Here is a 115,343-nt window from a genome sequence, read left to right on the forward strand (position 1 = left end):
TAATCAGGTTTTGACGGAAGCTCCTGGTTCCAGCGCGGCCCAGGCGGCGCGTCGCCGATTGAGCCATGAGGCTGAATCGGTTGAAACACCGACGAGTGACGCCCAGCCGGCGCCGTAACCACCCGCGATTTTTCAATAAATGGGAGAGCGGGACGGTTGAAGCTGGCCATTTGACCGATGCGTCTCAGGGGCGCTGATCGAGATAATGGCACCATGGGAATGGAACAGGACTCGCGGCCGCGGGGGGCGGCTGGCCGGCAATCCGGGCAGGCCATGGTCGAAGCGGCGATGATCATGCCGCTCGCTGTGTTCATGACGCTGGGAATCATCCAGCTCACGTTGATTCAGCACGCCAAGCTGATGACCGAGTACGCCGCGTATCAAGCGGCGCGTGCCGGCATCGTGTGGAACGGCAACAACGAGCGCATGCATGACGCGGCCATCGTCGCGTTGCTGCCCACGTTGGGCCGGACCGATGACATCGGCAACCTGGCGAAGACCTTCGCCATCCATCAGATCTACGACTCCGCGATGCGCACGCTGAACTTCGGCGGCGGCGTGGTGCCTCGGACGGTGAACGGCTCGAACCTGTTCGGCCTCATCCGGGTGGACACCATCAACCCGGCGTACTTCACGCCCATCAACACCATCTGGAAGCTGCGCACCGGCTTCAACTGGCAGGAGCTCGACTTCGACGGCTCGGACAGCTTCCCAGAGGTGCCGTCGCTGGAGAACAACATCCGCAAGTTCTTCAACCTGCCGGAGCCGGATGACTCCGAGCTCGTGTACCGCAAGGCGACGCGGCTCACCATCCGCCTGCGCTACTTCTACGAGATGAAGGTCCCGTTCGCGAACTGGATCATCTTCACCGCATGGTACGCGTCCAACGCGCAGGTGGCGCTGCGAGGAGCCATTGACCGGGCCACCCTCGTTCCCAAGTCCAACATGATGTCGGATGGCGGCAACCTCACGCCGCTGGCCGCGATGGCCAAGGGGATTGACCATGAGCAGGGCTACAACTCCCTGTACCCCGCCGAGATGTGGGTGCTCTGGGGGCTGGCCACCGGCAGCATCCCGCTCGTCTCCAGCCTCGTGGGCAAGCGCTACTTCATGCCCCTGTCGGCGACGTACACCATGCGCATGCAGTCCAACTTCCACCGCAAGTGGATCATGCACCTCAACCCCGACTGGGGCATGTAAGAGGACTCACGCACCATGTTCACTCGAATCCTCCGAAAGAGCTTCCAGCGCCAGGAGGGCCAGGCCCTCGTCCTGGCCGCATTGATGGTGTTGGTGATGTCCATCGCGGTGCTGACCACCGTGAACATCGGCCACACCGTGCATGAGCGCGTGCGCCTGCAGAACACCGCCGACGCCGCCGCCTACTCCATGGCCGCCATGGAGGCGCGCGCGTTCAACTTCTACGCGTACGCCAACCGCACGCAGGTCTCACAATACGTGTCGGCGATGATGTGGCACTCGCTCATCTCGCTCATCTACTCGGCCGAGGCGTTCTTCACGGACCTCTTCGGGTTCATGAAGACGCTCAACCCATGTGCCGGCAAGCGGAAGAAACTTTGGATCGTCCTCTGTCCCATCCTCGAGGTGGTCCCGTACGTGGGGCAGGTCATCAAGGCGATCAACAAGATCATCACGGCGTACAAGAACATCTTCCTCAAGCCGTTCCAGCAAGTCCTGAAGGCGGCCAACCCCGATAGATGGTTGGGGAAGTACATGATTCCGGCGCATCGGGTGCTCAACGGGGCCATGTATTTCATGTCCCAGGCGGTGATGATGTCCGCCTCCACGCACGTGGTGCAGACCGCGCAGGGCGTGCTGGACTCGAACGACAAGAACCTCAACTCGATGGCCAGCCAACTGGCGACGGGCTTCTACAGTGAGTGCCTCTTCAGTCAGGCGCACAACGAGCACTCCGGCGGCAAGCCGCTGAACCCGGGCACGTGGAAGAACCCCTTCGGCGCGCTGGACGTGACGAAGTACGCGCGCAATGACGAAATCGCCCGCGCCAAGCGGTCCATGGGCGGCATCACCAACGCGACCCGTTACTCGTGTGACCGCGAGGGCGGCTCCTGCCCCGAGCGCTTCATCACTTCGCGCCGGATCGGCGACGTCCTGCCGCTGCCGAATGCGCTCGGTTTCCTGCGCGACATGTTGAACAACGGTGTGAATGCTCCGGGCATCATGGAGTTCCAGAAGATGGGGCAGACGCGCATGTTGTCCGCGACGTTCCCCACCGCGCGGAACACCATCAACTCGCGCAACTACATCCGGGATTGGAACGACAACCTGAACCCCTGGGGCATGACGGCGCAGGGCGACAACATGGGCGCCGACGACCTGTACTGGCTGAAGCTGGGGCCCGCGGAGGTCGACGTGGGCGTGGGCAAGGCGGACAACCCCCTGTCGTGCAACAACTCGGACCCGTATACGCGCTGCTTTGGCGACAACCGGAAGGGGAAGGGCGACAACTCGCGCACCAAGCTCCCCTACAAGGAGATGACGAAGCCCAGTGTCTGGGCGCTGAACGACAAGGACACCGGCAGCGTCAAGGGCGGCGTCCACTGGCGAGTGCACTACCCGCGGAACACCGAGCAGTGGCGCAACCACTCGGCACCCAGAGGCGTCGAGCGGGAGGTGGGCATCCACACCGAGAAGGTCTGCGTGCTCAAACTGGTGGTCTGCTGGTTCGAGGTGGACGTCTACACCGCGAACGTGCGTCCGGCCCAGGACGGCAACCACCCCTGGGGTGGCGTCACGCCGTTCATGCACTTCGAGCCCGGTCAGTATGCTGGAAACACCTGCAACCCGACTGCGAACGCAAACAAGGGTGAGCTGGCCAAGCGCACGATGGACTTCAACCAGCCCTCCGCGTGGGTGGCGCTGAACAAGTCGCCGGAAGACGTCGTGAACAAGGCCAACACGGATGGCACGGGTACGAACGCTCCCGCGCTGTTGAACGACGAGGGCAAGGTGAAGTTCACCTTCACGCCAGACTCAGAGGGCCTGGAGATGCTGAACAACCGCAAGAAGTTCCTCAGCCTCACCGAGGGCCTCAACGTCATCTCCCGTGGCCAGAGCTACTACCACCGGCCGGGCAACTGGACCGAGCAGCCCAACTTCTTCAACCCGTACTGGCGCCCGCGCCTGGCGTCCGTGTACCAGGGCCGCAATCAGCTCCCGGTGGTCGGGTCCATGCTGGACGCGCTGCCTGGCGCGCTCCAGGGCTTTGCCCCGAAGGTCATGACGCACTGAGGACCGCGATGAAAACTCTCATGTCTCGAAAGAGTTTCCGACGCGGAGCCGCCACGGTGGAGTTCGCTCTCTCCGTGCCGCTCCTCGTCATGATCCTGATGTTCAGCATGTACCTGACGGAGTTGGTCCGGGCGAAGCTGAAGCTCCAGGAGATGGCCCACTACGCCGTCTGGGAGATGACCAGCTACACGCTCTCCGACTTCGCCAAGGCCGACCACGATGCCGCATTCGAGGATGCGCGGCAGGAGGCGCACAAGGAGCTCATCGAGCGCTTCAAGGACATGGACTCGGTGGAGCCCAACGGGCCCGCGGGATCGTTCATCGCGCGCTACAGCTCGGTGCAGGGAACCATCACCAACAAGGAGATTCCCTTCCTCGAGTCCGGGATGCTGGGCAATCCCGGCAGCACGGGCGAGGGCGGCAGCCTGGGCAGCGGAGTCATCAGCATGCTCAACCGCGGCGCTGGCGCGGTGCTGAACGGCTGGGGCTTCAACAACAAGGGGTGGGTGGAGTCCGAAGTCACGATGAACTTCGACAACGTCATCATCCCCCGCAGCTACCTCGACGAGAACTCCGGTCCTGGAGGCTTCTTCAAGTCGGACACCACCGGGGGCCATGACCTGTCGAGCCTCCCCATGCGCTCGAAGTTTTCGATGTACGCCAACGGCTGGCACATGCCGGACGGCGGCGACGCCATCGTCCGGGACCGGCGGGCAGGCAACCACCGCGGGGGAAGCGACCCTCACGGCATGCATGCCCAGGTGGAGCGGATGGTGTTCCTCGGCCTGACGAAGGCCCTGGATGGAGCCGTCGGCGGCGTGCTCGACTTCCTGGGGAGCATCCTGCCGAACTTCTTCGGCACCTATGTCGTCGCGCGAAACTACGGTATCGATCCCCAGCAGAAGGGGGACTGCAACGGTCTGACAGGCTATGACGGCCCGGCCAGCAGCGGCCTGCATGCGATGCGGGGCCTGCTCGACCACGACCGCCCGGACTGTTTCGACACGGCTCCGTTCCGTGACGAGATGACCTACGGCGACAGCAACTACATCAAGCTGTTCCTGGCGCGTGGCCCGCACTTCATGGGGTGCAAGAAGGCCATGGCCGACGACCCGTCGGATCCGGACGCCACCCAAGAGGCGACGAACAAGGATGAGCAGGACAACAAGATTCGCTGTGAGCAATAAGGTGGCCCGCCGGCTCCTGCTCGGTTTCGCGCTCCTGGCCGTGTGGCCCGCGCTCGCCGAGCAGGAGGTGCCCGTGTATCCGGGCACCATCCACACGCGCATCGGCAACGACCTCATCATCGGAGGCGAGTACTACCGGCTCGCCTACTTCACGACGACCGACCCCATGAAGAAGGTGGTCGCGTACTTCGCGCAGAAGTGGCGCGACGAGGGCTACCCCACCGTGGTGGAGGGAGACCTGGAGGAAGAGGCCGTGGTCTCCGCCCTCTTCACTCGCGAGGGCCTGCAGCGAGGCGTGGTGTTGCGCACGCACCTGGGCAAGACGGTGGGCTTCACGGCGCTGAGGGACATGTGGACCCGTCCGCCGAAGTCTCCTCCGTCCGGCCTGCTGAAGTTGGAGGGCACGCTCTACAGCCAGGACCTGGCGACGCGGGACGACCCGGGTGGTTCGCAGAACCGCACTTCATTGGTTGCGGGGGACTTGTCGGACGTGCAGCAGCGGGTGGGCACGGAGCTGACGCGCCAGGGCTTCGAGCCGGTGCGCAGCACGGTGACGAAGCTGGGGGGCGGCACGCAACTGACGATGGAGCACGCGCGCAAGGGCGAGCAGGTGATGACGACCATCTCCCAGGTGGACGAGGGCATGTCGTCCGTCATGCAGACGTGGGTGGGCACGGACCGTCCGGACGGGGTGCCCAACGACGAGGCGGTGCGCAAGAGCCGCGAAGCGTGGGAGCGGGAGCAGAAGGCGAAGCCGGCGAAGGGAGCGGGGAAATGAGGGCGTCGTGGGCGGTCATCGCGGTGATGCTCATGGCCGCGCCCGCGCGCGCGGAGGAGAACCCCGCGGCGCGTGAGGTCATGTCCCATATGGCCCGGGGCGCTCGCAGCGCGCGCGTGGGCGACTGGGTGACGTACCGTTTCGACGGTGGCGCGGGCGGGATGCGCATCTACTACTGGCGCATGGCGGTGGTGGGGGAAGAGAAGGACAAGGAGGGCCGGGACGCGGTGTGGGTGGAGATGGAGGCGGGCATGCATCCGTCCATGAAGTCCCCGCTCATGCAGATGCGCATGCTGGTTGCTCGCGAGGGCGAGCAGATTCGCTATGACGCCATCTCCCGGCTCTTCGTCGGTGGGCCCACGGACCGTCCCCAGGAGTACTCGCAAGAGGCGCTGGACCACGTCCTGAAGACGATGGACCAGGAGGAGAAGGACAACAAGGTGCCAGACCCCGAGGACGCAAAGGTCGTCCTGCCGGCAGGGGTCAAGCCCGTGTTGCGCACCGGCAAGGAGACGCGGGTGATGACGCTCGCGGGGACCGTGACAGTCGTTCCGGTGGAGCTGGTGATGAAGAAGACCGTCGTCAAGCGGATGTGGATCAGCCGCGAGATTCCGTTGATGCAGTTGGCGAAGATGGAGATTCCGGGCATCGCCCATTCGATGGAGGTGGCGGAGTACGGTATCGACGCCAAGCCACGTATGGTGCTACCGCCCCCCTCCGCGCCCAAGGTCCGCCTGGAGTACGCTGACCGCATCTTCCCGGACCTGCCAGGGATGGACGCCCCCAAGGAACCCGCCGATTCGGAGAACGCCCCATGAGCTTCCCCAAGACGCAGCGCCTGCGCGCCTCCCGACGTGGGCAGGCGATGGTCGAATACTCCATCCTGAACTGGGTGCTGGTCGTCGCGCTCGTCATCGGCGCGTCGGTCAAGGTCCGCTGGACGGATGACGTCCAGTCGAACGTCATCGACCTGTTCATGCGCTCGTACCAGATCTACTACGACTCCTTTTATTTCGTCCTGAACCTGCCGTTCCCGTGACGACCCGGAGCGAAGTGGGGGCGCCGTCGCCCCTGGGGTTGCGGCTGCTGCATGCGGCCGTGTTCCTCGCCATGGCGGCGGGCGTCGTGTACGTCGCGGTCCCCGAGTGGCGGCACCTCGCCCAGGTACTTGGCCAGTCGTTCCATTCGGGCCCGCTGCCGCGCTGGACGCTGCTCGCGGGTTCCGTGTTGGCGGTGGTGAGCGGACTGCGCCTCGTCTGGGGACTGGTGCGGGGTACGTCCGCGCCGCTCTGGGCCTCGGCCGTCGCGTTGCTGTCCGTGGTCGGCGCGGTCGGGGCGGGGGATGGACGCTCGCTCAGGGAGACGCGCTCGGAAGAGGCGACGAACCTGTCCCTCCTGCGGGTGGCTCGGCGGGTCCATCTGTCGATGGTGCAGGAACTCCAGGCCCACGGCGAGACGCCCACCGATGAGGAATCCTGGCGCAAGGCGCTCGTGGTGGCCGGTCCCAACAACGAGCAACTGCGCACGCGCGAGTTCCGCGCCGTGCCCGTCCAGATTGTGTGGCTTGAGTCGGAGGAGTCGCGTCCCTCGCCACTCATTCCCAACACGCTGTGGGTGCACGTGACGCCGGACGGAATCGGCTTCAGCATCCGCCCGGTGGGGCTCCGAGCGGGTGAGCCCGCGCTGCTTCAAGACGACCGCGCGCGGGAATTGGTGCTGCGCGGCCTCTACAACCCGGACCTGCCTCCGATGCGGGAGCCCGCCGCGTCGCCCATCGAGCAGCTGTCTCCTTCGCCAACTCCCTGACACGTCGGGTGCACGCCGGTGTTGCCGACGACCCGGGACTCAGCCAGTCTCGGTCCACCTCATGACGCGGTGGCCCAGGGCCGGAGGGGTCGCTTTCGCATCAACGACGAGGACAAGGAGCGCGCAATGGCGCATGCGGCCTGGAAGTGGGTGGTCGTCGCGGCGGCGGTAGGGGCAGGGGTGCTGGCTTGCAGTGACGACGATGACGGCGGCGGAGGCGGGACGGACGGCGGCCCCATCACCTTCGATGCGGGGGTGAACAAGCAGCGGCCCGGCTTCGGTGAGGACCCGGGGTCTCCCGTGGGCACCACCTTCGCATTCCCTCCGGGCGTGGAGATCGCCGGAGAGCTGTACGGCGCGAATGACTCCACCAAGGACTGTGGCAACGGCGTGGCGCCGGTGGGCACGGGCCCAGCGGTGCTGGTCTGCGTGCCGCTGCGAAACAACACCGGCGCCCCGGTGCTGATGACCTTCGAGCCGGGCCTCGTCATGATGAACACGGCGCCCAGCCGAATCCAGAACGGCATGTTGATGGACCGCGTGCTCATCAACCTCCCTCCCACGGGCATCGGGCCAGGCGGCATCGACGCGGGCACGGACGGTGGCACCGAGGAAGAGGTCTACGTGGTGCCCTTCCACCTCTACTGCCTCAACCAGGAGCGGGCCCCCTCCGAGCAGGATGGCACCTTCGCGTTCGGCCCCGTCTCCACGGACCCGGACATCCAGGAGCTGCTGCGGCTGCTGAGAGGGAAGACCATCGACAACGAGGACGAAGCCAACGTCGTCCAGGACGCCATTTACAGCATCACCGAATACAACGGGTTGACCGACGACGACCGCAAGGCGCTCGCGGGCCTCTGACGCAACCGCTGAATTCGACAGGGATGGCGCGGGATTCGGTGCTGTCGCGGGAGGTGGTTTTGACACCTGCTGTATCGCACGGCTAACATCCCGCGCCATCGGCGCCAAGGTGCGCCTTTCTAGATTTCTACACCCTCGAACGCCTTCGCCGCCGAACGGCGCCCCCCCGTTTTGGAGGTTCCTGAACCATGCTGAAGGGCAAGACCCCGCTCGTCGTCGCGCTCGTACTCGGCCTTCTGGCCGGCGTCATCGCGTATTCCGCCATCAAGAAGAAGGAAGCGGACGTGCGCCGCGGCTGGAACCTGGTACCCGTGGTGGTTGCGGCCCAGGACGTCCCCGAAGGCACCGTCATCTCCTTCGAGATGATCTCTCAACGTTCGGTGCCGGAGCAGTTCGTCACCTCGTCGGTGGTTCGTCCGGACTCGGCCTCCTACGTCGTGAACCAGAAGGTCCTCGTGGCACTGCAGGCGGGTGACCCGCTGCTGTGGAGCCAGTTCGAGACGACCAAGGCCGCCGAGCGCCTGTCCTCGAAGGTGCAGAAGAAGATGCGCGCGATGACCATCGAGGCGAAGAACACCACCGCCGTCGGCGGCTGGATTCGCCCGAACGACCACGTGGACATCATCGGCACGTTCCGCGACCCGCAGACCGACGAGAACGTCGGCGTGACGCTGCTGCAGAACATCATCGTGGTGGCGACCGGAAAGATCACCGGTACCACCAACGTCAACCTCATCCCGGAAGGCCAGCGCGACTACAACAACGTGTCGCTGATGGTGCTGCCGGAAGAGGCGGAAATCCTCGTGCTGGCCGCGGAGCTCGGCGCGCTGACGCTCAGCTTGCGCAACGAGGACGACGTGGACCTCATCGAGGAGCGCGGCCGCGCCACCATCAGCACCCTGCTGTCCGGTGAGCGTACCCGCGTGCTGGAAGCCAAGCGCCGGGAGATCATCCAGATCATCAAGGGCGGCAGCGAGAAGGCCGCCGCCGCTGGCGCCCAGTAGTCGGCGCCACGCCGCCCTCACCCCCAGGGAAGCGCGCCCATGCTTGCCGGAATCGTCCTCCTCCTCGTCACAGGCTCTGTCTTCTTCTTCAGCCTGGTGATCTTCAGCGTCCTCTCGAAGGCGTACGAGCAGTACCAGGAGCGCTATGTCGCCAAGTCGATGAACGACTTGAGCGACATGTTCCTCTTCATCGATGCGCGCCAGATGTTGGTGCTCAACATCGCGTGCATGTGCTTGCTGGGCATCCTGACCTACATCATCTTCAACCCCATCCTGGCCGTCGTGGCCACGGTGTTCGGCTTCTTCCTGCCGATGCTGATGGTCAAGCACTACCGCAAGCGGCGCATCAAGAAGTTCAACGTCCAGTTGGTGGACGCGCTGCAGGCGATGGCCAACGCGTTCAAGGCCGGTCTCACCTTCCCGCAGGCCATCGAGCATGTGGCGCGCGAGGCGATGGCGCCGCTGTCGCAGGAGTTCGGCCTGTTCGTGAAGGAAGTGAAGCTGGGTGTGCCGTTGGAGGAGGCGCTCATCAACATGGGCCGCCGCGTGGGCAGCGACGACCTGGAGCTGGTCGTGGTGTCCACCAACATCGCGCGTCAGCTGGGCGGCAACATGGCGGAGATGTTCGAGACCATCTCCACCGTGATTCGCGAGCGCTTCCGCCTGGAAGGCAAGATCGACGCCCTCACCTCGCAGGGCAAGCTGCAGGGGTGGATCGTGGCGGCCATGCCCGGCGTGCTGGGCATGGTGCTCAACTACATGCGGCCGGACTTGATGGAGCCCATGATGAACCACTTCTTCGGGTGGATCCTCGTGGTGATCATCGCGATCATGGAAGTGCTCGGCATCCTCATCATCCGCCGCATCGTCAACATCGATATCTGAGGGGTGCTCCGTGGACATCCTGACGCAAGTGTTGGTCGGCAGCTCCGCGCTGCTCTTCGCGGGGGCCATCGGCTTCCTCGGAATCGGCCTGTACCAGGTGCTCTTCGAGCGCTTCCTGTCGGAAGTGCGCGACGAGTCCCAGGGCGGCATGAAGGGCTTCGGCTCGGTGGCCATCCGCCGCCTGGGCGCCATGAACCGCCGCTTCATCTGGCCGAGCTACGAGGCGAAGTCGCGCCGCAACCTCATCAAGGCCGGTGAGCCCCAGGGCTACAAGCCCGAGGACATGATGGCGCTGCAGGAAGTGAGCGCCGTGGTGGGCCTGCTGATGGGCCTGTTCATCCTGAACGGCACCGGACAGAACCTGGTCTGGTCCCTCCTGTTCCTGCTCTTCGGGATGTACTACCCGATGCTCTGGCTGAACGACCAGGTGAAGAAGCGCCACCTGCTCATCAGCCGCGCGCTGCCGTACAACCTGGACCTCCTGACGCTGTCGGTGGAGGCGGGTCTGGACTTCACCGCCGCGCTGGCCAAGGTGGTGGAGAAGGGCAAGGCGGGTCCGCTTCGCGAGGAGCTGCAGCTGGTGCTCAAGCAGCTCAAGATGGGCAAGACGCGCGAAGAAGGCCTCAAGAGCATGATTGTGCGCGTGGACCTGCCGTCGCTGACGACGTTCGTCACGGCGCTCATCCAGGCGGACAAGATGGGAACGAGCCTGGGCAAGGTGCTGCGCATCCAGTCCACGCAGATGCGCATCGACCGCACGCAGCGCGCGGAGAAGCTGGCTGGCGAGGCCCCGGTGAAGATGCTCTTCCCGCTCATCGCCTGCATCTTCCCGACGGTGTTCATGGTGCTCTTCGGGCCCATCGTGTTCCAGTTCTTCTTCGGTGAGCTCGCGGGGGGATAGTCCTCTGCCGATTCTCCTCTCCATCACCAAGGGGCTCCAGCAGGGAAGGGAGCTCGTCTTCGAGCAGGCCGAGGTGAACATCGGTCGCACGCCGGAGAACGACCTGGTGCTGCACGACCATGGCGTCTCCCGGCTGCACGCCCGCATCGTCATGCGCGGCGGGCAGTACTTCACGCAGGACATGGGCAGCTCCAATGGCACGGCGCTCAACGGCAGCCGGCTGCTGGGCGAGCAGCTCCTGCGTGACGGAGACCGCATCGGCGTGGGCCCGGTGGAGTTCACCTTCCTCTGGGTGCCTCCGGACGGGGACGAGGACGCCACGCGTCCCATCCGCCGCAACGCGCCAGTGCCACCGCCTCCCGGTGGCCTGGATCAGCAGTACCTCCCCACCGGCGAGGTTCCCCTCATCGCGCCCGTCGCCCCGCGCCAGGCCCCGGTGCTGGTCGAGGACGCGCCAGCGGTGTCTCCGCCCAGCGGCAAGCGGCCCCTCGTCGCGCCCGTGGCGCCACGCCCGCCGCCACCGGTGCTGGCGGATGAGTTCCCAGCGCTGCCACCGCCCAGCGGCAAGCGCCCCCTCGTCGCACCCGTGGCGCCTCCCAGCCTTCCGTTCATGGAGGTCCTGGCGGAGGAGCGCACCGAGGTGGCCTTCACCGGCGAGCGGCCCGTGGTGGTTCCGACCCTCCTCCCGCTCATGGACTCGCAGCCGGAGGAGCGCACCGAGGTGGCCCTGCCCCTCCGGGTGCCACCCATCGCCACCGCCATGCCTCCGGGGCTCATCGAGCTTCCGACCGAGGAGCGAGAAGAGCGCACGGAGCTGGCGCTACCCACGCTCCCCGACCTGGGCCTCCTGGACGAGCCGACCCTGGATGATGCCACCCGGCCGATTCGGACCCGCGCTCCAGGAGCCCCGGCCTTCGCCCTCTCGGCCCTGGCCGTCGCGCCAGCCCCCGGGACGTCGCCGCTCGCCGCGGAGTCCACGACGAAGGTCTCGCCCGCACCCGCTCCCACGGGGCCGAGCGCCGCGGACCGGGCCCGTCAGCGGCGGGAACTCGCGAGCTCTCGCGGCGGACGGCTCCTGCTCTGGTGGCGAGGGCTGCCGCTGGCCCGCAAGCTCCTGACGAGCACGGTGACGCTCTTCGTGCTGGGGCTGGCGGGCAGTGCGCTGGCCTTCGTCTTCCTGCCGGGCGGCCTGGCGGCGGGTGGACCCGGTTCGGAGCCCCTGAGCCTGGGCGTCGAGAACGTCCCCGACTCGTTCGGCCTGGGCGAGGGCGTGCGCTGGGAGCGCACAGACCAGAAGTCCTTCGACTTCCAGTTCGTCGCGCCCACCCGCGCCGTGGCCCTGCTGCACTACCAGGCCAGCGGAATCTCCAAGGAGGAGGTGTCCCTGGCGCTCAACGGGGTGAACCTCGGCTGGGTCCCTCCGGATACCACCACCACCGCCGAGCGCGAGCTGGAGCACATCCTCCCCGCCAATACGCTCAAGCGCGGGGCGCTCAACAGCTTCGTCTTCGACAACGTTCGCAACCCTCCCGGAAATGAGACGTGGCGGGTCTGGAACCTGCGGCTGGAGGTCATCCCCGTGCCGGAGCTTCCCCCCGAGCAGCTGCTCTCACAGGCGCGGGAGTATGCCTCCACGGGCCGGCGGTTCTTCGACACCAAGGGCGTGGGCGCGGAGAACCTCTTCCGGGCCTGGCAGCAGTTCCGCTTCGCCTGGCTCACCCTGGAGGCCCTGGACACCAAGCCGGACCTCTACCAGGACGTCCGCTACCAGCTGTCCCAGGTCTCCGCCGAGCTGGACCACCAATGCGCTCAGCTCATGCTGGAATTCCAACGGAGTGTGCAGTTCCGGAGCGCGAGGAAGGCCCGGGCGGCGCTGCAAGAAGTGAGCAGACGCTTCCCTACCACCGAGCATCGCTGCCACAATCTTGCCCAGGAAAAGGCGTTCGAGCACGAGCTCTGAGCTGGTGCTCTTTTTTCAGGAAGTCGGTGATTCGCCATGTCGAACGGTTCCCCTCCTGCTCGTCGCAGGCCTCCTTCCGGGACGCCCTCGGGCGGGACAGGAGCTCGCCCCGCTGCTCGCAGGACGTCTCCTGTTTCCGCTGCCCGCGCCCCCGGGGCGGCCACCCCTCGACTCATCTGCGTCGCGGGGCCCAAGTCAGGTGAGGAGTTCTCGCTGGAGGATGGCGAGTACGTCATCGGTCGCGCCGCGGACAACCCCATCTGCATCCCCGACACCTCCGTGTCGCGCAAGCACGTCATGGTGCGCAAGGCGGGTGCGGGCTGGATGGTGAGCGACCTGGGCTCCGGCAACGGGACGCTCGTCAATGGCGAGGCCATTGGCGAGGAGACGCCCCTGGCCAACGGCGATGTCATCACCCTGGGCGACACGGAGCTGCGCTTCGAGGACGTGGTCAACTCCACGATGATGGTCGCAACCCCGTCGCGGGGGCGGACGTCGAGTGCCTCCTCCGCCGCTTCCGGGAGCCGGGGCTCATCGCCGGCCCGGCCGCCTCCGCGCGTGGAGGGCGGCCGCGTGCGCAGCGCGCGCTCTTCGGCGATGGCGCCGCCCGACCCCGAGGTCCAGCGCAAGAAGATGCGCCTGAAGCTGCTCGCTGGCGGCGTGGTGGTGGTGCTCTTCGCCGGCCTGGGCATCGCGCGCATGCGCGTGGTGAAGGAGCAGGAGGCGATTCTCGTCCGCAAGGGCGAGCAGGACGCCGTCCGCAAGGAGCTGAGCACCATCTTCCAGGACGCGAAGAACCTGGTGCGCGAAGGCAAGTGGGTGGAGGCCAAGGCGAAGCTGGAGGAGCTGGCCGCCTCCGCTCCCGACTACCCTGGCGTGAAGGACTATCTCCAGCACGCCGAGCGCGAGATTCCCGTCCAGGAGCGCCTCACGGAGGCGCGCACCGCGCTCGCCAGGAACGAGCTGGGCAAGGCCTCCGCGGCGCTGGGCAAGGCCGGTGAGAGCCAGTTCCTCTACGAGCAGGTCAGCGCGGCGAAGCGGGAGCTGTCGGAGTTGGCCGACAAGCGCACGCGCGAGGCGAGGGCCGCGCTGGATGGCAACCAGTTGGACTCCTCCAAGGCCATCACCGACGACGTCCTCAAGGCCTTCCCGGAGCACCGCGACGCCAAGATCATCAACGAGCAGGCGGCGCAGGCCATCACCGTTCGCGACACGCCCCGGGTGATTCCCACCGGCCCCGCCCCCAAGCCCTGGGAGCCCGCCGTCGAGCGCTTCCGCGACGGCGATATGTCCGGCGCCGTGGCCATCCTCAACGCGTGCATGTCGAAGAACCCGCAGTGCAAGAAGCTGCTCGCGCAGATGTCGGAGTTCAGCACGCTCTACAAGCGCCTGGAGGACCTGGAGGCGAAGGGGCTGCAGAAGCTGCTGTCGCTCGACAAGGACATCACCGATGGGCGCACCAGCAAGATGGCGCGCAACGCGGGCACTCGCGCGGCGACCATCTTCTACAAGAGCGCCAGCTCCGCGAAGGCCTCCGGTCAGTGGGCCCGCGCCATGGAGTTCGCGCGGCGCACGCTCCAGGCCGACCCGGGCCACGCGGGCGCGGCGAACATCATCAGCGAGCTGAAGACGAAGGGGCGGGAACTCTACCTCCTGGCCTACTCCCTGAAGGACGGCAGCCCCGAGGACGCGCTGCCCAAGTTCAAGGACGTGGTGGCCATGACGCCTCCGGATGACGAGTACCACGACAAGGCGAAGTCCTGGGTCGAGAAGCTCTCGCGATGAAGAAGCGCAAGGGCGCGGGCGGCGAGTCACCGCCACCCGTCACGTCGGGTTCTCAGTGGGACTTGTTCGGAGCCACTCCCGCGCCCTCCACCGCCGCGCCGCCGTCGGCGCCGCGCGTGGTGGCCCTGCCGAGGAAGGCGCCTCCACCGCCTCCTCCGGTGGACGCGGACGGCACGGGGCTCTTGGGGCCGTTGGAGGGTGTGCCCGCCGCGCCGCCCAAGCCCGAGCGCTCGGTGCTTTCGGTGGCCGAGCTCACGCGTCAGCTCAAACAGACGTTGGAGTCCCGCTTCGCGCGTGTGCTGGTTCGCGGTGAGGTGACGGGCTTTCGCGGCGCCAACGCGCGAGGGCATTGGTACTTCTCGCTGAAGGACTCCGTCGCCTCCATCGACGCCAAGGTGTGGGCCTCGATGGCGGGGCGGATGCGCTTCGCGCTGCGCGACGGCATGGAGGTGCTGGCCGAGGGCAGCGTCGACCTGTACGAGCCGCAGGGACGCTACAGCCTCATCGTCTCGCGGCTGGAGCCGGTGGGGGAGGGCGCGCTGGCGCTCGCCTTCGAACAGCTCAAGGCGCGACTGGCGGCCGAGGGGCTCATTGGCGACCGCCGCGTGAGGGCCCCACGTCCGCTGCCGTTCCTGCCCCAGCGCATCGGCGTGGTGACGAGCCGCACGGGCGCGGCGCTCCAGGACTTCTTGCGCGTGCTGCACTCGCGCAACCCCCGGCTGAGCGTGCTGCTGGCGGACGCGCGCGTGCAGGGCGAGGGCTCCGCGCCGGAGGTGGCCCGGGCGATTGCCCGACTGGCTCGCACCGACGTGGACGTCATCGTGGTGACGCGCGGCGGTGGCTCGGTGGAGGACCTCTGGACCTTCAACGAGGAGGAGGTGGCGCGCGCCATCTTCGCCTCGCCGGTACCGGTGGTGTCGGCCATCGGCCACGAGATTGACTTCACCATCTCCGACTTCGTGGCGGACTGGCGGGCGGCGACCCCCAGCGCGGCGGCGGAGCGACTGGCGCCGGTGCTCGCGGACCTGGAGCTGTCGCTGGCCACCCAGGCGGGGCGGCTGCGCCGGGCCATGGAACGCCGGGTGCTGGAGCTGCGCGAGCGACAGGGTCAGCTCGCCTCCCGGCTGGATGATCCGCGGCGGGCGCTCAACCACCAGCGGCTGCACCTGTCCGAACAGGTGGAAGCGATGATGCGCGTGCTGCGGCCCGCCGTGCGCGAGCGCCGTGAGTCGCTGCGCGCGCTGACGGAGCGCCTGCAGCGCTCGCGGCCCCAGGCCCGGCTGAGCGAGCAGCGGGCGCATCTGCTGAAGCTGGCCATGCGACTGTCGGAGGCGGCGCGCGCGGGCGTGGCGACGCGGCAGGCGACGCTGGCGACGGCGCGACTCGGGTTGGAGCGGGCCTCGCCGACGGCGCTCATCTCGCGAGAGCATGCCCGGCTGGCGGCGCACCAGGCACGCCTGCGGGCGCTTCAGCAGGGGACGCTGGCGGAAGCGCAGAGGCGTTTCCAGCGTCTGGAAGGGCGACTGGACGCGATGAGCCCGCTGAAGGTGATGTCGCGTGGCTACTCGGTGGTGTTCCGTCAGCGAGACGGCGGGGTGGTGCGCTCCGCCGCGGATGTCGAGGTGGGAGAGCGCCTGGGCATCAAACTCGCGGCGAATGGGGCGAAGACGCTGGGCGGATGTGAAGAAGTCGAAGCCACTGTCACGTCGGTAAAAGGGCCGGTGGACTGCTAACGGGCCACCCTCTAGAGTCCCGCGCCCCGAACGGGGAGGTGGAAGGCTGTGGCGAAGGCGGACAAGGCGTCCAAGGCGGACAAGGCGGCGGAGGGCGAGGTTCCCGGGCAGTACGGGGACGTCGTGTCCCGACTCGAGGAGACGGTGGGCCGGCTGGAGAGCGGCAATCTGTCGTTGGAGGACTCTCTCAAGGCGTTCGAGGAAGGCATCCGGCTGGTACGCCGGGGTGAGAAGCTGCTGACCGAGGCGGAGCAGCGCATCGAACAGTTGCTCCAGGATGAGGACGGCAACGACGTGGTGGCGCCGCTGTCCGTGGCTGCCCGTCCCGCCGCCCAGGCGGCCCCCCGGGCGCCTGCCCCCCGACCTCCCCCCGAGGATGACGTCCCGTTCTAGTTCGTGCGGGACGCGCACACCGGCATGTCGAAGCCGAAGATCACCATCGTCGACGATGACCGCGACACGCGGGAATTGCTCGCGGCGGCCCTCGAGGACGAGGGCTTCGAGGTCACACTCGCGGCCAACGGCCTGCGGCTCATCGCCTCGCTGCAGCTCCACCGCCCGCAAGCCATCCTCCTGGACGTGAACATGTCCTGGATTGACGGCTTCGAGCTGTGCAAGGCGGTGAAGAAGAACGAGCACTTCCGGGACATCCCCATCATCTTCATCAGCGGGCGGGGAGACTCCGACGACAAGCGGCGAGGTCGCGAGGTCGGCGCCGCGGACTACTTCGTCAAGCCCCTGGATACGGAGAAGCTCGTCCGGCGCATTCGGGAGCTGGTGACTCCACCGGCTCCCTAGTATTCCAGCAGCGCAAGGAGCACCGACGCTTGGCCCACTTCGACCTGGACACCTTCCTGCGCACCCAGCAGGCGCGGGTGGAATCGCTGTTGCTCGAGCGCGCGGACCGGCTCGCGCCCTCTGGTGCGCCTCCCCGGCTGGTGGAGGCCATGCGCTACTCTCTGCTCGCGGGCGGCAAGCGGCTGCGGCCCGTGCTGTGCCTCACCTTCGCGGACACGGTGGCGCGCGCTTCCCTGGTGTCTCCCGTGTCCGGTGACGCGGCCTGCGCGCTGGAGTTCGTCCACACGTACTCGCTGGTGCATGACGACCTGCCGGCGATGGATGACGACGACTTTCGCCGCGGCCGGCCCACCAACCACAAGGTTTACGGCGAGGCGATGGCCATCCTCGCGGGCGACGCGCTCTTGACGGAGGCCTTCGTGTTGCTCGGCGACGGGCCGGAGCCCGTGCGGGGCGCGCTGTGCCGGGAGCTGGCGGTGGCCTCGGGCGCTTCGGGCATGGTGGGTGGACAGGTGCTGGACACCGCGGAGGACCGTCCCGCCGTCCTGGACTACCTGGTGCGGATGCACCGGCTGAAGACGGGGGCCCTCATCCGCGCGGCGTGTCGCATGGGCGCGCTGGCGGGCGGTGGAGACGCGGAGTCGCTGGTCCGCGCGCAGCTCTACGGTGACGCGGTGGGCCTGGCCTTCCAGATCGCCGACGACGTGCTGGACGTGACGGCCACGCGCGAGCAACTCGGCAAGCCGGCGGGCGCCGACGCGGAGGCGGGGCGCCACACGTTCCCCGCCGTGGTGGGGCTGGACGCCTCGCGGCGGATGGCCGAGGAGCAGGTGGCCCTGGCGGTGGAAGCGGTGCGTCCGCTCGAAGGCGAGGATGGACCGCTGGCGGCGCTCGCGCGCTACGTGGTGGAGCGGAAGTCCTGATGGCGCAGCAGTTGCTGGCACGCATCGCCTCTCCGACGGATGTGCGGGCGCTTCCCGAAGCGGACCTGCCCCAGCTGTGCGAGGAGCTCCGGGAAGACATCATCTCCATCTGCGGGAAGGTGGGCGGCCACCTGGGCGCCTCCCTGGGCGCCGTGGAGCTCATCGTCGCGCTCCATCGCGTCTTTCACTCGCCCACCGACGCGATTCTCTTCGACGTGGGTCACCAGACGTACGCGCACAAGCTGCTCACCGGGCGGCGCGAGCGCATGCACACGCTGCGGCAGGCCGGTGGCGTGGCGCCCTTCCTGGACCCTCGCGAGAGTCCGCATGACGCGCTGCTGGCGGGCCACTCCTGCACGGCGGTGTCGGCGGCGCTGGGGCTGCTGGAGGGCCGCAGGATGCTGGGCCACCGGGGCCACGTGGTGGCGGTGCTCGGGGATGGGGGCCTGACCGGAGGGCTGACTTTCGAGGGCCTCAACAACGCGGGAGGCAGTCACCTGCCGCTCGTCGTCGTGCTCAACGACAACCAGATGTCCATCAGCGCCAACGTGGGCGCGATTCCCTCGCTGCTGCGCACCCGGGGCGCGCGCGACTTCTTCCAGGGGCTGGGCTTCACGTACCTGGGGCCCGTGGATGGCCATGACCTGGGCGCGCTGGTGCACGCGCTGCGCGAGGCCCGTGCTTCGTCCCGGCCCGTGGTCGTGCATGCGCTGACGCTCAAGGGCAAGGGGTTCCCTCCCGCGGAGGCGGACGCGCAGACGCGGGGCCACGCCATGGGCCCGTACGAGTGGCGCGACGGCAAGCTGGTGCGCTCGCGCGGAGGCCACCGCACGTACAGCGAGGCGCTCGCGTGGGCACTGGAAGAGGCGATGGCGCGCGACTCGAGCGTCGTGGCGGTGACGCCCGCGATGTTGGAGGGCTCCGCGCTCAATGCCCTCAAGGCGCGCTTCCCGGACCGCGTACACGACGTGGGCATCGCCGAGCAGCACGCCGTCACCTTCTGCGCGGGACTCGCCGCCGCGGGGGCTCGCCCCGTGTGCTGCATCTACTCCACGTTCCTGCAGCGCGCGTATGACCAGATCATCCACGACGTGTGCCTGCCGGGCCTGCCCGTCGTCTTCGCGGTGGACCGCGCGGGACTGGTGGGCGCGGACGGCGCCACGCACCAGGGCACCTACGACGTGGCCTCGCTCCGTCCGCTCCCGGGCCTCGCGTTGTGGGCGCCCGTGGTGGGCGAGGACTTCGCGCCCATGCTCGCCACCGCGCTCCAATCGTCGCGGCCCTCCGTCCTCCGCTTTCCTCGGGGCACACTGCCCGCGCTGCCTCCCGAAGTGCGGGTGGAAGAAGCGCCCGTGCGGGGAGCGCGCTGGCTCGTTCGCGCCGAGCGCCCGGAGCTGACGCTGGTGACCCTGGGCCCGCTGGGCCTGGCGGCGCTGGAAGCCGCTCGGAATGAGCCTGGGTGGAGCGTGCTCGACGCTCGGGCCCTGTCGCCGCTGGACGAGGCCGCGCTGCTGGAAGCCGCCTCCCACGGACCTGTCGTCGTGGCGGAGGAGGGGACGGTGCGCGGGGGCCTGGGGAGCGCCGTGCTGGAGCTCTACGCGGAGCGCGGTGTCCACGCGCGGGTGCGGGTGCTGGGCATGCCAGACACCTTCATGCCCCACGGGGACGCGCGGGTGCAGCGCGCGGAGCTCGGGCTGGACGCGGCGGGACTTCGGCGGGCAGGCCTGTCGCTGCTGGAGAGGAGCGAACCGTGAAGCCTCGCAAGGAGCGGGTGGACGTGCTGGTGGTGGAGCGCGGCCTGGCCGAGTCGCGCACCAAGGCCCAGGCGCTCATCCTCGCCGGGCTGGTGGTGGTGGATGACCAGCGCGTGGACAAGCCCGGTTCCCTCATCCCCGTGGAGGCCGAGCTGCGCCTCAAGGGCGAGGTGCTTCCCTATGTCTCTCGCGGAGGGTTGAAGCTGAAGGGGGCCATCGACCGCTTCGGGCTCGACGTGCGCGGGAAGGTGGCTGCGGACATCGGCGCGAGCACGGGAGGCTTCACCGACTGCCTGCTCCAGCACGGCGCGGTGCGGGTCCACGCCATCGACGTGGGCTACGGGCAGCTCCACGAGAAGCTCCGGAAGGATGACCGGGTGCGCTCGCGTGAGCGCGTCAACGCGCGCTACCTGACGGACGAGGACCTGCCGGAGAAGGTGGGCGTCATCGTCATCGACGTCAGCTTCATCTCGCTCACCCAGGTGTTGCCCTCGGTGCTGCGCTTCCTGGAGCCAGGCGGCCTGCTGGCCGCGCTGGTGAAGCCCCAGTTCGAGGTGGGGCCGGACCGGGTGGGCAAGGGCGGCGTGGTGAGAGACGCCGCCGCGCGCCAGGATGCCATCGACACCGTGACGGCCTTCGTGCGCGAGCAGGGCCTCACCGTGCGGGGACTGATGGACTCCCCCGTGCCGGGGCCCGCCGGCAACGTCGAAGCCCTCCTGGTCGCCGAGCGGCCCTAACGTCCGTCCGTGCTCGGATGGGAAGGGCGGAGCGTGTGCGCCGCGCCCTTCCCGAAGGTCCTTACGGCCGGGCGCTGCGGTACTGCGAAGAGGGCTGGAGCTGGAGCAGCTTGAGTCCGGTGCGCATCCAGAGCCGGCCCGTGTCGTCGAAGGCGGCGCCCATGGAGACGGGCACCTGGTAGCGGAAGAGCTCGCGACCTTCGGCCACGCTGCCCGAAGATTGATCCACGCCCACCAGCTCCACCGGCAACGTCACCGTCTGCCCCTGCGCGGCCGGCCCGTTGAGGAAGAACAGGTCCGAAGAGGGGTTCGCCGGGAGCAGGAACTTCACGTGGAGCGCGCCGTTGGCGTCCACCGAGCGGCTCTCCCGGTTGCGGATGACGCCCGTGGTCGCATCCAGCAGCCACACGCGCTGCGTCGTCGCGGCGGCCACGCGGTTGCCGTTGGCGTATGTGGCGATCTGCTTCACCTGACCGGTGAGCACGCCCGTGGCCCACTTCGACGCGGCGCCCTCGCAGCCATCCAGGGTCGCGACGCACGCGAGGACCTGCGACTTGTCCTCGGGCAGGGCGAAGCCCAGGTACAGGATGCTGCCATCCGGGCTGAACGAGCCCACCGGAAGCGGCGTGGAGGTGTTGGACGTGAAGAGCTGACGGATGATGCGCGTGGCCTGCAGCGTTCCGCCCGCGGAGTCCGTGCCGCCGTCCAGCTCCTCGACGATGACGTCCGAGCGGTTCTCGCTGTAGGCGATGTGGCTGGCGGCGAGCACCCGGCCGTCGCTGCGCACCACGAGGTCACCAATGGGGTCGCCGACCGAAATCTCCCGCGTGTACTTCCACCGCGTGACGCCGATGCCTAGGCCGTCCGTGGTGTCGTGGGTGATGCGGTAGATGGGCCCAGGCTCGGAGCGGATGACGGCGTCGCCGTTGGGCATGACGGTCAAATCCTCGACCTTGAGGTCGATGGGCGTGCGCGACGAAATCTTGAAGTCGTCGCCGACGGCGAAGGCGCCGTAGCCCGGCGTCCAGACCCAGCGCTTGCGCGTGACGGCGTGGCGCGGGGTGATGACCGTGGACGCGTTGCAGAGGGTTGGGACCTGGAGGATGGAGGCGCCGCTGCCCGCGGAGTTGTGGCGGTACATCGTCTCCAGGCCGCCCGTGGTCGTCTTGGCGCAGCTCAGGAAGGTCATCCCGGCGCCCGTGCCGTCGATGGCGAGCGGGGTGGAGTAGACCTGGGCGCCCTGGGGATCCTCCACCACCCGCGCCACCGGGAAGAACGTGGCGGGCTGGGGAAGGGACGTGTTCTTCCGCCCGTCGTCGCACACCACCTCCGCGGTGAGCGACAGGCTGGCGGCGATGCCGACCAGCGGGTTGGCGTAGGGAATGTCCGACGCCAGCAGCTCCACGGGGGTGGCGCCGCTCCCATAGGGGAACGCCTTGAGGAAGGTGGTGCGGTCGTACATGTTCAGCGTGGCGACCTTCTCGCAGCCGGACACGGTGACGCTGAGCTTGAGGGACGTCCCCGCGGAGTTCCCTTCGAGGACCGTCAAGGCGACCTGGGGGGGATCCGGCGTGGGCGGCGGCGGATCATCGCCGCAAGCGGTGGCCAGGCTGGAGAGGAGAACGAGGGCGGTGCGCCATGCACGCCGAGTCACGGGAGGGTGGAGCATGGCACCGCACTCTACCTCGCTCGCACCATTCCCGGCATCATCCCCCCTCCCGAAACGCTTCCGCAGGCCGGGGCAGGCGTCGATTGCGGCCCTTGACAGGCCCGTGACGTGATAGCCGCCGATACTCCGTACGTGGAGGCCGGTAAATCCGCGAAGCCAGGGTGATACGGAAACGGGTGGGAGCAAGCGATGAGGGCCGGATGGATGCTTGAATGGACGGCGCCCGACCGGGCGACCGGCGCTGGCGCGTCAAGGACCTGGGAAGGTTCTTCGCCCGGCGCTGTTCCGCGCGCCCATTCCACTCGGAGCACCCGGTGGGCGCGGCGCGGGAGCCCGCGAGGAGCACCTTCGACGTTCGTGCGGGAAAGCCACGATGGGCGTGGCGCCTCCGCGTCTCCACTCACAGTTACCGCCGTCTCCGGATGTGCGCCGCTCTGGCCCACGGACGTGATCAGCGGCATGATCGGGATCCGAACCATGAACCCTTACGCACTCAACGGGTTTTTGCAGCCTCCCCATCGAGTCCTGGTCCGGGCCCGGTTGGCGAGAGGTTCACTGTGAGAGTCGAGATGCAGGCGGATCAGCGGGGACGCGTGCTGGTGGTGGCCGGGAAGGAGTCCGGCGACGCCTTGATGGAGCGGCTGACCGCGAGCGGCTACCACTGCGCGTCGGCCGAACGGGAGAGCGGGCTCGCGGAGGTGGCGGATTCGCTGCAGCCGGAGGTCGTCCTGCTGTCGGTGACGGCGAAGCGCGCGGCGGAGCTGCTGGAGTCCCTGCGTCGGGTGGAGCGCCTTCAGCGGTTGCCGGTGCTGGTGGACCTGGGGCGCAGCCGGTCCGCGGAGGCCTTCAAGCGCCTGGCCGTGGACGACTGGATTCGCGGCGCCGACGAGGTGGTGCCCCGCCTGGAGGCCGCGCTGCGGGCCGGCCGGTTGAGGGACCGCGAGGAGCGCGTCCGCCTGCGCATGGGGATGCTGCTGGAAATCACCCAGGCGGCCACCAGCTCGCTGGAGCTGGAGGAGATCCTCCGCATCGCGGTGGACAAGGTGGGGCGTGTCACCGGGACGGACCGGTGCTCGGTGGTGCTGGTGGAGGGCAGCCATGCCCGCACGGGCCGGGTGGTGGCCACGCAGGAGGACCCGAGCCTCGTGCAACTGGATATCGAAGTGGCGCGCTATCCGGAGCTGCGCCGCGCGCTGGAGACGCGAGAGCCGGTGCTCATCGAGGAGGCGCAGCGAGATCCGCTCATGGCGGAGGTGCGCACGTCCCTCGTCCCGCTGGGCGTGAAGTCCATCCTCGTGCAGCCGCTCATCTGTCAGGACGACCTGCTGGGCGCGCTGTTCCTGCGCGTCTCGCGCATGGACGCGTCCTTCGGTCGCGACGAGCAGGAGTTCACCCAGGCCGTGGCCGGTGTGCTGGCCAACTCCATCCGCAACGCCAGGCTGCACACCGCGGTGAAGAAGAAGCGCGAAGACCTGGAGATGGCCTACGTGGAGCGCTACCACGAGCTGCTCGAGGCCAACCGCCGGCTCAAGGAACTCAACCGCCTCAAGGATGAGATCATCGCGGTGGTGAGCCATGACCTGCGCGCCCCGCTCCAGGTGCTGCTGGGGCACGGCCGGCTGTTGCTGGAAGGTCCGCTGGAGTCCCAGCAGAAGCAGTCCGCCGAGGCGATGATTCGCCAGGGCAAGAAGATCCTCGGCCTCGTCGAATCGCTGCTGGAGAAGGGCAAGGGCGAGGCGGCGCGGCTGTCCATCGAGCCTCGCGTGCTGGACGTGGCGCAGCTGTGCCGCGACGCCGTCAACGAGCTGGAGATTCTCGCCGCCGAGCGCGGCGTGTCGCTGCGGGCGGACTGCCCCGACAGCCTGATGCTCATCGGCGACGAGGTGAAGCTGCACGAGGTGCTGCAGAACCTCATCACCAACGCCATCCACCATGCGCGGGACGCGGGCGAAGTCGTCGTGTCCACCCGGCGCCTGGGACGTCCCGACGGTGACGCGGCGAAGGTGTGCGTGCAGGACGACGGCGTCGGCATTCCGCAGGACGAGCTGCACCTGGTGTTCGACCGCTACCGCCACGGTGGCAAGGGCACCGGGCTGGGGCTCGCCATCTGCAAGGAGTTCGTGGAGCTGCACGGCGGGGAAATCTGGGCGGAGAGCCCGCCGGAGCATGGCTGTCTGTTCGTCTTCACCCTGCCGCTCGCGCAGGAGGCGCCGCGCAATCCGCGTCCGCCCGTCGCGGCGACCAGCGTGCACGAGCAGCCGCGCGTCCTCGTGGTGGAGGACGAGCCGGAGATCGCCGCCGTGTTGTCGGAGGTGCTGCGCTCGAAGTACCGCGTGGAGGTGGCGAGAGATGGAGCGGAGGGACTGGCCCGGGCGCGCGCGCAGCGGCCGGACCTGGTGGTGATGGACGTCTTCCTGCCCAAGCTGGACGGGCTGGATGCGGCCATGGCGCTGAAGTCGTCGTCCGACACGGCGCACATCCCCGTCATCCTGCTGTCCGCGCACCAGGGGGTCGCGGAGAAGGTCCGCGCGCTCAACCTGGGCGCGGTGGACTACATGAGCAAGCCGTTCAACGCGGTGGAGTTGCTCAACCGCACGGACCGCGCGCTCAAGCTACGGCAGGGCGAGCGCGAGCAGCAGGAGCGCTCGGGGTCGCCGCTGCAGCGTCGCACCGGGAGCGACCCGACGACGGGGCTGCATGACCGGCGAGGCCTGCTGCTGCGACTGGAGCAGGAGCTGGCGCGCAGCCGTCGCTACCACCGGGCCCTGAGCCTGGCGGTGCTGCGGCCGGAACGTCCGGTGGAGCCCGTTCCCGGCAACATCGCGGACGTCATGCGCAAGCGGGTGCGTCACCCGGATGCCATCTCCCACCTGGGCGGGGGCGTCTTCGTCGTCGTCCTGCCCGAGTGCAACGCGGAGGCCGCTCGCACCGTCATCGGCCGGCTGATGCCGGATGTGGAGAAGGCGACGGACACCGAGTACCGCTCGGCGGTGGCGGACGTGAGCCAGGACAGCGACCCGGTGGAGAAGCTGCTGGAGAAGCTGGGGGCCCCACCTCCCGCGGAGGGCTGAGGCACCTGCACGGCGCTCGGGGCCGCGCTAGACTTCGTCTTGCGTGAGCCCCTCTCGCCTCCTCGCCGTCGTCCTGCTCGCCGCCCTGTGGGGGCCTGGTGCCCTCGCGGCGGCGCCCCCGTCCCGCCGCCCGCGCGTGGACCGGGAGGCGATGAAAGAGGCCATGGATGCGGCGGCCACGGACGAAGGGGCCTTCTCCTCGTCGGCCAGCTACTCCCACTACCTGCGCTCGCGGCTGTTGCACCATGCGGGGGACCACCGCGGCTCGGTGGACGCGCTGCGCCTGGCCCTGGCCACGGATGACGGACACCCGCTGCTGCTCACCCGCCTGGCGGAGGAGTACGCCCGGCTTGGAGACCTGGACAAGGCGGAGAGGGAGCTGCGCCGCGCCGTGGAGCGTGCTCCCGCGTACTACCCGGCCCACGTCCTGCTCGGGCGCGTGCTGCTGGAGTCGGGCCGCTTCACCCGCGCCCGCCTGCACCTGCGCCGGGCCATGTCGCTCAAGCCTCGCGAGCCCGAGGCCTACCTCGTCCTCGCGCAGCTCTACCTGGAGTCGGGCTCCCCCGCCGAGGCGGTGAAGGTGGTGGAGTCCCTCGCGCGAGCATTGCCGGGCGAGGCCTCTGGATACCGGCGCCTGGGGCTGGCCCTGGCCGAGCGCGGAGACACCCACCGGGCCGAGCGGCTGCTGACGGAGGCCGCCTCCAGGGACCCCGGTGACGTGGAGGTGCTGGGCACGCTGGCGAAGCTGTACGAGGAGACGGGGCGGCCCGCGCGCTCCGAGGAGACGCTGGCCCGGGCCCTGGAGCACGAGCCGGACAGCCAGGAAGTGCTGCTGGCCGCGGGCCGCTCGGCGCTGAAGGCGGGCTCCGTGGTGCGGGCCCGGGCGTACTTCGACCGGCTCCTGTCCCTCTCCGGAGAGCCGGAGACCGCGGTGCGGGTGGCCTTCAGCTACCTGGCCGAGCGTGAGCACACCGCCGCCGTGGAGGTGCTGGAGTCTGCTCGCGCGGCCAGCGGCGATGAGCCCCGGCTCGCCTATTACGCGGGGCTGGTGCACGAGCGGATGCGGCGCTTCGCCGACGCCGCGGAGGCCTTCGCGGGAGTGCCCGAGAGCGCGGACGTCTTCGCGGATGCCCGCGTGCGCCGTGCCCGGTGCCTGTCGCTCGCGGGGCAGCATCCCCGGGCCCTCGCGCTGCTGCGCGCCGCGCTTCAGCAAGCCCCGTCGGACCTGGAGATTCGCGCGCAGTACGCCCGCGCGCTGGAGCGGGGAGGGGCGCCCGCGCGAGCCGAGTCCGTGCTGAAGGAAGGGCTGGCACAGGGGCCTTCCGCCTCGCTCTACGACGCGCTCGCCGGAACGCTGCAGCGCCAGAACCGGGGCGCGGAGGCCCTGTCCCTTTTGCGCGAGGCCGTGGCGCGCGCACCGAAGGACCAGGCCCTGCTGTACGTGCAGGGCGCCGCCTTCGAACGCCAGGGGGACGTGGCAGGCGCGCAGGCGCGCATGCGGGCCGTGCTGGAGGTGGAGCCGGACCATGCCGCGGCCCTCAACTTCCTGGGCTACCTGCTGGCGCAGACGGGCCGGGACCTGGACGAGGCGGAGCGGCTGGTGCTCCGCGCGCTGGAGCTGCGCCCAGACACCGGCGCCTTCCTGGATTCCCTGGGCTGGGTGTACTTCCGGCGGGGGGACTACCCGCGCGCCGTGGAGGCGCTGGAGCGCGCGTCGTCGCTGTCGCCCGACGAGCCGGTCATCCTCGAGCACCTGGGGGATGCCTACCAGCGCGCGGCTCGGAGCGCGGATGCGGCGGGTGCGTGGCGCCGGGCGCTGGAGGTGCTGTCGTTGGACCCCGAGTCCGCCGAGCCCCCGGGGCAGCGGGAGGTGCTGGAGCGCAAGCTCAAGGCGCTATCCATGGGTGCGGCGGGCCGCTAAGTTGCTGGGCCTATGGCTCGCCACGACGAGGGCTATTTCACTGGCCGGGATGGGACGCGGCTCTTCTGGAAGACGCATCTTCCCGACGCCGAACCGCGAGCGCATGTCGCGGTGGTGCACGGCTATGGCGACCACTTCGGCCGCTATCAGTACGTGACGGACGCGCTGCTGGCGGACGGCTTCGCGGTGCACGGCTTCGACTACCGGGGCCATGGCCGCGCGGAGGGCCGCCGCGCCTACAGCGAGAAGTGGCAGTACTTCGTGGACGACCTGGAGGTCTTCTGGGAGCGGGTGCGCGGCGCGGCCGGTGGCAAGAAGACGTTCGCGCTCGGCCACAGCCATGGCGGGCTGATGGCGGCGCACTGGGCCGGTGGCCGCAAGGTGGAGGGCCTGTCCGGGCTGGTCATGTCGGGCCCGTACTTCAAGCTGGCGTTGACCCCGCCCGCCGTGAAGGTGATGGCGGCGCGCGCGGTGGGCTCGCTGGTGCCGTGGCTGGGCCTGGCCTCCGGACTGAAGATCGAAGCCCTCACCAAGGACCCGGAGGTGCAGCGCGCCACCCGGGAGGACCCGCTCTACCTGTCCATCGCCACGCCTCGCTGGTTCATCGAGTCCACGAAGGCCCAGGCGGAGGCGATGCTGTTGGCGCCGAAGATTCAAGTCCCGCTGTTCGTGCTCTGCGGAGCCGAGGACGGGGTGGCGGCGCCGGCGGCGGCGCGGGTGTTCTTCGAGACGGCGGGCTCGGCGGACAAGAAGTTCAAGGAGTACCCCGGCATGAGGCACGAGCCGCTCAACGAGGTGGGGCGCGCCGAGGTGTTCCGGGATATCTCCGGCTGGATCTCCGCGCATCTCTGACATAATCAAAGCGCTCGGCTCCTCGGAAGGAGCGGGCTCTGGGTGAGGTCACCGCATGGCAACGGGTGAAACGGGCATCATCGGTAAGGGCATCGTCATCAAGGGGAACCTCACGGGCGGTGGGGACCTTGTCATCGAGGGACGGGTGGAGGGGCAGATTGCCCTGAAGAACCACCTCACCATCGAGAGCACCGGCAAGGTGCAGGCGGACATCCGCGCCGAGGAGTTGACCATCAACGGCGAGGCGAGCGGCAACATCGACGCCTCGACTCGCGTGGCCATCAACGCTTCGGCCAAGGTGGCCGGCGACATCAAGGCGCCTCGCATCGTCATCGAGGATGGCGCCGTGTTCAACGGCTCCATCGAGATGGACGTCCGGCTGCCAGACGACATCTGAAGCTCACGCCGCGGCGCTGACGGCGCGGCACACACCTTTCTAGAGGGCGGACAACACTCATGGCGAATACGGTCATTGGTTCGAGCATCGTCATCGACGGAGAGATTTCCGGAGACGAGGACCTGGTCATCCAGGGCACCGTGAAGGGGAAAATCTCCCTCAAGGAGAGCCTCTACGTCGAGGGCAGTGGCGTCGTCGAGGCGGACATCGAAACGCAGAACGTGGAGATCGCCGGCCGGGTGACGGGCAACATCGTCGCCAGCGACAAGGTCGAGCTGAAGACGGACTGCCGTGTCGTGGGCGACATCAAGGCGCCCCGCATCCTCATCGCCGATGGTGCCTCCTTCAAGGGCAACGTCGACATGGACATGAAGGAGCGCTGATTCGTGGCCACCCCGAAGGAGTTGAGCGGTAACAACGACGTCAACAACACCGTGGTGGGGCCTTCCATCCTCATCAGCGGTCGGTTGACGGGCGATGAGGACCTCACCGTCCGGGGCCGCGTCGAGGGCGAGCTGACGCTCAGCCGAACCCTCATCGTGGAGCCGTCGGGCGTGGTGAAGGCCAACGTGGCGGTGCGCAACGCCATCGTCAGCGGCGTGGTGGTGGGCAACATCAACGCCACCGAGAGCGTGGAGCTGACCCGCGAAGGACGCATGGTGGGTGACATCCACGCACCGCGCGTCATCATCGTGGACGGCGCCAGCTTCCGCGGCCGCGTGGACATGGGTGACGTGGAGCCCGGCCGTCTGCCGTCGGAGCGCCCCGTGGTGGCGCGTCCCGCCGCTCCGGTGACGCGGCCCACCGCGACGCCTGCCCGCCCGAGCGCCCCTCCCGCGCGTCCGAGCGCGCCTCCCGCGCGCCCCATGCCTCCCGCGGCGACCGCGCGCCCCGCGCCGGCGCCCACCGCGCCCGCCCGTCCCGCGAGCAAGCCGCTGCCGCCGCCTCCGCCCCCCCGGGCCGAGACGCGTCCGGTAGCCCCGCCCGTGGAGCAGCCTGCTTCTGCCGAGCCGCCAACGCCCTTCGCGTTGGGTGCTGGCGCCAAGAAGAAGGTCGTGGTGAAGAAGAAGACCCGCTAGAGCTCGCTTCCCGCGCCGCCGGAGTCGGTGGCGCGGGAGTGGGTAGACCAGGGGTGCCACCATGGACGCCGAGCACAGGGTTGACGGAGAGGATGGGATGCCGGGTTCTCCGGAAGGTGGCTCGACGTCCACGCCCGAGGCTGTTTCGGCGCGGAGCGACGGTGGGTCCCAGGACTCCGCGCCGGGCGAGCCCGCGCCGCGGGAGCTGACGCGCGTCGAAGGTGGGGAAGGGGAGTCCGCCCCCGTCACCGCGACGGATGCGGGGGCTGTGTCCCCGGAAGGAGGCTCGGTGGAGTCTCAGGGTGTCGCCGCGGAAGGAGCACCCGTCTCGGGTGAACCGGAGCGGGCCATGGAGTCGTCGGTGGGTGTGTTGGAAGAGTCGCAGGTGAAGTCCACATCGGAGTCGGGAGTGTCCGAAGGGGAGCGTCCGCCGGAGTCGCGGCTCGATGACGCGCCCGGGCAGGAGCCATCCGCCCCCGAGGGGACTGCCTCCCCCGAGGCTCGGTCCGGGACGGAAGCTTCCGCCGGGGTGGAGTCCGGTGTCTCCGAGACAGCGGCTTCCGAGGGGCAGGAGTCGGGTGCCGCCGACGAGGAAGAGTCGGGACCCGAACTGCTGGCCGCGCCGGAGGAGCGTCTCGCCGGCCGGGTGGTGACGGTGCTGATGCCACTGGAGCGGCTCGAGGACGAGTCGGCGTACCGGCTGCGTCCGGAGGGTGACGTGTCCGGGCTGGCCACGGACATCGCCCGGCTGGGGCAGTTGTTCCCGGTGGACGTGCGTCCCCGGGGCGGAGAGAGCTACCAGCTGGTGTGCGGTTTCCGGCGCGTGGCCGCGCTGCGTTTCCTCAAGCGGGACGCGGTGCAGGCGCGCGTGCACACGGACCTGTCGGATGAGGACGCGCTCCTCATGTCGCTGGCGGAGGCCATCCACGCCACGCCGGTGGGCCCCGAGGTGTTGGAGGCCAAGCGCGACCAGTTGGAAGCCCAGGGCCGGCTGAGCGCCGCCGTGGCCGACATGCTCGCCAAGGCGCTTGCCACCGATGATGAGCTGGCACCCGAGGGCGTGGAAGAAGAGGTCGACGCCGACGAGCTGGCGGCGGACGTGTCGCAGCGGTTGGGGACCATCAACCAGGAACTCTCGCTGCTGGCGGACGTGTTCACCTCGCTGGATGAGTCGCGCCGAGCGGAGCTGCTGATGCAACTGCGGTACTCCTCCGAGCTGGTGGCGTACCTGGAGGGGTTGAAGTGATGTCCGACTTGTTCGCCCGTGACAGGGCCCGGCTGCTGGAGCTGCTCACCGAGCGTTCCTTCGAGCGCCGTCGCGTGGTGCTCTCCTCTGGCAAGGAGTCGGACTTCTACATCGACTGCAAGCGCACCGCGCTCCTGGCCGAAGGACACTTCCTCATCGGCCGGCTCTTCCTGGAGGCCATCCGCCGCGAGGCGCCCGAGGCGGTGGGCGCGGGCGGACTGACGCTGGGCGCGGATCCGCTCGCGTCCGCGGTGAGCCTCACCGGCTACCTGTCTGGCTATCCGCTGGCCGCGTTCATCGTCCGCAAGGAGCCCAAGGGCCACGGCACCGGCCAGTGGATTGAAGGCCTGAGCGGGCTGGGCGCGGGCGCGAAGGTGGCCATCGTCGAGGACGTGGTGACGACGGGTGGCTCCACGCTCAAGGCGATTGAGCGGGCCAAATCCGAGGGACTGACGGTGCTGGGGGCGTTCGCCCTGGTGGACCGACTGGAGGGGGGACGCGAAGCGGTGGAGGCCGCGGGCCACCGGCTCACCACGCTGTTCACCCGCAAGGACTTCATTCCGTGAAGAAGCTTCTCGCGACGGGAGCGCTGCTGGGCCTGTTGTCCGGCTGCTCCACCACGCCTCCCACCATCGGCGAGCAGGCCCCCACGCTGCACGACGAGAACGCGGAAGCGGCCTACCGGGCCCTGCTCGACAAGTACTCGGGCCAGCAGCAAATCTACGACGGCTTCGACACCCGCCTCTTCGCCGGGGTGACGCTCCAGTCGATGGCGTTCCGCGAGGCGCGGGTGAAGCGGCAGGCGGCCTTCCAGGTGCTGCCGCCTCCCAAGGTGGAGCAACTGCTCTCCGAGGAGCGCACCGAGGCCGGGCAGGTGCACGAGTTCTTCCTGGGCGTGCACGTCAACGACTACCGGTACCTCGACTTCGACTTCAAGAAGACCATCTGGCGCATGGCGCTGGTGACGCCCGCGGGCGAGGTGACGCCGGTGCGCATCCGCCGGCTGGGCCGCGCGGACCTGGAGATGCGCGCCTACTACCCGTACACCAGCGTCTTCTGGGTCGGCTACGAGGTGCAGTTCCCCACGGTGATGTCCACCGGGCAGCTCGTCATTCCCCCTGGTACGGAGCAGGTGATGTTCCGCCTCGCCTCGTCGCTGGGGCAGGCGGAGATGAAGGTGGCCGCGCAGTAGCACGCGGCCCCGTGTCGCTTAAGTCTGCTCGGGGCGCTTCAGCCACTTCTCCGTCACCGTGAGCGTGGGCCCGTCGAGCATCCGGTCCACCAGTTCCTGGGGTGACGCGCTCACCGCGAAGGGCAGGGCCTGCTCCGGCGGCGCGAAGCCCTCGTTGGCCAGGTGTCGTGCGAGCGTCACCAGGGGCTGGAAGAAGCCGAGCGTGTCGAGCAGGCCCATGGGCTTCTGGTGCAGGCCCAGCTGTGCCCAGGTGATGATTTCGAAGAGCTCGTCGAGCGTGCCGAAGCCGCCGGGCAGCGCGAGGAACGCGTCCGAGCGTGAGGCCATCAGCGCCTTGCGCTCGTGCATGGAGTCCACGCGGATGAGCTCCGTGAGGCCCAGGTGGGCAATCTCCCGCGCGCCCATGAAGTGCGGCAGCACGCCCACCACCTTGCCTCCCGCGGCCAGGGTGGAGGCGGCCACGGTGCCCATGAGGCCCACGCTCGCCCCGCCGTAGACGAGCGTCATGCCGCGCCGTCCCAGCTCGGTGCCCAGGGCCGTCGCCGCCTCGGCGTACTCGGGCCGTGCGCCCGGCCGCGAGCCGCAGAAGACGCAGATGCTGCGCACGTCCATGTCAGAACGCTCCGTGCCGCTCGGGGTGGGCCGCGTAGAGGGCCACCAGCGCCGTGAGGAACAGGATGATGGGCAGCGCGAGCGCGTACACCTGCCGGCCCTGCCGCAGGGCCACGCCACAGGGCAGGCCGAAGAGGAACCCTCCCAGGTGCCCGGACCAGCTCACGAAGGGCAGCAGGCTGAGCACCGCCACCTGCACCAGCCAGATGCCCAGCTCCCGGCGTCCCTGTCGCGTGGCGATGGGCAGCATGGCGCCCGCCCACCCCAGAATCATCCCCGACGCACCCACCATGGGTGTGTCGAAGTTGAAGAGCAGCGAGAAGGTGGACGCACCCAGCGCGGTGACGAGGGACAGCCCGAGGAAGCGCAGGCTGCCGATGCCGCGCTCCAGCGTGAAGCCCAGCGTCACCACCACGGACATGTTGAACACGAGGTGGAGGATGCCGCCGTGCTCGAGTGCCGCTCCGAGCAGTCGCCAGTACTGCCCGGCCTGCACCGCGGGGCCATACAGGGCGCCCAGCGGAAGCTCCCGCGAGTTGAACGACGGGAGCTGACCGGCCTCCTCCAGGCCGAACACCACGACGCAGATGCCGATGATGGCGTAGCAGACCCACGGCTTGGGCTGAGGCGCCTGGGGCGGCGGCGGGGTGCCGAACGGATGGCCTCCTCCCCGCTGCTCAGGGCCGGAGCCCGGTGCGTCGAGGATGTGTCGCGGTCCGGAGGACATGTCGCTCACAGCTCCCGGGAAAGGGTGGTGTCACGCAGCCAGTGGTGGTCGTCGGGGTGCGGGTAGTCGAGCGTGAAGTGCAGGCCGCGGCTCTCCTTGCGGCGGCTGGCGCAGTCGACGATGAGCAGCGCCACGTCGGCGATGTTGCGCAGCTCGATGACGTCGCGAGTCACCTTGAAGCGCCAGTAGTAGTCGCGAATCTCCTCGCGCAGCAGCTCCAGCCGGCGCCGCGCGCGCATCAGCCGCTTGTCCGTGCGGACGATGCCCACGTAGTTCCACATGAGCCGGCGAATCTCGTCCCAGTTGTGGCTGACGACGACGCTCTCGTCGGACTCCACCGCGCTGCCCGCGTCCCACGCTGGTGGGTCCTCGCCCGGCGTGGACAGGGAGGCCAGCTCCTCCTGGGCGACCTTGACGGCGCGCTGGCCGAACACCAGGCCCTCCAGCAGTGAGTTGGAGGCGAGCCGGTTGGCGCCGTGCAGGCCCGTGCAGGACACCTCGCCGATGGCGTACAGGCCGGGCACCGAGGTGCGCCCGTGCAGGTCCGTCACCACGCCGCCGCACTGGTAGTGGGCCGCGGGGACGACGGGGATGGGCTGCACCGCCATGTCGATGTTGAACGCCTTGCAGGTGGCGTAGATGTTGGGGAAGCGTTCGGTGAGGAAGGCCCGGCCCATGTGCGTCATGTCCAGGTACACGCACTCGTCGCCGGTGCGCTTCATCTCCGCGTCGATGGCGCGCGCCACCACGTCGCGCGGGGCGAGCGCGCCCAGCGGGTGATAGCGCTCCATGAAGGTCTGCCCGCCCTTGAGCTTGAGCTTGCCGCCCTCGCCGCGCAGCGCCTCGCTGATGAGGAAGCTCTTGGCCTCCGGGTGATAGAGGCAGGTGGGGTGGAACTGGTAGAACTCCATGTTCGCCACCTGCGCGCCCGCCCGGTACGCCATGGCCACGCCGTCACCCGTCGCCACATCCGGGTTGGACGTGTACAGGTACACCTTGCCCGCGCCGCCCGTCGCCAGCACCGTCACCTTCGCGAGGAAGCGCTCGATGCTTCCGTTCTCCTGAAGCGCATACGCCCCCACGCACCGGCTTGTCCCCGGCCTGGGCTGACGCCGGTCCAGGATGAGGTCGATGGCGGCGGTGTTGGCGAAGAAGGTGATGTTGGGGGTCGCGTCACACTCGGCCAGCAGGGCGCGCTGCACCTCGCGACCGGTGATGTCGCCCGAGTGGATGATGCGGCGCGCGGAGTGGCCTCCCTCGCGCGTCAGGTCGAACTCGCCGGAGGTCTGCCGGTTGAACTCCGCGCCGAGCGTCACCAGCCCCTGTACGCGCTCGGGCCCCTCGCGCACCGTCACCTCCACCGCGTCCCGGTGGCACAGGCCCGCGCCGGCCACGAGCGTGTCCTCGATGTGGGCGTCGAAGCTGTCAGTGGGGGCGAGCACACTGGCGATGCCCCCCTGGGCATAAGCGGTGTTGCTCTCCGTTCGCTCGCGCTTGGTCAGCACGGCCACCGTGCCGTGCCTGGCCGCCTGGAGGGCGAATGAGAGGCCCGCAACGCCGCCTCCCAGGACGAGGAAATCGAACCGATGGGGCATGGCGGACAGCCTTAACGACTGTAAGTGCCGGAAACAAGGCGTTTTCTTGAGGACTTTCCTGCGTGTGTCTAAGGTTCGGGGGCCGATATGCGTGCCATTCCCGCGCTCAGCCTCTTCGCCGTGCTGGCCTTCCCGCCGTGGGCGGGGGCGTCCGAGTCCATCTACCGTTACGTGGAGAAGGACGGGACCATCGTCTACACGAACGTCCCGCCCTCCGGCTCCAAGGCGGCGAAGAAGATGAAGGGCTCGTTTGCCCAGGCGCCCGCGAAGAACTCGCCGGCGGTGGGGCGCAAGAACACGCCGCCGGACCTGGACCCGCACATCGCCGCGGCGGCGCTGCGCTACCGCATCCCCACCGCGCTCGTTCGCGCCATCATGCACGCGGAGAGCAACTTCAATAAGAATGCCCTCAGCCACAAGGGTGCCAGCGGACTGATGCAGCTGATGCCGGCGACGGCGTCGGACATGTACGTGAAGGACATCTTCGACGAGCGCGACAACATCGAGGGCGGCGTGCGCTACCTTCGCGTGCTCGCCAACATGTTCGACGGCGACATGGTGAAGATGATTGCCGCCTACAACGCGGGGCCAGACGCGGTGAAGCGCTACGGCGGCAAGGTGCCCCCCTACGAGGAGACGCAGGGGTACGTCCGCAAGGTGCTCCAGCTCTACTACCACTACAAGGAGCGCGAGCGGCCCGCCGAGAGCGGTCCCCGCGAGCCCACATCCCAGAATGACGACGCGCGTGAAGGGGCGGGCGGAGACGAGCCCCGCTGACGACGAGTTCCTCCAGCAGCTCCAGCGCGGTGGCGAGCTGCTGGCCGCCAACAAGGTCATCGAGGCGAAGGAGTTCCTGGAGCGAGCCCACCAGCTCCAACCCCGCAACGAGAAGGCGCAGAACCTCCTGGGGCTCTGCTACTTCAAGCTCGGCCTGTTCGACAGGGCGGCCGAGCTCTACGAGATGCTGGTGCGCGACAACCCGGTGGACCCGACGCTGCGGGTCAACCTGGGCCTGGTGTATCTCAAGACGAACGCGCTCCAGCGCGCCGTGCGTGAGTTCGAGACGGCCACGGACCTGTCGCCCGAGCACCAGAAGGCCCAGAACTACCTGGGCCTCGCCCTGGCGCAGATGGGCGAGTACGGCCGCGCGCGTGAGCACTTCCTGCTCGCGGGCAGCGACCAGATGGCGGACAAGATGTCGCGCGCCATCGCCGGGGAGAACTACTCCCGGCCCACGCCCGCGCCCGTGTCGCCCCCCGCGCGTCCGGAGATGCCTCCGCCGGTCCCCGTGCCTCCACCCGCTCGCGAGGTGGCTCCGCCGCCTCCCGCGGTGGGCGCCGCGCCGAGGGATGAGGAGATCCGCTTCGCGGAGGACGAGGGCCCCAGCGCGCTGAGCGACAGTGACGGCGAGGGCGGCCCGGTGCTCACGGCCGCGCCCGAGGAGACGGTGGACCTGGAGGAGGAGACTCCCGCCGCCACCGCTCCGACTTCAAGCACTGACGAGGCGCCCCGGGATGCGGCCACCGTGCCGACGCCGGTGCCGCTCACGAAGCTGCAGCTCACCAAGGTCGCCGCGCGTGGCGCGGATGCCGCTCTGACGGAGAAGGCCGCCGCCGCGCCTCGGCGAGGCGTGTCCGGCGCGAGCGCCCCGGAGGCGACGGGGACCCCGGTGTCCACCGCGCCACTGCTGTCGGAGCTGGCGCCCTCGCTGTCCCTGGATGACGAGCGGGGAGGGCGTCCCTTCGTGTTGGGCGAGGGGCGCTTCAGCGTGGCGGTCGATGGAGAGCTGCTGACCCGGTTGGATGGCGTGGTGGCGCTGCGGGGACAGCTGGCGTTCCAGCCGGAGATGAAGCGCTTCCGGGGACGGGCAACGGACAAGCCCTTTGGCGAAGGGCCGTCGCGGATGGTCCGGGCGAAGGGGCACGGGGTGCTCCACCTGGAGCCCGCCGAGCGCCGCACCTTCCTCGTGGTGGACCTGGGCGAGGACTCGGCCTACTTCCGGGACGAGAACGTCTTCGCCTTCGAGGAGCCGGTGATGTTCGAGAATGGCCGGGTGCCGTCGGACATCGCCCCGGACCTGGACCTGGTCCACCTGCGCGGGCAGGGACAGGTGCTGCTCAGCCTGCCGGGGCCGCTGCGCTCGGTGCAGGTGCGCCCGGATGCGCCGGTGACGGTGCCCCTGACGCACCTGGTGGGCTGGCAGGGCAACCTGACGCCCCGGGTCGTGCCCCTGCTCAAGTCCCCCGCCGGCGAGTCGCTGCGCACCGCGGTGGAACTGGGGGGCGAAGGTTTTGCCCTCATCGCCCTCGGGGTTCGCTAGAAGAGCGCGCCATGGCCACGGACCGAGCGACCCGGAAGCAGCGCAAGCGGGAGGAGCGGGCGCGCCGGCGCGCGGAGCGCAAGCCCAGCGTGCTGGTGCAGGAGTTCTGGAACCTCCCCAACATGCTCACGTTGGGACGCATCCTCCTCATCCCTCCGTTCGTCTGGTTCCTCTACGACGCGGACCCGCTCAACTCCCTCTTCGCGGGCCTGGTCTTCGCCGTCGCCTCCATCACCGACGTGGTGGACGGCTACCTGGCGCGCAAGTGGAACCTCATCACCGTCGTCGGCAAGTTCATGGACCCGCTGGCCGACAAGCTCATCGCCATGGCCGCGCTGGTGATGATGGTGCGGCTGGGGCGCATCGCCGCGTGGGTCGTCATCGTCCTGCTCGCGCGCGAGCTCATCGTCAGCGGTCTGCGCACCATCGCCGCGAGCGAGGGCATGGTCATCGCCGCCGGCCAGGAGGGGAAGTGGAAGACGTCCCTCCAGCTCGTGGGCATCATTTCACTCTGCGTTCACTACGTGCACCCGCTGACGCTCGGCTCGTTCAGCACGCCGGTGGACTACAACCTCGTGGGCAAGGTGCTCGTCTACTTGTCTGGCGCGTTCTCGGTCTGGAGCGCCGTCGTCTACTTCCGCGCGTTCCTCGCCATGCTTGCGAAGCGAGGGGATGAAACGTCGGCTGCGAAAAGTGTTTGACGTGTTCGGAGGGCCTCTGTATACCCCACCTCACTTCGGACGCGGCGCCGACGCGGGGCGCGGACGAGAGGGAAGTCGCAGTACCTGATGCGGGAATAGCTCAGCGGTAGAGCATCGCCTTGCCAAGGCGAGGGTCGAGGGTTCAAATCCCTTTTCCCGCTCCAATACGAAGGCCCCCTGGGAAACCAGGGGGCCTTTTTGTTTTGGCTCAATCACACGCATGACTGTCTTGTCCTCGGCGACCCCGCATGGCGGCGCGTCTGGGACAACGCTTCCTTGCCCTGGGGGATGGGAGTGCTGGCGCGCGTGGTGGGCCTGCCCGAGCGGTGGGCGGACGGCCCTGTTGCGTCATGGTGGTGATGCGTGCGGGGCCATCTGCCGGCCTCGCTCCCACCCGGGCCCTGCTATAGAAGGGCCCCCTCATGATTCGCCTCGTCCGAGAACTGTACCAATACCGGGGCCTGCTGCTCAGCCTCGTCCAGCGGGAGCTCAAGGCGCGTTATCGCGGCTCGTTTCTGGGCTTCCTCTGGACGTTCCTGAATCCCACGCTGCACATGCTGGTGTACGCGCTGCTGTTCACCGTGGTGATGCGGGCGAGCACCCCGAACTACTCGTACTTCATGTTCGTGGGGCTCCTGCCGTGGATCTGGTTCTCCTCGTCGCTGGGCGCGGGGGCGAGCGCCATCAGTGACCGGCGCGACCTGATGACGAAGGTGCGCTTCCCGGCGCAGGTGCTGCCCACGACGGTGGTGCTGACGAACCTCAGCAACTACCTGCTGTCGCTGCCACTGATGGTGGGGCTGGGCTTGTTCCACGGCCAGGTCCCCACCTGGCACGTCATCGCCTTCCCGGTGGTGGTCCTCATCCAGCTCATCTTCACGCTGGCGATGACGTACATCCTGGCCGCCATCAACGTCACGTTCCGGGATTTGCAGCACATCGTCGGCAACATCCTGACGATGTGGTTCTTCACCACGCCGGTGCTCTACCAGGCCTCCACCATCCTCGACGAGAGGGTCCGCACGGCGGTGCTGGTGGTGAACCCGATGTCCAGCCTGATGCTCTCCTACCAGGCCATCTTCTACGAGCACCGGTTGCCGGACCCCCTGCCCCTGGCGGCACTGGCCCTCTTCTCGCTGGCGCTGCTCTGGGGCGCCTCGATCCTCTTCGAATCCCGCCGCGAGGAGTTCGCGGAGTCCATCTGAGCCGTCGCCATGCAGGAACCCCTCGACGCCATTGTCTTGCGCGATGTCGTGAAGAGCTTCCGGAAGAGGACCATCCGGGGCGAGTACACGACCTTCAAGTCCGAGCTGCTGCGCTGGTTGCGCGGCCAGCGCCAGCCCCGAGAGGGTGGTCTCATCACCGCCCTGCGCGGCATCAACCTGAGCATCCCTCGCGGCAAGACGGTCGCCATCATCGGCCGTAACGGCTCCGGCAAGAGCACCCTGCTCAAGCTCATCACCGGCATCTACACGCCGACCTCCGGGGTCATGGAGATCAACGGCCGCATCTCCGCGCTGCTGGACCTGGGCGCGGGGTTCCACCCGGACTTCTCCGGCCGGGAGAACATCCTCATCAACGGCATCATCCTCGGCATGTCGCGCGCGGAAGTGCGCGAGCGGATGGATGACATCATCGCCTTCAGCGAGCTGGGTGAGTTCATCGACGAGCCGGTGCGGACGTACTCCAGCGGCATGTACATGCGGCTGGCGTTCGCGGTGGCCACGCACGTGGACCCGGACATCCTCATCGTCGACGAGATTCTCGCCGTGGGCGACGAGCACTTCAGCAAGAAGAGCATGGCGAAGATGACGGAGTTCAAGAAGCGCGGGAAGACCATCGTCCTGGTCACCCACGACTTGAGCACCGTGGAGCGCTGGTGTGACGAGGCCGCGTGGATTGACGGTGGCTACATCCGCCGCGTGGGTCGTCCCTCGGAGGTCGTCGCCGAGTACAAGCAGGCCATCGCCCTGGCCGAGGCCCAGTCGGTGGTCTTCACGCCCCCGGCGCTGACCGAGGGCGGCGGCGCGCTGCCCCAGGTGAACGTGCCCGGCGCGGACGCGCCCGTGCGCCTGTCCGGCCTGCGGTTGTTGAGCCCCTCGGGGGAGGTGGCCCCGCAGCTGTCGCCCGAGGCCGCCGTGGAGGTCTGCGTGGACTTCACGACGCAGGGTTCGTACGAGGACCTGGTGTTCGAGGTGGCGCTCCAGACGCTGGAGGGGCGCCCGCTCTACGAGACGAGCACCCGGGTGGAGTCGGTGTCGTTGCCCAAGGAACTGCCAGCCTCGGGGCGGGTGCGCTTCGTGCTGGAGCGCCTGGGGCTCCTGGCGGGGACCTACGTGTGCGAGGTGACGGCGCGCACGGCCGGGGGCGTGTCCCGGGAGACCTGCACCTTCGTGGTGAACTCCTCCGTGGCGGAGCGCGGGGTGTTCCGCCCCGTGCATCACTGGGTGGTGGAGTCCGTCCCGGTGTCAGTGGTACCCGCGCTCGCGGGCGTGGGTCATCCCTGAGTGGGGCGGGTGGGCTCGCGTCGCGAGGGGGCGTATCCGTAAGGCCGGCACGCGAACGAGAGAGAAGGTACGGCGGTGAAGACAGTGCTGGAGAAGCTCGCCGGTGACACGGGGGCGCCCGATGCGGCGCCGGGTGCGGGGGACCTGGCTCGGATGGTCGCGGTGGTGCGCGCGCTGCTGGACTCGCGCCGCCCCTGCCTGCCCGAGGCCTGCGAAGAAGTGACGGCGCTGGAGGGCGCGCTGCGGCTGCTCACCGAGCACCTCCATCGCGCGCGTCCAGAGGGCGCGCATGCGCTGTCGCCGCTCCAGGAGGCCGCGCGGTGGGCGGTGCCCCACGAGTTCGCGGTGCCGGAGTCGCACCGCGCCGCCCGCCTGGGCAAGGTGGTGACGGCCACCAAGCGTGCCTTCATCGAGGGACTGCAGCCCTTCCACGTCGAGTCGCTCCGCCCGCAAGCGGACTTCAACAAGGCCGTGGTGCGGGTGCTGGAGTACCTGACGGTGCACCGCGCCCTGGGGCTCGGCGAGGACCTGTCGGCGTGGGCGCGCGCGCAGCTCGAGCCCAAGGCCGACCCGACGCGCTGGAAGGTGCAGCGCTCACATCGGGCCGGCGCGCTAGGCTCTCTGGTGCAGGCCGCCAAGCGCTCCTATCTCTCCGCGGCGGGCTCCCTGTTGGAGGGGTTGCTGCGAGGCCAGGCGGAATGGAACGCGGCCATGGTGGAGGCCGTCGTCGCCGCATCCGGGCCCCGGGCTCCGGACGAGGCCACGGGCGCGAAGTGGGTGGCGGACCTGTGCGAGCGCAATGACCCGCTGCGGCCGGAGGCGATGTCCCGGCCGCTGCGCGCGGGAGCGCCCCTGTGGACCGAGCTGTTGCGTCGACAGACGCGCTTCAACGAGCAGGCGGTGCTGGCGCTGGCGGGGGTGTTGGGGACGCGCACGCCTCCTCCCCGGCCACCGGAACTCGGAGACTACGAGGGCTGGTGTGCTCGCCGGGAGCCGGCGGATATCGGCGCGGCGCGCGAGGCCCTCTCGTCACTGACGGCGCGGCCTCGGGTGTCGCTCATCACTCCCGTATCCGACACGCCCGAGTCCGTCTTCCGCGAGTGCGCGGACTCCGTGCGGGCGCAGGTGTATCCCGACTGGGAATGGGTGCTGGTGGATGACGCCAGCACGGCCCCTCATGTCGCGGCGATGTTGCGCGAGGCGGCGGCCCAGGACGCGCGCATCCAGGTCGTCTCGCTGGAGCGCGACGGGGGCTCGGCCCGGGCGACGAACGCGGGACTGGCCGTGGCGACGGGCGAGTGGGTGGGCTTCCTGGACCCCGACGCCACGTTGGCGCCGCACGCGTTGGCGGAGGTGGTGCTGGCCACCTCGGCGGAGCCCTCGCTCGGCGTCGTCTACAGCGACGAGGACCGACTGGACACGGAAGGGCGGCGCACCGCTCCCTTCTTCAAGCCGGACTGGTCTCCCGACCTGCTGCGCTCGGTGAACTACGTCCGCAACTTCCTTGTCGCGCGCAAGCGCCTGCTGGAGGCGGTGGGGGGCGTGCGCGATGGGTTCGACGACTCGTGGGACTTCGACCTGATGCTGCGGTTGAGCGAGGCCACGAGCGGTATCGGCCACGTGGCGAAGGTGCTCTACCACGGTCGCTCCCGGCCGCTGTCCTCCTCCGGCGAAGCGGCGGGGTTGGCCCAGGCGACGGACGCGGGCGAGCGGGCGCTGCGGGAGCACCTGGGGCGCCGCTCGGAGTCGGCCGAGGTGACGAGCCCCGCGCCCGCCCAGTACCGGGTGCGCTACCCGGTGAGGGGCACGCCGAAGGTCTCCATCATCGTCCCGTTCAAGGACCGGCCGGACCTGCTGGAGCTGCTGGTGCCGGGGCTGCTCTCGCGCACCACGTACCCCCACTTCGAGGTGCTGCTGGTCTCCAACAACAGCACGAAGCCGGAGACCTTCGCGTTGCTGGAGCGGCTCACGGACCCCCGGCTGGTGAAGCTGACGTGGGACTTCCCCTTCAACTACCCCGCCATCAACAACTGGGCGGCGAAACAGGCCACCGGCGAACTGCTCCTCTTCCTCAACAACGACATGGAGGTGGTGGACCCCGGCTGGCTGGAGGAGCTGGTGTCGCAGGCCCAGCGACCGGAGGTGGGAGCGGTGGGGTGCAAGCTGCTCTTCCCCGAGGGGACTGTGCAGCACGCGGGGGCGGTGGTGGGCATCACCGGCATGGCGGGGCATCCCTTCTGGCGCCTGCCGGACGGCCCCATCTCCACGCCCTTCGGCCACACCGACTGGACGCGCAACTGGCTGTCCGTCACCAGCGCCTGCGTCATCTTCCGGCGAGACGTCTTCGAGGGACTGGGGGGCTTCGACGAGCGCTTCCAGGTGTGCGGCAGCGACGTGGACATCGGCCTGCGGCTGAACCAGCGTGGGCTCCGGGTGGTGTACACGCCGCACGCGCGGCTCATCCACCACGAGTCCGCCAGTCGTCGCGCGGATGCCGTCCCGGAGTCCGACTACTGGCGCTCCTATGTCTCCTATCGCCCCTGGCTGGGCGAGAAGGGCGACCCCTTCTACAACCCCAACCTCTCGTTGCTCGGCACCGACTGCACGCTGCGTCAGCACGCGGAGACGGGTGAAACGCTGGCCCTGCGCACGCTGACCCATGACGTGCCCAGCGCCCAGGACGCGGCGATGGAGGCGCGGGCCCTCGCGCAGCGCCACCTCGTGGAGCACCTGGGGGAGCTGGACTTCACGCCGGAGCAGGCGGAGGAGTCGCGTGCGACGGCCCCGGCGGCGCTGGCCGCACTGCGCTCACGCGGCAAGGTGCGCACGGCGTCCTGGTTCATCCCCGCCTTCGGCCACGTCTACGCGGGCATCCACACGTTGTTCCGCTTCGCGGAACTGATGCACCGACGCCACGGTGTGCGCAGCGACTTCATCGTGTACGACAAGCCCGGGGCCAGCCCCGGTGACTTCGAGGCGCGCGCGGCCACCGTGTTCCCGGAGGCGGCGGGCGCCTTCCGCGTCCTCTCTGGCGCGGCGGACCTGGACCAGCTCCCCGCGTGCGATATGGCCATCGCGACCTACTGGACGTCCGTTTACCAGGTGCTGCGTCACCCACGCGCGGGTGTGCGCACGTACTTCGTCCAGGACTACGAGCCCATGTTCTTCGCGGCGGGCACCCAGTCCGCGCTGGCGGAGCAGACGTACCAGCTGGGCTTCCAGGGCATCTTCAACACCCCGGGCCTGCGCGACACGGTGCGGGCGCTGCACGGCATGGACGGCTTCGCCTTCGAGCCCGCGGTGGATGGCGCGCTCTTTCATGACCGGCGCCCCGCGCGTCGGGGGCCCGTGCGTGTCTTCTTCTACGGACGTCCGGGCAACGAGCGAAACGGCTTCGAGCTGGGGCTCGCGGCGCTGACACGACTCAAGCGCGAGCTGGGCCCGGCGGTTGATATTGTTACAGCTGGAGCTGAGTGGCACCCGGAGTCGTATGGCGTTCGTGGCCTGGTGACAAATCTGGGCGTGCTCCCCGCGGAGCGTACGGCGGCGCTCTACCGAGAGTGTGACGTGGGGCTGTGCTTCATGTTCACCCGGCACCCGTCCTACCTGCCGCTGGAGATGATGGCGTGCGGGATGACGGTGGTGACGAACGACAACCGCGCCAACCACTGGCTGCTGGAGGACGGGAGCAACTGCCTGCTGGCCGCTCCGACGCCGGGCTCGGTGCTGGCGCGCCTGCGGACGGCGGTGATGGACGGGGACCTGCGCGTCCGGCTTGGGAGCCGCGCCGCCGAGCGCGTACGGCGCACGACGTGGGAGCAGCAGGTGGACCGGATGATGGAGCATCTGCTGGGGCTGGAAGTCGGCCCGGCCCGCTCGGCCGCCGAGTGAAAGAGGTCACTCTGGGCCCGCCTGGCTGGTGAGAGGCCGGGCGGATAGCCGAGAATGAAGAAAACTCCAATGCGTCCAGGGTCCTCCCCGGTCGCTTTTACCCTTCACTTTCAGCGCGTCTCTTGCCTGACTGCCGCCAGGCATGGGAATGGTTGCGCTGCTGCGGGAACTCCGCTGGCAACCCTCCTTCGGTTCATGCAGGCGGCGTAACTCCACATCGGCACATGTACAAAGACATCAAGAGCGAGGGCCCGAATGGGGACGTGGCCCAGATGCGCGACAGTCTCCATTTCTGGAAGACGACCAACGGCCACTCCTATCGGGAACTGGTGAGGGTCCGCGAAGGGCAGGGGCACCTCGCGTACGGTCAGCAGGAACGTCTGCTGACCGCGCTCATCCGCTCCGAACAGCGCCGGTTGGACCGCGCACTGTCCGTGTTGGAGTTTGGCTGTGGCTTCGGCCGGCACGCGACCTCCCTCTCCCAGCTCTCCCAGGTGCGCTACCACGGGTACGACATCTCGGAGTCCATGACGGAGCCGCTGCGTCTGGAGCCGCCCGCCTCGCTGCGCCCCGTCGAGGAGCGCATCTTCTGCGGGGACGACCCGCTCATCGCGGTGGGGGGACGACGGTTCGACCTCGTCTTCTCCGTCTCCACGCTCGTGCACAACCCGAGCGAGCGCATCCCCGCGCTGCTGGAGACCATGGGGCAGATGGTGCTGCCCGGCGGCATGCTGGTGCTGGTGGAGAACCCGCTGATGCCCACCAGCGTGTGGGACCCCTCGTGTCATCCGGGCTCCTGGCACCACGCCTTCGCGGACCTGCTCCCGGAAGGGTGGGATTTGCACCACGGGCCGGGTCTCGTGGACCACCAGGACGTCTATGTCCTCAAGCGCCAGCCGGGCCATGGCCGGCGCTACTTCCAGCTCGTGGGCCCCGAGGCCCCGCGCGATGAGTCCCAGCCGCTGACGTTGGAAGCGCTGCACGCGCGCGCCATGCCCCGGTTGCTGGAGTGGGCGGGCAGGGCCAGTAAGTCCCTGTCGACGCCCGCCGCGAACAGCGAGGCGCGGGTGGCGGAGCTGACCGAGCGCCTGGCGGTGGAGTCCGAGCGCTTCGAGCGCCGCCAGCGGCTTCAGGCGCTGTCGGATGACCTGGCCCGCCTGCGAGCCTCACGAGCACCGTTTCCGGACGCACCGGCCCCGCACGTGCCGGCGACCTCGTCGGTCCCTGGCTTCATCCTCAACGCCGCGCTGGACACCCGCTGGTCCGCCGACCTGCCCCAGTTCAGGAAGTTGATGCATGTCTTTCATCAGGACTGGCACGGCATCCGCGCCGCCGCCGGATACCTGCCGGGCCAGAAGCTGGCCATCGCGTCCGACCGCGTGTTGGACGAGCGCGAGCTGCGTGCCGCCATCGAACTTGTCGAGCGCAGCGGGTGCAGCCAGATCATCCTCCACGGCTACTCCTCCAACGCCCGCGACCTCGTGGTGCTGCTACGCCGGGCGCTGGGCTCGTCGGTGCGAATCCTCGCGCTGTGGCATGGCTCGTCGGCGCAGTTCCACTACTCGTTCGAACTCGACTGCTTCGCGCAGCTCATCGACCTGCGGCGCCGGGGCGTCATCAACGCGCTGGCGACCGTCAAGCCGGGTATGCACCTGCTGGCCCCGGAGGTCTTCCCGAAGACGGTGCTCAACCTTCCGCCCACGTTGCCGGAGGCCGAACGCAGCCCAGCGACTCGTCGCCTCACGCGCGCCGCGCTCATCCCCACGCCCAACGACTGGCGGAAGAACTTCTTCACCAACCTCTTCGCCTGCCAGTCGTCCTCTCGTATCGACGACATCTACGTCACGGCGAACTACCGGCTGCCGGACGTCATGAAGAGCACGCGGCGCATCCATCACGTCGCGCGCCCCAGCCGCACCGAGCTGTTCGAGCTGGTCCGCCGCTGTGACATCGTCCTCAATGCCTCCCTGTCGGAGTGCCAGCCCATGACGGGACTGGAGGCGCTCGCGTTGCGCGTTCCGTGTGTGTATGGGGCGCTCAGCCTGGGCGCGCTGGATGCTCACCCCTACCAGCGGCTCGCGCAGATTTCCGGCGTGGACTCCGTGGAGGTCGTGGCCGCGGCCATCGAGCGGATGCTGGCCCTGCGCGAGCGCTCGCCCGAGGAACTCACGCAGATGATGGTGGACTACGAGCGGGCCCTCACGGTCGAAGCGGTCAAGGTCCTGGAGGAGTTCGTTCAGTCATGAGTCTGCGTCGCGTTTGCCTCGTCACGGACGAGATGTATCCGTTCACCGCGGGCGGCATCGGCCGTGTCCTTCACAACCTCGTCGAGGACTCGCTTCGTCGTGAGCTGGACTTGGAGCTCCACCTGCTGTTCCCGGCGCGCACGACGGTGAATCCGCGCGAGGTGGAGCGCCACTTCCTGGGCAAGGTGAAGGCGCACGTCGCTCCGGCCCGCAGCGAGTGGGACACGAGCTTCGACGAAGGGGGTGTCTATCCTCCGCCCGGGGCGTTCACCGACACGGTTTGCCACGCCCAGTCGATGGAGCTGCTGCTCGAGCTGCGCAGGCTGGAGGAGGAAGGAACTCGCTTCGACGTCATCGAGTTCCCGGACTACCGAGGCTGGGCCTTCTGTGCCATCCAGGAGAAGCTGCTCGGCTGTGGCCTGGAGGGCGCGCAGGTGGTGGTGCGACTGCACTCGACGGGCGGGATGCTGGCGCCTTTCGAACGCCAGTTGCTGGGCTGGGAGCACATGGGTCAGTTCGAGCTGGAGCGCAAGGCGCTGCTCGACGCGGACCTTGTCATCGCCCACATCCCTGGCGTCGCCGAGCTCAACTGCTCGTTCTACGGCTTCCCTGACTCGTGGCTGGACAAGGTCGTGCGGGAGTTTCCGCCCGTGGCTCCAAAGGCGGACCCGGTGCCGCCGCGAGGAGAGGGCGAGCCGGACCTGCTCTTCGTCACCAAGATTCAGAACATCAAGCGCACCGATGTGTTCGTCCGGGGCGCGGCCGGGTTCATGCGTCGCTTCCCGGAGTACCGGGGGAAGGCCGTCCTGGCCTGTCATACGGCCAACTCGGCGTATCTCGCCTATGTCCAGGCGCTGATTCCGGAGGACCTGCGCTCCCGCTTCCTGTTCACCGGGCCGAGCAAGGACCGCGACGCCCTGATGCGGCACGGCATCGTCGTCATTTCTTCGGACTACGAGTCGCTCAACCTCACCGCTTACGAGGCCTCCAGCGCGGGCGCCACGCTGGTGCTCAATGGTGCGTGTGTCGCATTCGCGCCAGGAAGCCCCTTCATCGATGGGGTGAATTGCTACACGTACGGCGGCTCGGTGGATGGGCTCGTGGAGGCCCTGGAGCGGGCGTGGCGTGCCCCGGCCCTGCTGCCGGTGGAGTGGACGGCGGTACCTCCGTACTGGGAGACCCCCAGGGCGGAGCCCGCCCTGTCCCGGCCGGACCCGGACGCCGACCTTCCTCGTGTCAGCGTGCTCATCACCAACCACAACCTGGGTCGCTTCCTCCCGGAGACGTTGGCGAGCATCGCGGACAGCAACTACCCGGAGATTGAAGTCATCATCGTGGATGACGCCTCGACGGGCGCGTTCGACCACGAAGTGCTTGGCCGCATCGAGGAGGCCACCCAGTCTGGCTCCAGCGGCGTGAAGCTCATCCGCAATCCCGTCAACAGGGGCCTGCCGGCCTCGCGCAACATCGGCCTGCGCGCGGCGACGGGGGACTACATCCTCCCGCTGGACGCGGACGACTGCATCAGCCCCACCTTCATCCGCCTGGCGGTGGAGGCGCTGGAGCGCCACCGGGAGTTCGACGTGGTGGTGCCGTCCACGGGCTACTTCGACTCCGACGAGGGGCGGGCGCAGCGGCGCTTCATCGACTACGCCCTCTTCATTGGCGACTGTCCATCGCTGGGCATGGTGGCCAATCGGCTGTCCTGTGCCACGTCGCTCATGCGCCGCTCGCTGTTCGAGACCCTTCGCTACAACGAGGAGATGACGAGCTACGAGGACTGGGACCTCTACCTGCGCCTGGCGCATGCGGGGCACCGCTTCCTCGTCACCAATGCGCTCCACTTCCACTACCGGCGGCGCAAGGGGTCGATGATCTCCGGCGTCAATCCGCGCCGGCATCAGGAGCTGCTCTTCCAGCTCCACCAGAACCTCTCTCGCCCGCTTCCCGCTGGAGTCCAGCTGGCGGCCTTCCTGCTCCTGGCCACGCCTCCCAACGGGGCCCGTACGGCGCCCGCGGAGCCCACGTCCGTGGCGGCGGGTGGGGAGGTTCCGCTGCGCTATGGCGTGGTGGACACCCTCAACTCCACGCTGAAGCGCCTTCCGATGATGCACCGGCTCCTCAAGCTCGCGGCCAGTGGGCTGACGCCGGAAGGCGCGGAGGCACGCCCCACGCGCTACGCACTGGTGGACCTGCTCAACCGGACGCTCAAGGCGATGCCGGTGGTCCACCCGACGATGAAGCAGGTGATGAAGACCACCAGCAAGCTGGGCATGGGGCGGCGCTGAGCCACCGCGCGTTGCTCGCGTGAAGGAAGACGTCCAGTCGGGCACCACGGCGGTGCCACGGGCTCAGCGGTCGGGTCGTGACTTGCCGCTGAGTCGGTCCGCGAGCTGGTGACGCAGGGGCCGTGAGTCGCCCTCCGCGCCCACCACCCATGAGACGGCACCGCGCAGCGTGTGGTGGACGAAGTCCATGCGCTTGAGCGTGCCGTTGAGCCGGTCGACGACCCGGGTGAGCAAGGGCCGGGGAATGGCCGCCGCGGCCTGGGCGAGGAGCCGGGCCTCTTGCTTGCGAGCCTCGCCTCGGAGGATGCGAAGCGCGCGCTCGGGATGAAGCGCGAGTCCTGGATGCTTCTGGTTCAGGTGGGCCAGCAGCCCGTCTCGCTCGGAGACGAGCGAGGTCCGCGTCATCGAGTCCATCCGCACGCGGTAGGAGAACAGGCTCTCGGGGATGACGGAGCCTTCGAGCCCGCGCTCCGCGAGCGAGCAGAAGACGTCCCAGTCCTCGAACCCGGTGAACCACTCGTCGTAGCCGCCGACTTCCTCGACGCGTCGGCGCTCCATCAGCGCGGTACACGTGGAGGCCACGTTGGCCACCCAGAGCGCGTCGCGCTCCATGCCCCACGGCACCCAGCCGCCCGTTACGCGGGTGGCGTCGTCGACGAAGTAGTTCACCAGGGACGTGGCGTAGCCCAGCCCTGGCGTGCCCTCCATCACCGCGACGGTCTTCTCCAGGAACGTCGGGGCGATGAGGTCGTCTGGGTCCAGCGGGAGGATGTAGTGCCCTCGGGCGTGCTTCAGCCCGGTGTTGCGTGCAGCGCTCAGCCCGCCATTGCGCTGGCGGACGATGCGCAGGTCCGGGGCCTGGACCCGCTCGAGCAGTTCGATGCTCTCCGCTTCGGTGGAGCCGTCGTCCACGAGGACAATCTCGTAGTCGGTGAAGGTCTGCGCGCGAATGGAGCGCAGTGTCTCCGGCAGGTAGTGCCCCATGTTGAAGTAGGGCACCAGCACCGACACGAGCGGGGTGTCCGACCTCGGCGTGCGACGCTTGGGAAGCACGCGGTGGCGCACGTCCGCCACGGACTCCACGGCGGCTTCCACCTGCTTCACGATGCTCGCGGGGGCGCAGTAATTGGCGACACGGGCAGGGGCCTCGCGGCGCACCGTCTCGCGCAGGGCGGGGAGGGTCAGCGCCTTCTCCAGCGTGGCCGCCAGGTGGGCCACATCCCCCGTGCGGAAGAGCAGTCCACTGCGCTCGTCCTCGATGAGCTCCGCCATGCCTCCCGCGTTGCTGCCCACGACGAGCGCGCCGGCGGACATGGCCTCCAGGCAGCGGTGGGGGAAGTTCTCCCACAGCGAGGGGAAGCAACACACGGAGGCGTCAGCGAGGGCGACGGCAAGCCCGGGAGTGGAGCGCGCGAGTTCGAACTGGATGCGCTCGTGCCACGCGGGAGCAATCCGGCGCTCCAGCGAGGCGCGCATGGAACGCCCGGCCGGCCCCGTCGGAGTGTCCTCTCCGATGAGGAGGAGCGTCGCGTTGACGCCTCGCTCGAAGAGCGCCTGCATCGCGTCGACGAGGAGATGGACGCCCTTCCGGTGCTCCAGCGGGCCGAAGTACAGAACCTGTGGTCGGCCTTTCTCCGCGTGTGCGGAGCGCGTCGAGGCGTCGTGAGGGAAGGGATGGGGAACGACGACGCCTCGGGTCTCCAGCTTCAGCCGCGAACGCACCTTGTCAAGCAGGGCGTGCGTGGGAGACAGGACCAGGTCCGCCTCGCGGACGGAGGTGTCCTCCATGTACTCCCACCGGGCCAGGTCCAGATCCAACGGGGAGATGCCGTTGAGAGCCCGAAGCTCGCGGGTGGGCGTGTGCAGGCGCACGGCGAGCACGGCGGAGGCGAAGTGTCCCAGCGTGCGCCGGGCCCTCAGCGCGAAGTAGCCCTCGAAGTCACGCTCGGGGAACTCGATGAAGTCGAAGGCGTGGCGTGCATGCAGCTCGCGCAGGGATGAATAGACATCCATGGCGTGGCGCATCGGAGCGAAGGGGAAGGCGCCCGCGAAGGCCGAGTCCATCTCCGAGCGAACGGCGTGCACGTGGACGCCGGGCAACAGCGTGTCGGCGCGTTCGAGGCCCGCATGAGGCGCGGTGAGGACGTGCACCTCATGGCCCGCCTCGACGAACGCGCGGCTCATCAGCGACGCATACGTGCCGATATCGCCCCCGAGAAAGGGAGAGAGTTCTCTAGAGACCAGGCAGATGCGCACGAAGACCTCGAGGGGAAAGGCTAGCGCCGACCAGAGCGGCGACGAGAGGGGCCACCCGACGGACGAGGGGGGCGCTCGGGAGACTCGTTGTTGGCGCCTTGTCGTCGCGCGGCCCGTGACGATGAGTCTGTGCTGTCCGTCTCCCGTGAGGCGCGAGGAGGGGATGCGGCCTCGCCATACGTCGTCGGCGAGGACGACCTGGTCTCTGCGCTCACCGTCTCCCGCGAGGCGTGCGGAGGGGATGCGGCCTCGCCGTCCGTCTTAGGCGGAGACGACTTTGTTGCTGCGCTCGCCGCCTCCCGTGAGGCGCGAGGAGGGGATGCGGCCTTGCCGTCCGCCTTCGGCGACGACGACCTTGTCTCTGCGCTCACCGTCTCCCGCGAGGCGTGCGGAGGAGATGCGGCCTCGCCGTCCGTCGTCGGTGCGGACGGCTGCTGCTCCGTGCGCTCCGTGGTCGACGGCTCGGGAGTCACCCCGCCAGCGGCCTCATGAGAGGCGCTGCTCCGAGCCGCATCCTCGATGCGCGCGAGTCGACGCTCCACGTCTTGCCGCCAGGTGGCCTGCGTGCGCGCGTGCTCACGCTGGACGTCATGAATGGTCGCGAGCGCATCGAGGATGGACTCGTTGAACTCCACCTGCTTGCGGAGCGCCTCGTTGATGAATGGCTGGAAGACGAGCCGGAAGGCTTTCTTCGCGAGCACGAGCGCCGGGCCCGACAAGCCACCCCGGTGTGACGTCACCGGACCGGCATAGCGGCTGTCCATCTTCCCGCGTGCCTCCTGGAGCAGCGCGGGCCAGGGCGTGGGAGTGGCGGGACGCGCGGATGCCTCCAGCGTCTGGCGCAGTGACTCGCGCGCTTCGGCGGAGGGCTCCGGCAGCTTCTGGGTCTCCTTCGCCACGGCTTCGGGCGAGGGCGCACGGGTCAACAGGTCCTCAGCGCGCACGCGCATCACCTCGAACGGAGTTGAATCCTTCCAACAGCGTCATGACTGTCTCCTCGGGGCGCGACGGCTCCATCATCACCAGCCGGTCACCCAGGTGGCGGCGCGCGAACTCCACCACCGTCGACGGATGCTCGGCCGTATACGTCCCCAGGGCCCTCGCTCCCACGTGAGGCATGAGCGCCTGAGCCGAGAGAGAATCCACCCCCAGCAAGATGACCGCCTCCGAAGACACGCGCACCGCGGTCTCCAGCGACGACGAGCCGGGCAACGCTCCAGGCCCTCGTCCCACGGGCTGGTCCGGCGTGAAGTACCGCACGGACACGCCCTCCACCTGCTCGGGAGCGACCTCCAGCGAGGCCTCGGCACCACGAGGTCGGAGCGCGAGGACTCTCGCCCCGGGCAGCCTCTTCGCCAGGTGACGCGCCACGCGCGACGCCGCGTCGTCGGGTCGCACGGTGTACCCAGGGCACACCAGCTCCACGGTTGTCGACTCGCGAGCCGCCACGGAGGAGGGCGCCTCCGTCACGTTCGACGTCAGCATCGCGTCGAAGGCCTCACGCACCTGCTTGGCCACGCGCGCTTGCGAGAGGACCTGGAGCCGTGCTCGCTGCCCTTCGAGCACCTGCGCTCGAAGCTCGGGGCTCCGGTCCAGCACCGCGAGCAGCTCCGCCACCTCCGCCGGGTCATCCGACAGCGTCGCGAGCCCCGCTCCCCCCAGGGTCTCAGGGACAGCCGCCGCGCCATAGGCGACGACGGGCACGTTCCGGTACATCGCCTCCAGCAAGGGCACTCCGAAGCCCTCGTGCCGGCTCATGGAGAGATACGCCGACGCGGTGGCGAAACACGCGGAGAGCTGCGCCGCGCTCACCCGGCCCAGGAAGAGGACACGCTCCGCGCCGAGCACTTCCTTGAGCCCGTGCAGGTACGCGCCATAGGCGCCATCCCGATGCAGATACCCGGCGACGACGAGCCGGCTGCGCGGCTGGTACAGCCGCTGGTACGCGGTGAAGACGCGCAGCACGTCGTCCACCTTCTTGCTGGGCACCGCCCTCCCGACGAAGAGGACGTTGGCGAAACCGTCGCTCAGCTCCGCGAGCAGCGCGGGGTCCGGCTCCGCGTCGAACGCACTCCAGTCGATGGCGAATGGCAGCGTCGACACCGACGCGTAACCCGCCGCCATCAGCTCCTCGGCGCTGAAGCGCGAGTAGGCGAACGCCCGCTCGATATGGGGGCGCAGCTCGAGCAGCTCGTCCCGGGCCGCGTCACACGCGGCGGCCACCTTGCGCTCGAACCCCTCGAACAGCCGGGCAGGCGTCACGTTGTGGTACACGAGCACCTTGCGACCAGGCGCTCGGACGATGAGCGGCACGAGCCGCGACTGGAAGCTGTGATGCACCAGCAGCACGGAGTCCGGGCGGGCATGCTTCGCGTACTCGCGGACGTGCCGGACCTGGTCCTTGCAGGCGTCATCCCAGTCCTCGGCGTAGATTTCCGAGGCGAAGCCCCAGCTGCGCAAGAGGCCCTGGAGGTAACGCACCTGGTTGCCCACCGCGTCTCCCCACGCGAGTCGTGGCAGGAGCTGATGGACTTCCCGGGGACCCGACGTGGGGGAGCTGCGTCTGGATGCGTTCACGCCCGGCTCCCTTAGCGCCGCGAGGGGGAGCACACAAGCCCGAGGCCCCTGGCGCCTTGACCGTCGACGACCCCTCCGATACGCAGGCACCCTCTCTGAGCACTCGAGGCCCGCGGCACATGAACGTATTGGTGACAGGAGGGTGTGGCTTCATCGGCTCCAACCTCGTGAGGTACCTGCGACGCGAGCGACCCGAGTGGACGGTGGTCAACCTCGACCTGCTCACGTACGCGGGCAACCTGGAGAATCTGTCGGACCTCGAGGGCGACCCCCGCCATGTCTTCGTCCGGGGCGACATCGGCGACCGCGTGCAGATGGAGGAGCTGCTCTCCACGCACGCCATCGACGCCGTGCTGCACCTGGCCGCGGAGAGCCATGTGGACCGCTCCATCCTGGGGCCGGAGGTGTTCATCACCACCAACGTGCTGGGCACCCAGCGGTTGCTGGAGGCCTGCCGCGCGCGGGGCGTGAAGCGCTTCCTCATGGTCTCCACCGACGAGGTCTACGGTTCGCTGGGGCCCACGGGCGCCTTCACCGAGTCCTCGCCGCTCCAGCCCTCCAGCCCGTACTCGGCCAGCAAGACGAGCTCGGACCTGGTGGCGCTCGCGTACCACCACACGTTCGGAATGGACGTCGTCGTGACGCGGTGCTCGAACAACTACGGGCGCTACCAGTTCCCGGAGAAGCTGATTCCGCTCATGGTGGTCAACGCGCTGCATGACAAGCCGCTGCCCGTGTATGGCGACGGCGCGAACGTGCGCGACTGGCTGCACGTGGAGGACCACTGCCAGGCGTTGCTGCGCGCGCTGGAGCAGGGCCGCTCGGGCGAGGTGTACAACATCGGCGGCGGGGCGGAGCGGCGCAACATCGACATCGTGAAGGCCATCCTCGGGCTGGTGGGCAAGCCGGAGTCGCTCATCCAGTACGTGAAGGACCGGCCGGGGCATGACCGGCGCTACGCCATCGACCCGTCGAAGATTCGCGCGGAGCTGGGCTGGACGCCCGCGCACACCTTCGAGCAGGGCCTGGCGGAGACGGTGCGCTGGTACGTGGACCACCCCGCGTGGTGGGAGCGGGTGATGAGCGGCGCGTATCGGCAGTACTTCGAGACGCAGTACCGCGGTCGTCTCCAAGGGAGGGCGTGACATGCGCGTGCTCGTCACGGGCTCCAACGGACTGGTGGGAAGCCGCGCCTGTGTGCTGCTGGAGCAGCGGGGACACACGGTGGTGGGCTTCGGCCGAGGCCCCCGGCGCACGGGCGGCGAGTACGGCTACGTGTCGGTGGACCTGACGCGCGAGGCGGAGGTCGCCGCGGCGATGGAAGCCGCCGCGCCCGAAGTGGTCATCCACTGCGCCTCCATGACGGAAGTGGACGCCTGCGAGAAGGACCCGGAGGCGGCCTACGCGGGCAACGTGAACGGGACGGCGGCGGTGGCTCGCGGGGCACGCAAGGCCGGGGCGCACCTGGTGCACGTGTCCACGGACTACGTCTTCGACGGTGACGCGGGCCCCTACGACGAAGCCTCCATCCCCAACCCGCGCGGCGTCTACGCGGTGACGAAGCACATGGGCGAACAGGCGGCTCGGGTGCTCGCGCCCGGCTGCGCCATTGCCCGGACGGCGGTGGTGTACGGCTGGCCTCCGGTGGAGGGGCGGCTCAACTTCGGCGCGTGGCTGGTGATGACCCTGGAGAAGGGGCAGCCCGCGCGGCTGTTCGAGGACCAGGTCGTCTCGCCCAGTCTGGCGGACAACGTGGCGGCGATGCTGGTGGAGCTGGGCGAGCGCAAGCTCGGTGGCGTGTGGAACACCTGCGGCGGCACCGTCGTGGACCGCGTGGCCTACGGCCGGGCACTGTGCGAGGTGTTCGGGTTCGACGCGAAGCTCATCGTCCCCACGCGCATGGCGGAGCTGAAGCTGCCCAGTCCCCGTCCGCTGAAGGGCGGGCTCAAGACGGACAAGGTCCGTGGCGAGCTGGCGGCGAAACCCCTGGAACTGGCCGAATCGCTGGCGCGCTTCCACGCGACGTGGAAGGCCGCGCGCGGGCACTGACTTCGAGAGGTGGACATGAAGGGCATCATCCTCGCCGGCGGCTCGGGCACGCGGCTGTACCCACTGACCCGGGTGGTCAGCAAGCAGCTGTTGCCGGTGCACGACAAGCCGATGATCTACTACCCGCTCAGCACGCTGATGCTGGCGGGCATCCGCGACGTGCTCATCATCTCCACGCCGCAGGACCTGCCGCGCTTCCGGGAGCTGCTGTCGGACGGCACGCAGTGGGGGATGCGTTTCGAGTACGCGGAGCAGCCCCGCCCGGAGGGCCTGGCGCAGGCCTTCATCATCGGCCGTGACTTCGTGGGCAAGGACCCCGTGTCACTCATCCTGGGCGACAACATCTTCTACGGGCACGGGCTGAGCAGCCTGGTGCGCGGAGCGGCGCGGCGCGCGGCGGGCGCCACCGTGTTCGGCTATTACGTGAAGGACCCGGAGCGCTACGGCGTGGTGGAGCTGGACGCGAGCAACCGCGCGGTGAGCCTGGAAGAGAAGCCGCTCAAGCCGAAGTCGAACTACGCCGTCACCGGGCTCTACTTCTACGACAACCAGGTGCTCGACATCGCCGCCGCGCTCAAACCGAGCAAGCGGGGCGAGCTGGAGATCACCGACGTGAACGCGGAGTACCTGCGTCGCGGTCAGCTGAACGTGGAGCTGATGGGGCGCGGGTACGCATGGCTGGACACAGGGACGCACAGCTCGCTCATGGAGGCATCCAACTTCATTGAGATCATCGAGCGGCGCCAGGGCCTCAAGGTGTCGTGCCCGGAGGAGATTGCGTACCGGATGGGCTACATCGACGCGAAGCAATTGGTGACGCTGGCGGAGCCGATGCTCAAGAACGAGTACGGGCAATATCTGATGTCCGTCGCGGAGAACCGGGGCGCGGTGTCATGAAGGTGACGCCGCTGGAGATTCCGGAGCTGTTGCTGGTGGAGCCGAAGGTCTTCGGTGACGACCGGGGCTTCTTCATGGAGCTGTTCCACGAGAAGCGCTACGCGGACGTCGGCATCCCCGGGCCCTTCGTCCAGGACAACTACTCGCGCTCGGCGCGGGGCACGCTGCGTGGGCTGCACTTCCAGGAGCCGCAAGGGCAGGGGAAGCTGGTGCAGGTGTTCGCGGGCAGCGTGTACGACGTCGCCGTCGACGTCCGTCGCGGCTCGCCGACATTCGGCCAGTGGGTGGCGGTGGAGCTGTCCGCGGAGAACCGGCGTCAGCTCTGGATTCCGCCGGGCTTTGCCCATGGCTTCTGCGTGACGAGCGCCACCGCCGACTTCCACTACAAGTGCACCACGCTCTACGCGCCGGAGACGGAGCGCTGCATCGCCTGGAACGACCCGGACCTCGCCATCCCCTGGCCGGTGCCCGAGCCGTTGCTGTCACCCAAGGATTTGCGCGCGCCCCGACTCAAGGACGCGCCGGTGCTGCCCTCGTTGTAGCCCGGGGCGAGGGCAGCTCGGGGGGCTCCCTCAGTAGGCGCCACCCGCGCGCAGGTTGATGCCGAACTCGAGGTACGCCTTGAGACACGTCATCATGTGCATCCAGCCGCCACAGTTGTCGTAGGACGCGTCGACTCCCCGGGCGTCCTCCTTCCAGCCTGACTCGCGGATCTGCACCAACGTGCTCCGCTCATCGATGGGCTTGAAGAGCATCTCCACGCGGGTGTTGTAGCCACCGCCCGCCGCTTCCCACTCGAAGGCGATGCGCTCGTCCCTGGCCACCGTGCGGACGATGACGTCGTGCTCGCCGGGGGCCTCCGCGAACCGCCACTTCACCGTCGTGCCTTCCACCAGGGGCGCACTGGCCGCCTGCACGAAGTACCCGCTCAACTTCTTGGGGTTGACGACACCGTCGAAGACCTCGGCCACCGGCTTCTGGATCTTCAACTGCACCTGGAACTTCGGCTCCATGAGGATTCTCCCGTTGGGGTTCCACTTCAATACATGTTATATTTCTATAACATGTCGAGCGAAGCCAGGGACGACCAAATTTTCAAGGCGCTGGCGGACGCGCGGCGGCGGGCGATGTTGGACCTGTTGAAGGCCGCGCCCCGGACCACGGGTGACCTGTGTGAGCACTTCGCGGCGTCCCTGGACCGGTGCACGGTGATGCAGCACCTTGGAGTTCTCGAGCGGGCGGGCCTGGTCATCGCCGTGCGGGAGGGCCGCACGCGGTGGAACTACCTCAACGCCGCGCCCTTCAAGGAGATCCACGACCGGTGGATCTCCCCCTATGCGATGGAGGCAGTGAGCCTGCTGGCGAGGATGAAGCGGGACATGGAAGAGGACTGAGGCCCCGTCGGAGAAACGTGGCGGGGCGTCCGGCCGCTCCCTGGCGCCTACAGGCTCTTCAGGAACTCGACCAACTCCGCGCGCTGCGCCGCATCCGGGACGTAGACGGCGTGGGGCGCCTTGTCTCCCCGTGCCGGGTCCAGCAGCGACGCCAGCCCCACCACGGAGCTGTCATGGAGGAAGCGGTCCTTGCGCCCCAGGTCGAGCAGGAGCGGCATGGCGGAGCCCCGCGGCTCTCCTCGCCGGCTGGCCTCCACCACCACCGTCTTGTCGTCGAAGATGCTGGCCGGGTCGTCCTGGATGGGCGCGAAGGCGATGGGGCGCACGCCCGCTTCCTCCGGACGCTGGGCTATCACCGTCGGGTTGTAGCCCGGGAAGATGCTCTTCATCGGCACGATGAAGGACGGGACGCGCTTGCCCTGGTCCACATTGTGGCAGTTGGTGCAGCGCGCGGTGAACTGCTCCTTGCCTCGCGCGGCCAGGGTGGCGTCAAAAGTCCCCGGCGCGGGCGCGGCGAGGCTGTCGGTGTACGCATTCAAGTCCCGCAGCGCGTCCTCGTTCACGCGCAGGCCCACGGGCGCCTCTTCCGTTCCCGCCTTGTCGGAGACCTGCGTCGCGGTGATGTACGGGAAGCCCTCGCCCACCACGCCTCCTTTCCCCTTGACCTGGGTGTCCTTGAGGATGGCGAGGTAGTCGTCCGCCAGCTCGTTGCCCGCGGCCACGCCGCCCAGGGCCCTGAGGAACGCGCGGCCATCCGGCGTCACCAGGCTCGTCGGGTCCAGCAGCACGGTGTAGACGAGGTTGTTGAAGTTCTCGAGCCGAGCGATGTCGCCGGGAGTCCCCCACGGCGCCGCCAGGTCCGTCCGGAAGAAGGCCGCGATGTGCTGCTGCGCTCCCGTGCCGTCCGGGGCATCGTCGAACGTGCCCAGCGGATAGAAGGCCGGGTTGCCGACGAGCGCGTCGACCTGCGCCTCCGTGGACGTCTCCGTGAGCCCCTGGTCCGACGGCGCCCGGCCAATGGACTTGTTGCCGTTGGCGGCGAGCTTCACCTGGAGCAGCGGGTAGAGCGCGCGCGTGTTGGCGGCGACCGCGAAGATGCCACCGACGTTGAGGTTGTGCGGGGTGGGCCCGTCCACCTGTTTGCCGATGGAGCCACCTCCGAGGTTGTTCGGAGACTTCACCACCGAGCCGTCGGTGATGGCATGGCACAGCGCGCAGCTCACGCCGACCTTGTCGCCGCTGGCGACATCCCGCTTGCCGTCGCCATTGGTGTCCTTGACCACGACACCAATCACCGCGTTGGCGTTGATGAGCAGCAGGGTGGTGGCCGGGTCATTGAGCAAGGGGCCGCTGGTTCCTTGGCTGGCCAGCTCATTCGCCACGGCGGTCTTCGTGGCCGCGTCGAGCGCATCCACGTTGACGCTCAGGCCCGCTTGAAGCGCCTGCACCGGGGTGAGCTTCGCGGCCACGATGCCCGTGGGCAGCCGCACCGCGTCCGTCCAGAAGCCCTCGTTGCCGAAGGTCTCGAAGCGGAACATCTGCTCGCCCCGCGTCTTGTCTCCTCCCGTCAGCCGGGGGTGGTCGGGCCCCTGGTCCACCGGGCCGTCCTTCGTCTGGTTCTGATTGACCGGGTCGCCGTTGTCCTTGTTGCTTTTCGAGCAGGCCACCTGCGATGTGGCCATGGCCGCGGCGAGGAATACCCAGCCGACATGCCCGTGAGTCTTGTTCATCCCATCCCCCAATGCTGACGCGCTTCAAGGCGCGCTGCTATTGAGGCAAGCCGCGCATGCGAGGCACGTGCATTTCGCGCACGCCCTCGGGCCCGTCGCGCCGGCAACACCCGTGCTGATCTCCGGTGCTCAGTTCGGCCCCGGAGTCGGACCCACCCTTTCGCCGGATGACGCTTCCTCGGCGCGGTCAGGTCTCGACGCCGGTGACGCTCGTGCGGGCGACGTCGCATTCCTCGCAGCCGGCGTCCGGAGGACAGAGGAAGGTGAGCGGCGCCGAGGCAAGGTGGGCCACAGCGAGGTCCACGAGAGAGCGCGCGTCGAACAGCCGTGCGTCGGCGTTTCCGACGTTCCCCTCGCGCTGGAGGCCCCGGGCCCGAAGCCAGTCGTCGGCGAGCCGGAAGTTCCGACAGCAGTGGTCCGTCTCGGCGATCATCACCGTGCGCGCCACGCCATCGACCTCGACGACACAGGGATGGGAGACGGAGTAGGGCACCTTCGCGAGGGACTCCGCCAGATGCAGCGTCGTGTTCTCCCCCTGCGTCACCCCGAGCAGGAGGACCTGTCCGTCCAGGTCGTGAACCCGGCCCACCGGGCTGTCGGGGCCGTGCGGAGGGGAGCGCGGTTGCGGCCGACAGATGACCGCCGCATGCGGGCCCTCGGCGGCGAACGAGCCTCCCGGGTGCGTGCTTCGTGAGACTCCGGGCTGTCGCCAGAACAGCTCCGCGGTGATGCCCATGTCCGTCGTCGGCGTGGACGCGGGGTCGAACACCGTCTCGCCATCGGTCATCGTGGGCATGACCAGGGTGCCGTCACGCCCGAGCGCCGCGCGCAAGGCGCCAATCAACCCGAGAGGGCCTCCCTCGACGGGCCGCACCGCCTTGAAGGACGTGTGGACCAGGAGCACGCCTCCCTCGCGGACGCCCAGGGACCGGAGCTGCTCCACCATTTCCCGCTGGCTGACCTCGCGCATGCTGCCGGGAGTCTACCGGGCCTCGCGCCACACCGCTTCACGGCCCGGTGACGAGGGAGCGTCCGAGCCCTCCCGCGTTTCCCGTGCGCTCCCGGGGGCCCACGGTTAACGCTGGGACGCCGGGGGTGGTGCCGCCCGGGACGGGACGGGCCCGTCCTCCGTTCCGCGTGCATGCCCTGGGGTCCCTCGATGATTCCCTTCTCCGTTCTCGACCTCTCCCCCATCCGCCAGGGCAGTGACGCCGGTGACGCCCTGCGCTGCACGCTGGACCTGGCTCGCCATGTGGAGCGCTGGGGCTATCAGCGCTTCTGGCTGGCCGAGCACCACAACATGACGGGCATCGCCAGCGCGGCCACCGCCGTCGTCATCGGCCATGTCGCGCAGGGCACCTCCACCATCCGCGTGGGCGCGGGCGGCATCATGCTCCCCAACCACTCGCCGCTCGTCATCGCCGAGCAGTTCGGCACGCTGGAGACGCTGTATCCCGGTCGCATCGACCTGGGCCTGGGCCGCGCTCCCGGAACGGACCAGCGCACCGCCTCCGCCCTGCGGCGCAGCCGCGTGGACTCCTCCGACGCGTTTCCCCAGGACGTCGCAGAACTGCAGGCCTACTTCCAGGAGCCGGAGCCCCATCAGGCCGTGCGCGCCGTGCCGGGCATGGGCCTCAAGGTGCCGCTGTGGCTGTTGGGCTCCAGCCTCTTCAGCGCGCAGCTCGCCGCCGCCATGGGCCTGCCCTTCGCGTTCGCCTCGCACTTCGCGCCGCAGCAGATGATGACCGCCCTGCGCCTGTATCGCAGCCAGTTCCGCCCGTCCGAGGTCCTCCAGAAGCCCTACGCCATGCTCGGCATCAACGTCTTCGCCGCCGACACCGAGGCCCAGGCCCAGCGCCTCTTCACATCGCTGCTGCAAGCCTTCGTCAACCTGCGGCGCGGCCGGCCGGGACTGCTTCCGGCCCCCGTGGAGACCATGGACGGGCGCATCACCGAGTATGAGCTGGCGGAGGTCGAGTCCATGCTCGCGTGCTCCATCGTCGGCGACCCCGAGCAGGTGGGAGAGGGACTGCGCTCCTTCATCGCCGAAACCCAGCCCGACGAACTCATGGTCACCGCGCAGATCTTCGACCACACCGCGCGACTGCGCTCCTACGAGCTGCTCTCCCAGGTCCACGCCCGGCTGTCCGACGACGCGAGACCCGCGCCCACCACGGGCGGGTGAGGCGCCCCGGCGTTCGGGGGCGCCTTGATGCAGCGGAGATATGTGACAGCAGATTTCGGACGTGGGAGGGACTTCATCGGAAGTCAGGGCTTATGCATGATGCTGGAGTTCCATCTCTGGCTCAGGAGTCCCCCATGAACGCCCCCCGAATCCTCGCCGCGCTGACCGCCTGCTTCTCCCTGTCCCTCCTGGCTTGCGGAGGAGGCGAGCCGACGGCGGACGCCCCCGAGACGCAGGCCCCCGTGAGCAGCGTGGAGCAGGGCATCGGCTACCCGCCGTCCTGCGCGAGTGGCGACACGCTCATCTACTGGGTGGAGAACGTGCAGGCCTGCGTCCTGAAGTGCGGGTCGACGCGTCTGCCCGGTCAGCCGGCGACGCAGTACGCGGCCTGTCAGTCGAACATCTCGGGGACGAGGACGCTCATCAACGTGCGTCACTGCATCCCCGGCTGTAGCCTTGAGTAGTCGTTGCTCCGCGCGCTGACCTGGCGCTCCCCGGTCCGCTCCGATGCGTGGCTCCCTCGCGGGCCACGCCTTTGCGTGAGCGGACTTGGGTGGGACGCCTTCCGCTACTCGGAGACGTCCGGTGGCAACATCTGGCGGCACCGCGCCATGCCACGCTGTGCATCGGCGAGCCGCGGATAGTCCCGTGACACGGCCCCGTAGAGCTTGATGGCCTCCTCGCAGTTGCCCTGTTCCTCGCGCGCGCGGGCCCGTGACAGCCTCTTCGTCACGTCTTCAATCTTGCCTCCCAGCTCCGCGAGCTTCGGCTCGACAGAGTCCAGGCCCATGCTCTTGGCCAGCGCGAACTTCTCCGAGGCCTTGGCCAGCTCCCCGTTCGTGAAGTCGTCGCCGATATCGATGAGTCGATCCAGCGCGCGCTCCTTCTGACGCTCCAGGGCGGAATCGCCCGCTCCCGCCGCGACACCCTCGGTGGGGGGCGGGGCATGCTCCGCGCCGGGCTCGTGGGGTGGGGGGGCTTCCTCGCCGGGCGGAGGACCTCGGGGGGGCGGGGGACGCGGAGGCGGACCGTGAGGCGGAGGATGGGGAGGTGGGTGCCCCAGGTCTCCCATGCCATGGGGGCCCGGAGGTCCCTGGCCGTCACCCGGAGGCGGGCCCCGCAGGGCAATCACGCCGAAGCCACCGGCGAGCAACGCGCCCGCGACGCTCAGGGCCAGCACCCAGCCCGGGCGACCGCTCGGTGGCGGCGCATAGGGAGAGGCCGCGTGCGCCGTCTTGTCGAACCCGTCGCGCGCCGTGCGTTGCGGAAGCTCGGGCATGCCCGGCGCGGGCTGCGTGAGCTGGATGGGCGCCACGCGGCCCGTGTTGTAGAGGCCCGGGTCGATGGGAGGCGGCGTCGACACGGCGGCGCCGCGCAACATCGTGTCCTCGGTGCCGTCGCCGTAGAGCATGGTGCCCGGCGAGGACTCCTCGGCCGCGCCTGGCTTCACCACGGGGCTGACGCCGCTGATGGCGGGCCGGCCGGACATGGTGGGCAGCGCGTTGCTCAGGTCCGCGGCGAACGCCTCCATCGTCATGTAGCGCTCCACGCGCTTCTTCGCGGTGGCCTTCTGGATGACCGCGTCGAGCGCGGGCATGTCCAGGTCCGGCACCACGTCCACCAGCCGGGGAATGGGCTGATGCACCTGCTTCTGCATGATGTCCGCGACGCTCGTGCCGTCGAACGGCTGCACGCCAGTGAGCAGCTCGAAGAGCACCACGCCCACCGCGTAGATGTCCGCGCGCGCGTCCACGTCCTGGCCCATGGCCTGCTCGGGGGACATGTACCGGGGCGTGCCGGCCACCGCGCCCTGCGCCGTGAGGCGCGTGGCCCCGTCGGCGATGCGGGCGATGCCGAAGTCCAGCACCTTGACGTGCCAGCCGCGCATGCCTTGCCGGACCATCACGTTCTCCGGCTTGAGGTCCCGGTGCACCACGCCGCGCGCGTGCGCGTACGCCAGCACGTCCGCGACCTGGAGGATGATGTCCCCGGCTTCATGGAGGCTCAGCCGGCCCACGTTCGCGAGCAGGCGCTTGAGGTCATCACCCTCCACGTACTCCATGGAGATGTAGAGGCTGCCCTCCTCGTCCTGGCCGAAGTCGTGCAACGTCACCGCGTTGGGGTGCCCCACGCGGGCGTAGCTCTTCGCCTCGTTGAGGAAGCGCCGCGCGACGTCCGGGTCCAACGACAGGCCGCTGTTGAGGAACTTCATCGCGACCTGCTGGCCAATGCCCACCTGCTCCGCCAGGTACACGGAGCCCATGCCGCCCTGGCCCAACCGCTTGAGCACGCGGTAGCGGCCCGCCACCGTGCGGCCCAGCATCCGGTCCACCTGCGGCGCGACCTTCAGCTGCTCGGTGCTTCCACAGCTCGGGCAGGCGCCGCCCCAGGTGTCGTGCTCCGTCTCGCACCGCTGACAGATGAAGAGGGCCATCCAAGTCCTTCCTGACCGCGAGGTGGGTGCGACGTCAGCGTGACGGGGGCGCGGCGTAGCGCTGGAAGAGCAGGCGCTCCAGCTCGCGCGCGCCGTCCTCCTTCGACGTGCGCTGCGCCACCGCCGCGCGGAGCAGGTCCGTGCGAGGGTCCTCCGGCAGCTCCGCCTCCATCACCGCCAGGGCACCTCTCAGGTCCCCCGCGCGCTGGAGCGCCGCCGCGCGCCACACCCGGTACTCCGTCACGCCCGGCGCCGCCGAGGCCGCCTTCGCGAACAGTCCCTCGGCGCCCTTGGAGTCATTGCCCTGGAGCGCAACCAGCCCCTCCAGGAACAGGCCCTGCGCGGGCGCCTGGGGCGCCGCTTCTCCCGAGTCCTTCGCCCAGTCCAGCAGCTCCCGCCCAGTGCGCAGTTGCTCCGTCGTCAGCGCCTCGCCCTTCAGCGCGCGCTGGTGCACGTCCTCCGCGGAGGCTCGGCTCGCGGTGCTCAGGCGCGTGCCCATCTCCGCCAGGTCCACGCCCAGGTAGTCCGCGGTCACCAGGGTGCGCAGTTGCTCGCCCGCGCCCGCCGGGCCCGCGAGCGTGCCGGCCTCCAGCGCCTCGAAGAAGTCGGCCTTCAGCTCCACGTGCCGCGCTGTCATGTCCGCCGGCACCGGGCCCTTCTTCTTCTTCTTGCGCGCGGCCTTGAGCTGGCGCTCGCACAGCTCCAGCTCGCCCTTCGCCTTGGGACGCTCCTGGATGTCCGGGGCGCTCTTGAGCCAGGCGCGATACGCGGCGCACGCGCCCGCCGTTTCCTTGGCCCCCATGCGCGCGCGGCCCAGGCCCAGGTAGGCGGGCAGCAGTGAGGGATTGGCGCGCGTGGCCTGGAGGAACACGCGCGAGGCCTCCGCGTACTTGCGCTTGTTGTAGAGCTTGGTGCCCTCGGCGACGAGCGCGTCGGCGTTGCCCACCGAGGGGCCCACGAGCGGCGCGGCACTGGCCGTGCCCCACACCAAAAGCGCGCACGTCAGCAGCAGTCGACGCGACTCAGAACGCATAGCCCACCCCTCCACGGAAGTTGCTCGTCCCGGCGATCTTCCCCAGCAGCGAGAAGCCCCGCTGGTACGCCACGGAGGCGTACAGCCCCTCGTACACGAAGACTCGCGCGGAGGCCTGTCCGGACGCGTGCAGGTCCAGCGCGTAGAGGCCGTCCTCGAAGCGGGGCGAGTTGCCGGAGCCGTCGTCCTCCTCCTTCGCGAGCGCGCCGCGCAAATCGAGACCCGCCTGGATGGCGAAGGACACCGGGCCCAACACGTATCTCAGTTGCGGTTGTAATGCTCGCAGCGACACCATCTGGACCTTGGTGTCGACCTGCGTGAGCCCGGCCACGTTCGGGTTCTGCACGTCCTGCGGGACGTTGACGCCCATCGTCCAGACGTCGCCGGTGGAGTACCAGGTGGCGCCCACCAGCATGACGCCGAAGTACTGGCCGTAGCGTCCGTACTCCAGGCCCAGCCCTCGCAGCCGACGCGAGCCCGGAGCGCGCACGCCGTTGCCTCGCACGTCGCTCAGCCCGCCCTCCGTCTTCACCGGCTGCGCGGTCAGTGTGTCGGACGTGAGGCTGGTGAACTCGTAGGCCGCCTCCAGGTAGCTCTGCCGCGCCATGGTGGCCTCCTGCCGCCGCTTCATGGCCAGCTTGAAGGCCTGCATCGACGTGGGCTTCAGCTCCCGCTCCAGCGTGTACGTCGCGCCCGGGGCAATCTCCGCCTGGACTTCCTGCGGCTCGTAGCCCTCGCGCGCCAGTCGCAAGGTGCGTGAGCCGGGTTGGATGCCCTGGTCCACCGCGTCCTTGCCCACCACGGCGCCGTCCACGGAGATCTCCGTGCCCTCCGGCAGGACCTTCACCACCAGCCGCGCGGGCACCTTCTCCAGGGCCGGCCGCAGCTTCACCTGCTCGCGCGAGCCCACCACGCGCGTCTCTTCCCTGGGCAGGTGCGAGGCCAGTTCGAAGCGGAACGTGTGCTCGCCGGGCAGCACCTCCGTGGCGTAGGGCGTGACGCCCATCTTCACCCCGTCGATGAACACCGTGGCGCCCGCGGGCACCGACACCGCTTCCACCAGCGCGTTGAGGGACAGGAACTTCACCAGCACGCCGGCCAGGGCCTTCTCGAAGGCGGGGTTGCTTGTCTCCGCCTCCGCGCGTGCTCCGCTTTCCGAGCGCACGCTGACGGCGCGGAAGCGGTAACCGGCGTCGTCCTGGCCCACCCGCACCAGCACCACGCGCTCCAGGCCGAGCGACGCCAGATAGGTCCCCAGGGGCTCCCGACACCGGGCGCCGCCGGCCAGACAGCCCAGGTCTCCTTCCCGGCCCTGGAGGTGCGAGGCCAGCGCCCCCACGCCGACGACCTGTCGAGGCTTCACGTCCCCCGGCAGCAGGCCGGTGATGCCTTCCTCGGTCCGCTTCACCAGGGCGTCCTGCCCTGGATACATGGGCTGGATGAGCCAGAGGGTGTGGGCCGGGGCCTCGGCGCGGGCTTCCGGTGAAGCGCCGGGTGTCGCGCTGGCGACCAGCGCCAGGCTGACACTCAGGAGAGAGGCGACGAACATTGCGTCCTCGGGGCGGGCTGAGGCGGTGAGGTCCCGTCTGCCCGGGTAGGGCGGAAAACGGGCGCCGGGTGTTTTTTACCGGATGAAATGTTTTTCAGGAAGACGGCCCCCCGAGGGTGGAGCGGCCAGGGAGGCTGCCCATTGGGGCAGGGGCGCCACCGAGGGTCCGTATGGCCATCTTCCCCAGGACTTACATGGATGAGGGGGCGAGATGGTCTTGCCAGGCAAGGGCATGGGGTGGTGGGAGTTCTTCAAGATCCTGAAGGACGAGTGGAAACGCGACGATGTCAGCGACGTCGCGGGGGCCTTGACGTTCCGCGCCATCCTGGCGCTGTTCCCCTTCCTCCTGTTCCTCGTGTCGCTGGCGGGCGTCATCATCGACCCCAACCAGGCCCAGGTGCTCATCCAGGAATTGGGGAAGGTGGCGCCCAAGGAGGTGACGACCATCCTGGGGCAGCGCATCCAGTCGCTGGCGGACAGCAACCCGGTGGGGCTCTTGACGGTGGGTGGTGTGGGCGCCATCTGGGCGGCCTCCGGGGGCATCGTCGCGTTGATGGACGCACTGAACACGGCCTACGGCGTCGAGGAAACGCGGCCGGTCTGGAAGCTTCGGCTCATCGCGGTGACGACGACGCTGGTGGCGGCGGCGGTGGCCATCTTCGCGGCGCTGGCGGCCGTGGCGACGCCCGCGCTGGCCAGCAAGCTGCCGGACCCCGCGTCCACGGTGGCGCTGTGGCTGCGGCTGCCCGTGGCGGGCCTGCTGATGATGTTCCTGTGGGCGGTGCTCTATTACGTCCTGCCCAACGCGAAACAGAAGTTCCGCTTCATCACCCCGGGCTCCGTGGTGGGCGTGCTCATCTGGGTGGCGGCGTCGTGGGCCTTCTCCAAGTACGTGGCCAACTTCGGCAAGTACGACGTGAACTACGGCGCCATCGGTGGCGTCATCGTGCTCCTGCTGTGGATGTGGTTGTCCTCGCAGGTGGTGCTGCTGGGCGCGGAGATCAACTCCATCCTCGAACAGCGCTCGCCGGAGGGGAAGGCGCCGGGACAGCACGTGCCGGGGCAGGGCAAGGCCGTGCTGGCGACCAAGTCGGAGCTGGAGCAGGGCGGGGCGGACATCCCTGGCGCTCGGGACTTCCGTCCCGCGGTGGACCCGGCGACGGGCCAGGGCTTCGCCAGCGACGCGCCCCCGAAGCTCCAGCAGACGCCGTTGGCCGCCGCCGCGAAGTGGGCCGCGGGCCTGGGCCTGGGCGTCTTCTTCCTGCGGCGAAACACCGGTCGCTGAGCCTCGACGCATTGAACTCGCAGGTCTGCTCCCGGGCCCTGGCTCCCGCGCCCCTGGAGGGTGCTGGGGAGGAGCCGCCCTTCCCCGGGGCGAGTCTCCGCCGGGAACATTGACTCGGCCGACGACGAGGCGGCTGACATCAGAATCCTCGGCGTCGCGAGTCCTTGAGTCCCAGGAACGGACGCTCACGGAGGCCGTCCTCGGTTTGAATATTTCCCAGGGCTCAGCCATGTGTCGGCTGGGTGTGTCACTCTCAGGCGTCGCACGTCGCCGTCGCCCCCTCCGACAGCCCCGTTATCCGTTCCCCCCGCTCAGCGGGGCGTGGACGCGCATGCCATGGATATTTGATGTCTCGGACTGTGTTGTTCCTCATCCGCCCCTTGTCGGCATTGCTCTGCCTGGGGGTTCTCACGAGTGCATGTGGCGACGCGGGGTCGGGCCCCGGGCCGACGCCGCCCGGGTCTACGGACACCGTCGCGCCCACCACCGTGGCCTCTCCGGCGGGGGGACTCTTCAACAGCCCTCGCACGGTGACGCTCACCTGTGATGACGGGACGGGCTCCGGCTGCGAGGCCACGTACTACACGCTGGACGGCAGCGCTCCGACGACGCGGTCCATCCGCTACTCGGCCTTCGTCATGGTGGAGGCCAGCGCCACGCTGCGCTTCTTCTCCGTGGACCATTCTGGCAATAGCGAGAGCGCGCGCTCGGCGGAGTTCGTGGTGGACGTGGACCCTCCGGTGGTCTCCGCGTCTCCGGGTTCGGGTACCCACGATGCTCCGCTCATCGTGACGCTGACGTGTGATGACGGCACGGGCTCCGGCTGCTCTCGCATCCACTACACGCTGGACGGCGCTGTCCCTTCGGAGACGTCTCCCCTCTACTCGGCCCCGCTCACGTTGATTGCCGGCGCGCGGCTGCGCTTCATCGCCATGGACCGCGCAGGCAACGCGTCGCGGGAGGGCACGGAGCTCTACTCGTTCGACAAGGGCGGGCCTGCCTCCGCCGCCACCCCTCGGGGTGGGGTGTTCGCCGGTCCGACGCAGGTGGCGCTCACGTGTGATGACTCGGGCGGTTCCGGCTGTGCAAGCACCCGCTACACGTTGGATGGCACGGCGCCGACGCTGGATTCCCCCGTGTACGCAGGCCCGCTCCAACTCACCACCACCACCACGGTGCGCTTCTTCTCCATGGACACGGAGGGGAACCGCGGGGACCTGGTCATCGAGACGTATGTCATCGATACCGCGCCGCCCACCGCGTCCGCGACGCCTCGGGGTGGCACCTACTCCTCGGCGCAGTCCGTGACGCTGAGCTGCGAGGACACCGGGGGCGCCGGCTGCGTTGCGCTGCACTTCACGACGGATGGCACCTCTCCCACGACCGTCTCCGCGCGCTATGGGCAACCCCTGGCGCTCTCGTCGTCGACGACGCTGCGCTTCCTCGCGGTGGACGGTGCTGGGAACCTTGGACCGGTGGTCTCGGAGGCGTACGTCATCGATACCGTGCCGCCCACCGCGTCCGCGACGCCTCGGGGTGGCTCCTACTCCTCGGCGCGGTCCGTGACACTGAGCTGTGACGACACGGGGGGCTCCGGCTGCTCCGCGCTGCACTTCACGACGGATGGAACCTCTCCCACGACCGCCTCCGCGCGCTATGGGCAACCCCTGGCGCTCTCGTCGTCGACGACGCTGCGCTTCCTCGCGGTGGACAGTGCTGGGAACCTTGGCCCCGTGGTCTCGGAGGCGTACGTCATCGATACCGTGCCGCCCACCGCGTCCGCGACGCCTCGGGGTGGCACCTACTCCTCGGCGCAGTCCGTGACGCTGAGCTGCGAGGACACCGGGGGCTCCGGCTGCTCCGCGCTGCACTTCACGACGGATGGTTCCTCTCCCACGACCGCCTCCGCGCGCTACGTGCAACCCCTGGCGCTCTCGTCGTCGACGACGCTGCGCTTCCTCGCCGTGGACGGCGCTGGAAACCTCGGAGCCACGGTCTCGGAGGCGTACGTCATCGATACCGTGCCGCCCACCGCGTCCGCGACGCCTCGGGGTGGCACCTACTCCTCGGCGCAGTCCGTGACGCTGAGCTGTGACGACACGGGGGGCTCCGGCTGCTCCGCGCTGCACTTCACGACGGATGGCACCTCTCCCACGACCGCCTCCGCGCGCTACGCGCAGCCCCTGGCACTCTCGTCGTCGACGACGCTGCGCTTCCTCGCGGTGGACGGTGCCGGAAACCTCGGTGCCACGGTGACGGAGACCTATTCCATCATGCTGGCCCCGACCACCGTGGCTCAGCCCGAGGGCGGCCTCTTCCGGACCCCGCAGACGGTGACGCTCGTGTGCACCGACGGCGCGGGCCTCGCCTGTGCGGGGACCTGGTACACGCTGGACGACAGCGAGCCGACGCCGACGACGGGAACTCCGTATACCGGCCCCATCTCGCTGTCCTCCACCACGCGCCTTCGCTTCGTGTCGAGGGATTCGGTGGGCACCCTGGAAGCGTCCCGCCTCCAGGTCTACACCTTCGACGTGACGGCCCCGCTCACGCAGGCCGAGCCTCCCGGAGGCACGTTCAACGGCCCCGTCACCGTGCGGCTCACGTGCACGGATGCGCCCGCGGGCTGCCGTGAGACGCGCTACACCCTGGACGGCACGGCGGTCTCGAGCAGCTCGCCGCTGTACACCGCGCCCATCGTCCTCGGGCGGAACACCACCGTGAACTTCAAGTCGGTGGACAACGTCGGGAACGAGGAACCGGGGCGGCAGGAGATCTACACGTTGCCCGATGTGGCCAACAACGCCTCGTCGCAGATCGATTGGCTGCGTGGCGCGGCGGACGGCGCCCAGCCCATGCTGCCCATCAATGGAGCCATCGTCACCTTCGTCAAGCCGGGCGTGGGCGACCCCACGAGTGATGGCCCGGGCATCTTCCTCCAGGCGAAGCAGGAGGGGCCGGCCATCTTCGTGTCGGTGAACCCCGCCGGACTCGTCCCGCCTCCAGTGGCGGGTGACTGGGTGAGTGTCCGGGTGAATCACCTGCGCACCGTGAACGGCCTGCGCCGCGCGAGCATCGACACCAGCAGCTACGCCGTGCTCGCCAAGAACTTCCCCGTGGCGACGCTGGCCCAGGAGGTGAGTTCCGTCGATCTGCCCCTCGTGCGGGACATGTTCGACTCCGAGCTCATCTCGCTGCAAGGTGTCATCAACGGCGCCTTCACTCCCTCCGGCACGGGCCATCTCCAGGCGCCCTTGACGACGTCGGCCATCCCCGTGGGCTCCTCCAGCGCGGCCCAGTTCCGTCTGCGCATGGTGGCGACGGTGAACGACACGGTGGAGCTGACTCCTGGTTGCACGGTCTCTCTCACTTCACCCCTGTGGCACTACGTGTCCGCCTCGGCGTCGACGCAGCCCTCCCTCTGGGTCCCCGAGCAGCTCACCTCGCAGACGTGCCCGTCCCCGGCTGTCATCGAGACGAAGGCCCTGAGCGCGACGAGTGTCCTGGTGCGGTTCGACCGGCGGCTGGATGCGGGCAGTCTCCTGGGGAGCGGTGCCCAGTTCTCCATCACCGCCCTTGGCGGGCTCGCCGTCACGGGCGCGACGCTCCAGTCACCCACGGAGGTGGTCCTCACCACGGCGCCGCAGACTCCCCGCCAAGGCTATGACCTCAAGGTCGCCTCGACGCTGAGGGACAGGAGGGGCGTCGGCGTGCAGGCCCCGACAAACAGCGGTTTCTTCCAAGGCTTCTCGATCTCCGCGCGCCTGCGCATCACCGAAGTCGCGCCCAACATGACGGGCGGCCGCGACCTCGTGGAGCTGCGCGTGCTGCAGTCCGGCTCGGTGGGGGGCATGACGCTGTTGCTGGACGGGGGCCCCGCGCCGCTGGCGACGTTCCCCGAGGTGGAAGTGCAGGCCGGCGACGTCATCGTCATGCACCTCAATCCAGACCTCGTGCAGGAGGATGCGGGGCCGCAATCAGAGACGCTCGGGCGCACGGAGTTTCCGCAGGCGGCGTTTCCCGCGAACCATGACTCCGCGTGGGACTTCCACAGCGGCGCCACCGTCAGCCTCCCCACGGGCAACCGGGTGCTGCGTGTGCGGGACGCCCAGGGGGCCGTCCAGGATGGCCTCGCCGTCACGGTTCAAAGCAACACCAGCGCCGGTTTCCTGGGCGAACTCCAAACGCTCCAGGGTCAGGGCCAGTGGTCACCCACGAACTGTGGCGGTGTCCCCTGCACGTACTCCACGCTCCCCACCGCCTGGAGCGTCTCCGTCAGCTGGTCGTCGGCCTTCGTGTCGACGGGGAAGCAGATCACCCTGGGCCGTGTCACTTCCGTAGACAGCAATAGCGCCTCGGACTGGGCCGTGGGCACGGGGACCTTTGGACTCGTGAATCCCTGAGCCCCAACCGAAGGACTCCTTCGCGGAGGGCCGCCGGAATTTGAAACTTCCGCGAGGCTCCGCTATCAGGCGGTGGTGCGTGCCATCCACGGATGGCACACGGCGCCGTTCCCTCCCCCGACAGCCCCGATATCCGTTCCTCCCCGTTCGCGGGGAGTGGACGCGCATGCCATGGATTCGCGATGCCTCGGTTTGTGTCGTTCTTCTCTCGTTCTCTGTGGGGAGTGCTCTGCACGTTGGTGCTGACGAGCGCGTGCGGCGGAGGAGGCTCGGATCCCGTCCCCACGCCCCCCGGGCCCACGGACACCGTCGCGCCCACCACCGTGGCCTCTCCAGCGGGGGGCCTCTTCAACAGCCCGCGCACGGTGACGCTCACCTGTGCTGACGGGACGGGCTCCGGCTGCGAGGCCACGTACTACACGTTGGATGGCAGTGCTCCGACGACGCGGTCCATCCGCTACTCGGACTTCGTCATGGTGGAGGCCAGCGCCACGCTGCGCTTCTTCTCCGTGGACCGGGCGGGCAACAGCGAGAGTGCGCGCTCGGCGGAGTTCGTGGTGGACGTGGACCCTCCGAAGGTCACCATGTCGCCGGGCTCGGGGATTTATGGCGTTCCGCTCGTCGTCACGCTGACGTGTGACGACGGCACGGGCTCCGGCTGCGCCCGAATCCACTACACGCTGGACGGCGCCATCCCCTTGGAGACCTCGCGACTCTATACGACGCCGCTCACGTTGCTGGCCGGGGCACGGCTGCGCTTCATCGCCCTGGACCGCGCAGGCAACGCCTCCGCGCCGGGAGCCGCGCTGTATACCGCCGACATGACCGGGCCGGACTCCGTCGCCACGCCTCGGGGGGGACTGTTCGCCGGCCCGACACAGGTCGCGCTCGCGTGCAATGACGCGGGGGGCTCCGGCTGTGCTCGCATCCACTACACGCTGGATGGCAGGACGCCGACGATGGACTCCCCGGCGTACGGCGGCCCTCTTCAGCTCACCAACACCACCACGGTGGTGTTCGTCGCCGTGGATGTGGTGGGAAACCTTGGCGAGCTGGGCATCGAGACGTACGTCATCGACACCGTGCCGCCCACCGCCTCCGCGACGCCTCGGGGTGGCGCCTATTTCTCGGCGCAATCCGTGACGCTGCGCTGCGAGGACACGGGGGGCTCCGGCTGCTCCGCGCTGCACTACACGACGAACGGCACCGCGCCGGGCACCACCTCACCGCGCTACACGGAGCCGCTGGCGCTCTCGGCGACGACGACGCTGCGCTTCCTCGCGGTGGACAACGTGGGAAACGTCAGTCCCTCGGTGACGGAGACCTATTCCATCCTGGTGGACCCGACGGCGCCCACCACCGTGGCACAGCCCGAGGGGGGCGTGTTCCGGACCCAGCGGACGGTGACGCTGGCGTGCGGCGACGGCGCGGGCAGCGGCTGCGCGGGGACCTGGTACACGCTGGACGACAGCGAGCCGACGCCGACGACGGGAACTCCGTACACCGCACCCCTCACGCTCTCCGCCAACACGCGCCTGCGCTTCGTGTCGAGGGATGTCGCCGGCAACCTGGAAGCGTCCCGCCTCCAGGTCTACACCTTCGACGTGTCGGCCCCGCTCACGCAGGCCGAGCCGCCTGGAGGTACGTTCAACGGCCCCGTCACCGTGCGGCTCACCTGCACGGATGCACCCGCGGGGTGCGGCGAGACGCGCTACACGCTGGACGGCACGGCGGTCTCGAGCAGCTCGCCGTTGTACACCGCGCCCTTCGTGCTCGCGCGCAACACCACCGTGAACTTCAAGTCGGTGGACAACGTCGGGAACGAGGAGCTGGGGCGGCAGGAGATCTACACATTGCCCGACGTGGCCACTGTCGCGTCGCAGCAGATCGCCACCGTGCGTGCCGCGGCGGATGGCAACGTGCAGAGACTGCCCATTGACGGCGCCATCATCACCTTCGTCAAGCCCGGGGTGGGCAACCTGACGAATGACGGCCCGGGCATCTTCCTTCAGGCGACGCGCGAGGGACCGGCCCTGTTCGTGGAGTTGAACCCCTCCGCGGTTTCGCCTCCTCCGGTGGCGGGAGACTGGGTGGGCGTCCGCGTGCTCAATGTGCGCACCGGCAACGGCCTGCGCCGCGCGACCATCGACCCCAGCAGCTACACCGTGTTCGCCAGGGACTTCCCCGTGCAGACGCTGGCGCAGGATGTGAGCGCCATCGACCTGCCCATGGCTCTGGAAAACTTCGAGTCCGAGCTCATCTCCCTGCGCGGCGTCATCAGTGGCCCCTTCTCCGCCTCGGGCACGGACCACCTCCAGGCGCCCCTGACGACGGTGGGCGTCCCCGCGAACTCGTCCAGCGCCGCCCAGCTCCGGCTGCGCATGGTGGCGACGGTGAACGACTCGCTGGAGCTGGTGCAGGGCTGCGACGTCTCGCTCACCTCTCCGCTGTGGCGTTTCGGGACGGTCTCCGCGTCGACGCAGCCTTCCCTCTGGGTTCCCGAGCAGCTCACCGCGCAGACGTGTCCGCCCCCGAAGGTCCTCGGGGCGTTCGCGCTCTCCTCGACGACCGTCCTGGTGCGCTTCGACCGGCGGCTGGATGCGGGCAGCCTCCTGGGCAGCGGTGCGCAAATCACCATCCCCGGGCTCTCCGTCACCGGCGCGACGCTGCAGTCGCCCAAGGAAGTGGTCGTCACCACGCCGCCGCAGACTCCGCGAGGCAGCTACAGCGTCCAGGTCGCCGCGACGCTGCGGGACCTCAAGGGGGACGGCGTGCAGGCGCCGAACAACACCGCCTCCTTCCGGGGGTTCGCGACGCCCGCGCGGCTGCGAATCACGGAGGTTGCTCCCAACATGTCGTTCAACCGCGACCTGGTGGAGTTGGTCGTGCTCCAGTCCGGACCGGTGACGGGCATGACCCTGATGCAGGACGGGGGCTCCGAGCCGCTCGCGACGTTCCCCGACGTGGAAGTGCAGGCCGGCGACGTCCTCGTCATGCACCTCAACCCGGACCCCGTGGGCGAGGCGGGGCCCCGCTCGGAGCTGAGCGGGCCCATGGAGCATCGCCGGGCGCTGTATCCCGCGACGCATGACACCGCGTGGGACTTTCACAGCGGCGCCACCTTCAGCCTCCTCCCGGGCAACCGGGTGCTGCGCGTGCTGGACCCCTTCGGCGCCACGCAGGACGGCCTCGCGGTCTCCATTGGGACCAACGCCTTCGCTGGCTTCCTGACGGACCTCGCGCTGCTCCAGTCCCTGGGCCAGTGGATACCCGCGACGTGTGGCGGTGCCCCCTGCACGTACTCTTCCGCCCCTTCCGCCTGGGACATCACCGTCGCCTGGGCGCCGGCCTTCGCGTCGGCTGGAAAGCAGACGACCCTGCGCCGTGTCACCGCTGGAGACACCCACGCGGCCGGAGACTGGGCCGTGGGGACGGGTAGCTTTGGACTCGTGAATCCCTGAGTCCCGGGGCTCCCAGCGGACGAGCGGCCCGGCAGTCGGGGAATGCCGGGTTGCACGCCGTCAGGGCGGGCGATAGGTAACCATCGGAGTCTCCATTCCAGCCCGGAGGGTGAGTGAACAGCCGATTCACCATGGCGGCGCACATCGTCGCGATGCTCGCGAAGTGCTCCGGTGACGCGGCCGGTCCGCTGACGTCCGAGGCGATGGCGCGCAGCATCCAGACGAACCCCGTCGTGGTGCGGCGGCTCTTGGGAGACCTGGCTCGCTCAGGGCTGGTGGAGACGAAGCGGGGCGTTCGCGGAGGCGTGACGCTGGCCCGGCGCCCCGAGGACATCACCCTTCGGGACATCTACGAGTCGGTGGAGGAGGGCGCGGAGCTGTTCGGCAGGCACCCGGTGGGGCCCGCTCCGGACTGCGCCATTGGCCCCTGCGTGGCCGACTACCTGGAAGGCGTCTTCGGCCGCGCGGAGGCCGCGCTGAAGCAGAGCCTGGAAGGCACCACCGTGGCCCAGATGTCCGCGGACCTCAACGCCCGCTTCCTCGCGCTCAACCCGCCGGAGAAGACGGGCTGAGCGACAGGCGGGCCCTTCACGTCAGCGGCGCTGGGCCGCGACGGCCGCGTGCTTCTCGCGGAACTCCGCGTAAGGGCCGTTGAAGTCGAGCACCTCGCGGCCCGCCTCGAGCGACCAGATGCGCGTGGCGACCTCGGAGATGAGCTCCTGGTCATGCGTCACGACGATGACGGTGCCCTCGTACTTCTGGAGGCCCTCGGCGAGCGCGGAGATGGACTCCAGGTCCAGGTGGTTGGTGGGCTCGTCGAGCACGAGGACGTTGTCCTGCATGATCATCAGCTTGGACAGCAGCAGGCGCACCGTCTCACCACCGGAGAGGGTGTCGGTGTTCTTCATCCGCTCCTCGCCGGAGAAGAGCATCCGGCCGAGCACGCCGGAAATCTCTTCGTTGGTGAGCTTGTCGTGCAAGTCGCGCAGCCAGCCGAAGCAGGTGGTGCCCTTGCGCACGACGCCGTGGTGGTCCTGCGGCAGGTAGCCGACGGAGGCCTGGTGGCCCCAGCCAATCTTGCCGGTGTCCGGCTCGAGCTGCCCGGCGAGCATCCTCACCAGGGTGGACTTGCCCACGCCGTTGCGGCCGATGACACAGACGCGCTCGCCCTTGCACACCAGCGCGTTGAAGGGGCGGATGACGGGCACGCCGTCGAAGGACTTGCTGATGCCCTCCACCATGAGCGTCTGCTTGCCGCTGACGACCTTCTGGTCGAAGCGGATGAACGGCCGCGCGATGTTGGAGCGCTTGAGGTCGTCCGACTTCAGCTTGTCGATCTGCTTGATGCGGCTCTGCACCTGCGAGGCGCGGGTGCCGGCGTGGAATCGCGCCACGAAGTCCTGGAGCTGGGCGATCTTCTTCTTCTTCTCCTCGGTCTCGGACTCCACGCGGGTGCGCAGCTGGGACTTCTGCCGCACCATGTCGTCGTAGCCACCGTTGTACTGGATGATGGCCTCGTAATCGATGTCCGCGATGTGCGTGCAGATGGAGTTGAGGAAGTGCCGGTCGTGGCTGATGGTGATGAGCACGCCCTCGTACTCGTGCAGGAAGTTCTCCAGCCAGCGGATGGAGTCGATATCGAGGTTGTTCGTGGGCTCGTCGAGCAGCAGCCCCTCGGGCTTGCCGAACAGCGCCTGGGCGAGCAACACGCGCAGCTTGAGGCCGCCGGTCAGCTGCCGCATGGGGCCCTCATGGAAGGCCTCTTCGATTCCCAGGCCCGCCAGCAGCGTGGCCGCGTCGCTCTCCGCCGAGTAGCCATCCTCCTCGGCGATGACGCCCTCCAGCTCGCCCAGCCGGTTGCCGTCCTCGTCGGTGATGTCCGACTTGGCCAACAGCTTGTTCTTCTCCGACATGGCCGCCCACAGGGGCAGGTTGCCCATGAGCACGACGTCGAGGACGCGTTCCTCCTCGTAGCGGAAGTGGTCCTGGCGGAGGATGCCCAGCTTGCGCGGCCGGACGATGTTGCCCATGTCGGCTTCCTCGTCTCCGGCGAGGATCTTCATGAACGTGGACTTGCCCGCACCGTTGGGGCCGGTCAGGCCGTAGCGGCGGCCCGGAGAGAAGGTGACGTTGACCTCCTCGAAAAGCTTCTTGGGCCCGTAGGCCTTGGAGACGTTGATGACGTTGAACATGGCGGGCGCGTTGTAGCGGAATTGACGCGGAGCGGCCAAGGCTGCGTGGAATCGCGACCCATCCGTCTCGCGGTGACCTCATGAAACGCCCGGCAGGCGACGAAAAATGCCCTGAAATGGCGGGGTCTTGAGTCCCCGTCCGGCTGGCAGGCGGGGGGACGGGCGACAGGGGTGGACCATGGGGCGGGGATGACGGGTATAAGGCCCCGCCCATGGCCGTCCGCTTCGAACTCCTCACCACCGACCCCACCGGCGCCCGCGCCGGAGTGCTTCACACCCGGCGCGGCTCCTTCAGCACGCCCATGTTCATGCCGGTGGCGACCCATGCCGCCTTCCGGCATCTGGGCATGGAGGAGGTGAAGGAGACGGGGGCCAGCATCCTGCTGGCGAACACGTACCACCTGATGCTCCGGCCCGGCGCGGAGGTCTTCCAGCGCTTTGGCGGCATCCATTCCTTCATGCAGTGGGATGGGGGCGTGCTCACCGACTCGGGTGGTTTTCAAATCTTCTCCCTGCCGGAGGACCGGCTCATCACGGAGAAGGGCGCGCACTTCCGCAGCTTCTACGACAACAGCCGGCAACTGCTCAGCCCCGAGTCGAGCATCGCCATGCAGCAGTCCATCAACTCCGAAATCATGATGGTGCTGGACGTGTGCATCGACTCGCGCACGGACGAGGCGGGCACGCGCGAGGCGATGGAGCGCACGCACCGGTGGGCGGTGCGCAGCCTGGCGGCGAAGGCCAAGGTGGACACTGGACAGGCGATGTTCGGCATCGTCCAGGGCGGCGTCTTCCCGAACCTGCGCGACGAGAGCGCGGAGTTCCTGACGAAGCTGCCCTTCGACGGCTTCGCCATTGGCGGGCTGGCGGTGGGGGAGACGAAGGCGGAGCGCGAGTCGATGACGTTGCGCACCACCGCGTCGCTGCCGGCGGACAAGCCTCGCTACCTGATGGGCGTGGGTACGCCGACGGACCTCATCGAGGCGGTGCTGCGCGGCGTGGACATGTTCGACTGCATCATCCCCACGAAGATGGCGCAGCAGGGCTACGCGTACACCTTCCAGGGACTGGTGCGCATCACCCGCAACGTGTTCCGGCTGGCGGACGAGCCGCTCGACGCCGAGTGCGACTGCTACGTGTGCAAGCGCTACACGCGCGGGTATCTGCATCACCTGATGCGCGGCAAGCACCACCTGGGCTCGCGCTTCCTGTCGGTGCACAACGTGCGGCACTACCAGAAGCTGATGGCCCGCATCCGCGCGGGGATTCTCTCCGGCACCTACGAGCAGGTGGCGCGCGAGCTGAAGGTGGCCATCGCCACGCCCAAGGACCTGAAGGAAGGGGCGAGCGCGAACGAGGTGACGCTGAAGGAAGTCGGATGAGCGACGAGGCCAACCCGCGCGACGGGGACTTCGAGCTCGTCACGCTGCGCAACGGCTCGCGCGCGGTGCGGCACCTGGGCCATGGCGAGGTGATGCACCCCTCGGTGGGCCCGTGGAAGGAGGCCCTGGGCCTCTACGTGGAGCAGCCCCGGCTGGGGGAGCGGCTCTCCCAGGAGGGCCCGCCGCTCGTCATCCACGACGTGGGCCTGGGGGCCGCCACCAACGCGGTGGCCGCGCTGACGTGCGCGCGGGAGTTGGGGGTCGCTCGGCGGCGGACGCTGGAGGTCATCAGCTTCGAGGTGGACCTGGCGCCGCTGCGGCTGGCGCTGGCGGACGCCGCGGGCTTCCCGTTCCTCCAACCGTTTCGTCAGGCGGCGGAGGCGCTGATGCGTGACGGCGTGTGGGAGGAGGACGGCCTGCGCTGGCGGCTGCACCTGGGAGACGCGGTGCCGTTCCTGGACGGGGCGCTGCCCGTGGCGGACCTGGTGTATTTCGATCCGTTCTCTCCCGCGTCGAACCCGGACATGTGGACCGAGGGCGTGCTCGCGCGGGTGCGCCGGCACTGCCGTGAGGATGGCGAGGGCGCGCTGCTGTTGACCTACAGCGCGGCGACGCCCACGCGGGTGACGCTGCTACTGGCCGGCTTCTTCGTGGGGGCGGGTGCGTCCACGGGGACCAAGGGTGAGACGACGGTGGCCTCCACGCGGCGCGAAGCGCTGGCATCGCCGCTGGGTACGCGGTGGCTGGAGCGCTGGACGCGCTCGTCGTCCAGGGCGCCCCATGGCGCGACGTTGACGCCCGACGTCGAGGCCCGCGTGCTGGCCCATCCGCAGTGGCGTTGATTCAATCCTCGTGTGAGGGGATGGGCGCTCAATTCCTGCTCATGCACGGGAATGCATGTGCGAGTGAGAGCGCGTCCCTTGGGACGAGGGTGCAATGGGAGCGGGTGAAGCGAACCGCTAAGAGGTGAGCGTCCGCGGGAGAGTCCAAGGCGGACGAGGAGTCTCGCCATGCGGCCTTTCTCGCATTCTCGCCTCGCTCCGCTGTTCTCGTCCTTCGTCGCGACCCTGGCGCTGTTCGCGGCGCCCGCGAGCGCGGAGCCGGTGCTGCTGACCTGCCCCGGCATCGTCCAGGCCCAATACTCACCGGGCATGACGAACACGCCCCGGATGATCACCTCGACGGCGAGCGGGACGTTCGGCCCGTGCGTCGGGGTTCCGTTGTCACTCCTCTCGACCTCATTCGTGGCGGGGGGCATGGGCACGTTGAGCTGCGTGGGGGGCTCGAACCAGCTTGGCGCGCAGCTCAACTGGAGCGACGGTTCGGTCAGCCACCTGGACACGAGCATCCTCATCACCGTCAGGCCCTTGGGCGAGGTGGTGGCGACCTATTCGGGGACGGTGGTGGGCGGACGGTTCCAGGGGGCCAGCGTGCTCATCACGTTCGTGCTCGCTCAGACCCAGGTGCTGGGATGTTTCACGGAGGAGGGAGTCACCGCCACGGTGGGACCGACGGTCCTGACCATCACCGGCTCCTGAACAGGGGACGCATCTTTGGGGCCCGCGTGCGGGCCCATCCGTGGTGGCGCTGATTCAATCCATTGGCGATGGAGGGTGTACTCAATCCCTGTTCATGCAAGGGAATGCATGGGGGAGTGAGAGCGTGTCCCTTGGGACGAGGGTGCAATGGGAGCGGGTGAAGCGAACCGCTAAGAGGTGAGCGTCCGCGGGAGAGTCCAAGGCGGACGAGGAGCCTTCCCATGCCGCTTGTCTTGCGTTCTCGCCGCGCCCCGCTTTTCTCCGCCTTCATCGCGACCCTGGCCCTCTTCGCGGCGCCCGCGAGCGCGGAGCCGGTGCTGCTGACCTGCCCCGGCATCGTCCAGGCCCAATACTCACCGGGCATGACGAACGCGCCCCGGGTGATCACCGCGACAGGGGACGGGACGTTCGGTCCGTGTGTCGGGGTTCCGTTGTCACTCCTCTCGGCCTCATTCGTGGCGGAGGGCACCGGCATGTTGAGCTGCGTGAGCGGCACGAACCGGCTTGACTCGCAGCTCAACTGGAGTGACGGCTCGGTCAGCAACCTGGACACGAGCGTCGTCATCACCGTCAGGCCCTTGGGCGAGGTGGTGGCGACCTATTCGGGGACGGTGGTGGGCGGACGGTTCCAGGGGGCCAGCGTGCTCATTACCTTCGTGCTCACTCAGACCCAGGTGCTGGGATGTTTCACGGAGGAGGGCGTCACCGCCACGGTGGGACCGACGGTCCTGACCATCACCGGCTCCTGAACGGGGGACGCATCTTGGGGGCTCCGGCCACTCCGGGACGGCTGGCGGCCCCCGCTGTGAGTGCCTCGCACCCGGTCCACGTGTCCGGGGCGCGAGACAGCGGGCGCGGTTCGCGGTATCCGGACAGGGCCATGAGCAAGGCCCTTCAACTGGATGACTGGGGCGGCACCGGCCCCGTGCTGCACCTGGCGCACGCCAACGGCTTTCCGCCGGGCACCTACCGCAAGCTCATCGAGCGCCTGAAGACGCGCTACCACGTCGTCTCGGTGCGGAGCCGTTGCCTCGTGCCGGGCTCGGACCCGCTGTCCATGCGGACCTGGAACGACATGGCGGACGAGCTGGCGCAGGCCCTGCGCGCCGCCGGGCTGGAAGGTGTCGTCGGCGTGGGGCACAGCATGGGCGGCGTGGCGACGCTGCTCGCGTCCGTGAAGGACCCCGGCCTCTTCCGCGCCATCGTCACGCTGGACCCCGTGTTGTTCTCGGGGATGCGCAAGCTGGCGCTCGACGTGCTGACGCTGCTGGGCCAGCGCAGTCGTGTGCCTCCCGCGAGCTTCGCGTGGCGTCGGCGGGAGCACTGGAACTCTCGCGAGGAGGCCGCCGCGAGCTACCGCAAGAAGCCCCTGTTCCAGAGCTTCGACCCGGAGTGCTTCCAGGACTACCTCACGCACGGACTCACCGAGGCACCCGAAGGCGGGTTCCGGCTGACCATCCCCCGTGCCTGGGAGGCCCGCGTCTTCGAGACGACGCCCGTGGGCATGTGGCGGGCGCTGCGCTCCATCGCGGTGCCCACCCTCATCGTGCGGGGGCGTGACACCCGCACGCTCGCGGAGTCGGCCTTCGCGCGTGCCCGGCGAGTGGTGCCAGGGGCCCGGCTCGAGGAGTTTCCCGGCGGGCACCTCTTTCCGCTGGAGGACCCGGAGGGGTGTGCCCTCCGCATCCTCGCGTTCCTCGACTCGTTGGAAGCGCCTGCCACACAAGCCCGGCAGGCGCGCTGAACACTGCGAGTGCCCTGGCCAGTGGGGCCAGCGCCGTGCTCACCGCGCAGTGTCGTCCACCACCGAGGGAGCCGCCGTGGGCTCCGGCGTTGGCACCGCATCCGGCGCCGAGGGAGGCAGCGCGGCCTCCCGCTGAAGGAGCGCCTCGAAGGCATCCACCATGGGGCTGGACGTGGTGCCGTCCACGACGCGCTTCCACTTCCCACCCGGGGCGCGGTGGGAATACCCACCCCAGAGGAGCTTGCCCCGCAGGCCCAGGAAGACCTCGTCGTTGGCGAAGCGCTTGTCGGCTTCCGCCTCCATCATCTCGAGCATCCGGATGCGGTCTCCATCGCTCACCTTCTTCAGGCGAGGGGTCTGCGCGGAGACGACGCGGATGACGTGCTCCTTCACGGAGGCGGAGCTGGCGGAGACCGTCACCGACTGGTGGCCCTGCTCCTCGAACGCGGACTGAATCGTGGTCTCCACTGCCAGGTCCTCGGCCTGGGCCTCGAAGCGCTGGTCGAAACCCTGCCTGCCCGCCTGCTGCTCCTGTTGCTGGGAAGAACCGCTCGAGTCACCGGTGCCGAGAGAGACCACCGCGTTGACCAGGGGAAAGCCCACACAGCAGAACGCCAGCGCGGCCACCGGGAACAGGCCGCCCATCCGGTGCAGCAGCGGCGCCACCGGCACGGGGCCGACCTGTTGCTCCGGCACCTCCGTGTGCAGGTTGCAGCGCCCGCAGATTCGCACGTACTTCGTTCCCAGAGAGAAGAGGGGGAACCAGAAGACGTGAATCACCCGGTAGTGACGCTGCAGCCGCTGGGACGTCTCCTGCTGACAGTCCGGGCAGGGCGCGCGTTGCTCGCCGAGGTCCTGCTGTTTCGGCGAACTTCCAGAGATGATGAACATGCTCGGCTCCGCGAAGAAGAGGGGCGGCTGCTTACATCAGTGCCGACAGCAGCGTCCACCGTGACAGCCTGTCTCGGACACACCTCTGACCCGTGACAATCCAGGCATCCCCGCGAGGCCTCGCCGTGTGTGCCTTTCGCCCGCAGCGCGGTGTCCCCGACTGAGGCCCGGTGTATGCCATTCCCTGGCCCCGTGCTTGCTCTGGCGTGGTTCCATGAGACCTCTGCTCCAGAAGTACTTCTGGCTGGTGAGCTGTTGCTTCCTCCTCGTCGCCGCGTTGATTGCCGCGCGCACTGTCCACCTCGTCACGGAGTTCCAGCTCGCGGTTCCCGTCCCGGGGTTGGACTCGATGCCCGCGAAACCCATCCGGTTCGCCACCACGGAGGCGAGCCTCTTGCTTCGCACCGAGTCGCTGGCTCGTGTGCTCGGCATCAAGGAGAAGCCCTCGCCTGGGCCTCCCGCCCACGGCGGGCTCCGGCGAAGCGCGCGGCGCGCGAAGCTCGTGGGGACGCTGACGTCGCGCGAGCCCTTCTGGTCGCTCGCGTCCGTGGAAGACCTCGACAGCCGGCGCGTGCGCAGCCTCCGCGTGGGAGACGTGCTCCAGGACGCGGAGGTGGTCGTCATCGAACGGGAGCGCATCATCGTCACCCGGGAAGGACAGCAGGAGGTCATCGACGGCGAGGGGCCCGTGGGTCCACCGTCGACGGGGGCTCCGGTGGCCGCGGGCAGCGAGCGTGGGAGCGACATCCGACGCGTGGGCGAGCACACCTACGAGGTGCCTGACAGGTACCTGGACCTCGACCAGTGGACCCAGGGCGCCGCGCTCACGCAGGCGCGCATCGTTCCGTCTTTCAAGGAGGGGAAGCCCCAGGGCTTCAAGCTCCTCGCCGTCCGGCAGGGCTCCGTGTACGAGAAGCTGGGCCTCCAGAATGGCGATGTCATCCAGCGCATCAACGGCGTCGCGCTCGATTCCACGGAGAAGGCGCTGGAGCAGTACATGCTGCTCAAGAAGTTCCGGCACCTGGAACTCGACATCGACCGTGGTGGCCTTCCGCTGCGCAAGGTCTACGACGTGCGACCGTGACACCTGGGGCCCGGTGAACTCGCCACCACGCGCCCGTCCCGTGAAGGGGAGCCAGGGAAGCAGGCGCCCGCGAACGATGGCGCTCCCTCCGTCGGTACTTATCGTTGGTCCGTCGTTGGAGCGCGCTTCGTGCCACTTCATTCCGGGAGACACCCATGAAAGCCGTTGTGCTGAAGGCCTATGGAGACGTGGACAACCTCGTCGTGTCGGAGATGCCCGAGCCGAAGGTGGGGCCGGGAGACGTGAAGGTCCGCGTCACCGCCGCGAGCATCAACCCGGTGGATTGGAAGATTCGCCGAGGCGACATGAGGGAGTACATGCCGCTGACGCTTCCCACCATCCTGGGGCGGGATGTGTCCGGTGAGGTCATCGAGGTGGGGCAAGGCGTGGAGGGCTTCAAGCGCGGCGACCGGGTGATGGGCCTGGTGTCCGCGGGCTATGCGCAGACGGTGGTCGCTCCGTCCGACGTATGGGCCAAGGTGCCTGACTCGCTGGAGCTGAAGGACGCGGCCGCGCTGCCGCTGGTGACGCTGACGGGCGTGCAGCTGATTGAAGAGCAGATGAAGCCTGTCCAGGGAGACACGGTGCTCATCACCGGTGCGCTGGGCGCGGTGGGTCGCGCGGCCCTGTTCGCGGCGAAGGCGCGTGGGGTGAAGGTCTGGGCCGGCGTGCGGGCCCGACAGGTGGACGAGGCGCGGAAGCTCGGCGCGGACGGAGTCGTCGCGCTGGATGATCCGAAGGACGTCGCGAAGCTGCCCACGCTGGACGCCGTGGCGGACACGGTGGGTGGCGAGGCCGTGGCGGCGGTGCTGGACAAGGTGAAGCGCGGCGGACTCGTGGGCAGTGTGGTGGGGGAGCCGAAGGGGGCCAAGGACAAGGGCCTCCAGGTGGTCACCTTCTTCTCGCACCCGGACGGACGCCGGCTCGCGCAGCTTGGCGAGAGCGTGGCCAAGGGAGAGCTGCGCATCCCCATTGGCAAGACATTCCCCATGGACGCCGCGAAGGATGCCCAGAAGCACGCCGAGAAGGGTGGCGCGGGCAAGGTGCTGCTCGTCAACTGAGCCCCAGGAGCGTCAGCCCGGACGTCGCACATGTCCGGGCGTGACGCTCCCTCGGCCCTCACAGCTCGTTGAAGATGAGCAGTCCTCGCGACGAGTCGACGACATACACGTAGCCGTCACCGGGGATGCGAACGCCGAAGGCGCCCTCGAAGATGCTGTCGCCCCGTTGGGGGTCGCTCTCGCGGAAGGTGTGGTGGTGCGCCACCTGTCGGGGCCTGGTGGGATTGGACACGTCCAGCACGCGCAGCCCTTCGTGGTACCACGCCACATAGAGCAGGTTGCCGCGCAGGATGAGGTTGTGCATGGACGTGACGTCGCGCATGCGGAACTCGCCAATCTTCACGATGCGGGAGGGCTCGGTGACGTCCAGCACCCGCACGTGGGAGGCGTTGAATTCGCCCCCTTCGAATGCGATGGTCTTTCCGGCGAAGGTGCCCACCGCGCTGTGGTGCGCGTAGTCGTAGCCAAAGCGCTCGTAGCGGCCCAGGCGGCTCACGTTGTCCAGGTTCGTGACATCCATCACCGAGTAGCCGCCGAAGGAATTGCTGATGTACAGGCGGTTCTCATACGCGAAGGCGTCGTGAGGCCCTCCCAGCTCGGCGTCCTCGGGCAGGGAGATGATGGTGCGCAGGATGGGATTGAGCGGCTCGGTCAGGTCGTAGACATGGGTGCCGGTATTGGGGACCATGGCGTAGAGCCGGTCATTGTCGACGAGCACCGTGTGCGCGCCGAAGTCACCCGTTGGCAGACTCTTCACGAAGGTGGGAAGGGCGGGGTTGGAGATGTCGTAGATGAGCGGCCCCACGTCGTTGCTGGCCACGTAGAGGGCGTCACCCCTGGCCCAGACTCCGTTCCAGGAGTTGTCCTCGGGCAGGCTGATGGACGTCGTGAGGACAGGCCGGGTGGGGTCCCTCACGTCAATGACGGTGAGGCCGCCGGCCTGTCCGCGGTGTGGCAGGGAGACGACGTAGGCGTGGCCCTTGGCGACGTAGATGTCCGCGGGCATTCCCACCGGGACGTGGCGCTCGGCGACCAACTCGAGGTTGCCCGAGGACTCCGGCTCTCCGGTCGACAGCGCGACGCGGTTCGCCTCGAAGGTGCCCTTGAGGGTGAGTCGTCCCCGGCGGCAGTAGGTGAAGCAGCCGGTGATGATGTTGGGCGCGGGCGTCTTGCATCCCACCATGGCGACGGTGAGGTCATTGCGAGTCAGGCCGCCGATGATGGAGAAGCGTCCATCCCCCGTGTCCTTGAGACGGAGAGGCTCGTCGTACATCGTGCCGCCGTCTTCCCGGAGCAGGAAGCCGATGGGGACGCTGCTGATGCGCACGCCGCCATCCTCGTAGTGCCGTTCGCCACGGCCGTCGGACAGGTAGATGCCCTCCTTGGGAATGGCGGAGAGGGCCTGTGCATCGCATTGCGACAGGTCGAATTGCGACAGGTCATCACAGGCGCCTTCCTGCGCGTAGACGGCGCTGGAGGAGCACGGCGAGAGGGGTCCCCGGTCCACCCAGTCTCCGCGCTCCTCGAGCTCGGTGTAGGTGCCATCCCAGACATAGGGGCCCGCGTCAGGGGGAGACGGGGAGGGGGAGTCCTCGCAGCCGGAGAGGCACTGGAGGAGCAGGATGGCCAACGGCGCCCGGAGCAAGCGGAGGGGGACTGTCATGGGGACCTTTCCAGGTGAGCGCCCCGCGAAATTCGCGGGGTCTCCCTTCAGACCATTCCGGGTCCGCGAATCCCTCACCCCCCGCTGGAATACTTGCGCAGTGAGGGGTACCCGCCGCGCTCAGCGGTCGGCGATGTCGGCGGCTTGCAGATGCGGGGACGCTTCGACAATCACTTCCGCCGTCCAGCCCCTGTTGGTGCTGCTGTCTTTCGCGTCGCAGTCGCCGTCGGTGTGGATGCCCAGCACGTGGCCTTGACGGTTGAGCACGCCCGCGCCCGAGCTGCCGACCAGGGTGTCCAGGTCCGAGTAGTAGACAAGCTGGTTGCACGAGTCCACGTACCTGCCCTCGGCGATGACCTTCCGGCGGCCCCGGGGGTGCTGAATGATGGCCAGCCGCTCGCTGGCCCGCGTCGTCAGCTTCAGCGGGGCGACCTGGGGAAGCACATCGAGCTGGATGAGCGCGTAGTCGGGTTCGAGCGCCTGCTCGATGACGGTGCCATCGGTCATCAGCGGGTCGCCGTCGGGCTCGTCCTCGAAGTTGAAGACGACAAACGAACGGTCCCCGAGTCCGACGCAGTGCCCCGCGGTGAGGACCACGGGCCCCGCGAGCGCTTCAATCAACGTTCCGGTACAGCCTCCGTTGATCATGACGACAGCGTCCTCCGCGTCCTGGAGGTCGGCGAACTCTCCCCGGTAGCTGTTGATGGGGGTGAAGTCGAGGCTCGGACCGCACTGCGCGAAGCTGCTCACCTTCGCCGGCGTGGGCTGCTCGCAGACCGCGGGCACCACGGGCGCGGGAGTTCCTCCGCAGGCGGACAGGCCCAGGACCACGCTGCCCGAGAGGCGTGCGCACCACCGCGTCATGAATGGACCCCAGGGCTCACGCATCATCGCCCGGCAACCGCCGCCCTCTGGAACATTGCGTTCTTCCCTCGCGTCTTGATTCGGGTGGACTCTAGGCTTCTTGGAAAGCCATGGAAACATCCGCACGACGTGGCCCCACGGACCCAGGGGCAATCTCCAGCCGGGAGCGGTAATGCGACGTGTCACCCATGCGAGAGAGGCCTGCGCCAGGGCTCTGTCGCGAAACTTGAATGGAGCCCTTGTCGTCGGATGTCTCACCGCGGTGCTGATGGCCTTGCCCGCTCACGCGGATGATGGCGACCTGGATATGTATTCGTATCCGGTGCTCCTGCTCCTCATGCTGGAGGTCTTCTGGCCGGTGTTGTTGGCGGCGGTGGTCGCCGTCGTGGCGGTCTGGCTCCTGTGGCGAGCATTTCGTCGCCGCGCGAACCGGCGTGCTCCGGTGCGTGGGCGAGGTGTCCGTCGCGACGTCCGCCCGTCGAAGTGACAGGGGCTTGAGCAGTCGGCTGCACACCAGGGCGCGCGTTGTGCAGTGGATTGCGCACACGGCGCGCGCGGGGGCGCCCGCGCTCTCCTGGGAGCGCCGTGAAACAGCCGGAGAGGTCCCCGCCTTGCAGCCCGCGACGGCCATGAATGTGCTGACGGCTCGACTCGCGTGGACGTGTTCCCTGTGGCTCTCCTGCTGGGTGCTTCTTCCCGGCGTCTGCCTCGCGCAGACAGGGGAGGGCGCCGTGGACGAACCGCTTCCGGGAATGCAGCCACGCAAGGCCCTCCGCTTGCTCGATGAGCCACCGGCACGAGAGCCCGCGCACCCCGTGGTGCGCCTCCCGTTGGAGGTCGTGGCCATGTCGCTGACCTCCGCGTCCCTGGCATTCACGGGCGCGTATGTCGGGGCCTTGTTTCGCGAGGCGACAGGCGGTCCAACGACGGGGTCGACGGAAGTGATTTACGGCGCCCTCGTAGGAGCCTCGCTGGGGGCCCCGCTGGGCGTCTGGTGGGGAGCGCGCATCGCGGGCGGCAGGGGGACCTTGGAGGGGACCTACCTGGGGACAGGCGTGGCGGCGGCAGCGGGCGTGGTGGCCTCGCTGTTCCTCAAGTACGACGAGGCCCGGGCCGGGGTCATCACCGCCTTCTGTCTGGTGGGCGCCGTCGTGAGCTACGAGGTGTCACACGCCTCGAACGCTCCTGCCCCGCCCGAGCCCGCCGTCAGCCTGGCGCCGTCCCTGACGCTGACGCGCGACCACAAGTTCCTGGGGCTGTCCGGCCGCTTCTGAGCGGATGACCGGCAGGGGCTCCGCTCAATAGAGGTTCTTCTTGGAGGCGAGCGCGCCCGGCCGTCCTCGTCGATGTATCCCATGACGACGAGCAGGGATGTAGGGGGCCGCTTTCCAAGTTGACGACCGCGCGAGGAGTCCCGTCCTGCCCGTGCGGGGCTCCTCGACGCACCCCCGTCAGTGGCTGACTTCGTTCAGCCGGATGCCGTGCTTCTTCGCATAGTCCTTCTGCGCCTGGTCGAGCTCATCCATCAGCGTGGAGATCTCCAGGGCCCGGCGATCCAACTCCGCGCCCAGCGGTTCAATCTGCACGTCGGTGAAGCCATCCGGCAGGGCGGCGATCTGTTGCATCGTCGCGAAGAATGCGATGTGGCTGTTCAGATAGGCAATCAACCGGGCGTGCAACTCGGTGGCATCCTCGGGGATGGGATACTTCTGCGTGGCCGCCAGGTGGCTCGACACCAGCTGGTGGAGCTTGCCCAGCTCTGTCTTGTATCGGCCCAGGTTCTTGCGGCCCTGGATGTCCTTGGAGAACCCCTCGGCGCGCTTGCCGTTCAGCCAGGGCTCCGACGTCGACGTCATGGTGTTCCACATGGAGACGCTCGCATCCATGTACTCCTCGGCGTTCAGCTTGTCGCGCCCTCCAGAGGTACATGCGCCGACGAACAGGGTGAGCAGGGCTGTGAGGCAGAGGCGATTCATGAAGCTCCAGGAGCGGGACGAGGGGGCCGCCACCATCACACCGTGGACACCACTCAGTCGAGGTGTCTTCACGCGGCTCACCGCTCGCAGCGCAGCGCCACCGCGTGCGGGTTATCCAGGTAGTCCTGCCAGAATTCCCGGCCATACCGGGCGATTCCCTCGGGGGAACACTCGGGACGCATCCAGGTGAGGGTGTGAAAGCCCGCATCTCGAAGCGCCTGCTCGTACGTGGCCCGGCTCCAGTAGGAGAAGTGGATGGTGAAGGGCGTCTTCGTGTGCAGCTCCGCGGAGAGCATCTGTCCCTCCCGAGGGGACCCCGGGAAATCCAACATCGTGATGCCATACCGCGTGCTGTTGGGGCCTTTCGCGCTGAACTCGGGGTTGAACGAGTACGTGACGAAGCTGCCCCCGGGTTTCAGGTGGGCATCGATGTTCCGGCACATCCGCAGCATGTGCTCGGGCGAGTGCGCGTAGTGCAGCAGGTAGATGGCCGTCACGACATCGAACGTGCCCAGGGGCGCCAGGTCGGCGACGTCCGACACGTGGTACTCGATGCCCAGGGGGTGTTCGGCTTCCTGTCGCCTCGCGACGCGAATCATCTCCTCGGAGATGTCGACGCCGACCGCCCGGCGGGCGCCTCGCGCCTTGAGCTGCCGCGTGTACAGCCCGTCGCCACAGGCCAGGTCCAGGACGGTTCGTTCGGCCACCGAGCCGAGCGCTTTGAAGAAGGAGTGCCCCTCGATGTACTCCGAGCGCACCGGCAGCACATCCCAGTCCGCGACCTTCTCTCCAATCTCGTCATATTGCGCCGACATGGCCCACGACCTTTCCAGGTGACGTCCGAGCGGCCCTGGCACCCGAGGTGCTGAAGGTGAGCCGGGGCGGTTCGGGCATCGTGTCACCGCACCCCGCATGGCGTCGACGCGGAAAAATCGCGCACGAAGGGGGTAAGGGGAAATCTCCGCGACCTTCGTTGATGAGCCAAGGCCGGAGAACGCACGGCGGACCGCGTGCGCTTCTCCCGTCGTGACAGGCCAACCATCGATACCCCACACGGGGGGGAGAGCAGGACCATGAAGCTCAGGAAGCAAACCAGGCAGTGGACGGGCGCGACCCTCGCGGGGGCGCTGCTCCTGCCCGCGGCGGTGCTGGCGAACGAGACCCATGTCTACGGCATCGCGAACTTCAACGGCGCGGCGAGCGGGCAGTGCGATGCCGACTCGCACTCCGTCCACACCAAGACGGCGGGGGAGTTCGCCGGCTACTTCAACTCGCTGGTGAACGCCGGGCAGTGGACGGACGTCCGCACGCTCAACAACACCAGCGCGCGCACGGACCTCTGGACGGATGCGTCGAAGGGGAGCGCGGCGAACGCGAAGGACACCCAGGCCAACGCGGGCGTGGACGACGCGGATATCCTCTTCGTCCACACGCACGGCGGCCACAGCGAGGCGAACCTCCGCAGTTGGCTGGTGATGGGGAGCAACCTGGACGCGTGCTCGGCCGTCACGGATACCCACATGAGCCTGGGCAACGGGAAGCTGAACATCGCCGTCGTCAAGGCCTGCCAGTCCGGTGACTACCAGGTCTGGAAGCAGGGGGGATACCGCACCGCGCTCGTGACGAACACCAGCGGGTTCACCATGTGGAACGCGTTTCACGGCGACTCGTCGTGCGGCAACCACGTGAAGCGCTACGTGAAGCGCTACGTGGCCGACTCGAAGACGTCTGGCGTGGGCGAGAACTGGATTGACGAGGCGTACGACAGGGACTGGGGCAAGAACAACGACGACTGCCCGGTGTCCATCGTCTTCGGCGACACGAAGGCGAAGCGGGTCGCGATGTTCGAGTCCGGTGGCTGGAAGGACCGTCACAACACCGGCGGCAAGGTCGCCTCCTCCATCTTCTACGTGGGCGGTTGTGACCCCTCCAGCGGCCAGAAGCTTCCGGAATGAACGCCGCCTCCTTCGACCCTGTTCAGAAAGAACGAAACGCCATGAAGACCCCATTCATCCGCTTCTTGACCGCCCTTCCGCTCGCCGCCGCGCTGGGTTGTGACAGCGCCGCCACCGTCGTCGAGCCCGTGGACCCCCAGACGCAGGTCGCGTCCGCGACGACCGTCGGCTTCGTCTTCGACTCCACCCGGATCGCCACGCCGCCCACCGGAGGCATTCCCACCGACCTGCTTCCTCGCACCGCGTTCAACGACGCGGTGCTGCAGGGCGCCCTGGTGGGCTCGACCGAGGCATTCACCACGACGGGGACGCTCGGCTCGCGCCGAGATTTGGAGTCGCGCACCTGGACGCTGGAGAACGACCCGTCCGAGGGGCAGGTCCTGGTGCTGAACAGGCTCGGCAGTGGCCCCGCGGTGCCCCAGGAGCCCGCGGTGATGCAGCGCACCGCCATTGCCCGGCTGCAGCGCTGGGGAATCCCCGCTTCGGAGATCGGGGCGGTGTACCAGGTGAAGTCCTTCCTGGAGACGGAGGAGGACGGCGTCGCCGCGGTGCCGGAGCTCCACCGCTACAAGACCTTCGTGATGCGCGCCATCAACGGCATCCGCGTGGAGGGCCACCGCGCGGTGGTGTCCCACGGCGTGGATGGCACCTTCCAGCGCGCGCTCATCTCCTGGCCGCCCCTGGCCCGGGTGGGCCACCTGCTGCGCACGCGGCTGAGCACGGCGGACATCGAGCAGCGGGCCCGCGAGGCGCTGCTGGCCGAGGGTGAGACCGCGGGCCCCGTGCGGCTCTTCTGGAAGTACGTGCCCACCCAGCTCAGCACGGGCGAGTGGGCGCTGACGCTCCAGGTGGGCGCCGCGATGGAGGCCCTCACCGGGACGACCCACACCGAGGAGTCGCGCGTCGTCGACGTGGACGTCAGCCCGGTGCAGTAGCGCCGCGTTCACGGGAGCCACGGGCCCGGGAGTCCTCGCGAACCTCGCGAAGGCTCCTGGGCCTTCGCTGTTCAACGCACGCGCCTTCGCGCACGACGTCGGCGACGCCCAGGTGCCGTGGCCTCACCCGCGCGAGTGCACCACCACGAGCACGATGGCCAGCAGCGGCAGCGCGCCCTGGACGACGCTGGCCAGGAGGAAGTGGCGGTTGCTTGAGACGAGCACCAGCGCCGCCAGCGCCATGCACGCGCAACCGAACATGACGGCCGCCACACCGGAGGTGACCGCGCCGGTGCGCACCAGCGCCACGCCCACGAGCACGCCCAGTGCGAGGAACAGGTTGTAGAAGCCCTGGTTCAGCGCCATCGGCTTCAGCACGTCCGCCTCCGCCTGCGACTTCAGCCCGAAGCGCTGCCACACCTCCGGCCGCGAGAAGACGATGCTCTCCATGACGAAGAACAGCACGTGGATGAGCGCCGCGATGACCGCGAAGACCTGCGCCAGTAACGACATGATGACTCCCCTCCGGGATTCCGGTATTCTGGACCAATCAGTTCCGAATCCATATTGAAACGTTCGGTCCAGAATTGTCAAGGAGGGTGACGTGGCGCGTACGCGTGCGTTCGACGAGACGGAGGCGGTGCGCAAGGCGCTGGGGGTGTTCTGGTCTCGGGGCTACGAGGCCACGTCGCTTTCGGACCTGGAGACGGCCACGGGGCTGAACCGCTCCAGTCTGTACCAGGCGTTCGAGAGCAAGCGGGCGCTGTTCTCGCGGGCCGTGACGCTGTACCTCCAGGAGGTCATCACGCCCCGGCTGGTTGTCTTCGCCGCGGGCCCGCCGGGCCTGACGCAGGTGGTGACGTACTTCGAGTCGCTCGCGACGACGATGGGCACCGCGCCCCAGGCCCTGACGCGCCGGGGGTGCCTGCTCGTCAACACCGCGACCGAGCTGGCCCCGCATGACGCCGAGGCCCACCGCGCGGTGGAGGACTACCGGGCCCTCTTGCACGGACACCTGACGCGGGCGCTGGAGGCCGCGGCGCGAGCAGGCGCCATTCCCCGGAAGACGGTGGCGCGTCGCGTGGAGCTGCTGGTGGGGTCTGTCATTGGGGTGCTCGTCACCGCGCGACTGGACCCGGTGGCCGCCGCGAAGCTCGCGCGCGCGGCGGCGAGCGAAGTGGAGGGTTGGTCCGAGGGGTAGGGCGTACGGATGTCACCCGGGTGTGACTGAGCAGGGTTTGCCCGCACAGCCTCCGCTCTGGTGACAATGAAAAACAGTGCCTCCTCTATAACCAATCAGACGGGCTTGCCCAGACATCCTGGGCATGCCACATTTTGCCGCGCTGACCCTTTGGGCAGCCAACAGCAACACGCAACCACCTCAAACCGGGAGTTCGCCATGAAGAAGGCCCTCTACTCTTTGGCTGTGCTGATGCGGATTGCTCGCGCGGACAAGCTCTCCGCTCCCTACATCTATTACTAGTCAACAGTCGTCAGGCAATGCGCCCTGACGGTTGGGTCGGATGACCTCGCAGTCGTGGGTGGAGTGAAGGTCCTGCTCCTCCCACGCGACGGCTGTCTTTGAATGCTCCCAGGAATTCCATGCCGCAAGTGCGCCTCCCCCCAGGGCCCAGGGGTCACTTCATCGCAGGCAACCTGGTGGAGTTCTCCGAGGACCCGCTGGGGTTCCTCACCCGCTGCGCCAGGGAGTACGGCGACGTGGTGCGGCTGGGAAAGCGCAACTACCTCCTCAACCATCCCGACCTCATCGAGCGGGTCCTGGTGAATGGAGACGGCAACTTCGTGAAGCTCGCCGGCGTGGGCCAGGGCAGGCGACACAAGGGCGGCTTTCCCGAGGCGATGATGAACAGCGAAGGGGAGGACTGGCTGCGAAAGCGGCGACTCGTCCAGCCCGCGTTCCATCGCAAGCACGTGGCCGCGTGTGGCGACACGGTGGTGTCCCTCACCGAGCAGCGGCTCCAGACGTGGCGTCCCGGGGAAGCGCGCGACGTGCACTCGGACGTGTCCGCGCTGGCGCTCGACATCGTCAGCCGCTTCCTCTTCCACACGCCCATCGACGATGAGGCGAGGCACGTGGCCGCCGCCGTGGACGCCGTCATGCGGCACACCGACAGCCCGCTGCGCCCGCCCATCTGGGTTCCCACGCCGACGAACCTCCGGCTGCGCCGCGCGCTGGGGCGGCTCAACGTGCTGCTGGAGACGCTGGTGCGTCGCTACCGGGAGCAGCCCGCGGAGCGCACGGACCTGCTCGCCCTGCTGCTGTCGTCCCCGGTGCCCCTGTCGGAGGGGCAGCTGCGGGACGAGCTGGCGACGATGATCATGTCCGGGCACGAGACGACGGCGGACGCCCTCGTCTGGGCCTGGTACCTGCTGGCCCAGCACCCCGACGCCGAGGCGCGGCTGGGGAGCGAGCTGGACACGGTGCTCGGGGACCGGCTTCCTGGCGCGGAGGACCTGCCGAGGCTGCGCTACACGGAGGCCGTGGTGAAGGAGGCCATGCGCCTGTACTCCCCGGCCTGGATTACGAGCCGGGAGGCGGTGCGCGACTGCGAGCTGGGTGGGTTCCACGTCCCGTCGGGGACGATGCTGGCGGTGAGTCAGTGGGTGACCCATCGCGACGCGCGCTACTTCGACGCACCCGAGTCCTTCCGTCCCGAGCGCTGGCTCTCCGAGGACGCCCAGCGCATGCACCGGTATGTCTATTTCCCCTTCGGGGGCGGGCCCCGGTTCTGCATCGACTCGGCGCTGGCCATGATGGAGACGGTGCTCATCACCGCCTGTGTGGCGCGGCGCTTCCGGCTGGAGCTGGCTCCGGGCTGTGTGGTGCGACCCCGGCCCGCGCTCGCGCTCCAGCCGCTCGGAGTCCGGCTGATTCCCAGGCCCCGCGCTCGCGGTGGGCAGGAGGGCGAGGTGCGACATGTCGCGGGAGCCTGAGGGGGGCGCGGTCCGGCGTGAGTTCTTCCGCGCGGCCTACGCGCTGGGCGCGCCCTGGGACATCGGCCGCCCCCAGCGGGCCTTCATCGAGTTGTGGGAGGCCGGAGGAATTTCCGGTGAGGTGCTCGAGGTCGGCTGCGGCTTCGCGGAGAACGCCCTCTTCCTGGCGGCCCAGGGCCTGCGAGTGTGCGGAGTGGACCTGATGGAGCCCGCCATCCTCCGGGCTCGCGAGGCGGCCAGGGCCCGAGGGCTCGAGGTGGCGTTTCATGTGGGCAACGCGATGGAGCTGGCCTCGCTGGGCCGGCGCTTCGACACGCTCATCGACTCGGCGCTGCTCCACGTCTTTGAACCCGGGGACCGGCCGGCGTTCGCCGCCAGCCTCGCGAGCGTGCTGCGTCCGGGCGGGCACTACCACGCGCTCTATTTCCGCGATGGTCCGCGCGCGGTGCCCCCGGAGGCCCTGCGTGCGGCCTTCGGCGAAGGCTGGCGCGTGAAGGCCCTCCGGGAGGCGCACTACGAGCAGACGGACCCCGAGGGGGCGCGGGCGTGGCTTGCCACCGTCGAGCGCGTGGCGGACGAGTAGGGCCCCCAGAAATGACGAAGCCCCTGGCCCAACCAGGGGGCCCGGGGCTTCGGGGAACGCCACGATGCGACGGGTGCTACTCGATGGGCATGAAGACCTTGAAGCCCGTGCGACCGCCGTTGGTCGTGTTGCGCTCGATGAAGTCGCTCGCGGAGGAGTGGCCGTCGCCGAGGGTGACCGCAGTGTGGCCGTAGATGCGGCCCAGGTTCGAGGAGGTGCTCTCCCAGGTGAGGACGAGGCCGGGAATCTTCAGCGCCTCCTCCAACGTCATGTCGACCTGCTTGAACTTGTCGCGCGGCAGGTTGTTATCAATCTGGTTGCCGTTGCCCGACACGCCAATGCCCAGGGCGTTGCTGATGGCCCGGCTCACGCCCGTGGCGCAGAGGCCCTGGCTGTTGTAGCCGCCCATGCCCATCGCCGCCGCGCGGGCCGCCTCCGCCAGACGCTGCATCTTGTTCGACGCGTTGCTGGGGCCCACTCCCGTGGGACCGCCCACGTCATTCCCACCGCGGACGCCCTGGTTGTTGCCGCCCGCGTCGAACGTGTCGCGCGTGGAGTGCCCGATGCTCAGGTTGTTGCCCGAGTAGATGAGGTCGGGGTTCGAGATGTTGTTGTCGCGGGCCAGCTTCTCGACAGTGGTGCCGAAGCGGGCCGCCAGGCCGGAGAGGGTGTCGCCAGGACGGATGCGGTAGTTGGACATGGTGGCTCCTTGCGACAATTCTCGGGAGTTCCCGGCCTGAGTTGCGGCGCTGTTCCCAGATTCTTGGGTTGTTTACCAAATTGTAAGATTCCACCCCTGCCGGCAGCCTCAGCCGATGCGGCGCACCTCTTCGGCGCGGCGAAGAAAGTCTCTTTGAATTCAGGGGGTTGGAGGGGAACAGGGCCTTGGGGGAACAAAAAAGGCCCTGCCGGTGGGCAGGGCCTTCTTTTCAGCGCCCTGAACAGGGGTGCGGCGAGCTACTCGGAGTAGTCGTACTGGGCCACGAGGTGCCAGGCGCGGTTGTACTTGCGCCACCGGGTGAACCAGCCGCTGTGGCAGCTCCCCGTGTTGCTGGCGGAGTAGCCGTAGACGAAGCCGTTCTTGACGAGGGCCACGAGCTGAGGCGAGCCGGGGTTCTCGCAGGGCTGGGTGACGCGGACGGACTGGTAGGCGGCCTCGGCGTAGACCTCTTCCTGGCCCTCGAAGTCATAGAGGGAGTGGACGTCCACGGAGGTGGCGGTGCCGAGCTGGGTGGCCTGCTGGGTGTCGCTCAGCGTGAGGAAGGTCTGCAGGTTGGCGAGGGTCGCGGCCTCGGAGGTGAGTGTGCCCGTGAGACGGTGCACGGCGCCATTCGTGTCGGAGAGCGCGGCGCGGATGGCGGTGATGCCGGCCGAGCCCTGGTAGACGGACGTATCACCCCAGGTGAAGCTGAGGGCCGTACCCGCGGTGTATGCGCTGAGCGCGCAGGAGCCGCCGGCGCCGGCGGGTACGACGAGGATGATCTTGCGGAGGCGGTGCTCGGGGTTCAGGAGCGCGATGCACTCGTTGCCGGCGACGCCGTCGTAGTTGCCGGCCGGACGCATGGCCTCGACGACGTTGTAGACGCGGAACGTGGGATCCGTGGCCTGTTGCTCGACGCTCTCGAGGTTCTCAGTGTCCGTCTCGGGGCCTAGACAGCCAGCAGCGAGAGATGCGGCGAGGAGGAGGGATGACAGTCGGAGTGGGATGTGCATGGCCGTGGAAGATAACACGCCCGATTTGAATGTTATCCGAACATTTCTGTGACATGTCGGGTTGCGCCCTACCCGAGCCATCCTCGAATGGTGTGTTCAATCCCTATCCGATTCCCACCATCAGGCTCGGCGGGTACCAGGTTGCCACCCCACCCACACAGCGCTGGTGGCCCAGCAGTACTCCTGACCCGCTGAATTCGTTCGCTCCAGGTCCCTCAGCGTCGCGCCTTCTTCTGTCCCGCGTTGGTGGCATCGGCCAGAAGGCACATCACCGAGTACAGGTTCATCGTGTAGAGGTTGTTCTCCGGCGCCAGGTCCGATGCCTTCTGGAACAGGGCCGTGGCGCGCTCGTAGTCGCGGTGGTGGTTCAGGACGATCATCCCCAGTCGGTTGTAGAGCGGCGCGGGTGATGGCAGCAGGCCGATGCCTCGCTCCAGCAGCTCGACAGCCTCGGCCCACCGGCCTTCCTGTTCCATCCGGATGACGCGCTGGAGCACATCCTCGTTCGCGTCCTCCGCGCGAGGCGCCGGCTCTCGAGTCACTGGCGGCGGAGGTGGTGCGGCCACTGCCTCCGACGGAGCCTCCCGGGCGGAGGCTGCTCGCGACGTCGGGGGCGGTATCTCGTAGAGCCTGGTGACTCCGCGTTCCTCCAGTGACGCGAAGAGCGCGCGCAGTTCCACCTCCGCGAGCTGGGTGATGAGCGACAGGTCCGCCAGGGAGGTGTGGCCGTCCACCAGCGACAGCACGTACGCCTCGAAGGGGCTGAGCCTCAGGTTCGCGACCTTCAGCCCTCCCACGATGAACGGCCGTGCATTGGCTCCTCCCGTGGGTGCATCGAACGACGAGGTGCGCGTGGCCTCCGCCTGGGGGGCCTGGGGCGTCCCGGAGGTTCCGCTCCGCTCGGGCTGTGTCAGCAGCGCGCGCACCAGCGACACGTTGTCGCGAGGAGGCAGGTCCTCGACGTGGCGCACCAGCAGCAGCTCGCAGCGCGGGCACTGGAAGTCCTTGGGGAGCGTCGGCGCGCCGCAGTGGGGACAGGCGTCGTCTTCCGGTGGGTGCTCGAAGGCGTCCGCGACCGCGTAGTAGTGCTTGCGGATGGCCGCTCTGATGGACCTGCGAATCGCGACGAAGGGCAGCACCTGTGTGACGCCCACCGTGCGAGCAATCTCGTCCAGCGCTCGCTGCCGCTGGGGCTCCGCGATGGCGACACAGAGCACCCCCGGGTCCAGCCGCAGCGGCATGAAGTCGAAGCCCTCCGCCAGCCGCACCGGAACCCGCTCCAGCAGCGCGGGGCCGAGCTTCGCCTGGGCCAGCTTCTCCGTGGAGACGAAGCGCGTCTGGAGCTCCCGTGCCAGCAGGCGGAGCACCGGCGTTTCGTCCACGCCCAGCCGGACCAGGCACTCACCCAGCTTCTGGCCCGTCTCCTGCTGATGGGCGAGCGCCCTGGACAGCAGCTCCGGCGTCAGCACGCCCTCCAGCACCAGCCGCTCCCCGAATCTCCGCGTCATGCGCTGATTCAAGGCTGTGTCCCGCCTCCCCGTCCACTGGAAGCAGGCGCGCTCGGGTTCCTGGGCGCGATAAGTGGACGGAAAGGCGAGGGGGCAAGTGAATCATGACTCACCCTTCAGCTTCACGCGCGCGCCTCCGTGTTTTCGTGTGCTGATGGGGTGGAGGCAGCCTCGCCGACTAGAGGCGATATCCGCCGGTGACCTCGACGCGCTGGCCGGTCATCCACCCGGTCTCGGGTGCGAGCAGCATCGCGATGACGCCCGCGACGTCTTCGGGTTCGCCGACGCGCCCGAGCGGAGTCTCGGCCGCGACCGTCTTCTGGAGTTCGGGGTCGCGCATGACGCCACCTCCGAAGTCCGTGGCGATTCCGCCAGGCGCCACGACGTTCACCGTGATGCGGCGCGCGCCAAGCTCCACCGCGAGCGCTCGGGTGAGCACCTCGATGGCCCCCTTGACCGCGGCGTAGGTCGAGAAGCCGGGGTACACGTAGCGCGCGAGTCCCGTCGACATGTTGATGATGCGCCCGCCGTCGGAGATCAGCGGCAGCAGCTTCTGCGTCAGGAAGAACGGCCCCTTGAAGTGCACCGCGACGAGCTCGTCGAAGGTGGCCTCGGACGTCTCGATGAACGGCGAGTAGCCGCCGATGCCGGCGTTGTTGACGAGGGCGTCGAAGCGTTCACGAGACCATGTCTGCTTCAGCGCCTCGCGGACTTCGGCGGTGAACGCCTCGAAGGTCCCCGTCTTGCCGACGTCGAGATGAAGCGCGACGGCGTTGCGTCCCTTGGCGCGGATGGCGGTGACGACGTCGTTCGCCTCGTCGTGGCCTGTCCGGTAGGTGACGATGACATCCATTCCCCGGTCCGCGAGGGCCAGCGCCGTGCTTCGGCCGAGGCCTCGGCTTCCTCCGGTGATGAGGGCAATGGGAGCGGTGGAGCGCTTCGTGCCAACGGACATGGAGATTCCTTTCAGGAGTCGCGTGATTTCTGGCACGGATTGTCCATACGCTCCCTCCTGGCAACTACAGACCTTTTCACCCTCTACGGACGTCTTCGTTCCATAGGAACCCAGAGGTAACCATGCCCATCATGAAGGAGCTCCCGCTGGTGCCCGCGGAGCGCGCGCTGAAGGTGATTGGGGGCCGCTGGAAGGTCTTCGTCCTGTACTTCCTCTTCGAGGGTCCCCAGCGGCTCTCCGAACTTCGGCGCGTAATTTCTGGCGTGAGTCAGAAGGTCCTGGTGCAGCAGCTCCGGGAGATGGAGGCGCACGGGGTCGTTCGCCGCGAGGTGTTCGCCGAGGTACCGCCGCGTGTCGTCTATTCGGCCACCGCGCTCGGGCTCAGCCTGCGGCCGATAGTGGGGGCGCTCTGTGACTGGGGCCGTCTCCATGCTGACGAACTCCGCGCCCTCGACGAGCCGGTGCCACCCGCGACCAGCCGCGCGCGCAAGGCGGGCACACCTGCTCGCCCGAGTGGGGACGAGCGGCCGCGCCTCCGCGGATGACCTGCTCGAAATGTGTCGAGCAGGTCACCCGTCAGCGCCAGGGTGATGCTCAGCGGGCCTGGGCGTCCTGGGTGCGCCGTTCGCCGGCGCGGTGAAGCCGGCTCAGCAACGGCAGCGCGAGGAGCAGCAGCGCGAGCGGAGCGAAGGTGCCCGTGCCGCCCGTGCTGCAGCCACGGCCCGCGATGAGGAAGTCATCGTTGCCGTCCAGCGGGTTCGAGCCGCCGGAGACTTCCTCGCCGTCGCTGGCCCCACCAAGGTCGGTGTCCGCGTTGTTCGGGTCCGTCTCGCCGTTGCCGAAGACGCCGTCGTGGTTGGCATCCTCCACACCATCCGCCAGGCCGTCGCCATCCGTGTCGGCGTTGAGCGGGTCGGTGGGGTTGCTGCCCTTCACCTCCACGCCGTCGCTCAGGCCGTCCCCATCTGTGTCGGGGATGTTCGGGTCCGTCTCCGTGTCATCGACGCGGCCGTTGTGGTCGGCATCCTCTTCGCCGTCACTCAACCCGTCACCGTCCGTGTCCGGGGTCTTCGGGTCGGTGGTGGTGCTCGGGTCCGTGTCGGGGCGGAAATGGGGTGAGTGACGGTCCGTGTCCGCCGGCGCGCTCTCCCGCGTCACGCCCATCTCCGTGCCGTCCATGAGCCCGTCGTTGTCGCTGTCCGGGTCCAGTGCGTCGATGAGGCCGTCACCATCCGTGTCGGCGAGTCCATCCAGGCCATCCGGCACGCCGTCGGAGTCGGTGTCCGCGTTGCGTGGGTCCAGGCCCCGTTCGATTTCCGTCGCGTCGTCGATGCCGTCAAGGTCGGAGTCAAGGTCGTCCTCGGGCCGCAGGGGATTCGTCTCGCGCGAGTCGACCCGGCCGTTGTGGTTGGCGTCCTCGATGCCATCGCGCACGCTGCCGCCATCCGTGTCGGGGTTGAGCGGGTCCGTCACCGTCGTCGGGTCCGTGTCCGGCGTGAAGCGCGTCAGGTCGGTGCCCGTGCCCTGGGGCTCGGTGAGGCCCAGCTCCAGGCCGTCCGCGAGCAGGTCGCCGTCGGTGTCCGTCTTCTTCGGGTCCGTCTCGCCCGCGTCGACGACGCCGTCGTGGTTGGCGTCCTCGTTGCCATCCAGCAGGCCGTCATCATCCGTGTCGTCGTCGAGCGGGTCCGTCCCAGCGACCTTCACCTCGATGCCGTCTGGCAGGCCGTCGCTGTCCGTGTCCGCGTCGTTCGGGTCGGTGCCCAGCACGAGCTCCTCCGCGTCCGTCAGTCCGTCGCCATCCGCGTCGGCGGTGACCACCCAGGCGTAGGTGGCCGGCGTGTCGTCCACGTTGCCCGCCGCGTCCACGGCGCGCACGTTCAACGTGTGCGCCCCCAGCGCCAGGTCCGTGAAGTGGACCGGGTCCGTGCATGGCACGTAGGCCGCTCCGTCCAGGCCACACTCGTAGGTGACGGCCGCCTCGTTGGAGTCGAGGTCGAACACCGCCAGGGCAGGGGCCTCCGTGAGTGGAGGGCCGCTCGCGATGAAGGTGTCTGGCGCCAGGGTGTCCACCGTCCACGTGAAGGACGCCGGCGTCGGGTCCACGTTGTCATCCTCGTCCCGGGCCCGGACCTTCAGCGTGTGCTCGCCGTCGGTCAGGCCGAGCAGTTCCACCGGGTTCGTGCAGGCCGCGAAGGTCGCGCCGTCCAGGCTGCACTCGTACGTCACCGGGGGCTCATCCGAGCCGAATCCGAACGTGGCCGCTTCCTGGCGTGTCAGCGCGGGAGGCGTCTGGGTGAAGCTTGTCTCTGGCGGCTGCGCGTCCACGTTGAACGTGTGCGTCACCACGGTGCTGGTGTTGCCCGCGGCGTCCGTCGCCGTGACGGAGACCGTGTGCGTGCCGTCGGCGAGCGGCGAGCCACCCGGGAGCGTCCACACTCCCGAGCTGCCCACGACGAAGGAGTCGAGGGTGATGCCGTCCGCCACCACCGTCACCGCGCTGCCTGCCTCCGCCGTGCCGGAGTACGTCACCGTCGCGGTGTCCAGCACCGCGCCCTGGGCAGGGAAGGTGATGGCGACCGCAGGAGCCTCGGTGTCCACCGTCCATGTGTGTGTGGCCGGCGAAGCGTCCCGATTGCCCGCCGCATCCACCGCGCGGACCGCCAGCGTGTGCTCGCCGTCCGCGAGGGGGCCGGCCTCATCCTGGACAGTGCACGGCGCGAAGGCCGCGCTGTCCAGGCTGCACTCATAGGTCACCGAGGCCTCGTTCGACGAGAAGACGAAGGCAGCGAGCACTTCGTTCGTCAGGGCCTCCGGGCTGCTGTCGATGGCGGTGTCCGGCGCCGTGGTGTCCACCGTGAAGGTGACGCTCGTCGCGGCGCTGGTGTTGCCCGCGGCATCCGTCGCCGTGACGACGGCGGTGTACGTGTCATCCGCCAGCGTGAAGGGGAGCGTGAAGGTCCAGTGGCCACTGGAGTCCACGGGGATGGGGCCGTGGGTCGTGCCTCCCACCGTCACGAGCACCGTCTCCGCGCCGACGGCCGAGCCGGTGAGCGTCACGGTGCCATCCGCGAGAACGGCGCTCGGGGCAGGCGCGGTGATGACCGGGGCATTCGGAGGCGTCAGGTCCACCGTCCACGTGTGCAAGGCAGGCGAGCCGTCGACATTGCCCGCCGCATCCACGGCGCGGACCGTCAGCGTGTGCTCGCCCTCCGTGAAGCCCTCGAAGGTGACCGGGCTGGTGCACGCCGCATAGGTCGCGCCGTCCACGCTGCACTCGAAAGTGGAGTCGGGCTCGCTGGAGGCGAACTCGAACGTCGCCGAGGACTCGTCGGTGAGGAGCGCGGGGCCCGAGGTGACGAGGGTGTCCGGCTCCGTCGTGTCCACTCGCCAGGCGTACTCGGCCGGCGTCGGGTCCACGTTGCCCACGGCGTCCACGGCGCGCACGAGCAGCAGGTGGTCGCCATCCACGAGGCCGGTCTGCTCCAGCGGAGAGTCACACGTCGCGAAGGCGGCACCGTCCAGGCTGCACTGATAGCCCACCGCGCCACCCTCGGAGCGCAGCTCGAATGAGGCCGACGTTTCGCGCGTGAGCCGCGCTGGACCGGAGTCGATGAACGTCTCGGGCCCCGTCAGGTCGATGAAGAACCCATGGGACGTCGCACCAGAGCTGTTGCCTGCGGCGTCCACGCCGGTGGCGGAGACGGTGACGGGGCCTTCGGGCTGCTCCACCGGAAGGGCGAAGGTCCAGTCGCCGGCTCCATTCACGGGGATGGGGCCATACGTGGCGGTCCCCACCTCAAGGTAGACGTGGCTGTTGGGCTCACCCGTGCCCACGAGGGTCGGCGTCGCGGTGCCCACCACGGTGCCTCTCGCGGGCGAGACGACGGTGGGCGACACGGGCGCCGTCTGGTCCACCGTCCATGCGTAGGTCGCGGGCGTAGCGTCGGCGGTCCCCAGGCCGTTGACCGCGCGCACCGCCAGGGTGTGGCTTCCTTCCGCCAGTCCGCTGAACGCCACCGGGCTGGTGCAGTCCGTGAAGGCCGCGCCGTCCAGGCCGCACTCGAAGCGGATGCCGCCGTTCTCCATGCGCAGCACGAAGGCGGCGGACGTCTCGCGAGTGAAGGTCAGCGGACCGGAGTCGATGAAGGTCTCCGGCGCGGACAGGTCGATGGCGAAGTCGTGTGACGTCTCCTCGCTGGTGTTGCCCGCGGAGTCTGTCGCGGTGGCCTCCACGGTGTGAGGGCCTTCCGCCAGGGTGTCCGGGCTGAGGAGGCTCCAGTGGCCGTCGATGTCCGCCGTCACGGTGCCCACCACGTCGCCGTCCACCACCACCGTGACCTGGGCGAAGGGCTCGGCGGTGCCTTCGAAGACAGGCGTCGCGGTGGCGATGGTGGCGCCGCTGGCGGGTGCGTTGATGACGGGGGCTTCCGGCGCCTCGGTGTCCACGGTGAAGCTCGTGGGCGCGCTGGCATCGCTCTCGTTGCCCGCGGCGTCCGTGGCCGTGGCCGTCGCGGTGTGCGGTCCCTGGCCCAGCGGGGTGGCCGGGGTGAAGGTCCATTCTCCCTGCGCGTTCACGGGAGCCGTGCCCAGCACGGAGCCATCCACCGTCACCGTCACCAGGGTTCCCGGCTGCGCGGTGCCGGAGATGGCGGGCTGCCGCGTGGGCACCACGACACCATTGGCGGGCACATCGATTTCGGGCGCATCCGGCGCGGTGGTGTCCACCGTCCATGCATGGGTCGCGGGCGTCGGGTCCACATTGCCGGCCGCATCACGAGCGCGCACGGCCAGCGTGTGGCTGCCCTGGGCCAGTCCCTGGAACGTCTCGGGATGAGCGCAGGCGGTGAACGCCGGCCCGTCCAGCGCGCATTCGTAGGTCACCGGGTCCGTGTCACTTCCGAAGCCGAACGTGGCGGAGGTGGTGTTGGTGATGGAGGCTGGCTGGCTCGTCAGGATGGTGTCGGGCGGCGTGGTGTCCACCGTCCAGGTCCGGGTGGCGGGCGTCGCGTCCGTGTTGCCCGCGCCGTCGCGAGCGCGGACCGCCAGGGTGTGGCTTCCGTCCGTCAGGGACCCGAAGCTCGCGGGGTTCGCACATGTGGCGAAGGTCGCACTGTCGAGCGAGCACTCGTACGTCACGCCTGACTCCGAGGCATTGAACGAGAACGTCGCGTCGGCGCTGTTCGTCAGCGCGGACGGGCCGGTGACGATGGTGGTGTCCGGAGCGGACGTGTCGATGCTCCACGCATACGTCGCGGGCGACGCATCCACGTTGCCCACGGCGTCGCGGGCGCGGACCGCCAGGGTGTGAGGGCCGTCCTGGAGCCCGGGGAAGGGCTTTGGAGTGGCGCAGGTGGTGAAGGTCGCGCCGTCGAGCGAGCACTCATAGGTCACCTGCGTCTCATTGGAGCTGAAGCCGAAGGTGGCCGTCGCGGAGCTGGCCACGGGCGCCGGGGTGCTGGTGAAGGATGTCTCGGGGGGCGTGGTGTCCACCGTCCACGTGCGGGTGGCCGGCGTCGGGTCCATGTTGCCGGCGTCATCCACCGCGCGCACCGCGAAGGTGTGAGCGCCATCCACGAGGTCCGTGTGTGTCACGGGGCTCGTGCAGGAGACGAAGGTCGCACCATCGAGCGAGCACTCGAACCTCGCCGGGCTCTCGGTGGAGGCGAGGGAGAACATCGCACTGGTTGCCGCCGTCGTCCCCGTGGGGCCGCCAGAGAGGGTGGTGTCCGGCGGGGACGTGTCGATGGTCCACGTGTACGTCGCGGGCGTTGGGTCCACGTTGCCCGCGGAGTCCACCGCGCGGACCTGCAGCGTGTGGCTGCCTTGCGCCAGTGCCGGGAAGGCCTGCGGGTTGGTGCAGGGAGTGAACAGCACCTCCCCATCCAGCCGACACTCGAACGCCACGCTGCTCTCGTTGGAGTTGAACTCGAAGGCAGCCATCGCCGAATTGGAAGAGGGCGGCGGGGTGCTGGTGAAGGACGTCTCCGGAGCCACCGTGTCCACCGTCCAGGTCCGGGTCGCGGGAGTGGCATCGAGGTTCCCCGTGGCGTCACGGGCGCGCACCGCCAGGGTGTGGCTGCCCTGGGAGAGGGTGTCGTAGGTCGCGGGCGTCGAGCAGTCGGTGAAGCTCGCGCCATCGAGGGCGCACTCGAACGTCACCGGCGTCTCGCTGGACGTGAAGGTGAACGTCGCGCTGGTGGAGTTCGTCGTCCCCGACGGACCGGTGACGATGGTGGTGTCCGGCGCCACCGTGTCCACGCTCCACGAGCGGGTGGCCGGCGTCGGGTCCACGTTGCCCGCTGTGTCGCGAGCGCGAACCGCCAGCGTGTGATTGCCCTGGGAGAGGGTGTTGTACGTCGCGGGCGTCGAGCAGGAGGTGAAGGTCGCCCCGTCGAGGCTGCACTCGTAGGCAACGGAGCCTTCGGTGGAGCTGAATGCAAAGGTGGCGCTGGCGGAGTTCGTTGCACCGGACGGTCCGCTGACGAGGGTGGTGTCCGGCGCCACCGTGTCCACGGTCCACGTCCGGCTGGCGGGTGAGGAGTCCGCGTTGCTCGCGCCGTCCACCGCACGCACCAGCAAGGTGTGGCTGCCCTGTGACAGGCCGGCGAACGTCGCGGGGCTCGGGCAGGACGCGAAGGTCGCGCCGTCGAGCGCGCACTCGTACGTCACCGACGTCTCGTTGGAGCCGAAGGTGAACGTGGTGCTGGCGGAGTTCGTCAGTCCGGACGGGCCGCTGACGATGGTGGTGTCCGGCGCGACGGTGTCCACGCTCCACGCGCGGGTGGCCGGCGTCGGGTCCATGTTGCCCACCGCGTCCACGGCGCGCACCACCAGGGTGTGATTGCCCTGGGACAGGGAACCGAAGGTCGCTGGCGAGACACAGGGCGCGAAGGCCGCTCCATCCAGGCTGCACGCGTAGGTGACGGGGCTCTCGTTGGAGGCGAAGGTGAAGGTCGCGCTGTTGGAGGCCACCGCGCCCGTGGGCCCGGTGACGATGCTCGTGTCAGGGGCGAGGGTGTCGATGGTGAAGTCCACATGGGTGGGCGGACTGACGTTGCCTGCCGGGTCGCTGGCCGTCACCGTGGCGGTGTGGGCGCCCTCGGGGAGCGCGATGCTGGTGCAGGACCAGGCGCCCGTGCTCGCATGGGCGGGGGCGGTGCAGACGACGACGCCGTCGACCACCACGCTGACGGTGCTGCCCGGCTCGGCCGTACCGGAGAAGACGGGCGTGCTCGTCGCCACGGTGCTTCCATTCGCCGGTGCCGTCACCACGGGCGCCTCCGGGACGGACACGGTGATGGTCGTCGGACCGGTGGTGTTCGAAGAGGGGGAGCTGGTGGCGGAGCTGGCGAGAGCGCCTCGCTCGCCCGCGGCGGTGAGGGTGGCCTGGTTGGCGATGACTCCGGAGGCCGAGGCCTTCACCACGGCGCGGAAGCGGACGGTGGTGCTCTGTTGGAGCTGCAGGGTGCCCCCCAGCGTGGCCGTCGCGCCGGTGCCGAGCCGGACCGTGATGACGCCCGCCGCGCTGACCTCACCCACGTCGTCGCCCGGGGCGTCCGTCAGCACGCCCGCGTTGGGGCCGGAGACAATCCGCAGCGAGCCCGGCTGGAAGGTGAGCTGGGCGGGCAGCGGGTCCGTGAAGACGGTCTCGATGCTGACGTCGTCGCCCGTGTTGGTGGTGACGATGCTGTATTCGATGACGTCGCCTCCGCGCAGCGAGCCATCCGCGCGCGGGTTCACCGCCGTCGCGGTCTTGTAGGTGTTGGTGAAGTCCGGCCGGAGCGTGGCGATGGACGTCGCGAACGCGCCGAGGATGTACGAGTCACCCGTGGACGTGGCGGTGAGCGACATGGACGTGGCGCCCCCCGTGACGCGGTGGGTGATGTCCACCACGTCCATGTCCACCCCCGACATGCTCGCCTGCGCGCCCGTCGGGCGGGGCAGGTCATTGGCATGCGTGGAGGGCGTGCCGAGCACGGAGCGCGTGCCGTTGAAGAAGTTGTTCGCGGGGTTGGCGGCGTCGGAGATGCTCACGCCATTGACGAGGAACTGGTCGCCCGTGCGCGTGGCGTCACCCTCGAAGGCCAGCACACCCAGCTTGGCATCGAAGCCGGACGGCGGGACGGTGAAGCCCGACAGCGTCACCGTCTGGGGGTTGCCGCTGCTGACGTAATCGATGCCATCGAAGAGCGCCAGGTTGCGAATGGGCGAGTCGGGGTGCCGGTAGAAGACCACCAGCGCCCACGCGCTGAACGGGTCCATGCTGTTGAGGTTGGCGAGCGGCACGGCGTCGACGCCGCTCACCTCGTAGACGCCCGTGCCGTGGGCGGCGACCAGGCTGGTGACGTCCGCGGAGGACTCGTAGATGTAGCGATTGCTCGGGGCGTAGCTGTGCGCGACGTCCGCCGTCAGTTGCTGCGTGAAGACCCCGGGGCGGCTGAACTCCGCGGTGGTGTCCGGGGTCCGCTGCGACGTGGTGGTGGACAGGTGCGCGGCCCAGTACAGCCGCGCATACGTCACGATGGCGCCGGTGGGGATGCTGAGCGCGGCGCGGCTCCGGGCATTGGTGGGGCTCACCGAGGTGTTCGCGGTCGCCACGCCTGATTGGAGGGTCCAGTAGACGTCCACCGCGTCATCCGAGGTGTTCGACCCACAGCTTCCCACCGTCCCCACCAGCGGCGCCGGCACACCGGAGGCGCAGTCGTGGGCGAGCGTGTTGCCCACCATCAGGAGGTCGCCGCGCTGGTTCGCCGTGTGGCGCAGGATGGGGGCCGCCGCGCCCTGACTCGAGGACACCATCCACAACAGGGGGAGCAGCCACTGCAGACGCAAGATGGCGCGACTGCTGGCCCGGCGAGGAGACGTGGAGGACATGGGAGCACCAGGGCGGGCGGGGAGGGGCGGCGCGCGAAGGGAGGCCGAATCCGTCAGGAGCGGTGCGGCAGAAACCGAGAATTCGCCGGGTGGCTTGGAATCCCAGCCAGATGTTTCACGCCGGGGGGAAGGCTCGTGGGGGGATGTCGCTCGCTCGGTCACGGCCTCGCGGAAGAGCAACGAGGGTGCCAGTGCGAAACAACGGATTCACCGCGCGGTTGTCTGGATTTGAAGCCATCTGAAACGGTCCGCTGTCACGGTTGTCCGAGGGCTGGATCCAGTTTCTGGAATCCGGACAGCGGGCGTCGTGAGCTGGGGCGCGGGCGCGGAAAGCGGAAGTCTGGGATTGCTGATTCATGGCGCTGTCGGCACTGCATCGCGTCGTCACGCGGAGTGGATGCGTGCTCGGAGGCAGCGCTGGTGATGCACGCGTGTGGAGCAGGCGGGCGGGGTGAGAGAGACCCGTTTGCGGACGTGTCGTCGACACATGAGCATCGGTGCCTTCATGGCCCGGTCTCATGTCTCGCAGCGCTCGTCATCGATGTTTCATGTCTCGCCGCGAGGGCTTCCTTTCATGAAGGGGCGTTTTGGTGGGAGGTGGCTGTCGAGCCTGGCGCGTGTGCTGCTCGTGTTGGCGGTGTGGGGCTCCGACGTCCAGGCGCAGGTGCGCGAGGGCGGGGTGGACGACCTGCGGGAGGGCTGGCTCTACCGCTGGGGAGACTCACCGCTGGGGCCGGAGGGTGTGCCCGTCTGGGCGCGCGAAACCGATACGAGCGCGTGGCGACCCATGCAGGCGCTGGGGACGCCACCGGGGCGGGGGAAACACACGCTCCTGTGGGTGAGCATTCCCATCCCGGAGGGTGGGTGGGGTGAGCCCGCGCTGCTGCTGGGCTCCGTGTCCAACGCCTTCGAGGTCTACGTTGGGGGCCGGCGCGTCTACTCGAGCGGGACGGTGAACCCGTCGGGCACCGAGGTGAGGCAGGGCATTCTGGGGAAGCTGATTCCCCTGCCGTCCTCGGTCCAGGGCTCGCGGATGCTGCTCCGCATCCAGAGCAGCACTCCGGCCATCGGCGTGACTTTGCGGGCGCAAGTGGGCTCCCACCCGGCGCTGATGGCGCAGGTGCTGCGGCAGGGCCAGGCGTCCCTCTTGACGGGGGTGCTGCTGGTGGTCGTCGCGCTGGTCGCCCTGGGCATGGCGTTGATGGGCGGGCAGCGGCGCGTGCTGCTGTCGCTCGCCGTCTTCGCCGGAAGCTCGGGCGTGTTGCTGGCGGGCATGAGCGGTGTGCTGCCCCTGGCCTGGGACGTGGACCGGGTGATGGGGCAGGTCACCTTCACGGCGGCGTACTGTGTGCTGCCGGGACTGGGCTGGTTCATCCTGGATGGCATCCTGGAGGGCCGGCTGCGCTGGTTCCGGGGGCCGGTGTGGTGCCTGACCGTGCTCGCGGCCCTCAATACCGCGGTGGTGCTGGTGGACCTGGGCGTCGCGAGCTGGCTGTTCCAGTTGGTGATGCTCTACTCCATCCCCTGCCTGCTGGCGTATGTCATTGTCGCGGTCGTCGCCGCGTATCGCGGCAATGTCGATGCACGCATCTTCGGCGTCGGCCTGGGCGTGCTCGCCGCCATTCTCGTGCTCGGTATGCTGCCGCTGCTGGGCTGGGTGAAGCTGGAGGGCTCGTTCGTCCACTGGGGCTTCCTGGCGCTCACCGCGTCGCTGGTGGGAATCGTCGCGCGGCGCTCCCTGCGGGTGGTGCGCTCGCTGGAATCGCATACGCGCCAGTTGGAGGCCCGGCGCCTGGACGTACAGCTGCTCGCCAGGGACATGGGACGCGGCGCCGGAGAGCTGGCGTCGGTGGTGCAGCAGCTGCGCACGTCCAGTGAGGCGCAGACGGTGGGAATCGACCGGCAGGCCACGGCGCTCAAGGAGCTGGACCAGACGGTGCAGGAAATCCGTCAGGGCTCGCTCGTCACGTCGGAGAAGACGCGAGCGCTGACCCAATCCATCGTGGTCGCGGAGGAGGCGGGCCGCGAGGGCGGTGCGGCCATCGAGAAGACGCTGACGAACCTGGAGGCCATTCGTCTGGAGGTGTCGGGGATGGCCGCGCGCATGCTCGCGCTGGATTCGCGGACCCGGGAGATTTCCGGCATCGTCGACACCGTCAAGGGACTGGCGGACCAGTCCAACATGCTGGCGGTCAACGCGGCGATTGAAGCGGCGCGCAGCGGGGAGCATGGCAAGGGGTTCGCCGTGGTGTCGCGGGAGGTGCGCAGCCTGGCGGACCAGTCCGTTGTCGCCACCCAGCGCATTCGCGAGGTGCTCGAGGGCGTGAGCACCAGCATGCGCGAGGCCGCGAAGCTCAGCGAGCAGGGCGAGCAGCGGGTGAGGGTGGGCCTGGATGCGGTGCGCGTGTCGGGCACGCAGCTTCAGAAGCTCGCGGGCATCATCGGCGACACCAGCGGCAGCGTGCGGCAGATCTCCGCGGCGGTGTCGCAGCAGGAGGCGGGCACGTCCCAGATTGCCGTGGCCATCCAGGACCTCTCCCAGGAGATGCAGCAGACGCTTCGCGTCGTGGAGGAGACGCGCAACGTGGCGCGCTCGGTGCAAACGCTGGCGGAGCGGATGACGAACTCGGCGGCGAGCACCCTCCAGTCAGGCTCGCTGGCGGACTGAGGCCCGCACGGACGGCGCTCCCCGGAGGCGGACAAAAACATCCAGGGTCGATTCCTCCCGAAGCTGTGGTCTCATCTTCAGGCCCCGATTCCGGGCGCGGCATTCGAGCGCAGCATCAGGAGACTGAAGATGACATCCGGCCGTTCGTCGAAGATCGCGGTGATTGGCAGCGGGCTCATGGGAAGTGCACTCGCGCGGGCCTTCGCGGCGGTGGGGCACGAGGTCGCGGTCTGGAACAGGACGCCGAGCAAGGCCCAGGCCGTGGGCGGTGGCACCCTCGCGTTCGAGGAGCTGCGCGAGGCCATCACGGGGCGCGACCTCGTGGTCGTCTCGTTGTCGAACTACGCCGCCTTCTCGGAGGTGTTCTCCTCGAAGGACGTGGTGGCGGCGCTCGCCGGGACGACGCTCGTCCAGCTCACCAGTGGCTCGCCCGCGGACGCACGGAACGCACTGGAGTGGGCGACGGCCCACGGGGTGGACTACCTGGATGCGGCCATCCTCGCCTATCCCGCCTTCGTGGCCACCGACTACGCCACGGTCTTCTACGCCGGGTCGCGCGCCGTCTTCGACCGGCACCTCGGGACGCTCCAGGCGGTGGCGAAGAACTCCGTCTACGTCGACGAGAAGATTGGCTCCGCGGCGACGCTCGACTGCGCGATTCTCGAGGCCTACTACGGAGGCACCCTGGCGGTCCTCCACGCGGCGGCGATGTGCAAGGCCGAGGGACTCGACCCGAAGGCATTCTTCGCCCAGAAGAACTCCTTCCTGGGGTTGATCTCCGTCACCGCCGATGCCGCGCAGGACATGGTCGCGCGCGACGACTTCACGGGTGAGCAGTGCAGCCTCAACACCCATGTCGCGGCCATCGAGCACATCGTCCGGCTGAGCCAGGACGCACGCATCAGCACGCGCTTCCCCAGGGAGTTGCTCGAGAACTACCGGCGGGCCGTCGGCGCGGGGCTGGGCGCCCAGGAGCTGCCCGCCGTGTTCCGCACCCTGGGAAAGGACTGAACGCGGCTTGAGCGCGGCGACGCGCTAGAAGTCGCGAATCGAATCCAGCACCGAGACCAGCGCCTCTCGATTCAGGGGCTCGGCGGATACCCCGCCCTGGGACCGGAGCTTCTCGTCCACCGCGTCGAAGATGCCCATCAGCGCGACGTAGATGTGCTCACGCTCCTCGGTGTAGATGAAGGTCTTGCGAGCATCCATCTTGTTGAAGCCCTCGGTATAGGTCGTGACGATGGGCGTCAGCGCGGAGACCAGGGCAGCGGCGCGGGTCTCCTCGGACGCGGCCTTGAGCGCGGCCGACCGGGCCTGTCGATACAGCGTCGCGGCCTTCTTGGCCTGGGTCGGGCTGATGGTGTCGGCCCCGTCCCAGATGCGGAACGGGTTGTCCAGGTTCTCCGCCAGCCATTCGGACTTGCGCGGCTGACGCACGGACAGGTCCAGGCCCTCGCGAGCCGCGGCCTTGTATGCCTTCTTCACCTCGGCGGCGAGTTCGGCGGGAATGCTCGTCAGCCAGAGCATCCCCAGATGCGGGAAGCGCTCCGGACCGGGGAACTCGTCGGGCGTGATTCCAAACATGTCGCTCAACGTCAGCATGCGCAGTTCGGGGAGCGCCGCCAGCGCGGAGGTGTTCCTCAGGTAGCCAGGGGCCCCCCAGATGCGCAGCTCCGTCAGCTTCGGAAAGCGCCTCACGACGCCGGAGACATCCACCTCCTGTGCGGCGTGCACATGCAGGCTGTCCAGTGCGTCCAGTCCGGACCAGGCCATGGCCGGGTTGTTCACGGACAGCGTCAGCCATCGGCCATCGGCTTCCGCGTGAATCTTCAACTCCGGGCTGGCCTGCCCCATCAGGGACAGGTGCTCCAGTCCTTCGTTGAGGTGGAGCTCGTGGACGCCCGTCACCTCCAGGGTGAGTCGCGTCAGATTGGCGCCACGCAGGTCGACGACGCGCTCCCCGTGGGCCCGCACGTCCGACTCATAGACGAACGGGCGGCGGCGGATGAAGTCGAACAGCCCAGGGATGGGGGCGTCGGCGTTGACGGACGTCAGGATGGGCAGCACCTCGAACACCGCGAGATTGGGGGCGGCGGCGAGCCTGTCCGTGTCGAGCCGCTGCGTCGAGCGGAGCACCTCGCGGTCGCCCAGCTTGAGCACCACGCTCTTGTCGCGGTTGGCGTCCATCTGCTTGAAGAGGTCGCGCTCGGCCTGGGGGATGGCTTCCCAGCGCCGCTGACTGTAGGTGGCGCTGCCGGAGGGCCAGCCGCTGTAGCTCTTGACGTCCTCGACGACGAGGGGCGGCCGGTGACCCACGAGCGTGTAGCCACGAGGAACCTCGGCGGACACCCAGACGTGGACGCGGTGGTCCTTCCAGAAGAAGAAGTTGAAGTTGGCGGGCGCCATGGCCGCCACGGCCGCGGCGTCGGGGAGGGCGGGGCCCACCCAGTCCAAGGCCAGCACGGCGGCCAGCTCGCTCTTCCCCTCCGCCTTCAGGGCGGTCACCTGGACGGCGGTGTAGGCGTCCAGCCGAGGGTTGTAGACGGCGAGAATGTCTCCGGGCGTGGGCTTCATGTTCGGGCGGATCCGTAGGTCGAGTGGGAAACGGACTCAGTCTAGGTCACGGCCCACGTGTCTCCCTCGCGGTTTGGAGGCGCGACGCGCACGATGTGGCGACCAACGCGCCCATCTGGCGCTGAGTGCACGGAATGCCTGAATCTGGAGGGCCGCTACGCCCACTCGATGCGCAAGCGCTTGCTGCCCGCCGAGTCCAGAAGCGCGAGCGCCCCGCCTTCGGTCAGGGCCCGCTTCACGGCCTTCCAGGAGGCCTCGGTGAGCAGCCAGGCAAAG

At 68.9% G+C, this 115,343-nt stretch carries 93 protein-coding genes and 1 tRNA gene (2 of these 94 cut by a window edge); 67 read left to right on the top strand and 27 right to left on the bottom strand.

Annotated features, from left to right (window positions below; genetic code table 11):
• From HUA76_RS36210 to HUA76_RS36305, 20 genes are all read left to right on the top strand, one after another.
• On the top strand, positions 1-118 hold the end of the coding sequence (locus HUA76_RS36210) for a zf-HC2 domain-containing protein (RefSeq protein WP_174463441.1). Its footprint begins 1,358 nt before the window's first position; only the last 118 of its 1,476 coding nucleotides appear in the window; its start codon lies off the left edge, out of view; its stop codon occupies positions 116-118.
• Positions 119-213: 95 nt separating this feature from the next.
• A complete protein-coding gene (locus HUA76_RS36215) occupies positions 214-1,200 on the top strand; it encodes a TadE/TadG family type IV pilus assembly protein (protein WP_174455849.1) in 987 nt (328 codons plus the stop codon).
• Between the two features lie 15 nt (positions 1,201-1,215).
• Positions 1,216-3,273, top strand: coding sequence for a TadE/TadG family type IV pilus assembly protein (locus HUA76_RS36220; RefSeq protein ID WP_174455848.1), 2,058 nt, complete (start codon positions 1,216-1,218; stop codon positions 3,271-3,273).
• 20 nt (positions 3,274-3,293) lie between these two features.
• Entirely contained in the window at positions 3,294-4,460 is a 1,167-nt protein-coding gene (locus HUA76_RS36225; protein ID WP_254614710.1) for a TadE/TadG family type IV pilus assembly protein, read from the top strand.
• Position 4,461: 1 nt separating this feature from the next.
• On the top strand, positions 4,462-5,238 hold the full coding sequence (locus tag HUA76_RS36230; protein WP_141647177.1) for a hypothetical protein: 777 nt from the start codon (positions 4,462-4,464) through the stop codon (positions 5,236-5,238).
• The gene (locus tag HUA76_RS36235; protein WP_174455846.1) at positions 5,235-6,056 is read left to right on the top strand and encodes a hypothetical protein; all 822 of its coding nucleotides are present in this window, start codon (positions 5,235-5,237) and stop codon (positions 6,054-6,056) included. The genes HUA76_RS36230 and HUA76_RS36235 overlap by 4 nt, the downstream gene beginning before the upstream one ends.
• A complete protein-coding gene (locus HUA76_RS36240) occupies positions 6,053-6,277 on the top strand; it encodes a hypothetical protein (RefSeq protein WP_141647169.1) in 225 nt (74 codons plus the stop codon). The genes HUA76_RS36235 and HUA76_RS36240 overlap by 4 nt, the downstream gene beginning before the upstream one ends.
• On the top strand, positions 6,274-7,044 hold the full coding sequence (locus HUA76_RS36245; protein ID WP_174463442.1) for a hypothetical protein: 771 nt from the start codon (positions 6,274-6,276) through the stop codon (positions 7,042-7,044). The genes HUA76_RS36240 and HUA76_RS36245 overlap by 4 nt, the downstream gene beginning before the upstream one ends.
• Positions 7,045-7,170: 126 nt before the next feature.
• Positions 7,171-7,905: a hypothetical protein gene (locus HUA76_RS36250; protein WP_174463443.1), complete on the top strand. Its 735-nt coding sequence runs from the start codon at positions 7,171-7,173 to the stop codon at positions 7,903-7,905.
• 188 nt (positions 7,906-8,093) lie between these two features.
• Positions 8,094-8,909 carry a Flp pilus assembly protein CpaB gene (gene cpaB, locus HUA76_RS36255; protein ID WP_141647166.1) on the top strand — a complete coding sequence of 272 codons (816 nt, stop codon included), beginning with the start codon at positions 8,094-8,096 and terminating at the stop codon, positions 8,907-8,909.
• Between the two features lie 39 nt (positions 8,910-8,948).
• Entirely contained in the window at positions 8,949-9,794 is an 846-nt protein-coding gene (locus HUA76_RS36260) for a type II secretion system F family protein (protein ID WP_141647165.1), read from the top strand.
• 10 nt (positions 9,795-9,804) lie between these two features.
• Positions 9,805-10,695: a type II secretion system F family protein gene (locus tag HUA76_RS36265; RefSeq protein ID WP_141647164.1), complete on the top strand. Its 891-nt coding sequence runs from the start codon at positions 9,805-9,807 to the stop codon at positions 10,693-10,695.
• Positions 10,676-12,655: an FHA domain-containing protein gene (locus HUA76_RS45830; protein WP_371823565.1), complete on the top strand. Its 1,980-nt coding sequence runs from the start codon at positions 10,676-10,678 to the stop codon at positions 12,653-12,655. The genes HUA76_RS36265 and HUA76_RS45830 overlap by 20 nt, the downstream gene beginning before the upstream one ends.
• A gap of 36 nt (positions 12,656-12,691) precedes the next feature.
• On the top strand, positions 12,692-14,440 hold the full coding sequence (locus HUA76_RS36275; protein WP_141647163.1) for an FHA domain-containing protein: 1,749 nt from the start codon (positions 12,692-12,694) through the stop codon (positions 14,438-14,440).
• Positions 14,437-16,173, top strand: coding sequence for an exodeoxyribonuclease VII large subunit (gene xseA, locus HUA76_RS36280; RefSeq protein ID WP_174455843.1), 1,737 nt, complete (start codon positions 14,437-14,439; stop codon positions 16,171-16,173). The genes HUA76_RS36275 and xseA overlap by 4 nt, the downstream gene beginning before the upstream one ends.
• 48 nt (positions 16,174-16,221) lie before the next feature.
• Entirely contained in the window at positions 16,222-16,566 is a 345-nt protein-coding gene (gene xseB, locus HUA76_RS36285) for an exodeoxyribonuclease VII small subunit (protein WP_174455842.1), read from the top strand.
• A gap of 24 nt (positions 16,567-16,590) precedes the next feature.
• Positions 16,591-16,971, top strand: coding sequence for a PleD family two-component system response regulator (locus tag HUA76_RS36290; protein ID WP_141648425.1), 381 nt, complete (start codon positions 16,591-16,593; stop codon positions 16,969-16,971).
• A gap of 29 nt (positions 16,972-17,000) precedes the next feature.
• Positions 17,001-17,894 (top strand): polyprenyl synthetase family protein, encoded by an 894-nt coding sequence (locus tag HUA76_RS36295; RefSeq protein ID WP_174463444.1) that lies wholly within the window; start codon positions 17,001-17,003, stop codon positions 17,892-17,894.
• Positions 17,894-19,648, top strand: a complete 1,755-nt coding sequence (locus HUA76_RS36300) for a 1-deoxy-D-xylulose-5-phosphate synthase (protein ID WP_174463445.1) — start codon at positions 17,894-17,896, stop codon at positions 19,646-19,648. The genes HUA76_RS36295 and HUA76_RS36300 overlap by 1 nt, the downstream gene beginning before the upstream one ends.
• Positions 19,645-20,385, top strand: a complete 741-nt coding sequence (locus HUA76_RS36305) for a TlyA family RNA methyltransferase (protein WP_141648422.1) — start codon at positions 19,645-19,647, stop codon at positions 20,383-20,385. The genes HUA76_RS36300 and HUA76_RS36305 overlap by 4 nt, the downstream gene beginning before the upstream one ends.
• Before the next feature lie 61 nt (positions 20,386-20,446).
• Here HUA76_RS36305 and HUA76_RS36310 read toward each other — a convergent pair whose 3' ends face one another.
• Positions 20,447-22,054 carry a hypothetical protein gene (locus HUA76_RS36310; protein WP_174463446.1) on the bottom strand — a complete coding sequence of 536 codons (1,608 nt, stop codon included), beginning with the start codon at positions 22,052-22,054 and terminating at the stop codon, positions 20,447-20,449.
• Positions 22,055-22,623: 569 nt separating this feature from the next.
• On the opposite strand from HUA76_RS36310, the gene HUA76_RS36315 reads away from it, so the two are divergent.
• The 9 genes from HUA76_RS36315 to HUA76_RS36355 all read left to right on the top strand — a co-directional run bounded on the left by HUA76_RS36315 (position 22,624) and on the right by HUA76_RS36355 (position 31,812).
• Positions 22,624-25,125, top strand: a complete 2,502-nt coding sequence (locus HUA76_RS36315; RefSeq protein WP_141648420.1) for an ATP-binding protein — start codon at positions 22,624-22,626, stop codon at positions 25,123-25,125.
• Between the two features lie 43 nt (positions 25,126-25,168).
• Positions 25,169-27,046 (top strand): tetratricopeptide repeat protein, encoded by a 1,878-nt coding sequence (locus HUA76_RS36320; protein WP_174463447.1) that lies wholly within the window; start codon positions 25,169-25,171, stop codon positions 27,044-27,046.
• 12 nt (positions 27,047-27,058) lie between these two features.
• On the top strand, positions 27,059-27,898 hold the full coding sequence (locus HUA76_RS36325; RefSeq protein ID WP_141648418.1) for an alpha/beta hydrolase: 840 nt from the start codon (positions 27,059-27,061) through the stop codon (positions 27,896-27,898).
• Positions 27,899-27,953: 55 nt separating this feature from the next.
• Entirely contained in the window at positions 27,954-28,295 is a 342-nt protein-coding gene (gene bacN / locus HUA76_RS36330; protein ID WP_141648417.1) for a bactofilin BacN, read from the top strand.
• A 59-nt stretch (positions 28,296-28,354) separates the two neighbouring features.
• Positions 28,355-28,678 (top strand): polymer-forming cytoskeletal protein, encoded by a 324-nt coding sequence (locus HUA76_RS36335; protein WP_002636698.1) that lies wholly within the window; start codon positions 28,355-28,357, stop codon positions 28,676-28,678.
• Positions 28,679-28,681: 3 nt separating this feature from the next.
• A complete protein-coding gene (bacP, locus tag HUA76_RS36340; protein WP_174455836.1) occupies positions 28,682-29,374 on the top strand; it encodes a bactofilin BacP in 693 nt (230 codons plus the stop codon).
• A gap of 97 nt (positions 29,375-29,471) precedes the next feature.
• Entirely contained in the window at positions 29,472-30,620 is a 1,149-nt protein-coding gene (locus HUA76_RS36345) for a ParB N-terminal domain-containing protein (RefSeq protein ID WP_254614712.1), read from the top strand.
• Complete coding sequence (pyrE, locus tag HUA76_RS36350) at positions 30,620-31,186, top strand: orotate phosphoribosyltransferase (protein ID WP_141648692.1); 567 nt, start codon at positions 30,620-30,622, stop codon at positions 31,184-31,186. Before HUA76_RS36345 ends, pyrE begins: the two co-directional genes overlap by 1 nt.
• Positions 31,183-31,812, top strand: coding sequence for a hypothetical protein (locus HUA76_RS36355; protein ID WP_174455834.1), 630 nt, complete (start codon positions 31,183-31,185; stop codon positions 31,810-31,812). The genes pyrE and HUA76_RS36355 overlap by 4 nt, the downstream gene beginning before the upstream one ends.
• A gap of 18 nt (positions 31,813-31,830) precedes the next feature.
• Here HUA76_RS36355 and HUA76_RS36360 read toward each other — a convergent pair whose 3' ends face one another.
• The 3 genes from HUA76_RS36360 to nadB are packed head-to-tail and all read right to left on the bottom strand — an operon-like array spanning position 31,831 to position 34,746.
• The gene (locus tag HUA76_RS36360; RefSeq protein WP_174463449.1) at positions 31,831-32,424 is read right to left on the bottom strand and encodes a TIGR00730 family Rossman fold protein; all 594 of its coding nucleotides are present in this window, start codon (positions 32,422-32,424) and stop codon (positions 31,831-31,833) included.
• A gap of 1 nt (position 32,425) precedes the next feature.
• Positions 32,426-33,151: a rhomboid family intramembrane serine protease gene (locus HUA76_RS36365; protein WP_174463450.1), complete on the bottom strand. Its 726-nt coding sequence runs from the start codon at positions 33,149-33,151 to the stop codon at positions 32,426-32,428.
• Between the two features lie 5 nt (positions 33,152-33,156).
• Positions 33,157-34,746: an L-aspartate oxidase gene (gene nadB, locus HUA76_RS36370; RefSeq protein ID WP_174455831.1), complete on the bottom strand. Its 1,590-nt coding sequence runs from the start codon at positions 34,744-34,746 to the stop codon at positions 33,157-33,159.
• Between the two features lie 87 nt (positions 34,747-34,833).
• Here nadB and HUA76_RS36375 point away from each other — a divergent pair, with 87 nt between their 5' ends.
• From HUA76_RS36375 to HUA76_RS36415, 9 genes are all read left to right on the top strand, one after another.
• Positions 34,834-35,523 carry a lytic transglycosylase domain-containing protein gene (locus HUA76_RS36375; protein WP_141648696.1) on the top strand — a complete coding sequence of 230 codons (690 nt, stop codon included), beginning with the start codon at positions 34,834-34,836 and terminating at the stop codon, positions 35,521-35,523.
• Positions 35,480-37,066: a tetratricopeptide repeat protein gene (locus tag HUA76_RS36380; protein ID WP_174463451.1), complete on the top strand. Its 1,587-nt coding sequence runs from the start codon at positions 35,480-35,482 to the stop codon at positions 37,064-37,066. Before HUA76_RS36375 ends, HUA76_RS36380 begins: the two co-directional genes overlap by 44 nt.
• 11 nt (positions 37,067-37,077) lie before the next feature.
• The gene (pgsA, locus tag HUA76_RS36385) at positions 37,078-37,767 is read left to right on the top strand and encodes a CDP-diacylglycerol--glycerol-3-phosphate 3-phosphatidyltransferase (RefSeq protein WP_141648698.1); all 690 of its coding nucleotides are present in this window, start codon (positions 37,078-37,080) and stop codon (positions 37,765-37,767) included.
• Between the two features lie 89 nt (positions 37,768-37,856).
• Positions 37,857-37,931: transfer RNA gene (locus HUA76_RS36390), tRNA-Gly, on the top strand.
• A 258-nt stretch (positions 37,932-38,189) separates the two neighbouring features.
• Positions 38,190-38,972 carry an ABC transporter permease gene (locus HUA76_RS36395; protein WP_141648699.1) on the top strand — a complete coding sequence of 261 codons (783 nt, stop codon included), beginning with the start codon at positions 38,190-38,192 and terminating at the stop codon, positions 38,970-38,972.
• 9 nt (positions 38,973-38,981) lie between these two features.
• Positions 38,982-40,274: an ABC transporter ATP-binding protein gene (locus HUA76_RS36400; protein WP_141648700.1), complete on the top strand. Its 1,293-nt coding sequence runs from the start codon at positions 38,982-38,984 to the stop codon at positions 40,272-40,274.
• Positions 40,275-40,349: 75 nt separating this feature from the next.
• Positions 40,350-44,165, top strand: a complete 3,816-nt coding sequence (locus tag HUA76_RS36405) for a glycosyltransferase (protein ID WP_371823566.1) — start codon at positions 40,350-40,352, stop codon at positions 44,163-44,165.
• Between the two features lie 224 nt (positions 44,166-44,389).
• Positions 44,390-46,411, top strand: coding sequence for a methyltransferase domain-containing protein (locus HUA76_RS36410; RefSeq protein ID WP_174463452.1), 2,022 nt, complete (start codon positions 44,390-44,392; stop codon positions 46,409-46,411).
• Complete coding sequence (locus HUA76_RS36415; RefSeq protein ID WP_174463453.1) at positions 46,408-48,699, top strand: glycosyltransferase; 2,292 nt, start codon at positions 46,408-46,410, stop codon at positions 48,697-48,699. Before HUA76_RS36410 ends, HUA76_RS36415 begins: the two co-directional genes overlap by 4 nt.
• Before the next feature lie 63 nt (positions 48,700-48,762).
• Here the strand turns inward: HUA76_RS36415 and HUA76_RS36420 are convergent, their stop codons facing one another.
• Genes HUA76_RS36420 through HUA76_RS36430 form a run of 3 tightly spaced genes read right to left on the bottom strand, consistent with a single transcriptional unit; the run spans position 48,763 to position 53,532 of the window.
• Entirely contained in the window at positions 48,763-50,955 is a 2,193-nt protein-coding gene (locus HUA76_RS36420) for a glycosyltransferase (protein ID WP_174463454.1), read from the bottom strand.
• Positions 50,956-50,975: 20 nt separating this feature from the next.
• A complete protein-coding gene (locus HUA76_RS45835; RefSeq protein ID WP_254614713.1) occupies positions 50,976-51,899 on the bottom strand; it encodes a hypothetical protein in 924 nt (307 codons plus the stop codon).
• On the bottom strand, positions 51,889-53,532 hold the full coding sequence (locus HUA76_RS36430) for a glycosyltransferase (protein ID WP_371823567.1): 1,644 nt from the start codon (positions 53,530-53,532) through the stop codon (positions 51,889-51,891). Before HUA76_RS36430 ends, HUA76_RS45835 begins: the two co-directional genes overlap by 11 nt.
• 119 nt (positions 53,533-53,651) lie before the next feature.
• On the opposite strand from HUA76_RS36430, the gene rfbB reads away from it, so the two are divergent.
• From rfbB to rfbC, 4 genes are read left to right on the top strand one after another with little or no spacing between them, the layout of a single operon-like run.
• Positions 53,652-54,677, top strand: a complete 1,026-nt coding sequence (rfbB, locus tag HUA76_RS36435) for a dTDP-glucose 4,6-dehydratase (protein ID WP_174463455.1) — start codon at positions 53,652-53,654, stop codon at positions 54,675-54,677.
• A 1-nt stretch (position 54,678) separates the two neighbouring features.
• Entirely contained in the window at positions 54,679-55,581 is a 903-nt protein-coding gene (locus tag HUA76_RS36440; RefSeq protein ID WP_174463456.1) for an SDR family oxidoreductase, read from the top strand.
• Between the two features lie 15 nt (positions 55,582-55,596).
• Entirely contained in the window at positions 55,597-56,478 is an 882-nt protein-coding gene (rfbA, locus tag HUA76_RS36445) for a glucose-1-phosphate thymidylyltransferase RfbA (RefSeq protein ID WP_174455823.1), read from the top strand.
• Complete coding sequence (gene rfbC, locus HUA76_RS36450) at positions 56,475-57,020, top strand: dTDP-4-dehydrorhamnose 3,5-epimerase (RefSeq protein WP_174455822.1); 546 nt, start codon at positions 56,475-56,477, stop codon at positions 57,018-57,020. The genes rfbA and rfbC overlap by 4 nt, the downstream gene beginning before the upstream one ends.
• A 30-nt stretch (positions 57,021-57,050) precedes the next feature.
• On the opposite strand, the gene HUA76_RS36455 is transcribed toward rfbC, so the two are convergent.
• Positions 57,051-57,491: an SRPBCC domain-containing protein gene (locus tag HUA76_RS36455; RefSeq protein ID WP_174463457.1), complete on the bottom strand. Its 441-nt coding sequence runs from the start codon at positions 57,489-57,491 to the stop codon at positions 57,051-57,053.
• 51 nt (positions 57,492-57,542) lie between these two features.
• On the opposite strand from HUA76_RS36455, the gene HUA76_RS36460 reads away from it, so the two are divergent.
• Positions 57,543-57,872 carry a helix-turn-helix transcriptional regulator gene (locus HUA76_RS36460; protein WP_141646883.1) on the top strand — a complete coding sequence of 110 codons (330 nt, stop codon included), beginning with the start codon at positions 57,543-57,545 and terminating at the stop codon, positions 57,870-57,872.
• Positions 57,873-57,919: 47 nt separating this feature from the next.
• On the opposite strand, the gene HUA76_RS36465 is transcribed toward HUA76_RS36460, so the two are convergent.
• A complete protein-coding gene (locus HUA76_RS36465) occupies positions 57,920-59,602 on the bottom strand; it encodes a hypothetical protein (protein ID WP_217440685.1) in 1,683 nt (560 codons plus the stop codon).
• 187 nt (positions 59,603-59,789) lie between these two features.
• Positions 59,790-60,572 carry an AAC(3) family N-acetyltransferase gene (locus HUA76_RS36470; protein ID WP_174463458.1) on the bottom strand — a complete coding sequence of 261 codons (783 nt, stop codon included), beginning with the start codon at positions 60,570-60,572 and terminating at the stop codon, positions 59,790-59,792.
• 189 nt (positions 60,573-60,761) lie between these two features.
• Here HUA76_RS36470 and HUA76_RS36475 point away from each other — a divergent pair, with 189 nt between their 5' ends.
• Both HUA76_RS36475 and HUA76_RS36480 read left to right on the top strand, forming a co-directional pair.
• On the top strand, positions 60,762-61,787 hold the full coding sequence (locus tag HUA76_RS36475) for an LLM class flavin-dependent oxidoreductase (protein WP_141646891.1): 1,026 nt from the start codon (positions 60,762-60,764) through the stop codon (positions 61,785-61,787).
• A gap of 134 nt (positions 61,788-61,921) precedes the next feature.
• Positions 61,922-62,251: a hypothetical protein gene (locus HUA76_RS36480; protein WP_141646881.1), complete on the top strand. Its 330-nt coding sequence runs from the start codon at positions 61,922-61,924 to the stop codon at positions 62,249-62,251.
• 104 nt (positions 62,252-62,355) lie between these two features.
• Here HUA76_RS36480 and HUA76_RS36485 read toward each other — a convergent pair whose 3' ends face one another.
• From HUA76_RS36485 to HUA76_RS36495, 3 genes are read right to left on the bottom strand one after another with little or no spacing between them, the layout of a single operon-like run.
• Positions 62,356-64,221 (bottom strand): serine/threonine-protein kinase, encoded by a 1,866-nt coding sequence (locus HUA76_RS36485; RefSeq protein WP_174463459.1) that lies wholly within the window; start codon positions 64,219-64,221, stop codon positions 62,356-62,358.
• A gap of 34 nt (positions 64,222-64,255) precedes the next feature.
• Positions 64,256-65,254, bottom strand: coding sequence for a tetratricopeptide repeat protein (locus tag HUA76_RS36490; protein ID WP_174463460.1), 999 nt, complete (start codon positions 65,252-65,254; stop codon positions 64,256-64,258).
• The gene (locus HUA76_RS36495) at positions 65,244-66,803 is read right to left on the bottom strand and encodes a PEGA domain-containing protein (RefSeq protein ID WP_141643732.1); all 1,560 of its coding nucleotides are present in this window, start codon (positions 66,801-66,803) and stop codon (positions 65,244-65,246) included. The genes HUA76_RS36490 and HUA76_RS36495 overlap by 11 nt, the downstream gene beginning before the upstream one ends.
• Positions 66,804-67,014: 211 nt before the next feature.
• Here HUA76_RS36495 and HUA76_RS36500 point away from each other — a divergent pair, with 211 nt between their 5' ends.
• The 4 genes from HUA76_RS36500 (at position 67,015) to HUA76_RS36515 (ending at position 76,524) form a co-directional block, all read left to right on the top strand.
• Positions 67,015-68,088: a YihY/virulence factor BrkB family protein gene (locus tag HUA76_RS36500; protein WP_174463461.1), complete on the top strand. Its 1,074-nt coding sequence runs from the start codon at positions 67,015-67,017 to the stop codon at positions 68,086-68,088.
• Positions 68,089-68,435: 347 nt separating this feature from the next.
• A complete protein-coding gene (locus tag HUA76_RS36505; RefSeq protein ID WP_174463462.1) occupies positions 68,436-72,491 on the top strand; it encodes a chitobiase/beta-hexosaminidase C-terminal domain-containing protein in 4,056 nt (1,351 codons plus the stop codon).
• 182 nt (positions 72,492-72,673) lie between these two features.
• Positions 72,674-75,952, top strand: coding sequence for a chitobiase/beta-hexosaminidase C-terminal domain-containing protein (locus HUA76_RS36510; RefSeq protein ID WP_254614714.1), 3,279 nt, complete (start codon positions 72,674-72,676; stop codon positions 75,950-75,952).
• Between the two features lie 113 nt (positions 75,953-76,065).
• Positions 76,066-76,524, top strand: coding sequence for an Rrf2 family transcriptional regulator (locus HUA76_RS36515; protein WP_217440687.1), 459 nt, complete (start codon positions 76,066-76,068; stop codon positions 76,522-76,524).
• Positions 76,525-76,545: 21 nt separating this feature from the next.
• On the opposite strand, the gene HUA76_RS36520 is transcribed toward HUA76_RS36515, so the two are convergent.
• Entirely contained in the window at positions 76,546-78,144 is a 1,599-nt protein-coding gene (locus HUA76_RS36520; RefSeq protein WP_141643735.1) for an ABC-F family ATP-binding cassette domain-containing protein, read from the bottom strand.
• A gap of 212 nt (positions 78,145-78,356) precedes the next feature.
• Between HUA76_RS36520 and tgt the strand changes: the two genes are divergently transcribed.
• From tgt to HUA76_RS36545, 5 genes are all read left to right on the top strand, one after another.
• A complete protein-coding gene (gene tgt, locus HUA76_RS36525; RefSeq protein ID WP_174455814.1) occupies positions 78,357-79,526 on the top strand; it encodes a tRNA guanosine(34) transglycosylase Tgt in 1,170 nt (389 codons plus the stop codon).
• Positions 79,523-80,368 (top strand): MnmC family methyltransferase, encoded by an 846-nt coding sequence (locus tag HUA76_RS36530; RefSeq protein WP_174463464.1) that lies wholly within the window; start codon positions 79,523-79,525, stop codon positions 80,366-80,368. The genes tgt and HUA76_RS36530 overlap by 4 nt, the downstream gene beginning before the upstream one ends.
• Before the next feature lie 168 nt (positions 80,369-80,536).
• Positions 80,537-81,064 (top strand): hypothetical protein, encoded by a 528-nt coding sequence (locus tag HUA76_RS36535; protein ID WP_174463465.1) that lies wholly within the window; start codon positions 80,537-80,539, stop codon positions 81,062-81,064.
• 221 nt (positions 81,065-81,285) lie between these two features.
• The gene (locus HUA76_RS36540) at positions 81,286-81,813 is read left to right on the top strand and encodes a hypothetical protein (RefSeq protein ID WP_141643724.1); all 528 of its coding nucleotides are present in this window, start codon (positions 81,286-81,288) and stop codon (positions 81,811-81,813) included.
• Positions 81,814-81,944: 131 nt separating this feature from the next.
• A complete protein-coding gene (locus HUA76_RS36545) occupies positions 81,945-82,808 on the top strand; it encodes an alpha/beta fold hydrolase (protein WP_174463466.1) in 864 nt (287 codons plus the stop codon).
• 39 nt (positions 82,809-82,847) lie between these two features.
• On the opposite strand, the gene HUA76_RS36550 is transcribed toward HUA76_RS36545, so the two are convergent.
• Entirely contained in the window at positions 82,848-83,699 is an 852-nt protein-coding gene (locus HUA76_RS36550) for a hypothetical protein (protein WP_174463467.1), read from the bottom strand.
• Positions 83,700-83,913: 214 nt separating this feature from the next.
• Here HUA76_RS36550 and gspC point away from each other — a divergent pair, with 214 nt between their 5' ends.
• Both gspC and HUA76_RS36560 read left to right on the top strand, forming a co-directional pair.
• On the top strand, positions 83,914-84,783 hold the full coding sequence (gene gspC, locus HUA76_RS36555) for a type II secretion system protein GspC (RefSeq protein ID WP_174463468.1): 870 nt from the start codon (positions 83,914-83,916) through the stop codon (positions 84,781-84,783).
• 155 nt (positions 84,784-84,938) lie between these two features.
• On the top strand, positions 84,939-85,844 hold the full coding sequence (locus HUA76_RS36560; protein WP_174463469.1) for an NADP-dependent oxidoreductase: 906 nt from the start codon (positions 84,939-84,941) through the stop codon (positions 85,842-85,844).
• 58 nt (positions 85,845-85,902) lie between these two features.
• Here HUA76_RS36560 and HUA76_RS36565 read toward each other — a convergent pair whose 3' ends face one another.
• Both HUA76_RS36565 and HUA76_RS36570 read right to left on the bottom strand, forming a co-directional pair.
• Positions 85,903-87,507: an LVIVD repeat-containing protein gene (locus tag HUA76_RS36565; RefSeq protein WP_174463470.1), complete on the bottom strand. Its 1,605-nt coding sequence runs from the start codon at positions 87,505-87,507 to the stop codon at positions 85,903-85,905.
• A 120-nt stretch (positions 87,508-87,627) separates the two neighbouring features.
• Positions 87,628-88,371: a serine protease gene (locus HUA76_RS36570; protein ID WP_246137264.1), complete on the bottom strand. Its 744-nt coding sequence runs from the start codon at positions 88,369-88,371 to the stop codon at positions 87,628-87,630.
• A 226-nt stretch (positions 88,372-88,597) separates the two neighbouring features.
• On the opposite strand from HUA76_RS36570, the gene HUA76_RS36575 reads away from it, so the two are divergent.
• A complete protein-coding gene (locus tag HUA76_RS36575; RefSeq protein WP_141643717.1) occupies positions 88,598-88,858 on the top strand; it encodes a hypothetical protein in 261 nt (86 codons plus the stop codon).
• 244 nt (positions 88,859-89,102) lie between these two features.
• Positions 89,103-89,645: a hypothetical protein gene (locus HUA76_RS36580; RefSeq protein WP_174463471.1), complete on the top strand. Its 543-nt coding sequence runs from the start codon at positions 89,103-89,105 to the stop codon at positions 89,643-89,645.
• A 177-nt stretch (positions 89,646-89,822) separates the two neighbouring features.
• On the opposite strand, the gene HUA76_RS36585 is transcribed toward HUA76_RS36580, so the two are convergent.
• Positions 89,823-90,347 (bottom strand): hypothetical protein, encoded by a 525-nt coding sequence (locus HUA76_RS36585; RefSeq protein WP_174463472.1) that lies wholly within the window; start codon positions 90,345-90,347, stop codon positions 89,823-89,825.
• A 77-nt stretch (positions 90,348-90,424) separates the two neighbouring features.
• Positions 90,425-91,162 (bottom strand): class I SAM-dependent methyltransferase, encoded by a 738-nt coding sequence (locus HUA76_RS36590; RefSeq protein ID WP_174463473.1) that lies wholly within the window; start codon positions 91,160-91,162, stop codon positions 90,425-90,427.
• Between the two features lie 258 nt (positions 91,163-91,420).
• Here HUA76_RS36590 and HUA76_RS36595 point away from each other — a divergent pair, with 258 nt between their 5' ends.
• Complete coding sequence (locus tag HUA76_RS36595) at positions 91,421-92,302, top strand: hypothetical protein (RefSeq protein ID WP_141643713.1); 882 nt, start codon at positions 91,421-91,423, stop codon at positions 92,300-92,302.
• A gap of 41 nt (positions 92,303-92,343) precedes the next feature.
• Positions 92,344-93,237, top strand: a complete 894-nt coding sequence (locus tag HUA76_RS36600) for a hypothetical protein (protein ID WP_141643712.1) — start codon at positions 92,344-92,346, stop codon at positions 93,235-93,237.
• A 123-nt stretch (positions 93,238-93,360) separates the two neighbouring features.
• Here HUA76_RS36600 and HUA76_RS36605 read toward each other — a convergent pair whose 3' ends face one another.
• Complete coding sequence (locus HUA76_RS36605) at positions 93,361-93,750, bottom strand: DUF1304 domain-containing protein (protein ID WP_174463474.1); 390 nt, start codon at positions 93,748-93,750, stop codon at positions 93,361-93,363.
• A gap of 91 nt (positions 93,751-93,841) precedes the next feature.
• Here HUA76_RS36605 and HUA76_RS36610 point away from each other — a divergent pair, with 91 nt between their 5' ends.
• The 4 genes from HUA76_RS36610 (at position 93,842) to HUA76_RS36620 (ending at position 96,775) form a co-directional block, all read left to right on the top strand.
• Positions 93,842-94,438: a TetR/AcrR family transcriptional regulator gene (locus HUA76_RS36610; RefSeq protein ID WP_174463475.1), complete on the top strand. Its 597-nt coding sequence runs from the start codon at positions 93,842-93,844 to the stop codon at positions 94,436-94,438.
• Positions 94,439-94,636: 198 nt separating this feature from the next.
• Positions 94,637-94,720 (top strand): cittilin family RiPP precursor, encoded by an 84-nt coding sequence (locus tag HUA76_RS46600; protein WP_371745755.1) that lies wholly within the window; start codon positions 94,637-94,639, stop codon positions 94,718-94,720.
• Between the two features lie 119 nt (positions 94,721-94,839).
• The gene (locus HUA76_RS36615) at positions 94,840-96,192 is read left to right on the top strand and encodes a cytochrome P450 (protein ID WP_174463476.1); all 1,353 of its coding nucleotides are present in this window, start codon (positions 94,840-94,842) and stop codon (positions 96,190-96,192) included.
• A complete protein-coding gene (locus tag HUA76_RS36620; RefSeq protein ID WP_174463477.1) occupies positions 96,176-96,775 on the top strand; it encodes a class I SAM-dependent methyltransferase in 600 nt (199 codons plus the stop codon). The genes HUA76_RS36615 and HUA76_RS36620 overlap by 17 nt, the downstream gene beginning before the upstream one ends.
• Before the next feature lie 76 nt (positions 96,776-96,851).
• Here HUA76_RS36620 and HUA76_RS36625 read toward each other — a convergent pair whose 3' ends face one another.
• From HUA76_RS36625 to HUA76_RS36640, 4 genes are all read right to left on the bottom strand, one after another.
• Complete coding sequence (locus tag HUA76_RS36625; RefSeq protein ID WP_174455797.1) at positions 96,852-97,475, bottom strand: LysM domain-containing protein; 624 nt, start codon at positions 97,473-97,475, stop codon at positions 96,852-96,854.
• A gap of 257 nt (positions 97,476-97,732) precedes the next feature.
• Positions 97,733-98,488, bottom strand: coding sequence for a hypothetical protein (locus tag HUA76_RS36630; protein ID WP_174463478.1), 756 nt, complete (start codon positions 98,486-98,488; stop codon positions 97,733-97,735).
• A gap of 215 nt (positions 98,489-98,703) precedes the next feature.
• Entirely contained in the window at positions 98,704-99,996 is a 1,293-nt protein-coding gene (locus HUA76_RS36635) for a general secretion pathway protein GspE (protein ID WP_174463479.1), read from the bottom strand.
• A gap of 178 nt (positions 99,997-100,174) precedes the next feature.
• Positions 100,175-100,951, bottom strand: coding sequence for an SDR family NAD(P)-dependent oxidoreductase (locus HUA76_RS36640; protein ID WP_174463480.1), 777 nt, complete (start codon positions 100,949-100,951; stop codon positions 100,175-100,177).
• A 131-nt stretch (positions 100,952-101,082) separates the two neighbouring features.
• Here HUA76_RS36640 and HUA76_RS36645 point away from each other — a divergent pair, with 131 nt between their 5' ends.
• A complete protein-coding gene (locus tag HUA76_RS36645; RefSeq protein ID WP_254614715.1) occupies positions 101,083-101,496 on the top strand; it encodes a helix-turn-helix domain-containing protein in 414 nt (137 codons plus the stop codon).
• A gap of 49 nt (positions 101,497-101,545) precedes the next feature.
• On the opposite strand, the gene HUA76_RS36650 is transcribed toward HUA76_RS36645, so the two are convergent.
• A complete protein-coding gene (locus HUA76_RS36650; protein ID WP_174463482.1) occupies positions 101,546-109,825 on the bottom strand; it encodes an Ig-like domain-containing protein in 8,280 nt (2,759 codons plus the stop codon).
• 574 nt (positions 109,826-110,399) lie between these two features.
• On the opposite strand from HUA76_RS36650, the gene HUA76_RS36655 reads away from it, so the two are divergent.
• Together HUA76_RS36655 and HUA76_RS36660 are read left to right on the top strand one after the other, a co-directional pair.
• Positions 110,400-112,493: a methyl-accepting chemotaxis protein gene (locus HUA76_RS36655; protein WP_254614716.1), complete on the top strand. Its 2,094-nt coding sequence runs from the start codon at positions 110,400-110,402 to the stop codon at positions 112,491-112,493.
• Between the two features lie 129 nt (positions 112,494-112,622).
• Positions 112,623-113,504, top strand: a complete 882-nt coding sequence (locus tag HUA76_RS36660; protein WP_174463483.1) for an NAD(P)-dependent oxidoreductase — start codon at positions 112,623-112,625, stop codon at positions 113,502-113,504.
• Between the two features lie 24 nt (positions 113,505-113,528).
• Here HUA76_RS36660 and HUA76_RS36665 read toward each other — a convergent pair whose 3' ends face one another.
• Together HUA76_RS36665 and HUA76_RS36670 are read right to left on the bottom strand one after the other, a co-directional pair.
• Positions 113,529-115,067, bottom strand: a complete 1,539-nt coding sequence (locus HUA76_RS36665; protein ID WP_174463484.1) for a gliding motility protein — start codon at positions 115,065-115,067, stop codon at positions 113,529-113,531.
• Positions 115,068-115,222: 155 nt separating this feature from the next.
• Positions 115,223-115,343, bottom strand: the final stretch of a protein-coding gene (locus HUA76_RS36670) for a hypothetical protein (protein WP_174463485.1). Its footprint extends 884 nt past the window's final position; the window shows 121 of its 1,005 coding nt (coding positions 885-1,005); its start codon lies off the right edge, out of view; the stop codon is at positions 115,223-115,225.

This window comes from Myxococcus sp. CA056 (assembly GCF_013336715.1).
Classification (GTDB): Bacteria; Myxococcota; Myxococcia; order Myxococcales; family Myxococcaceae; genus Myxococcus; species Myxococcus llanfairpwllgwyngyllgogerychwyrndrobwllllantysiliogogogochensis.

What these genes read in the sequence shown, in the direction of transcription:
- HUA76_RS36615 (WP_174463476.1), top strand. Translation starts at nt 94,840, where the DNA reads ATGCCGCAAGTGCGCCTCCCCCCAGGGCCCAGGGGTCACTTCATCGCA.
- HUA76_RS36605 (WP_174463474.1), bottom strand. Translation starts at nt 93,750, where the DNA reads ATGTCGTTACTGGCGCAGGTCTTCGCGGTCATCGCGGCGCTCATCCAC.
- nadB (WP_174455831.1), bottom strand. Translation starts at nt 34,746, where the DNA reads ATGCCCCATCGGTTCGATTTCCTCGTCCTGGGAGGCGGCGTTGCGGGC.
- HUA76_RS36650 (WP_174463482.1), bottom strand. Translation starts at nt 109,825, where the DNA reads ATGTCCTCCACGTCTCCTCGCCGGGCCAGCAGTCGCGCCATCTTGCGT.
- HUA76_RS36215 (WP_174455849.1), top strand. Translation starts at nt 214, where the DNA reads ATGGGAATGGAACAGGACTCGCGGCCGCGGGGGGCGGCTGGCCGGCAA.
- HUA76_RS36470 (WP_174463458.1), bottom strand. Translation starts at nt 60,572, where the DNA reads ATGCGCGAGGTCAGCCAGCGGGAAATGGTGGAGCAGCTCCGGTCCCTG.
- HUA76_RS36500 (WP_174463461.1), top strand. Translation starts at nt 67,015, where the DNA reads ATGGTCTTGCCAGGCAAGGGCATGGGGTGGTGGGAGTTCTTCAAGATC.
- HUA76_RS36240 (WP_141647169.1), top strand. Translation starts at nt 6,053, where the DNA reads ATGAGCTTCCCCAAGACGCAGCGCCTGCGCGCCTCCCGACGTGGGCAG.
- HUA76_RS36260 (WP_141647165.1), top strand. Translation starts at nt 8,949, where the DNA reads ATGCTTGCCGGAATCGTCCTCCTCCTCGTCACAGGCTCTGTCTTCTTC.
- HUA76_RS36225 (WP_254614710.1), top strand. Translation starts at nt 3,294, where the DNA reads ATGTCTCGAAAGAGTTTCCGACGCGGAGCCGCCACGGTGGAGTTCGCT.
- HUA76_RS36250 (WP_174463443.1), top strand. Translation starts at nt 7,171, where the DNA reads ATGGCGCATGCGGCCTGGAAGTGGGTGGTCGTCGCGGCGGCGGTAGGG.
- HUA76_RS36625 (WP_174455797.1), bottom strand. Translation starts at nt 97,475, where the DNA reads ATGTCCAACTACCGCATCCGTCCTGGCGACACCCTCTCCGGCCTGGCG.
- HUA76_RS36630 (WP_174463478.1), bottom strand. Translation starts at nt 98,488, where the DNA reads ATGCACATCCCACTCCGACTGTCATCCCTCCTCCTCGCCGCATCTCTC.
- HUA76_RS36510 (WP_254614714.1), top strand. Translation starts at nt 72,674, where the DNA reads ATGCCTCGGTTTGTGTCGTTCTTCTCTCGTTCTCTGTGGGGAGTGCTC.
- pyrE (WP_141648692.1), top strand. Translation starts at nt 30,620, where the DNA reads ATGTCCGACTTGTTCGCCCGTGACAGGGCCCGGCTGCTGGAGCTGCTC.
- HUA76_RS36310 (WP_174463446.1), bottom strand. Translation starts at nt 22,054, where the DNA reads ATGCTCCACCCTCCCGTGACTCGGCGTGCATGGCGCACCGCCCTCGTT.
- pgsA (WP_141648698.1), top strand. Translation starts at nt 37,078, where the DNA reads ATGGCCACGGACCGAGCGACCCGGAAGCAGCGCAAGCGGGAGGAGCGG.
- HUA76_RS36665 (WP_174463484.1), bottom strand. Translation starts at nt 115,067, where the DNA reads ATGAAGCCCACGCCCGGAGACATTCTCGCCGTCTACAACCCTCGGCTG.
- rfbB (WP_174463455.1), top strand. Translation starts at nt 53,652, where the DNA reads ATGAACGTATTGGTGACAGGAGGGTGTGGCTTCATCGGCTCCAACCTC.
- HUA76_RS36440 (WP_174463456.1), top strand. Translation starts at nt 54,679, where the DNA reads ATGCGCGTGCTCGTCACGGGCTCCAACGGACTGGTGGGAAGCCGCGCC.
- HUA76_RS36540 (WP_141643724.1), top strand. Translation starts at nt 81,286, where the DNA reads ATGCCGCTTGTCTTGCGTTCTCGCCGCGCCCCGCTTTTCTCCGCCTTC.
- HUA76_RS36545 (WP_174463466.1), top strand. Translation starts at nt 81,945, where the DNA reads ATGAGCAAGGCCCTTCAACTGGATGACTGGGGCGGCACCGGCCCCGTG.
- HUA76_RS36640 (WP_174463480.1), bottom strand. Translation starts at nt 100,951, where the DNA reads ATGTCCGTTGGCACGAAGCGCTCCACCGCTCCCATTGCCCTCATCACC.
- rfbC (WP_174455822.1), top strand. Translation starts at nt 56,475, where the DNA reads ATGAAGGTGACGCCGCTGGAGATTCCGGAGCTGTTGCTGGTGGAGCCG.
- tgt (WP_174455814.1), top strand. Translation starts at nt 78,357, where the DNA reads ATGGCCGTCCGCTTCGAACTCCTCACCACCGACCCCACCGGCGCCCGC.
- HUA76_RS36570 (WP_246137264.1), bottom strand. Translation starts at nt 88,371, where the DNA reads ATGACGCGGTGGTGCGCACGCCTCTCGGGCAGCGTGGTCCTGGGCCTG.
- HUA76_RS36465 (WP_217440685.1), bottom strand. Translation starts at nt 59,602, where the DNA reads ATGAACAAGACTCACGGGCATGTCGGCTGGGTATTCCTCGCCGCGGCC.
- HUA76_RS36410 (WP_174463452.1), top strand. Translation starts at nt 44,390, where the DNA reads ATGTACAAAGACATCAAGAGCGAGGGCCCGAATGGGGACGTGGCCCAG.
- HUA76_RS36400 (WP_141648700.1), top strand. Translation starts at nt 38,982, where the DNA reads ATGCAGGAACCCCTCGACGCCATTGTCTTGCGCGATGTCGTGAAGAGC.
- HUA76_RS36360 (WP_174463449.1), bottom strand. Translation starts at nt 32,424, where the DNA reads ATGGACGTGCGCAGCATCTGCGTCTTCTGCGGCTCGCGGCCGGGCGCA.
- HUA76_RS36600 (WP_141643712.1), top strand. Translation starts at nt 92,344, where the DNA reads ATGAAGACCCCATTCATCCGCTTCTTGACCGCCCTTCCGCTCGCCGCC.
- HUA76_RS36220 (WP_174455848.1), top strand. Translation starts at nt 1,216, where the DNA reads ATGTTCACTCGAATCCTCCGAAAGAGCTTCCAGCGCCAGGAGGGCCAG.
- HUA76_RS36380 (WP_174463451.1), top strand. Translation starts at nt 35,480, where the DNA reads ATGACGACGCGCGTGAAGGGGCGGGCGGAGACGAGCCCCGCTGACGAC.
- HUA76_RS36495 (WP_141643732.1), bottom strand. Translation starts at nt 66,803, where the DNA reads ATGTTCGTCGCCTCTCTCCTGAGTGTCAGCCTGGCGCTGGTCGCCAGC.
- HUA76_RS36520 (WP_141643735.1), bottom strand. Translation starts at nt 78,144, where the DNA reads ATGTTCAACGTCATCAACGTCTCCAAGGCCTACGGGCCCAAGAAGCTT.
- HUA76_RS36325 (WP_141648418.1), top strand. Translation starts at nt 27,059, where the DNA reads ATGGCTCGCCACGACGAGGGCTATTTCACTGGCCGGGATGGGACGCGG.
- HUA76_RS36655 (WP_254614716.1), top strand. Translation starts at nt 110,400, where the DNA reads ATGAAGGGGCGTTTTGGTGGGAGGTGGCTGTCGAGCCTGGCGCGTGTG.
- HUA76_RS36415 (WP_174463453.1), top strand. Translation starts at nt 46,408, where the DNA reads ATGAGTCTGCGTCGCGTTTGCCTCGTCACGGACGAGATGTATCCGTTC.
- HUA76_RS36395 (WP_141648699.1), top strand. Translation starts at nt 38,190, where the DNA reads ATGATTCGCCTCGTCCGAGAACTGTACCAATACCGGGGCCTGCTGCTC.
- HUA76_RS36485 (WP_174463459.1), bottom strand. Translation starts at nt 64,221, where the DNA reads ATGGCCCTCTTCATCTGTCAGCGGTGCGAGACGGAGCACGACACCTGG.
- HUA76_RS36375 (WP_141648696.1), top strand. Translation starts at nt 34,834, where the DNA reads ATGCGTGCCATTCCCGCGCTCAGCCTCTTCGCCGTGCTGGCCTTCCCG.
- HUA76_RS36335 (WP_002636698.1), top strand. Translation starts at nt 28,355, where the DNA reads ATGGCGAATACGGTCATTGGTTCGAGCATCGTCATCGACGGAGAGATT.
- HUA76_RS36290 (WP_141648425.1), top strand. Translation starts at nt 16,591, where the DNA reads ATGTCGAAGCCGAAGATCACCATCGTCGACGATGACCGCGACACGCGG.
- HUA76_RS36645 (WP_254614715.1), top strand. Translation starts at nt 101,083, where the DNA reads ATGAAGGAGCTCCCGCTGGTGCCCGCGGAGCGCGCGCTGAAGGTGATT.
- HUA76_RS46600 (WP_371745755.1), top strand. Translation starts at nt 94,637, where the DNA reads ATGAAGAAGGCCCTCTACTCTTTGGCTGTGCTGATGCGGATTGCTCGC.
- HUA76_RS36275 (WP_141647163.1), top strand. Translation starts at nt 12,692, where the DNA reads ATGTCGAACGGTTCCCCTCCTGCTCGTCGCAGGCCTCCTTCCGGGACG.
- HUA76_RS36660 (WP_174463483.1), top strand. Translation starts at nt 112,623, where the DNA reads ATGACATCCGGCCGTTCGTCGAAGATCGCGGTGATTGGCAGCGGGCTC.
- HUA76_RS36590 (WP_174463473.1), bottom strand. Translation starts at nt 91,162, where the DNA reads ATGTCGGCGCAATATGACGAGATTGGAGAGAAGGTCGCGGACTGGGAT.
- HUA76_RS36550 (WP_174463467.1), bottom strand. Translation starts at nt 83,699, where the DNA reads ATGTTCATCATCTCTGGAAGTTCGCCGAAACAGCAGGACCTCGGCGAG.
- HUA76_RS36480 (WP_141646881.1), top strand. Translation starts at nt 61,922, where the DNA reads ATGAACGCCCCCCGAATCCTCGCCGCGCTGACCGCCTGCTTCTCCCTG.
- HUA76_RS36595 (WP_141643713.1), top strand. Translation starts at nt 91,421, where the DNA reads ATGAAGCTCAGGAAGCAAACCAGGCAGTGGACGGGCGCGACCCTCGCG.
- gspC (WP_174463468.1), top strand. Translation starts at nt 83,914, where the DNA reads ATGAGACCTCTGCTCCAGAAGTACTTCTGGCTGGTGAGCTGTTGCTTC.
- HUA76_RS36235 (WP_174455846.1), top strand. Translation starts at nt 5,235, where the DNA reads ATGAGGGCGTCGTGGGCGGTCATCGCGGTGATGCTCATGGCCGCGCCC.
- HUA76_RS36345 (WP_254614712.1), top strand. Translation starts at nt 29,472, where the DNA reads ATGCCGGGTTCTCCGGAAGGTGGCTCGACGTCCACGCCCGAGGCTGTT.
- HUA76_RS36365 (WP_174463450.1), bottom strand. Translation starts at nt 33,151, where the DNA reads ATGTCCTCCGGACCGCGACACATCCTCGACGCACCGGGCTCCGGCCCT.
- HUA76_RS36530 (WP_174463464.1), top strand. Translation starts at nt 79,523, where the DNA reads ATGAGCGACGAGGCCAACCCGCGCGACGGGGACTTCGAGCTCGTCACG.
- xseA (WP_174455843.1), top strand. Translation starts at nt 14,437, where the DNA reads ATGAAGAAGCGCAAGGGCGCGGGCGGCGAGTCACCGCCACCCGTCACG.
- HUA76_RS36455 (WP_174463457.1), bottom strand. Translation starts at nt 57,491, where the DNA reads ATGGAGCCGAAGTTCCAGGTGCAGTTGAAGATCCAGAAGCCGGTGGCC.
- rfbA (WP_174455823.1), top strand. Translation starts at nt 55,597, where the DNA reads ATGAAGGGCATCATCCTCGCCGGCGGCTCGGGCACGCGGCTGTACCCA.
- HUA76_RS36565 (WP_174463470.1), bottom strand. Translation starts at nt 87,507, where the DNA reads ATGACAGTCCCCCTCCGCTTGCTCCGGGCGCCGTTGGCCATCCTGCTC.
- cpaB (WP_141647166.1), top strand. Translation starts at nt 8,094, where the DNA reads ATGCTGAAGGGCAAGACCCCGCTCGTCGTCGCGCTCGTACTCGGCCTT.
- HUA76_RS36560 (WP_174463469.1), top strand. Translation starts at nt 84,939, where the DNA reads ATGAAAGCCGTTGTGCTGAAGGCCTATGGAGACGTGGACAACCTCGTC.
- HUA76_RS36460 (WP_141646883.1), top strand. Translation starts at nt 57,543, where the DNA reads ATGTCGAGCGAAGCCAGGGACGACCAAATTTTCAAGGCGCTGGCGGAC.
- HUA76_RS36535 (WP_174463465.1), top strand. Translation starts at nt 80,537, where the DNA reads ATGCGGCCTTTCTCGCATTCTCGCCTCGCTCCGCTGTTCTCGTCCTTC.
- HUA76_RS36505 (WP_174463462.1), top strand. Translation starts at nt 68,436, where the DNA reads ATGTCTCGGACTGTGTTGTTCCTCATCCGCCCCTTGTCGGCATTGCTC.
- HUA76_RS36585 (WP_174463472.1), bottom strand. Translation starts at nt 90,347, where the DNA reads ATGAATCGCCTCTGCCTCACAGCCCTGCTCACCCTGTTCGTCGGCGCA.
- HUA76_RS36300 (WP_174463445.1), top strand. Translation starts at nt 17,894, where the DNA reads ATGGCGCAGCAGTTGCTGGCACGCATCGCCTCTCCGACGGATGTGCGG.
- HUA76_RS36490 (WP_174463460.1), bottom strand. Translation starts at nt 65,254, where the DNA reads ATGCGTTCTGAGTCGCGTCGACTGCTGCTGACGTGCGCGCTTTTGGTG.
- bacN (WP_141648417.1), top strand. Translation starts at nt 27,954, where the DNA reads ATGGCAACGGGTGAAACGGGCATCATCGGTAAGGGCATCGTCATCAAG.
- HUA76_RS36635 (WP_174463479.1), bottom strand. Translation starts at nt 99,996, where the DNA reads ATGACGCGGAGATTCGGGGAGCGGCTGGTGCTGGAGGGCGTGCTGACG.
- HUA76_RS36620 (WP_174463477.1), top strand. Translation starts at nt 96,176, where the DNA reads ATGTCGCGGGAGCCTGAGGGGGGCGCGGTCCGGCGTGAGTTCTTCCGC.
- HUA76_RS36475 (WP_141646891.1), top strand. Translation starts at nt 60,762, where the DNA reads ATGATTCCCTTCTCCGTTCTCGACCTCTCCCCCATCCGCCAGGGCAGT.
- HUA76_RS36315 (WP_141648420.1), top strand. Translation starts at nt 22,624, where the DNA reads ATGCAGGCGGATCAGCGGGGACGCGTGCTGGTGGTGGCCGGGAAGGAG.